This is a genomic window from Rhodococcus sp. NJ-530 (assembly GCF_003860625.1).
GTDB lineage: Bacteria > Actinomycetota > Actinomycetes > Mycobacteriales > Mycobacteriaceae > Rhodococcus_F > Rhodococcus_F qingshengii.
In genome coordinates, this window is record NZ_CP034152.1 from 5802538 (window position 1) to 5917880 (window position 115343).

General features: G+C 62.0%; 111 protein-coding genes (2 of these 111 only partly in view). 46 read left to right on the top strand and 65 right to left on the bottom strand.

From position 1 onward, the window contains the following. The 12 genes from EHW12_RS27125 to EHW12_RS27180 form a co-directional block, all read right to left on the bottom strand. On the bottom strand, positions 1–557 hold the start of the coding sequence (locus EHW12_RS27125) for a DUF4185 domain-containing protein (RefSeq protein WP_116057768.1). The gene continues 643 nt to the left of window position 1, outside the view; the window shows 557 of its 1200 coding nt (coding positions 1–557); its start codon is at positions 555–557; its stop codon lies beyond the left edge, outside the window. A gap of 173 nt (positions 558–730) precedes the next feature. Then, positions 731–1516 carry a RhlG family 3-oxoacyl-ACP reductase gene (locus tag EHW12_RS27130; RefSeq protein ID WP_007730838.1) on the bottom strand — a complete coding sequence of 262 codons (786 nt, stop codon included), beginning with the start codon at positions 1514–1516 and terminating at the stop codon, positions 731–733. Beyond that, complete coding sequence (locus EHW12_RS27135; RefSeq protein ID WP_003943187.1) at positions 1513–2712, bottom strand: acetyl-CoA C-acyltransferase; 1200 nt, start codon at positions 2710–2712, stop codon at positions 1513–1515. The genes EHW12_RS27130 and EHW12_RS27135 overlap by 4 nt, the downstream gene beginning before the upstream one ends. A 79-nt stretch (positions 2713–2791) precedes the next feature. Continuing rightward, entirely contained in the window at positions 2792–3775 is a 984-nt protein-coding gene (locus tag EHW12_RS27140) for an NADPH:quinone oxidoreductase family protein (RefSeq protein WP_042446288.1), read from the bottom strand. Positions 3776–3806: 31 nt separating this feature from the next. Continuing rightward, positions 3807–4904 carry an acyl-CoA dehydrogenase family protein gene (locus tag EHW12_RS27145; protein WP_125052187.1) on the bottom strand — a complete coding sequence of 366 codons (1098 nt, stop codon included), beginning with the start codon at positions 4902–4904 and terminating at the stop codon, positions 3807–3809. Further along, on the bottom strand, positions 4901–6094 hold the full coding sequence (locus EHW12_RS27150; RefSeq protein ID WP_030536036.1) for an acyl-CoA dehydrogenase family protein: 1194 nt from the start codon (positions 6092–6094) through the stop codon (positions 4901–4903). Before EHW12_RS27150 ends, EHW12_RS27145 begins: the two co-directional genes overlap by 4 nt. 34 nt (positions 6095–6128) lie before the next feature. Then, entirely contained in the window at positions 6129–6887 is a 759-nt protein-coding gene (gene fabG, locus EHW12_RS27155; RefSeq protein WP_042446291.1) for a 3-oxoacyl-ACP reductase FabG, read from the bottom strand. A gap of 45 nt (positions 6888–6932) precedes the next feature. Next, positions 6933–7967 (bottom strand): phosphotransferase family protein, encoded by a 1035-nt coding sequence (locus EHW12_RS27160; RefSeq protein WP_039973187.1) that lies wholly within the window; start codon positions 7965–7967, stop codon positions 6933–6935. Then, positions 7960–8742 (bottom strand): SDR family oxidoreductase, encoded by a 783-nt coding sequence (locus EHW12_RS27165; protein ID WP_007730827.1) that lies wholly within the window; start codon positions 8740–8742, stop codon positions 7960–7962. Before EHW12_RS27165 ends, EHW12_RS27160 begins: the two co-directional genes overlap by 8 nt. Before the next feature lies 1 nt (position 8743). Continuing rightward, complete coding sequence (locus EHW12_RS27170; RefSeq protein WP_019745701.1) at positions 8744–9964, bottom strand: acyl-CoA dehydrogenase family protein; 1221 nt, start codon at positions 9962–9964, stop codon at positions 8744–8746. Beyond that, a complete protein-coding gene (locus EHW12_RS27175; protein WP_042446294.1) occupies positions 9951–10754 on the bottom strand; it encodes an enoyl-CoA hydratase-related protein in 804 nt (267 codons plus the stop codon). The genes EHW12_RS27170 and EHW12_RS27175 overlap by 14 nt, the downstream gene beginning before the upstream one ends. Then, positions 10751–11572 carry an SDR family oxidoreductase gene (locus tag EHW12_RS27180; RefSeq protein WP_003942864.1) on the bottom strand — a complete coding sequence of 274 codons (822 nt, stop codon included), beginning with the start codon at positions 11570–11572 and terminating at the stop codon, positions 10751–10753. Before EHW12_RS27180 ends, EHW12_RS27175 begins: the two co-directional genes overlap by 4 nt. Positions 11573–11729: 157 nt before the next feature. Here EHW12_RS27180 and EHW12_RS27185 point away from each other — a divergent pair, with 157 nt between their 5' ends. Then, positions 11730–12206, top strand: coding sequence for a MaoC family dehydratase (locus EHW12_RS27185; RefSeq protein WP_003942878.1), 477 nt, complete (start codon positions 11730–11732; stop codon positions 12204–12206). 73 nt (positions 12207–12279) lie between these two features. Here the strand turns inward: EHW12_RS27185 and EHW12_RS27190 are convergent, their stop codons facing one another. After that, a complete protein-coding gene (locus EHW12_RS27190) occupies positions 12280–12960 on the bottom strand; it encodes a TetR/AcrR family transcriptional regulator (protein ID WP_007730821.1) in 681 nt (226 codons plus the stop codon). 137 nt (positions 12961–13097) lie between these two features. On the opposite strand from EHW12_RS27190, the gene EHW12_RS27195 reads away from it, so the two are divergent. Then, on the top strand, positions 13098–14600 hold the full coding sequence (locus tag EHW12_RS27195) for an AMP-binding protein (protein ID WP_007730820.1): 1503 nt from the start codon (positions 13098–13100) through the stop codon (positions 14598–14600). A 74-nt stretch (positions 14601–14674) separates the two neighbouring features. On the opposite strand, the gene EHW12_RS27200 is transcribed toward EHW12_RS27195, so the two are convergent. The 6 genes from EHW12_RS27200 to EHW12_RS27225 form a co-directional block, all read right to left on the bottom strand. After that, a complete protein-coding gene (locus EHW12_RS27200) occupies positions 14675–14962 on the bottom strand; it encodes a putative quinol monooxygenase (RefSeq protein WP_007730819.1) in 288 nt (95 codons plus the stop codon). Positions 14963–15017: 55 nt separating this feature from the next. Next, entirely contained in the window at positions 15018–15650 is a 633-nt protein-coding gene (locus EHW12_RS27205; RefSeq protein ID WP_007730818.1) for an HAD family phosphatase, read from the bottom strand. Positions 15651–15688: 38 nt separating this feature from the next. Next, positions 15689–16363, bottom strand: coding sequence for a TetR/AcrR family transcriptional regulator (locus tag EHW12_RS27210; protein WP_125052189.1), 675 nt, complete (start codon positions 16361–16363; stop codon positions 15689–15691). 68 nt (positions 16364–16431) lie between these two features. Continuing rightward, complete coding sequence (locus EHW12_RS27215; RefSeq protein WP_042446310.1) at positions 16432–17823, bottom strand: MFS transporter; 1392 nt, start codon at positions 17821–17823, stop codon at positions 16432–16434. Positions 17824–18073: 250 nt separating this feature from the next. Beyond that, positions 18074–19729: an AMP-binding protein gene (locus EHW12_RS27220; RefSeq protein ID WP_125052191.1), complete on the bottom strand. Its 1656-nt coding sequence runs from the start codon at positions 19727–19729 to the stop codon at positions 18074–18076. 3 nt (positions 19730–19732) lie between these two features. Beyond that, entirely contained in the window at positions 19733–20704 is a 972-nt protein-coding gene (locus EHW12_RS27225; protein ID WP_003943005.1) for a phosphotriesterase, read from the bottom strand. A gap of 157 nt (positions 20705–20861) precedes the next feature. Between EHW12_RS27225 and EHW12_RS27230 the strand changes: the two genes are divergently transcribed. The 3 genes from EHW12_RS27230 to EHW12_RS27240 all read left to right on the top strand — a co-directional run bounded on the left by EHW12_RS27230 (position 20862) and on the right by EHW12_RS27240 (position 23051). Continuing rightward, positions 20862–21422, top strand: coding sequence for a QsdR family transcriptional regulator (locus tag EHW12_RS27230; protein WP_003943195.1), 561 nt, complete (start codon positions 20862–20864; stop codon positions 21420–21422). 102 nt (positions 21423–21524) lie between these two features. Next, complete coding sequence (locus EHW12_RS27235; RefSeq protein ID WP_003943086.1) at positions 21525–22229, top strand: FadR/GntR family transcriptional regulator; 705 nt, start codon at positions 21525–21527, stop codon at positions 22227–22229. A 15-nt stretch (positions 22230–22244) separates the two neighbouring features. Continuing rightward, positions 22245–23051, top strand: coding sequence for an ATP-binding cassette domain-containing protein (locus tag EHW12_RS27240; protein ID WP_125052193.1), 807 nt, complete (start codon positions 22245–22247; stop codon positions 23049–23051). Positions 23052–23063: 12 nt separating this feature from the next. Here the strand turns inward: EHW12_RS27240 and soxR are convergent, their stop codons facing one another. Next, positions 23064–23504 carry a redox-sensitive transcriptional activator SoxR gene (gene soxR / locus EHW12_RS27245; RefSeq protein WP_003943238.1) on the bottom strand — a complete coding sequence of 147 codons (441 nt, stop codon included), beginning with the start codon at positions 23502–23504 and terminating at the stop codon, positions 23064–23066. 63 nt (positions 23505–23567) lie between these two features. Between soxR and EHW12_RS27250 the strand changes: the two genes are divergently transcribed. Both EHW12_RS27250 and EHW12_RS27255 read left to right on the top strand, forming a co-directional pair. After that, positions 23568–24998 (top strand): MFS transporter, encoded by a 1431-nt coding sequence (locus EHW12_RS27250; protein ID WP_116057761.1) that lies wholly within the window; start codon positions 23568–23570, stop codon positions 24996–24998. Positions 24999–25030: 32 nt separating this feature from the next. Next, a complete protein-coding gene (locus EHW12_RS27255) occupies positions 25031–25243 on the top strand; it encodes a DNA-binding protein (RefSeq protein WP_125052195.1) in 213 nt (70 codons plus the stop codon). A 9-nt stretch (positions 25244–25252) separates the two neighbouring features. Here EHW12_RS27255 and EHW12_RS27260 read toward each other — a convergent pair whose 3' ends face one another. The 3 genes from EHW12_RS27260 to EHW12_RS27270 form a co-directional block, all read right to left on the bottom strand. Then, the gene (locus EHW12_RS27260; RefSeq protein WP_042446343.1) at positions 25253–26347 is read right to left on the bottom strand and encodes a GGDEF domain-containing protein; all 1095 of its coding nucleotides are present in this window, start codon (positions 26345–26347) and stop codon (positions 25253–25255) included. Between the two features lie 147 nt (positions 26348–26494). Continuing rightward, positions 26495–27634 (bottom strand): serine hydrolase domain-containing protein, encoded by a 1140-nt coding sequence (locus tag EHW12_RS27265; RefSeq protein WP_064687848.1) that lies wholly within the window; start codon positions 27632–27634, stop codon positions 26495–26497. A 104-nt stretch (positions 27635–27738) separates the two neighbouring features. Continuing rightward, positions 27739–28629, bottom strand: coding sequence for an oxygenase MpaB family protein (locus tag EHW12_RS27270; RefSeq protein ID WP_223304557.1), 891 nt, complete (start codon positions 28627–28629; stop codon positions 27739–27741). Between the two features lie 44 nt (positions 28630–28673). Between EHW12_RS27270 and EHW12_RS27275 the strand changes: the two genes are divergently transcribed. Next, positions 28674–29345, top strand: a complete 672-nt coding sequence (locus EHW12_RS27275; protein ID WP_080712722.1) for a TetR family transcriptional regulator — start codon at positions 28674–28676, stop codon at positions 29343–29345. A gap of 10 nt (positions 29346–29355) precedes the next feature. Here EHW12_RS27275 and EHW12_RS27280 read toward each other — a convergent pair whose 3' ends face one another. Continuing rightward, on the bottom strand, positions 29356–30048 hold the full coding sequence (locus EHW12_RS27280) for a GntR family transcriptional regulator (protein WP_125052198.1): 693 nt from the start codon (positions 30046–30048) through the stop codon (positions 29356–29358). Positions 30049–30057: 9 nt separating this feature from the next. Continuing rightward, positions 30058–31200 carry an acyl-CoA dehydrogenase family protein gene (locus tag EHW12_RS27285; RefSeq protein ID WP_007730792.1) on the bottom strand — a complete coding sequence of 381 codons (1143 nt, stop codon included), beginning with the start codon at positions 31198–31200 and terminating at the stop codon, positions 30058–30060. Positions 31201–31327: 127 nt separating this feature from the next. Between EHW12_RS27285 and EHW12_RS27290 the strand changes: the two genes are divergently transcribed. After that, positions 31328–32854 (top strand): aldehyde dehydrogenase family protein, encoded by a 1527-nt coding sequence (locus EHW12_RS27290; protein ID WP_164490601.1) that lies wholly within the window; start codon positions 31328–31330, stop codon positions 32852–32854. Positions 32855–32866: 12 nt separating this feature from the next. Here EHW12_RS27290 and sfnG read toward each other — a convergent pair whose 3' ends face one another. Then, a complete protein-coding gene (gene sfnG / locus EHW12_RS27295) occupies positions 32867–33991 on the bottom strand; it encodes a dimethylsulfone monooxygenase SfnG (protein ID WP_007730790.1) in 1125 nt (374 codons plus the stop codon). 98 nt (positions 33992–34089) lie between these two features. On the opposite strand from sfnG, the gene EHW12_RS27300 reads away from it, so the two are divergent. Continuing rightward, on the top strand, positions 34090–35310 hold the full coding sequence (locus EHW12_RS27300) for an SfnB family sulfur acquisition oxidoreductase (protein ID WP_125052200.1): 1221 nt from the start codon (positions 34090–34092) through the stop codon (positions 35308–35310). 6 nt (positions 35311–35316) lie between these two features. On the opposite strand, the gene EHW12_RS27305 is transcribed toward EHW12_RS27300, so the two are convergent. Next, complete coding sequence (locus tag EHW12_RS27305; protein WP_125052202.1) at positions 35317–35979, bottom strand: TetR/AcrR family transcriptional regulator; 663 nt, start codon at positions 35977–35979, stop codon at positions 35317–35319. A gap of 119 nt (positions 35980–36098) precedes the next feature. On the opposite strand from EHW12_RS27305, the gene EHW12_RS35480 reads away from it, so the two are divergent. The 4 genes from EHW12_RS35480 to EHW12_RS27315 are packed head-to-tail and all read left to right on the top strand — an operon-like array spanning position 36099 to position 38493. After that, positions 36099–36608, top strand: a complete 510-nt coding sequence (locus tag EHW12_RS35480; RefSeq protein WP_241199054.1) for an MFS transporter — start codon at positions 36099–36101, stop codon at positions 36606–36608. Then, complete coding sequence (locus EHW12_RS35485; RefSeq protein WP_241199055.1) at positions 36602–37297, top strand: MFS transporter; 696 nt, start codon at positions 36602–36604, stop codon at positions 37295–37297. The genes EHW12_RS35480 and EHW12_RS35485 overlap by 7 nt, the downstream gene beginning before the upstream one ends. Next, positions 37279–37491, top strand: coding sequence for a hypothetical protein (locus EHW12_RS35490; protein WP_241199056.1), 213 nt, complete (start codon positions 37279–37281; stop codon positions 37489–37491). Before EHW12_RS35485 ends, EHW12_RS35490 begins: the two co-directional genes overlap by 19 nt. A gap of 6 nt (positions 37492–37497) precedes the next feature. Further along, positions 37498–38493 (top strand): ABC transporter substrate-binding protein, encoded by a 996-nt coding sequence (locus EHW12_RS27315; RefSeq protein WP_125052204.1) that lies wholly within the window; start codon positions 37498–37500, stop codon positions 38491–38493. On the opposite strand, the gene EHW12_RS27320 is transcribed toward EHW12_RS27315, so the two are convergent. Beyond that, positions 38480–39307 carry an AraC family transcriptional regulator gene (locus tag EHW12_RS27320; RefSeq protein WP_030536057.1) on the bottom strand — a complete coding sequence of 276 codons (828 nt, stop codon included), beginning with the start codon at positions 39305–39307 and terminating at the stop codon, positions 38480–38482. The genes EHW12_RS27315 and EHW12_RS27320 overlap by 14 nt on opposite strands. A 140-nt stretch (positions 39308–39447) precedes the next feature. Between EHW12_RS27320 and EHW12_RS27325 the strand changes: the two genes are divergently transcribed. Beyond that, positions 39448–40116: a DsbA family protein gene (locus tag EHW12_RS27325; RefSeq protein WP_054826049.1), complete on the top strand. Its 669-nt coding sequence runs from the start codon at positions 39448–39450 to the stop codon at positions 40114–40116. 146 nt (positions 40117–40262) lie between these two features. Then, positions 40263–40694: a MarR family transcriptional regulator gene (locus EHW12_RS27330; RefSeq protein ID WP_003942924.1), complete on the top strand. Its 432-nt coding sequence runs from the start codon at positions 40263–40265 to the stop codon at positions 40692–40694. Between the two features lie 54 nt (positions 40695–40748). Here the strand turns inward: EHW12_RS27330 and EHW12_RS27335 are convergent, their stop codons facing one another. Next, the gene (locus EHW12_RS27335) at positions 40749–41441 is read right to left on the bottom strand and encodes an alpha/beta hydrolase (protein ID WP_007730784.1); all 693 of its coding nucleotides are present in this window, start codon (positions 41439–41441) and stop codon (positions 40749–40751) included. 190 nt (positions 41442–41631) lie between these two features. Further along, a complete protein-coding gene (locus EHW12_RS35495) occupies positions 41632–41799 on the bottom strand; it encodes a hypothetical protein (protein ID WP_230359946.1) in 168 nt (55 codons plus the stop codon). Between EHW12_RS35495 and EHW12_RS27340 the strand changes: the two genes are divergently transcribed. Continuing rightward, positions 41722–42525 carry an AraC family transcriptional regulator gene (locus tag EHW12_RS27340; RefSeq protein WP_228402304.1) on the top strand — a complete coding sequence of 268 codons (804 nt, stop codon included), beginning with the start codon at positions 41722–41724 and terminating at the stop codon, positions 42523–42525. The genes EHW12_RS35495 and EHW12_RS27340 overlap by 78 nt on opposite strands. Before the next feature lie 2 nt (positions 42526–42527). On the opposite strand, the gene EHW12_RS27345 is transcribed toward EHW12_RS27340, so the two are convergent. From EHW12_RS27345 to EHW12_RS27355, 3 genes are read right to left on the bottom strand one after another with little or no spacing between them, the layout of a single operon-like run. Next, positions 42528–43256 carry a YdcF family protein gene (locus tag EHW12_RS27345; RefSeq protein WP_030536059.1) on the bottom strand — a complete coding sequence of 243 codons (729 nt, stop codon included), beginning with the start codon at positions 43254–43256 and terminating at the stop codon, positions 42528–42530. A gap of 55 nt (positions 43257–43311) precedes the next feature. Continuing rightward, a complete protein-coding gene (locus EHW12_RS27350; RefSeq protein WP_007730781.1) occupies positions 43312–43839 on the bottom strand; it encodes a hypothetical protein in 528 nt (175 codons plus the stop codon). A gap of 60 nt (positions 43840–43899) precedes the next feature. Continuing rightward, complete coding sequence (locus EHW12_RS27355; protein ID WP_116058266.1) at positions 43900–45183, bottom strand: PucR family transcriptional regulator; 1284 nt, start codon at positions 45181–45183, stop codon at positions 43900–43902. Between the two features lie 136 nt (positions 45184–45319). Here EHW12_RS27355 and EHW12_RS27360 point away from each other — a divergent pair, with 136 nt between their 5' ends. Then, a complete protein-coding gene (locus EHW12_RS27360) occupies positions 45320–46195 on the top strand; it encodes an SGNH/GDSL hydrolase family protein (protein ID WP_042446375.1) in 876 nt (291 codons plus the stop codon). A 52-nt stretch (positions 46196–46247) separates the two neighbouring features. Then, positions 46248–47624 carry an MFS transporter gene (locus tag EHW12_RS27365; protein WP_003942962.1) on the top strand — a complete coding sequence of 459 codons (1377 nt, stop codon included), beginning with the start codon at positions 46248–46250 and terminating at the stop codon, positions 47622–47624. 52 nt (positions 47625–47676) lie between these two features. On the opposite strand, the gene EHW12_RS27370 is transcribed toward EHW12_RS27365, so the two are convergent. Both EHW12_RS27370 and EHW12_RS27375 read right to left on the bottom strand, forming a co-directional pair. Continuing rightward, positions 47677–48933: a hypothetical protein gene (locus EHW12_RS27370; protein ID WP_052959792.1), complete on the bottom strand. Its 1257-nt coding sequence runs from the start codon at positions 48931–48933 to the stop codon at positions 47677–47679. Beyond that, the gene (locus EHW12_RS27375; protein WP_116057753.1) at positions 48930–50258 is read right to left on the bottom strand and encodes a lipase family protein; all 1329 of its coding nucleotides are present in this window, start codon (positions 50256–50258) and stop codon (positions 48930–48932) included. Before EHW12_RS27375 ends, EHW12_RS27370 begins: the two co-directional genes overlap by 4 nt. Positions 50259–50414: 156 nt before the next feature. Between EHW12_RS27375 and EHW12_RS27380 the strand changes: the two genes are divergently transcribed. Genes EHW12_RS27380 through EHW12_RS27390 form a run of 3 tightly spaced genes read left to right on the top strand, consistent with a single transcriptional unit; the run spans position 50415 to position 53863 of the window. Beyond that, positions 50415–51164, top strand: coding sequence for a succinate dehydrogenase cytochrome b subunit (locus EHW12_RS27380; RefSeq protein WP_054826051.1), 750 nt, complete (start codon positions 50415–50417; stop codon positions 51162–51164). Next, the gene (locus EHW12_RS27385; RefSeq protein ID WP_125052206.1) at positions 51165–53117 is read left to right on the top strand and encodes a fumarate reductase/succinate dehydrogenase flavoprotein subunit; all 1953 of its coding nucleotides are present in this window, start codon (positions 51165–51167) and stop codon (positions 53115–53117) included. Further along, the gene (locus EHW12_RS27390) at positions 53114–53863 is read left to right on the top strand and encodes a succinate dehydrogenase/fumarate reductase iron-sulfur subunit (RefSeq protein WP_042921559.1); all 750 of its coding nucleotides are present in this window, start codon (positions 53114–53116) and stop codon (positions 53861–53863) included. Before EHW12_RS27385 ends, EHW12_RS27390 begins: the two co-directional genes overlap by 4 nt. A gap of 3 nt (positions 53864–53866) precedes the next feature. On the opposite strand, the gene EHW12_RS27395 is transcribed toward EHW12_RS27390, so the two are convergent. Then, positions 53867–55348, bottom strand: coding sequence for an anion permease (locus EHW12_RS27395; protein ID WP_042446385.1), 1482 nt, complete (start codon positions 55346–55348; stop codon positions 53867–53869). A 427-nt stretch (positions 55349–55775) separates the two neighbouring features. On the opposite strand from EHW12_RS27395, the gene lepB reads away from it, so the two are divergent. From lepB to EHW12_RS27445, 10 genes are all read left to right on the top strand, one after another. Continuing rightward, entirely contained in the window at positions 55776–56519 is a 744-nt protein-coding gene (lepB, locus tag EHW12_RS27400; protein WP_042446389.1) for a signal peptidase I, read from the top strand. A gap of 106 nt (positions 56520–56625) precedes the next feature. Continuing rightward, positions 56626–56979 carry a glyoxalase superfamily protein gene (locus tag EHW12_RS27405; protein WP_058226881.1) on the top strand — a complete coding sequence of 118 codons (354 nt, stop codon included), beginning with the start codon at positions 56626–56628 and terminating at the stop codon, positions 56977–56979. A gap of 55 nt (positions 56980–57034) precedes the next feature. Beyond that, the gene (locus EHW12_RS27410; RefSeq protein WP_042921555.1) at positions 57035–58084 is read left to right on the top strand and encodes a saccharopine dehydrogenase; all 1050 of its coding nucleotides are present in this window, start codon (positions 57035–57037) and stop codon (positions 58082–58084) included. After that, entirely contained in the window at positions 58081–58665 is a 585-nt protein-coding gene (locus EHW12_RS27415; protein ID WP_042446396.1) for a TetR/AcrR family transcriptional regulator, read from the top strand. Before EHW12_RS27410 ends, EHW12_RS27415 begins: the two co-directional genes overlap by 4 nt. A 21-nt stretch (positions 58666–58686) precedes the next feature. Further along, entirely contained in the window at positions 58687–59313 is a 627-nt protein-coding gene (locus EHW12_RS27420; protein ID WP_030536068.1) for an SMI1/KNR4 family protein, read from the top strand. Then, positions 59310–60410, top strand: coding sequence for a galactose-1-phosphate uridylyltransferase (galT, locus tag EHW12_RS27425; RefSeq protein ID WP_125052208.1), 1101 nt, complete (start codon positions 59310–59312; stop codon positions 60408–60410). Before EHW12_RS27420 ends, galT begins: the two co-directional genes overlap by 4 nt. Further along, positions 60410–61540 (top strand): galactokinase, encoded by a 1131-nt coding sequence (galK, locus tag EHW12_RS27430; protein ID WP_125052210.1) that lies wholly within the window; start codon positions 60410–60412, stop codon positions 61538–61540. Before galT ends, galK begins: the two co-directional genes overlap by 1 nt. A gap of 119 nt (positions 61541–61659) precedes the next feature. After that, positions 61660–62109: an Rrf2 family transcriptional regulator gene (locus tag EHW12_RS27435; RefSeq protein ID WP_003943059.1), complete on the top strand. Its 450-nt coding sequence runs from the start codon at positions 61660–61662 to the stop codon at positions 62107–62109. Positions 62110–62140: 31 nt separating this feature from the next. After that, positions 62141–63334 carry a globin domain-containing protein gene (locus EHW12_RS27440; protein WP_064075004.1) on the top strand — a complete coding sequence of 398 codons (1194 nt, stop codon included), beginning with the start codon at positions 62141–62143 and terminating at the stop codon, positions 63332–63334. Positions 63335–63426: 92 nt separating this feature from the next. Next, on the top strand, positions 63427–64050 hold the full coding sequence (locus EHW12_RS27445) for a LysE family translocator (RefSeq protein WP_042446415.1): 624 nt from the start codon (positions 63427–63429) through the stop codon (positions 64048–64050). A gap of 2 nt (positions 64051–64052) precedes the next feature. On the opposite strand, the gene paaK is transcribed toward EHW12_RS27445, so the two are convergent. The 9 genes from paaK to EHW12_RS27490 form a co-directional block, all read right to left on the bottom strand. Further along, positions 64053–65354, bottom strand: coding sequence for a phenylacetate--CoA ligase PaaK (gene paaK / locus EHW12_RS27450; protein WP_007730627.1), 1302 nt, complete (start codon positions 65352–65354; stop codon positions 64053–64055). Between the two features lie 41 nt (positions 65355–65395). After that, complete coding sequence (gene paaE / locus EHW12_RS27455; protein ID WP_064687859.1) at positions 65396–66475, bottom strand: 1,2-phenylacetyl-CoA epoxidase subunit PaaE; 1080 nt, start codon at positions 66473–66475, stop codon at positions 65396–65398. Positions 66476–66479: 4 nt separating this feature from the next. Further along, complete coding sequence (gene paaD, locus EHW12_RS27460; protein ID WP_047269445.1) at positions 66480–66938, bottom strand: 1,2-phenylacetyl-CoA epoxidase subunit PaaD; 459 nt, start codon at positions 66936–66938, stop codon at positions 66480–66482. 65 nt (positions 66939–67003) lie between these two features. Continuing rightward, positions 67004–67921 (bottom strand): 1,2-phenylacetyl-CoA epoxidase subunit PaaC, encoded by a 918-nt coding sequence (gene paaC, locus EHW12_RS27465; RefSeq protein WP_064687860.1) that lies wholly within the window; start codon positions 67919–67921, stop codon positions 67004–67006. A gap of 28 nt (positions 67922–67949) precedes the next feature. Then, positions 67950–68267, bottom strand: a complete 318-nt coding sequence (gene paaB / locus EHW12_RS27470; protein ID WP_020909477.1) for a 1,2-phenylacetyl-CoA epoxidase subunit PaaB — start codon at positions 68265–68267, stop codon at positions 67950–67952. Then, positions 68264–69232, bottom strand: a complete 969-nt coding sequence (paaA, locus tag EHW12_RS27475; RefSeq protein ID WP_007730621.1) for a 1,2-phenylacetyl-CoA epoxidase subunit PaaA — start codon at positions 69230–69232, stop codon at positions 68264–68266. The genes paaB and paaA overlap by 4 nt, the downstream gene beginning before the upstream one ends. Positions 69233–69324: 92 nt before the next feature. Continuing rightward, positions 69325–70110, bottom strand: a complete 786-nt coding sequence (locus EHW12_RS27480) for an enoyl-CoA hydratase-related protein (RefSeq protein ID WP_029256503.1) — start codon at positions 70108–70110, stop codon at positions 69325–69327. 27 nt (positions 70111–70137) lie between these two features. Beyond that, complete coding sequence (locus EHW12_RS27485) at positions 70138–70995, bottom strand: 3-hydroxyacyl-CoA dehydrogenase family protein (protein ID WP_007730617.1); 858 nt, start codon at positions 70993–70995, stop codon at positions 70138–70140. Beyond that, on the bottom strand, positions 70992–71720 hold the full coding sequence (locus tag EHW12_RS27490; RefSeq protein ID WP_125052212.1) for an enoyl-CoA hydratase/isomerase family protein: 729 nt from the start codon (positions 71718–71720) through the stop codon (positions 70992–70994). The genes EHW12_RS27485 and EHW12_RS27490 overlap by 4 nt, the downstream gene beginning before the upstream one ends. Before the next feature lie 107 nt (positions 71721–71827). Between EHW12_RS27490 and EHW12_RS27495 the strand changes: the two genes are divergently transcribed. The 4 genes from EHW12_RS27495 to paaI all read left to right on the top strand — a co-directional run bounded on the left by EHW12_RS27495 (position 71828) and on the right by paaI (position 75323). Further along, on the top strand, positions 71828–72439 hold the full coding sequence (locus EHW12_RS27495) for a TetR/AcrR family transcriptional regulator (protein WP_007730612.1): 612 nt from the start codon (positions 71828–71830) through the stop codon (positions 72437–72439). Between the two features lie 88 nt (positions 72440–72527). Beyond that, entirely contained in the window at positions 72528–74570 is a 2043-nt protein-coding gene (paaZ, locus tag EHW12_RS27500) for a phenylacetic acid degradation bifunctional protein PaaZ (protein ID WP_125052214.1), read from the top strand. A gap of 6 nt (positions 74571–74576) precedes the next feature. Then, positions 74577–74888, top strand: coding sequence for an EthD family reductase (locus EHW12_RS27505; protein ID WP_007730606.1), 312 nt, complete (start codon positions 74577–74579; stop codon positions 74886–74888). A 66-nt stretch (positions 74889–74954) separates the two neighbouring features. After that, the gene (paaI, locus tag EHW12_RS27510; protein WP_047269444.1) at positions 74955–75323 is read left to right on the top strand and encodes a hydroxyphenylacetyl-CoA thioesterase PaaI; all 369 of its coding nucleotides are present in this window, start codon (positions 74955–74957) and stop codon (positions 75321–75323) included. 18 nt (positions 75324–75341) lie between these two features. Here paaI and EHW12_RS27515 read toward each other — a convergent pair whose 3' ends face one another. Both EHW12_RS27515 and EHW12_RS27520 read right to left on the bottom strand, forming a co-directional pair. Continuing rightward, complete coding sequence (locus EHW12_RS27515; RefSeq protein ID WP_228232282.1) at positions 75342–77117, bottom strand: CocE/NonD family hydrolase; 1776 nt, start codon at positions 77115–77117, stop codon at positions 75342–75344. A gap of 96 nt (positions 77118–77213) precedes the next feature. Then, positions 77214–77660, bottom strand: a complete 447-nt coding sequence (locus tag EHW12_RS27520) for a cupredoxin domain-containing protein (RefSeq protein WP_042446430.1) — start codon at positions 77658–77660, stop codon at positions 77214–77216. 272 nt (positions 77661–77932) lie between these two features. Between EHW12_RS27520 and EHW12_RS27525 the strand changes: the two genes are divergently transcribed. After that, the gene (locus EHW12_RS27525) at positions 77933–78295 is read left to right on the top strand and encodes a hypothetical protein (protein WP_042446474.1); all 363 of its coding nucleotides are present in this window, start codon (positions 77933–77935) and stop codon (positions 78293–78295) included. 7 nt (positions 78296–78302) lie between these two features. After that, entirely contained in the window at positions 78303–79442 is a 1140-nt protein-coding gene (locus tag EHW12_RS27530; RefSeq protein ID WP_042921530.1) for a cation:proton antiporter, read from the top strand. Here EHW12_RS27530 and EHW12_RS27535 read toward each other — a convergent pair. Then, positions 79426–80187, bottom strand: coding sequence for a DUF2127 domain-containing protein (locus EHW12_RS27535; RefSeq protein ID WP_003943067.1), 762 nt, complete (start codon positions 80185–80187; stop codon positions 79426–79428). The two genes, EHW12_RS27530 and EHW12_RS27535, sit on opposite strands and share 17 nt — an antisense overlap. 75 nt (positions 80188–80262) lie before the next feature. Here EHW12_RS27535 and EHW12_RS27540 point away from each other — a divergent pair, with 75 nt between their 5' ends. The 3 genes from EHW12_RS27540 to EHW12_RS27550 all read left to right on the top strand — a co-directional run bounded on the left by EHW12_RS27540 (position 80263) and on the right by EHW12_RS27550 (position 83994). After that, complete coding sequence (locus EHW12_RS27540) at positions 80263–81069, top strand: alpha/beta hydrolase (RefSeq protein ID WP_064113657.1); 807 nt, start codon at positions 80263–80265, stop codon at positions 81067–81069. Positions 81070–81187: 118 nt separating this feature from the next. Continuing rightward, the gene (gabT, locus tag EHW12_RS27545; protein WP_030536079.1) at positions 81188–82561 is read left to right on the top strand and encodes a 4-aminobutyrate--2-oxoglutarate transaminase; all 1374 of its coding nucleotides are present in this window, start codon (positions 81188–81190) and stop codon (positions 82559–82561) included. Next, entirely contained in the window at positions 82558–83994 is a 1437-nt protein-coding gene (locus tag EHW12_RS27550; protein WP_125052216.1) for an aldehyde dehydrogenase family protein, read from the top strand. Before gabT ends, EHW12_RS27550 begins: the two co-directional genes overlap by 4 nt. Here the strand turns inward: EHW12_RS27550 and EHW12_RS27555 are convergent. Beyond that, a complete protein-coding gene (locus EHW12_RS27555) occupies positions 83970–85508 on the bottom strand; it encodes a PucR family transcriptional regulator (RefSeq protein ID WP_125052218.1) in 1539 nt (512 codons plus the stop codon). The two genes, EHW12_RS27550 and EHW12_RS27555, sit on opposite strands and share 25 nt — an antisense overlap. A 157-nt stretch (positions 85509–85665) precedes the next feature. Here EHW12_RS27555 and EHW12_RS27560 point away from each other — a divergent pair, with 157 nt between their 5' ends. Further along, positions 85666–87105 carry an amino acid permease gene (locus EHW12_RS27560; RefSeq protein ID WP_030536080.1) on the top strand — a complete coding sequence of 480 codons (1440 nt, stop codon included), beginning with the start codon at positions 85666–85668 and terminating at the stop codon, positions 87103–87105. Positions 87106–87226: 121 nt separating this feature from the next. Further along, the gene (locus EHW12_RS27565; protein ID WP_241199058.1) at positions 87227–88351 is read left to right on the top strand and encodes a GGDEF domain-containing protein; all 1125 of its coding nucleotides are present in this window, start codon (positions 87227–87229) and stop codon (positions 88349–88351) included. A gap of 1 nt (position 88352) precedes the next feature. On the opposite strand, the gene EHW12_RS27570 is transcribed toward EHW12_RS27565, so the two are convergent. The 7 genes from EHW12_RS27570 to EHW12_RS27605 form a co-directional block, all read right to left on the bottom strand. Further along, positions 88353–90680 carry an EAL domain-containing protein gene (locus tag EHW12_RS27570; RefSeq protein ID WP_125052222.1) on the bottom strand — a complete coding sequence of 776 codons (2328 nt, stop codon included), beginning with the start codon at positions 90678–90680 and terminating at the stop codon, positions 88353–88355. A 237-nt stretch (positions 90681–90917) separates the two neighbouring features. Next, entirely contained in the window at positions 90918–92540 is a 1623-nt protein-coding gene (locus EHW12_RS27575; RefSeq protein WP_007730570.1) for an MFS transporter, read from the bottom strand. 42 nt (positions 92541–92582) lie between these two features. Next, positions 92583–93746 (bottom strand): VWA domain-containing protein, encoded by a 1164-nt coding sequence (locus tag EHW12_RS27580; protein WP_047269390.1) that lies wholly within the window; start codon positions 93744–93746, stop codon positions 92583–92585. Beyond that, positions 93743–95929, bottom strand: a complete 2187-nt coding sequence (locus tag EHW12_RS27585) for a DUF5682 family protein (protein ID WP_241199059.1) — start codon at positions 95927–95929, stop codon at positions 93743–93745. Before EHW12_RS27585 ends, EHW12_RS27580 begins: the two co-directional genes overlap by 4 nt. Next, positions 95926–97059 (bottom strand): AAA family ATPase, encoded by a 1134-nt coding sequence (locus EHW12_RS27595; RefSeq protein WP_007730564.1) that lies wholly within the window; start codon positions 97057–97059, stop codon positions 95926–95928. Before EHW12_RS27595 ends, EHW12_RS27585 begins: the two co-directional genes overlap by 4 nt. Next, positions 97056–98540, bottom strand: coding sequence for a DUF5691 domain-containing protein (locus tag EHW12_RS27600; RefSeq protein ID WP_039973159.1), 1485 nt, complete (start codon positions 98538–98540; stop codon positions 97056–97058). Before EHW12_RS27600 ends, EHW12_RS27595 begins: the two co-directional genes overlap by 4 nt. Further along, on the bottom strand, positions 98537–99844 hold the full coding sequence (locus EHW12_RS27605) for an SWIM zinc finger family protein (protein WP_039973158.1): 1308 nt from the start codon (positions 99842–99844) through the stop codon (positions 98537–98539). The genes EHW12_RS27600 and EHW12_RS27605 overlap by 4 nt, the downstream gene beginning before the upstream one ends. Before the next feature lie 116 nt (positions 99845–99960). Between EHW12_RS27605 and EHW12_RS27610 the strand changes: the two genes are divergently transcribed. Beyond that, a complete protein-coding gene (locus EHW12_RS27610) occupies positions 99961–101262 on the top strand; it encodes an HNH endonuclease signature motif containing protein (RefSeq protein ID WP_125052226.1) in 1302 nt (433 codons plus the stop codon). A 97-nt stretch (positions 101263–101359) separates the two neighbouring features. On the opposite strand, the gene EHW12_RS27615 is transcribed toward EHW12_RS27610, so the two are convergent. The 5 genes from EHW12_RS27615 to EHW12_RS27635 form a co-directional block, all read right to left on the bottom strand. Next, positions 101360–102649 (bottom strand): helix-turn-helix domain-containing protein, encoded by a 1290-nt coding sequence (locus EHW12_RS27615; RefSeq protein WP_007730558.1) that lies wholly within the window; start codon positions 102647–102649, stop codon positions 101360–101362. 35 nt (positions 102650–102684) lie between these two features. Next, positions 102685–104118 (bottom strand): NAD(P)/FAD-dependent oxidoreductase, encoded by a 1434-nt coding sequence (locus EHW12_RS27620; RefSeq protein WP_064443602.1) that lies wholly within the window; start codon positions 104116–104118, stop codon positions 102685–102687. Then, positions 104115–105962: a DUF3556 domain-containing protein gene (locus EHW12_RS27625; protein ID WP_042451545.1), complete on the bottom strand. Its 1848-nt coding sequence runs from the start codon at positions 105960–105962 to the stop codon at positions 104115–104117. The genes EHW12_RS27620 and EHW12_RS27625 overlap by 4 nt, the downstream gene beginning before the upstream one ends. A gap of 85 nt (positions 105963–106047) precedes the next feature. Next, positions 106048–107520, bottom strand: coding sequence for an AMP-binding protein (locus EHW12_RS27630; RefSeq protein WP_125052228.1), 1473 nt, complete (start codon positions 107518–107520; stop codon positions 106048–106050). 148 nt (positions 107521–107668) lie between these two features. Further along, positions 107669–108562, bottom strand: coding sequence for a LysR family transcriptional regulator ArgP (locus EHW12_RS27635; protein WP_007730552.1), 894 nt, complete (start codon positions 108560–108562; stop codon positions 107669–107671). 75 nt (positions 108563–108637) lie between these two features. On the opposite strand from EHW12_RS27635, the gene EHW12_RS27640 reads away from it, so the two are divergent. Together EHW12_RS27640 and EHW12_RS27645 are read left to right on the top strand one after the other, a co-directional pair. Continuing rightward, positions 108638–109258 (top strand): LysE/ArgO family amino acid transporter, encoded by a 621-nt coding sequence (locus EHW12_RS27640; protein WP_003943198.1) that lies wholly within the window; start codon positions 108638–108640, stop codon positions 109256–109258. A gap of 114 nt (positions 109259–109372) precedes the next feature. Then, positions 109373–110695, top strand: a complete 1323-nt coding sequence (locus EHW12_RS27645) for a ClC family H(+)/Cl(-) exchange transporter (RefSeq protein ID WP_007730549.1) — start codon at positions 109373–109375, stop codon at positions 110693–110695. Positions 110696–110738: 43 nt separating this feature from the next. Here EHW12_RS27645 and EHW12_RS27650 read toward each other — a convergent pair whose 3' ends face one another. From EHW12_RS27650 to EHW12_RS27665, 4 genes are all read right to left on the bottom strand, one after another. Beyond that, positions 110739–111608: a TIGR03619 family F420-dependent LLM class oxidoreductase gene (locus EHW12_RS27650; RefSeq protein ID WP_007730547.1), complete on the bottom strand. Its 870-nt coding sequence runs from the start codon at positions 111606–111608 to the stop codon at positions 110739–110741. 322 nt (positions 111609–111930) lie between these two features. Further along, positions 111931–113121 carry a 4-hydroxybenzoate 3-monooxygenase gene (locus EHW12_RS27655; RefSeq protein WP_007730544.1) on the bottom strand — a complete coding sequence of 397 codons (1191 nt, stop codon included), beginning with the start codon at positions 113119–113121 and terminating at the stop codon, positions 111931–111933. Positions 113122–113219: 98 nt separating this feature from the next. After that, on the bottom strand, positions 113220–113972 hold the full coding sequence (locus EHW12_RS27660) for an IclR family transcriptional regulator (RefSeq protein WP_003943227.1): 753 nt from the start codon (positions 113970–113972) through the stop codon (positions 113220–113222). A gap of 49 nt (positions 113973–114021) precedes the next feature. Next, positions 114022–115343: the 3' portion of an NAD(P)/FAD-dependent oxidoreductase gene (locus EHW12_RS27665; protein ID WP_003942969.1), read on the bottom strand. 46 nt of this gene lie beyond the right edge of the window; the window shows 1322 of its 1368 coding nt (coding positions 47–1368); the start codon falls outside the window, past its right edge; its stop codon occupies positions 114022–114024.

Here is a 115343-nt window from a genome sequence, read left to right on the forward strand (position 1 = left end):
TGCACACCGTTCACTGCGATGCCGCTCGTGGGGATGCTGGAGGCCTCGACGCCCGGAATCTTCAGACCGGAGATGATCTCACGCGCCTGACCGGTACCGTCCTTCGGCGCGCTGTCGATGCGCATCCCGTCGGCGAGTACCCGATCCGAGCTGCGGAAGAGCACATTACTTCGCCACTCGCCCACCAAACCGTCGCAGGTGGGGTTACGACTTAGCCCGGTGGTATCGCCGAAAGCCGTCAGAATCTGCCCCGCACCGTTGTCCCACATGATGCCGAGGTCGGTACCCAGGACATTGAAGCGATCAACTGTCTTGTTGGGACTGTATGTGCCGGTGACTTTTTCGATCGCGGTAGTACGACCGGACAGACCTGGCAACCCTCCGGTGTTGCCGTTGAGCCACGGCGCCGCATTGGCCGGACCACCGCTACTACCGACGCCACTGACTCCGACGCAGCCCGGCGCAGCCATCGCCGGCGAAGCCACCGCCGTGACGGCAGCAGCTGCCAGAGCAGCAACTACCCCGAACACCCCCAACGATCTCCCCGCGCGAAACATGACTCCCCCATGGCCGGGATTGTTGGTGTTGTCGTCGTCGTTCCCCCCGAACCTCGGACAATCTAGCAACTGCAGTCACAGATAACCCAATCAGACAAAGACGCGAAAAGGCCTGAAAGTCATAGTAGTTCAGACTTTCAGGCCTTTTGGGACAGAGGAGATCGGTCAGTAGGTCAGCGCGCTCCGCTCGCACCGCCGTCGAGTGGAATCACCGCGCCGGTCAGATAAGCCCCGGCACGTGAAGCCAGGAAGATGGCAAGACCTGCGGCATCCTGGGGAGTTCCGACCCGGCCCAACGGGACCGAGTCCGCCACAGCCTTTGCACTCTGTTCGTCCTCGAGGAGGAATGCCATCATCTTCGACGGGAACGGGCCCGGCGCAATGGCATTGACCGTGATCTGTTCCCCCGCAAGCGTTGCCGCGAGCTTGCGCGTCAACATGTGCACCGCAGCCTTACTGGCTCCGTACGAGAAGTTCTCCGAACCCGACACCACGAGTCCGTCGATCGATCCGATATTGATCACGCGCGCGGGATCTTCCGCCGTGGCTGCAGACCGCAACTGCGGCAACAGCTTCTGCGTCAGGAGGAAGATTGCCTTGACATTGATGTCGAAAATCTTGTCGAAGCCTGCGGCCGGAAAATCGTCGACGGGAGCTCCCCACGTGGCACCGGCGTTGTTGACCAGTACGTCGAGCGTCGGCGAAATCTCGGCGACCTTCGCAGCGAGGCTCTCGACCCCCTCGTCCGTGGACAGATCGGCCGGATGCGAAATGCAGGTGCCGAACTCCGAAAGCTCTCGCGCGGCTTCGTCACAGGCTTCGGCTTTTCGGGCCGAAATGACGACCGTCGCTCCGCCTTCGACAAACCCGCGAGCGATCATGTATCCGATGCCGCGTGATCCACCGGTGACCACAACGGTCTTGCCACTGACGTCGAACAGTCCCTCGATCAAGCTCATGCGACCTCGAAAAGCCCGGCAGCACCCATACCGCCGCCGATGCACATGGTCACCACCACGAGCTTGGCTCCGCGCCGTTTTCCTTCAAGAAGAGCATGGCCGACCAGACGAGCCCCCGTCATTCCGTACGGATGGCCGACGGAGATACCGCCGCCGTCGACGTTGTACTTCTCGGGATCGATCCCGAGCTTGTCGCGGCAGTACAGGGCCTGAGAGGCGAAGGCCTCGTTGAGTTCCCAGAGATCGATGTCGTCGACCTTCAGGCCGTGAAGATCCAGCAGACGCGGAATCGCGAACACCGGTCCGATGCCCATCTCGTCGGGAGCGCAACCCGCGACAGCCATGCCACGGTAGATACCGAGAGGCGCCAACCCGCGGCGTTGCGCCTCGCCTGCCTCCATCAGCACCGACGCCGAAGCGCCGTCGGAGAGCTGAGACGAGTTGCCCGCAGTGATGGACGAATGAGCACTGACAGTCCCGTCGGCCAGAACCGGTCGCAGACTCGACAGCCCTTCCAACGTGGTGGAAGCGCGGTTGCCTTCGTCGCGGGTCAGCGTCACGGACTCGCTGCGGATCTCACCGGTCTCCTTGTCCTGCACCTGCTTGATCGAGGGCAGCGGGACGATCTCGAGATCGAACCGACCTGCGTCCTGGGCCGCTGCGGTCCGCTGCTGGGAGACGAGCGCGAACTCGTCCTGCTGCTCGCGGGTGACTCCGTAGCGCTCGGCGACGATCTCGGCCGTGTGCAGCATCGGCATGTAGATCGACGGCTTGTTTTCCTTCAGCCACGGATCAGCCGCGCGGAAGTTGTTCATGTGATCGTTCTGGACCAACGAGATCGATTCGACTCCGCCGCCGACCGCGATCTGCATTCCGTCGTCCACGATCTGCTTGGCTGCGGTTGCGATGGCCATGAGACCGGACGAGCACTGACGGTCGATCGTCATTCCGGACACCGAGTCCGGAAGCCCGGCCCGCAGTACCGCTTGCCGCGCGACGTTGCCGCCGGAAGAGCCCTGCTGCAGCGCGGCGCCGAGGATGACGTCCTCGACCTCGCCGCCCTCGAGGCCCGCGCGCTGAACTGCATTCGAAATGGCATGTGCAGCAAGCTCTTGAGCCTGAGTGTTGTTGAACGCGCCGCGGTACGCCTTACCGATCGGGGTACGGGCGGTGGAAACGATGACAGCTTGCCTCATCGGGGAATCCTTTCGTCGAACACGAAGTGCTGTGCGCCTTTATTAACCGCCGGGGGTTAATAAAGGCGCACAGCAAGAATCAGGGCTGGAACACGACGCGACCGACAGTGGTGCCGTCGCCGAGGCGACCGATACCGTCGGCAACGTCCGTCAACGACAACCGCTCACTGATCAGTGGTTTGACGAAGCCGGCATCGGCGAGCCTGGTGAGCTCAACGTGGCAGTCGTCGATGGCCTGCTGGTTGTAGGCCTTGTACAGCCCCCAGTGCAGTCCGATGATCGAATAGTTCTTGATGAGAGCGTGATTGAGTGCCGGCTGCGGGATCGTGCCACCGGCGAAGCCGATGATGACGATCCGTCCCTCGAAGGCGATGCACTTGGTGGACTTCGCGTATGCGTCGCCGCCGACCGGATCGAAGACCACGTCGGCGCCCTTGCCGCCGGTGAACTCCTTGACCGCTGCCACGAAGTCCTCACTGTGACGGTCTACGACGAGGTCCGCGCCGAGCTTGCGCGCGTACTCGGCCTTGTCCGGGCCGCCGACGACACCGATCACCTTGGCGCCTGCCGCCTTGCCGAGTTGCACTGCCGCACTACCGACACCACCCGCAGCAGCGTGGACCAACAACGTCTCACCCTCGAGCAGTTGGGTGCGGCGATGCAGAGCGAACCACGCTGTCTGATAGCCGATGCTCAGAGCGGATGCTTCCGCGTCGTCGAGAGCCGACGGCGCCGGGAACGTGTTGTTCTGATCCAGTACCGAGTACTCGGCAAATCCGCCGGACGGCAGACTCGGATTACCGATCACCCGGTCCCCCACTGCGAATTTGGTCACCGATTCACCGACCGAGACCACTTCACCACACAGTTCGACACCGGGTGTGAAGGGCAGCGGCGGCTTGATCTGGTACTCACCGCGGCACATGAGGACGTCGGGGAAGTTGGCCGGAGCCGCCAGCACCTTGACCAACATCTCCGTCGCATTCGGGGTGGGATCCGCGGTCTCCTCCAGCGCGAGCACATCGCGGGGTTGACCGAGTTCGTTGACGCGCCAAGCCTTCACAGCAATTCTCCAGACAGATAGTGGGTGAGTTTCAGGACGAGATCGGGAGGTCGACCAACTCGGCGAGGCGTGCCCGATGCTGATACGCGGTTCCCAGCGACAGCTGATCGCTCTTCGCCCGTTTGAGGTACAGGTGCGCCGGATACTCCCACGTCATTCCGATACCACCATGAAGTTGGACGCACTCCTCCGCAGCATGAACCGCGACGCCGCTGCAGAATGCCTGGGCCACCGTCGCTGCGATCGCCGCATCGGCGTCGCCGCGTGCATAGGTGTCCGCCGCATAGCGTGCTGCCGCGCCCGAAGAGCTGACTTCGAGCCAGAGATCGGCGAGGCGGTGCTTGATCGCCTGGTACGAACCGATCGCCCGGCCGAACTGCTTGCGCTCCTTCACATACGCGAGAGTCGTTTCGAGGCACCACTGAGCTACAGCGAACTGTTCGGACGCCAGAAGTGCGCTTCCGCAGAGCAACGCTTCCTCAACCGCTTGCGCCGCATTGCCGCTGTCGACACGGACCGACGACGAACCCGAGAACTCGACGTCCGCCAATCGGCGCGTCATGTCCAGGGACAGAACCGGCGTGACGGTAGCGTCGGCGATCCGAACGGTGTGCAGCTCCAGACCGCTCTCACCGGCAACCGGAACAACAAGAACATTGGACTCGGCGACGCCGGCAACCGTCGTGACGCTGCCGACGAGTCCACTCGCCGTTGCCTTGACAGTGGGTGTGAAAGTTCCTGGTGCAGTGGACATCGGGACGATCAGAGCAGCCGTCGAATCCCCCGCCGCCAATTGACCGAGCACCTCGGTCTCGCCGGCCTTCAGCAACGCCGTGGTCGCCAGCACAGCGCTGGTGAAGAACGGAACGGGAGCGACCGCACGTCCGATCTCCTCCATCACGACCGCCGCCTCACGCGTCGACGCACCTGCCCCGCCCAGTTCTTCGGGTACCAGCAGTCCCGCCAAACCGAGTTCCGACGCCAGCGACTTCCACAGCCCGGTGAAGTCGGCGGACACGTCGTCGTACGCCGTGACCACGGTGTCGGCACCGGCACGCTCGCTCAGCAGTCGTCTGACGCTGGCTCGCAGATCTTGTTCGGTCTCGGAGTACAACAGATCGGCGCTCATCGGGGTAAGTCCTTCCAGGCGATGTCCTTGTCGACGCGATGCTCGGGCGGCAACCCGAGTACACGTTCTGCGATGACGTTGCGCAGGATCTCCGACGTTCCGCCCTCGATCGAATTGCCCTTGGCTCGCAGGTACCGGTATCCGGGTTCACGCCCGGTGAAGTCGACGGAATCCGGTCGACGCAGCGTCCAGTCGTCGTAGCGCAGACCGGCTTCGCCGTGCAGCTCGAGGTCGAAACCCGAAATCTGCTGAGCCAAACCGGCAAACGCGAGCTTCATTCCCGAGCCTTCGGGGCCGGGCTGGCCGGCGGCGAGCTGCTGGCGCAGTCGCTCACCGGTCAGACGCGCAACTTCGGATTCGGTCCAGAGCCGCATCAACTCGTCGTGCATCGCCGGATTACGCAGCTCGGGCTCGTCACGCCAGGCCTGAGCGACTTTTCCGATCATGCCGCCCTCACGCGGTGCGCCCGAACCGATGGCAACCCGCTCGTTGTTCAGGGTGGTGGTCGCAACCTTCCATCCCTGACCTTCGGCTCCGAGGCGATTGGCGTCCGGAATCCTGACGTCCGTGAGGAATACCTCGTTGAATTCGGCCTCGCCGGTGATTTGGCGCAGCGGACGGACGTCGACGCCCGGATCGGTCATGTCGCAGATGAAGTAGCTCAGACCCGCATGCTTGGAGCGCGACGGATCAGTCCTGGCCACCAGAATCGCCAGCTGCGCGTTCTGCGCACCCGACGTCCATACCTTCTGCCCGTTGACTATCCAGTCGTCGCCGTCGCGGACAGCGCGGGTGGCGACGGCCGCGAGGTCCGAACCTGCGCCCGGTTCACTGAACAGCTGGCAGTAGACCGTCTCCGCAGTCCACAACGGGCGCAGGAACTTCTGCTTCTGCTCCTCGGTACCGAAGGCGGCGATGGTCGGTGCCGCCATGCCGAGTCCGATCCCGTTCTTGCCGGTGGCCGGGCCGGGTGCGCCGGCGGCCTCCAGCTGAGCGTTCACCTGACGCTGAAAGCTCTGCGGTACACCGAGTCCCCCATGACCTTCGGGGAAATGAACCCACGCCAGTCCGGCGTCGAATCGTGCGCCGAGGAAATCCGATACCGACACGCTGTTCGGATCGTTCTCCGCGAGAAGCGTGTTCACCTTGTCGGTGAGATCACGCGATACTGCCTCTTCGTCGAAAGCCATGCCCATTCCTTCGGTTCGAGCGGTGAGCGGACGGTCAGTCCTTCGGTCCACCGGCGACGTAGACGACCTGACCGGAAACGAAGCCCGCGCCTTCGCTGACGAAGAACGACGCGGTGTGCGCGATGTCCTCGGGCTGTCCGACGCGATTGACCGGAATCTGCGAAGCGGCAGCGGTCTTGAAGTCCTCGAAGCCGACGCCCATGCGCTCGGCCGTTGCGGCGGTCATCTCGGTTTCGATGAATCCGGGGGCAATAGCGTTCGCGGTCACGCCGAACTTGCCCAGCTCGAAGGCCAATGTCTTGGTGAAGCCCTGCATTCCGGCCTTCGCAGCGGAGTAGTTGACCTGTCCACGATTACCGAGAGCCGACGTGCTCGAGAGGTTCACGATGCGGCCGAACTTCGCTTCCACCATGTACTTCTGCACCGCACGCGACATGAGGAACGCTCCGCGCAGGTGGACGTTCATCACCGAATCCCACTCGGCAACACTCATCTTGAACAGAAGGTTGTCGCGAGTGATACCGGCATTGTTGATCAGCACGGTAGGTGCACCCAGGTCTGCGGCCACACGATCCACCGCTGCGGCGACCGAAGCCTCGTCGGAGACGTCAGCGCCGACGGCCAGCGCCTGTCCGCCTGCGGCCTTGATCGCGTCGACGGTTCCGGCACACGCCGCTTCGTCGAGGTCGAGCACGGCGACGGCAAAACCGTCTTCCGACAGTCGCTTCGCTACTGCCGCACCGATTCCGCGTGCTGCACCCGTGACAATTGCGGTTCTACGTTCCTGGCTCACTGGCCCTCCATACTTTCGTGATTCGACGGACACCGGACGATCTCGTCAGATCCCGGCCTGATCTGCAATTTCCCTGGCTTTGGCGACCAAGGCGTCAATACGTTCCACGGTGGGAGTTCCGCTCTCGGCGGCATTCTGCGGTTCGTCGCGGGCGCGACGCATCACGCCCTCGGCGATCACGGCAATCTTCCACAGTCCCAATGTGTGCCAGAACTTCAGCGCAGCAGGATCCCGTCCGGTGGCCTCGAGATAGATCCGGGAGATCTCCTCTCGCGAGGGGAATCCCGGGAGTGCCGAGGCCGGGAAATCGCCGCCGGTATTCTCACCAGCCGCCGGCCAGTACGCCAACAAGCTTCCGACGTCCGCCAACGGATCACCGAGTGTGCACAGTTCCCAGTCGAGGGCCGCGACAACTTCGCCGTTGCTCGCCGAGGTGATCACATTGCGTAGGTGAAAGTCGCCGTGCACCAACGTGGTTTCAGTGTGATCCGGCTGGGCTGCAATCAGGCGTCGGGTGAGATCGTCGAGATCAGGGCATTCCCGCGTCTTCGACTGTTCCCATTGACCTCCCCAACGCTTCAACTGCCGTGCAGCGTAGGGCTTGTGGCTTGCCAGGTCGTCGAGACCGGCCTGCTCGAGGTCGACGGCGTGTATCTTCGCCAGCGTCTGAGCGAGCGAGATTCCGATTGCCCGGCGACGATCTTCCGACAACGCCTCCGCAAGAGGCATTCGGTCCACCACTTCGCCGTCCACGAATTCCATGAGGAGCAGCGGAACTTCGGTGACGGCAGGATCCTCGGTCAACCCGAATACTCGCGGCGAAGGTACGTCGGTGGATTCGAGAGCGCTCAGGATTCGAGCCTCACGCGCCACGTCGTGAGCCGAGGCCAGCAGATGCCCCAGCGGTGGGCGTCGTAGCACCCAGCGATTGCCGTCCTGATCGCGAACCAGGTACGTGAGATTCGACTGCCCCAAGCCGATTCGATCGAAGGACAACGGCCCGGAAAAGTCGATCCCCAGGCCTGCGATCCACCCGGTGACCGCTTCGGTATCGAGTCCCACTACTCCGACGCTAGCCACCGACGGACGCTCCCTGCCGGAACGGGAGTGCGTCACCCAACAACTGGCCACCGTCGATGGTCATGATCTCGCCGGTGATCCACTGGGCTGCATCCGAAACCAGGAAGGCAATGGCAGCGGCCACGTCCTCGGGTTCACCGATGCGTCCGAGAGCAGTCGACGCGGACACCGCTTCTTCGTGTTCTTTCCACAGAGCTTCGGCGAGTTTGGTTCTCACCACTCCCGGCGCAACGGCGTTGACACGAATCTTCGGTGACAACTCGAGCGCCAACTGCTTGGTGATGTGGATCAGAGCAGCCTTCGACGCGTTGTACGTACCGATTCCCGCCTCGAACGCCATGCCGCCGATCGAAGCGGTGTTGACCACGGAACCACCGTGCTCGCCCATCCAGGCCCGCGCTGCGAGTCCGGTCCACAGGACTGGAGCCCACACGTTGACGTCGAAAGTCTTGGCGAAGCGCGAGTGATCCTGGTTGATGATCGGCCCGAACGACGGGTTGGTGCCCGCGTTGTTCACCAAGATGTCGAGACTGCCGAAACGCTCGATCGTCTGCTCGACGCACTTGCGTGCAGCATCCTCGTCCGTCGCGTGAGCGCCGACGCCGATCGCGTTGCCGTTCACCTGCGCGGCAGCCGCATCTGCGGATTCCTGTGAGCGCGAAGTCAGTACGACGTTTCCGCCCGCCGCCGCAATCGCCTGCGCGGTCGCGAGGCCGATGCCCCGCGATGCGCCTGTGACGATTGCCGTCTTACCGGTGAGATCCAGTCCTGCCATGTCAGTTCGCCTTGACTTCGCGGTACTTGCGCAGTTCCTGCTTGGCGATGGCGCGCTTGTGCACCTCGTCCGGGCCGTCGGCCAGGCGAAGGGTGCGCATGTGGGCGTAAGCCATCGCGAGCGGGAAGTCGTCGGTGACGCCGCCACCGCCGTGAACCTGGATGGCGCGGTCGATGATCTTGAGCGCGATGTTCGGTGCCGCAACCTTGATGGCTGCGATCTCGGTGCGCGCTTCCTTGTTGCCCACCGTGTCCATCATGTGTGCCGCCTTGAGCGTGAGGAGTCGAACCATCTCGATGTCGATACGAGCCTCGGCGATCCAGTCCTGGATATTCGCGTTGTCACTGACGGGCTTTCCGAAGGTGATGCGGGTGGATGCGCGCTTGCACATCAGTTCCAGTGCGCGCTCGGCCATTCCGATTGCACGCATGCAGTGGTGGATGCGGCCGGGGCCGAGGCGGGCCTGGCTGATCGCGAATCCTTCACCCTCACCGGCGAGAATGTCCTTGGCCGGGACGCGCACGTCCTCGAAAGTGATCTCGCCGTGTCCTTCGCGGTCCTGGTAGCCGAAAACCGGCAGGTTGCGCAGGATCGTGACGCCGGGAGCATCGATCGGCACGACCATCATCGACTGCTGACGGTGGGTGGCGGCATTGAAGTCGGTCTTACCCATGACGATCAGAACCTTGCAGTTCTGGTGCAAGGCGTTGGAAGCGAACCACTTACGGCCGTTCAGCACGTACTCGTCGCCGTCACGGTCCATACGGAGCTGGATGTTGGTGGCGTCGGAGCTGGCAACCTCGGGCTCGGTCATCGCGAAAGCGGAACGAATTTCGCCTTCGAGAAGCGGCTTGAGGTACTTCTCCTTGTGCTCGTCGGTGCCGAAGAGCGTGAGCACCTCCATGTTTCCCGTGTCCGGAGCGGCGCAGTTGGTGGCCTCGGAGGCCAGGTGGCTGCGGCCCATGATCTCCGCGAGCGGTGCGTATTCCAGGTTGGTCAGGCCGGGGCCCCATTCGGGATGGGGATGGAAGAGGTTCCACAGCCCGCGGGCCTTGGCTTCCTTCTTCAAGTCGTCGATGATCGGCGGCTGAAAGTGCGGGTTACCGGACTCACGCATCTGCTCTTCGTAGACCGCTTCGGCCGGGTAAACGTGCTTGTCCATGAAATCGAGCAGTTCGGCCTGGTACTTCTTGGTGCGATCCGAGAACTCAAACACTGACATGTGAACTCCTGACAGAGAGGGAAGGAAAATTGGGGGCTCGATGTTCGAGATGGCTGTTGACACCCTCGACGACATCCGGGCCGTGAAATGCGTTCAGCATCAGCGATTCCGCACGCCTGGCGGAATCGGTGAAGGTCGAGTGCGCGTCGGCACTCATCTGAGATTTGATGACGAAGAGGGACGTCGGCGAGCAGTTCGCCGCGATGTCCTCGGCGTAAGCAATCGCCGCATCCAGAACGTCACCGCCGGTGACCAGGTGGTCGATCAGACCGATGCGGTACGCCTCGTCGGCGTCCACCATCCGGCTGGAAAGCAGAAGATCGACTGCTCGACTGTGCCCGACCAAGCGGGGCAACATCCAGGAGATGCCGTACTCCGCAATCAGGCCTCGACGCGCGAACGCGGTAGTGAATCGTGTTGCGCTCGAACCGAAACGAACGTCGCAGTACAGAGCCTCGACCATTCCGAGCCCGGCAGCGACGCCGTTGACGGCGGCGATCAGCGGCTTGCGGATGGTGGTCGGGAAATGACGGTCTCGCGGCCGGACAAGATCACTTTCGGAGACTTCGCCGACGTTCTTCAAATTGCCGAGGTCAGCACCCGAGCAGAATCCTCGGCCGGAGCCGGTGACAACAATTGCTCGGACACTGGGATCTTCGTCTGCCACGGCCAGAAAGTCGTAGTACTGATCTTCGAGCTCGTTGGTCCACGCGTTGAGAACGCGGGGCCGATTGAATGTCAGAACCAGCACCGCTCCTCTCTGCTCGGAGAGGACGAGTTCCTCGGTCATCGTGTTCCCGCGAGGAGCGACGCCTGGTACCGGCGCATCCCGCGCAGCCAACGGTCGTAGTCGGCGCCCTTCTGCCGGTACATGTCCAGCACGTTCTTGTGCGGAAGGATGAGAAATTCTTCGGCATCCACTGCCGCAAGAACGATTTCGGCGCATTCGGCAGGCTCGAGAACATTGCCTGCCGCAAGCACGGCTCCGGTTGCGGCCTTGCCGACCGGATCGCCGGAGTTCTCACCTTCGTAGAGGAGCTTGGTGTTGACGCCCATCGGGCACAAGCAACTGACGCGAACGCCCTGATCTCCGTAGGTGATCGAGAGCCACTCGGCAAACGCGACCGCGGCATGTTTGGTCACCGAGTACGCGGCGGACCCGACCTGACTGAGCAAGCCGGCCGCAGAGGCCGTGCTGATGAAGTAGCCCTCCCCGCGCTCCGTCCAGCCGGGGACGAGGAGCCTGGCAGCGCGAATGTGGGCGCGAACGTTGACGTCGATCGTCGTGTCCCAGACGTCTTCACTGATGTCGAGGCCCATGCCACCGGTAACGCCGGCATTGGCGAAGTAGAGGTCGACCGGGCCGAATTCCTTTTCCGCCTGCGCGATCAGGCCCGCAATGACCGTCTCGTCGGAGACGTCGCCACCAGCAGACACGGCCGCTCCGGGACGCTCCGCGTTGATCGCCTCTGCTACTGCCGAAGCTGCTGCCCCGTCCAGGTCAGCCACTACGACGCGAGCACCCTCGGCAGCCAGTCGCTCGGCCAGTGCACCGCCGATTCCCCCGCCGCCACCGGTGACAATTGCTACCTTCTGGGCAACCTTCATGAGCGATTCCTCTCGCTTGCGTCATACCTACGCGCTGACAGTGATCCACGTCTCCCCTCATGTATAGTTGAATCCGGCGTCAGTTTCAACCGTCGAATCGCGACGGTCACCCGAACGGCCCGTTCCGTCCTCCTGAACTGCGAGTAAAGGGATAACGATGACTGAAAACCAATTGCCCGTCCGCCCGTCCACCTTCGCCGAGCTCGAGAAGCTCATCGGCCAGGAACTTGGCCCGACGGAGTGGTACGACATCACCCAGGAGCGCATCAACGCGTTCGCCGAAGCCACAAACGATCATCAGTGGATTCATGTCGACCCGGAACGAGCCGCATCGAGCCCGCTCGGCAGCACGATCGCGCACGGACTCTTCAGCCTCTCACTGGGACCCCAGTTCTCCTACCAACTCATCCACTTCGACGGCTTCGCCCACAGCCTCAATTACGGCTACGACAAGGTTCGCTTCCCCGCTCCCGTTCCCGTGGGATCCCGGGTCCGCATGCGCGCAACCGTCGTGTCCGCGGAGCAGTTGCCCGGCGGAATCCAAGTGAAGATGAGCCAGGTGGTCGAGCGCGAGGGTTCCGACAAGCCCGTCGTGGTCGCCGAATCCGTCGCTCGCGTCGTCGAAAAGAGCTGAACCGAAAAGAGCTGAACCGAGACTGGGACGCCCGGCCGCTCGAACATCGATGCAGCCGGGGCGGCCCACCTCGTCAGAGACGGTCGGGGAACTTCAGAGCGTTCGCCCACAGATCGGTCACAGTGGCGACAATCTGATCGAACTCCGGTGAACGCCCGTCCACCTCACCCTCACGAAGGGTGAACAGACTGTAGGCGAGTCGACTCACCATGCCGGACAGAGCAATCGACGCCGTCATCGGATCCAGCGTCGTGTCCGCGATGCCGCGGGACTGCAGATCTGCAATCCCGCGGGCATTACGGCGTATGAACGCATTGGCACGCTCGCTGCGGAACTTCCGAAACTCCGGGTCGATGTGAGCAACCTGCTCCATGAGCCCCATCAACTTCGCATTGCGTTGATACGCGGCCAGATACGCTCGATTACTTGCCTCGAGCACGGCGTACGGATCGTCCGCGCTCGCAACGCGTCCCATGCCCGGGTGCATCATGTCGTCTCGCGCGACCTCGAGGACGGCGGCGAACACCTCTTCCTTGTTCGCGAAGTACGTGTAGAACGATCCCGTCGCGCAACCGGCTTCTTTTGCGATGTCGATCAAACGTGCATCGAGATAGCCGCTGCGCTCGAAAACCTTACGGGCAGCAGCAACCAATGCCGCACGCGTGCGTGTCCCCCGCTCGGTGGTCGGTCGATCCCGGAGCAGCGCGGGCGGAGCCACCGGTAAGGCGGCAATTCGCGATTCGTCGTCGAGCACGGTGCGCTCCTCATCCTTCCGATCAACATCATTTTCGGGACAATCCCAGCAGACTCGATGTTGACGCCGGATTCAAGTGTACGCTCTGGTGAGACCCAGGACACACAATCGGTCGATTCCTCCCGAAAGGCAGAACCATGGTTAGCGTTCTCGACCCGGTGACCCGTCACGCGGAAGCCACTCCGGAAAATATTGCAATTCGCGGCACGGATAATCATTGGACATACCGACAGCTCCACGACGCGTCTCTGGCGTTTGCCGGCCGCATTCGCGACGAAGGGTTGAGCATCGGCGACCGGGTTCTGCTCGCGGCGCCGTCGGTGCCTGAATTCATCGTGGCGTACATGGGGATTCAGGCTGCAGGTTGTGTCGTGGTGCCCATCAACACGATGTCGGCGCAACCCGAAGTCGAGTACGTACTGGACGACGCCGAGATTTCGCTGGCGATCGCCTGGCACCAGCTCGGTCCCGCAGTTCAGGATGCAGGGAGTGCGCGCGGCGTCCCGGTGTGGACGCTCACCGAAGAATCGGCGAAGGCCGACCATCCACCGGCAACGGTGGTCGACCGCGACACAGCGGACACCACGGCGATTCTCTACACCTCCGGTACCACCGGACGTCCGAAGGGCGCTCAGCTGACGGTCGGGAATCTGTTGTCTGCCGGTGAGATCGGCGCCGAGAGCAGCCGCGGAAATCCCTCGGACCGCACCGGTACCGGACTGCCGCTCTTTCACATCTTCGGCCAGGGTTCGGTCATGATGGCAACCTTCACCGGCGGCGGATCACTATCCCTGCTCGCCCGGTTCGACCCGGCCGCCATGCTCGACCTGGTGCGTCGGGACAAGCTCACCATCATGGCGGGCGTCCCCACCATGTGGAATGCCATGCTGCACGCCGCAGCCGACGTGGACAGCTCCGACTTCGAACAACTGCGGATCGCAATCTCCGGTGGCGCATCACTTCCCGGTGAAGTCGCTCGCGCCTTCGAAGCACGGTTCAACTGCACAATCCTCGAGGGCTACGGCCTGACCGAGACGAGCGCATTCGGAACTTTCAACAGCATCGACCGCGTCGCAAAGATCGGATACACCGGCCGCGCCGTACCGCGCACCGAGGTCGAGGTCCGTGATCACGACGGAAATGTCTGCCAGGCAGGCACAGTGGGCGAGGTATTCATCAAAGGACCGACGGTCATGAAGGGCTACTGGAAGCGCCCGGCCGACACGGCCGCCGTCCTGTCCGACGACGGATGGTTCCGCACCGGAGACCTCGGCGAGACCGACGCCGACGGTGACCTTCGCATCGTCGACCGCGTCAAGGACCTCATCATCCGCGGTGGATACAACGTCTATCCAGGCGAGGTCGAAGAGGTGCTCTACCAGCACCCCGACATCATCGAGGCCGCGGTGATCGGTATACCCGACGACTACTACGGCGAGGAGGTTGCGGCGGTGGTGGCCGTGCGCCCAGGCTCCGACCTCGAAGCAGATGACGTCACCTCGTGGGCTCGGGAACGTCTGTCCGCCTACAAGATTCCGCGGGTCGTCCAGTTCATCGACGCGCTCCCGAAGGGTTCGACGGGAAAGATCCTCAAGCGATCGATCGACCGCACCGAACTCCTCGCCCAGAAGCAGAACTGAAAACACAGGTGAACCCCGGCGAGATTTCGCCGGGGTTCACCTGTCCATGCGCTCAGAGTGCCCTGTCCATGCGCTCAGAGTGCGTCGAAGTACTCGATCTGCGGGGCGCCTGCGAGGAAGGGCGCCATCGCCTTTCCCGCGGCCTGGAAATGCTCGGACGATCCATGGGCCTTGATCGCAGCACTGTCTTGATACAGCTCCATGAACTTGTACGAATTCGTATCCGTCTTCGAGCGGATCAGTTGATACAGAACCGTTCCGGGCTCTTCCGTGCGCACCTTCTCGGCAAGTTCGGCGACTACGGCTTCGAACTGTTCGCCGCTTCCGTCTTTGACGGTGATATCCGCGATGACAGCAATCATTCATTCCTCCAAAAGTGTTCCAGCAGTATTCGAGTGTTACCGAGAACCTACAGTTTCACTGCATGGGCAGTAGTCCGAACGTCGATTCCAACTGACTGCGAGTGCTTTCCGCATCGGTGTGGAGAATGCCGGCGATCCCCAATCGTGCCGCGCCGTCGAGGTTCTGTTGCAGGTCGTCGATCATCACGGCGCCTTCGGGCGCAACACCCAGCCGCTCGCACGCGATGGTGTAGATCTGACGAGAGGGCTTACGAATCCCGACTTCCGAGGAGATCACCACTTCGTCGGCGAGGTCCTCGAGCACAAAACCCGCGTAGCAATCACGCCCGAAAGCATTGGACACGAGCGCAACAGGGTGACCCGCCGCTCGGACGTCCGCAATCAGTCGCACCATCTCTTCGTCTCGGACAAGCCCGGCCTGCATACGGTCGACCAATCCTTCGCTGTCCACGACGGCGCCGTGCGCTCGTAGCCGTTCCCCGAATCCTGCTTCGAAGGCCTCCTGGTCGATCTTTCCGGATTCGTGATCGGAGAGCAGTCGCTTCGAGACGTCGTCGCGGGAGAGCAGGGTCAACGGAAGTCGTGGGTCGCCCCCAAGCGAGGCTCCGAAATCTTCGAAGGCTCGCAGCACACTGGAGGTGAGAACTCCACCGAAATCGACGAGCACTGCCGTACGCGTGGGTGTCATTGCTCCATCAGACACCAAACATGAACCCGGCGTCAACATCAATTTCGGCGTAGCGAGAATTGCAAAGTGTTGATCCACAACCGGTTGACGGTATCGAGCAGACCGTCGAAGGTCACTCCGGCGGCGCCGTCCTCGCCGCCGCGGGATACGAAGTACCCGAACGCAAGTCGACTGATCATCCCGGAGAGTGCCCGAGACGTCAGTAGCGGATCCAGATTCGCGTCCGCCAGTCCGGCCTTCTGCAGCTTCTCGATACTGCGCGCGTTGCGTCGAACAAACGCGTCAGCACGCTCGAGGCGGAGAACCCGGAACTCCGGATCGATGCTTGCTACCTGCTCGAGCAGTCCCATCAGCTTCGCGTTCCGTCGGTACGCCTCGAGGTACGCGCGGTTACTCGCCGCGATGACCTCAGCAGGATCCGCGCCTTTCGGAGTGTGCGGCATACCCGGATGCATCATGTCTTCGCGTGCCAACTCCATCACTGCCGCGAAGATCTCTTCCTTGCTCGCGAAGTAGGTGTAGAAAGTACCGGCCGAGCACTGCGCCTCCACAGTGATGTCGATCAGCCGCGAGTCCAGATAGCCGGACCGTTCGAAAACGGTGCGGGCCGCATCGATCAACGCTCGACGCGTACGCAAGCCACGCTGAGTGGAGGGGAGTTCCCGTGACACTGTCGACGAAGCATCTTCGGAGCCTATGCGTGCTGCAGCCATGCTCCAGTTATACGTCAGACGCCCGCTACCGGTGACGGATAGCGGGCGTCTGCTCGAAACCGAAAGAGTTACTTGGCGTACAGGTGCGCGCCCGGAATTGCGTTCGGATCGTCCCGAACTTCCTTCGGGTTGGTCTCTTTCAGCACCCAGGCACTGAAGAAGGTCACCAGACCCATGAGGGCTACGAACACGGCAACCCATGTAGTGGTCCCGGTCTTCGCGATGAGTGCCGTCATGATGAACGGAGTACCACCGCTGACCGTGATCGCCGCCAGCTGGTACGCCAACGATGCTGCCGAGTAACGCACGTTGGGCGCGAACAGCTCACCCATGTATGCCGCGATCGGCCCGTAGGTCATCGACTGGAACACGCTGCCGACTGTCACCGCGATGAAGAACAGCGGCAGGGACTTGGTGTTGATCAACCAGAAGTACGGGAATGCCCAGACCACGATCGCCGCGGCGCCGATCAGGATCATCGGACGACGACCGATCTTGTCGGACATCTTCCCGGACCACAGCACCACGCCGACTGTCAGCAACGCGCTCAGGAGCGAGATGATGAGCAGTGAGTTCCGCTTCAACCCCAGTTCGGTTGTGCCGTAGCTGAGCACGCCGGCGATGCTGATGTAGAACAGTGCATTGGTGGCGGCCAGAAGTCCGCAACCGAGCAGAATCTTGCGCCAGTGATCCTTGAGCGCCTGCGCCAGTGGAGCCTGAACGACGACGTCCTTTTGGTTCTTCTTGGCGTCTTCCTGCAACTCGAGGAATTCCGGCGTGTCCTCGACCTTCGTCTGGATGTACAGAACCACAGGGAAGAGCAGCGCGCTGGCGAAGAACGGAACTCGCCAACCCCAGCTCAGGAATGCATCATTGGAAATGGTCGCGGTCGCGACGAGGAAGACCAGGTTGCCAAGCACTACACCGAACGAAACACCCATCTGACCGAAAGTGCCTGAGAATCCGCGCTTCTTGGGACTCGCTGATTCGGTGAGGAGAAGGACGATTCCGCCCCACTGGCCACCGCAGGCGAGACCTTGGATGAATCGCAGTGTCACGAGGAGAATCGGAGCGACTACGCCGATTGCCGAAGCACTCGGAATCGCGCCGATCAGGAACGTCGCGATAGCCATCAGCAACAGGCAGGTGACGACGGCGGGCTTACGTCCGTACTTGTCGCCGAAGTGTCCGGCGACCAAACCGCCGATGGGGCGGGCAACGAAGCCGGCCCAGAACGTACTGAACGAGAGCAGTGTGCCCATCAGTGCGGATGAATCGGGGAAGAACACATGCGGAAAGACCAGTGCCGCAGCCGTTCCGTACAAGAAGAAGTCGTACCACTCGATGGAACTGCCGAGCAGTCCCGCGCCTAGAAGTTTGCGGTGCGCCTTCTTCTTCTTCCGTTCCTGATCGGACAGGCCCCCTGCCTGCGTGCTCGAATCCACTGCCGATCTCGTCATGGGTTACTCCTCGATGGGTCGGACGCTCGTCGCGCCGGGAGTTGAGAAGCGGAACCGGGCCAGAAGTAGAAACTGACACCAACTTCAACTCTGTGGCGTTGCGATCAGTCTGCGATACAAAAAGAGTGATGTCAATCACTGAAATGCATTGCCGCATAGGGGACTAAATCCCCTACCGATGCTCGTCAGCCACCACGACGAATGGCCGGCTCACCTTGTCGGCGGCCGGCAATTCGTTTGTCAGGTAGATCTAGTTCGGTACCCGAAGTTCACGACGAAGAATCTTGCCGCTCACTGTTTTCGGCAGGTCGTTCATTACCTCGACGATGCGTGGATACTTGTATGCTGCAAGCCTTTCCTTGCAGAACTCGACCAGATCCTCGTTGGTCGCCTCGAAACCATCCTTGAAGGACACGAAGGCCTTCACGGTTTCGCCGCGATACGGATCCATGACACCGACGACAGCAGCCTCTCGTACGGCAGGGTGTTCGTAGAGAACATCTTCCACTTCGCGTGGCCACACTTTGAAGCCCGAGGCATTTATCTGATCCTTCATCCGGTCGACGATGTAAAACCAACCGTCGCCGTCCATGAATCCGATGTCGCCGGTGTGAAAACGCCCGTCCGGCATGGCATGTGCGGTCTCGTCCGGCTTGTTCCAGTATCCGAGTGCAACCTGGGGACCGGAGACCACGATCTCGCCGTACTCTCCGACCTGTACCGGCTTGTCGTTCTCGTCCACCACCTCGGCGTACGTATTCGATACCGGTACGCCGACAGCAACGGCCCCCGACGCCGGATCTACCGGCGCTTCACGCGAATTCGGCACCACGATTGCCGGGCTGTTCGTCTCGGTCAGCCCGTAGCCGTTGTGAATGTAGTGACCGAACTTCGCCCGGAACGCTTCCAACGCCGCGTGCGGGATCGGCGCGCCACCTGAATACACCGACTCGAGAGAGCTCAAAGATTCCTTCGAGACTGCGGCGCTGTCCGTCCACGCGATGAATACCGTGATCGCTCCGATGATCGCGGTAGCCCGATGCTCCGAAATCGACTCCGCTGCAACGATGGGATGGAATCGGCAAGTCAGAATCGTGGGCGCGCCGGCCAGGAGTGGAGCCGCGACGTGCCCGATCAACCCGGTGATATGGAACAGTGGCGCCACCGCGAACATCGCGCCGCCGGGGCGCAACCCCAGCCAGTCCCGATAGATCTGCGCTGCGAACACGACATTTGAGTGCGTGTTCATCGACCCCTTCGGCGGGCCGGTCGTCCCCGACGTATAAGGAAGGTAGGCAAGGTCTTCCGGAGACAGATCGACCTTCTCGGGCTTCTGCCCTCGATGAGCCTCGATCAGTTCCAGTAGATCCGGAAATCCATCATGACGAATCCTGGACGCCGAACCGAAGATCCGTTCATCGTCGCGCGACTGAAAATCCCGTTCCGACGTAGTGATGACCCGTCGCACTTCGGTGCCCTCGGACGCAGTCGCCACGGTCTCGGCCGAGGACTCGAGACAGATGACTGCTACCGCTCCGCTGTCGGCCAGTACGGTGGACAGCTCACGGTCGCGGTACATTGGATTGACCGGAACGACGACGGCACCGAGCTTCCAGACCGCGACTGTCGCGATCACGAACTGCGGAACATTCTGCAGGACAAAGGAAACTCTGTCGCCGAACCCGATTCCGTCCACGGCGAGGGCTACCGCAAGCGCGTCCGACATCTCGTCGAGTTCGGCAAAGCTGACGGTCCTGTCGAAGTACCTGATGATCGGGGCGGTGCGATCGCGCTCCAGCGAAGCACGGAACATCGCGAGGGCGTTGGCATGCTCGATGTCCACGTTCGGCGGAGTGTCGGCGTCGTAATTGGCGAGCCAGGGCTTGCTCTCGTACACGTTGGTCATATCTCAGCTCTCGAAGTACCGACGTGGGTTGTCCACCAGCATCGCCTTGACCTGGTCTTCGGTGACACCACGTTCGAGCAGCGCCGGAATGACATCATCACTGATATGGGTGTAGTTCCAGTTCGGAAGTGCCACTTCTCTTGCCGCGCTGGGGAAGTAGTCGATGAAACACGACGCGTCATGTGCCAGAACCATCTTCTCCGCGTAACCGCGACGGGCCATCTCCACCACGGTGTTGACACGATCCTCGAACGACAGGAACGGTTCGAGACCAAAACGGTCCATCCCCAGTAGCGAACCGGCATCGGCCAGCGCACACAGGTAATCGAGATCGGTGGTGTCGCCGGAGTGACCGATGACCACCTTGGTCAGATCCGCACCCTCTTCGGCCAGAACCTTCTGCGCGACCAGCCCGGATTCAGTGTGCGGGTTGGTGTGCACGGTGATCGGCACTCCCGTTTCCACCTGCGACTGTCCGACCGCGCGCATGACCCGCTCGACGCCGGGGGTAAGGCCCGGCTCCTCGATGGCGCACTTCAGGAAGGAGGCTCGGACACCGGTTCCGGCGATTCCTTCCCTGATGTCCTTGACGAACAGTTCGACCATCGGCTCGGGGCCGTCGAACAGCAATCCCGGTCCGGTGTAATGGAATTGGAAGGGAATGTCGTTGTAGGTGTAGATGCCGGTAGCAACGATGATGTTGAGATCGACCTGCTCGTTGATCCGGACGATTCGCGGAATGTACCGGCCGAGGCCGATCACTGTGGGATCGACGATCGTGCTGATTCCGCGGGACTTCACCTCGGTCAGCTTTGCTACTGCGTCCGCTACCCGCACTTCCTCGTCCCAGGGTTCGGGGTAGTCGGGGTAGTTCTGGCGCAACTCCTCACCCAGAACGAAGACATGCTCGTGCATCAACACCTTTCCCAGATCAGCTGTATCCACCGGCCCACGAACGGTTTGTACTGAACTCATCGATCGAACCCCTGACTGTGATCGCCATCACTAACATGAGACAATGAGCTAGTGTGTCTCACGTGGCCAGGTTCGTCAATAGGCTCGATCCCCCGAGGCTCACCATTTTTCAACGGCCGAAATTGTGCAGTACCGGACAACCGGAGAGAATGTCCCGATGCCTACCGACCTCGAACGCCGACGCGCGATCGACACCGCCGCGAGCATGTACCTCGCGGAGGAACCACTCGACATGTCACTGCTCGCCGAACGTCTCGGCGTAGGCCGCGCGACGCTGTACCGCTGGGTCGGCAACCGCGACGAACTGCTCGGAACAGTGCTGGCCGAGGCCACCGAACGGACATACCGAAAGGCGATGTCACAGGCGTCGGGGCAAGGTCCGGAGTACATTCTCGACGTCTTCGGCCGCGTTATGCGATCGGTGGAATCGTCGACAGAACTGCGCGCGCTGACCAAACGCGAACCGATGGTGTTCATCAAACTCGCGATGATGCCCGGCTCCATCGAATCGATCTCCGCCTCCATTACCGCCGAAATCCTGCAATCCCAGGTCGACGCCGGCCAGCTGACGATCACGCTCTCGCCGCAAGTGCTGGGCGAAGCCCTCGTTCGCATCTGCGACGTACACCTCTACGCCCCCCTGCTCGGCCGAGAAAAGGCCGAGATCGAGACAGCCCTCGACCTGATCGCACTGCTCCTCGGCGTCACCCGCAACTGACACGCTTCGACCGCGTGAACACTACGGCGACACACCGGCCACCCGAGTCCTCAGACGTCTGATGAGTTGTTACTCTTTCGGTACCCACCCGAGAGGCAAGCCGTGTCCGACGACCACACAGGATTCACACTTCGCAGTGGTCCGCTGGTACCGCAACTCGAACAGTTGCTGCGCGGGCGAATCATGCATGGAACGTGGGCGCCGTCCGAGCGCATACCGAGCGAGGCGGCCCTCGCCGTCGAACTCGGCGTCGGGCGTTCCTCGATTCGCGAGGCAATCCGCCTCCTCGCTCGCGACGGACTACTCGAAGTCCGACACGGCGTCGGAACCTTCGTGGCTGCCGCGTCCGAACTCGAGCACGTCGACGAATTCACCAAACTTCTTCGACGCTCGAGGATCCTCGAGGTCTTCGAAGTCCGTCGCGCACTCGAGATCGAGGCCGCCAGACTGGCCGCGGAGCGGGTACAACCCGAGGACCTCGACGGCCTGCGGCGTCGACTGACCATGCGACACAGTCATTTCGAGGGTGATGTCGAGAAGTTCGTCGACGTCGACCTCGACTTCCACACCGAAGTCGTTCGACTGTCAGGAAACGCAGTTCTGCTCTCGCTTTTCACGTCGGTGCGTCCACTCCTTCGTGAATCCCTCGTCGAGATGATGGCCCACGAGGCCGGCGTCCCCGACACCTCACATGCCCATGATCAGTTGGTCGAGGCCCTTCAAGACGCCGACCCAGAAGCCGCGGTAGCGGCAACTCGAGCAAACATCGACACCGTCCTACGACGACTGCGTGTGCTCGACGCCTAAGAGAGGTTAGTTCTCGTGCAACACCCCACCGGCACAGTTCTGTCGACCGAACACGTGGATCTCGTCCGCGACGGCCGATACTTGTTGAAAGACATCAACATTTCGATCGAACCCGGACAACACTGGGTCCTCCTCGGCGCGAACGGCGCGGGCAAGAGCACGCTTCTGAGCCTGCTCGGAGCAACCGCCCACCCGACTCGCGGTTCCGTTTACGTCCTCGGCCACAAGTTGGGCCGCGTCGACATGAGGGAACTGCGGATGGACATCGGGCACGTGAACCCTCGTCACACGATCGGAATTCCGATCACCGTCCGCAACGTCGTGATCACCGGCCTCACCAACACCACCGAGGTGATGCCGCGCTGGTCACCGACGCCGGAGCAAGAGGCTCACGCCGACGCACTGATCGATCTACTCGGAATGAGTCTGCGTTCAGACGCGCTGTGGCCCAACTTGTCCCAAGGCGAACGGGGACGAGCCCTGATCGCCCGCGCACTCATGGTCGAACCGCGCCTGCTTCTGCTCGACGAACCGGCGACCGGGCTCGATCTTGCTGCACGCGAACAACTCTTGACGGCACTGGACGACCTCCGCAATCAGAACCCGTCACTTGCCAGCATCCTCGTGACGCACCACATCGAGGAGATCCCCAGCACCACCACACATGCTCTTCTGATCAAGGACGGCGTCGTGACCGCCAGCGGCCTCGCCGAGGATGTGATCACCACCCAGAACATCAGCGAGTGCTTCTCGCATCCCATCGAGATCGAGCGTCGTGGTGGTCGGTGGAATGCTCAGTCGCGGCCACGCGAAAGAGTGTGACCGACAGTAGTTTCAGAGACGTCTGGCGCCGGGTCCCTCCCGGCCCAGTTCGTCTCCAGGGTTGAGCAGGTTGCATGTTTTCAGTGACAGACACCCGCAGCCGATACAGCCCGTCAGTTCGTCCTGCATCCGGTTGATGGCCTGCTTGCGATCCTCGAGGCGCTGATTCCACTCCGTGGAAATCTTGCGCCAGTCCTTCTTCGTCGGAGTTCGCCCCTGCGGCAACGATCCGAATACTTCGGCAACTTCGGCCAGGGGTATCCCGAATCTGACTGCCAACTGGATCAGCGACACCCGCCGGATCGAATGCCGCGGGAACTTCCTCATATTTCCTGCCGTCCGCTCCGCAGGAACCAGACCGAGTGTTTCGTAGTAGCGCACAGCCGACACGGCGACGCCAGTGCGCTCCGATACCTCGCCGATCGAGAGAAGTTCGTCACTCTTACGGATCATTCTGCCTCCCAATGGCTGCGCGACATTGACCTGAAGCGCACTTGAGATTCTACCTTCGACAACATGCACTCCCCCACCGATGCTCCCACCGGAACCTGGCGGCAGCTCCTGAGCGGTCGATACCTCGGCACCGCTACCGTCCTCGCAGGCGGCGTTGCGCTGTACGCGACCAACGTCTACCTGACGACCAGCCTGCTTCCGACTGCCATCGACGACATCGGCGGTCAGCAGTACTACGCCTGGACCGCGACGGTCTTCCTCATTGCTTCCGTCATCTCTTCGATGTTGGTCACCAACGTCCTCGCCGCCAGGGGACCGCGCGGGGCCTACCTGATCGGCCTCGCGATCTTCGCGCTCGGCACCGTTGTCTGTGCGGTCAGCCCGACGATGGAATTGCTGTTGGTCGGCCGCACGATCCAGGGTTCGGGCGGTGGCCTGCTGGCCGGTCTCGGTTACGCCGTCATCAATGCCGCGCTCCCCAGACATCTGTGGACTCGCGGGGCCGCGCTGGTTTCGGCGATGTGGGGAGTCGGCACCTTCGCCGGCCCTGCAATCGGCGGTGTCTTTGCTCAGTTCGGAGCCTGGCGATGGGCTTTCGGCGTCCTGGTCATCGCGACGATCGCAGTCGCCGCTCTCGTCCCCAGCGCGCTACCGGCACATGAACCGGGCAGCACCACCAGTAGCCCGGTGCCGGTCCTCTCGCTGGCATTGCTGACTGCGGCAGCTTTGCTGGTCAGCGTTGCCGGAATTCTGTCCAACCTCGCCGTGACCGCCGCAATGGTTCTCGCCGCTGTGCTGCTACTGATCGCTTTTGTCGCCGCTGACCGTCGCTCGCGCCACGGCGTACTACCGCCGTCGACGTTCAACTCGTCATCTCTCAAATGGGTGTACCTGACCATCGTCGTCCTCGCCGTCGCGTCGACCGTCGAGACGTTCATTCCACTCTTCGGGCAACGACTTGCCGGCCTGGCGCCTCTCGCGGCCGGATTCCTCGGGGCCGCACTCGCTCTCGGCTGGACTCTCGGCGAAATCCCGAGCGCCTCGGCCACGACCCCTCGTATCGTGCGACGAATCGTTGTCAGCGGTCCGATCCTCGTCGCGATCGGGTTGGGCATCATGGCAGCATTTCTCACCGAACACGCCGGCGCCGGTGCGATGGTCGCGTGGGTGATCGGACTGCTGTTCGCCGGCGTCGGAATCGGCATCGCCTGGCCTCATCTTGCAGTCGGGGCGATGACCTCGGTCACCGATCCCGGAGAAGGTGCGCGTGCCTCGGCTGCCATCAACACCGTTCAGCTGATCGCCAATGCCTTCGGTGCAGCCCTGGCCGGAGTGCTGGTCAACATCGGCGAACCGTCGACGCTTCGTTCTGCGCAATTGCTTCTCTTCACCTTCGCCGCTGTCTCGATCATCGGCATTGCCGTGGCAGCTCGCGCACTTCCGCGAACGCCCGACAAAATCGGCAGCCCCGAAATCGTTCACGACGCTCGCTAAACTGTGAGAAACCCACACGGAGGAGTTGGCCAGTGACAGAACCGGATCCGGGCACAGTGGAAACCGACTTCCCGAAGACGGGAGCTCCCGCACAGCGCGCGCTGATCGCAGCGGGTTACACCCATCTCGCGCAGCTGACGTCCGTGTCCGAGAAGGAAGTCGGCGCTTTGCACGGGATGGGACCGAAGGCCTTGAGGATTCTGCGCGAAGCACTCGCCGAACGTGGTCTGAGCTTCGCCGACTGAGCTCTCACATCAGACCAGGCTCGCCCGCACCTGGTTGCCACCTTCGCGCTTCGCTTCGTACATCACCGAGTCCGCGACGCGGAAGAGTTCGGCAAAAGCAGCGTCGACTGACTCACCCGGATTCCGGGGCGCGGTGCGGACCGCCATTCCGATGCTCGCGCTCGTCGGAGGGTCATCGTTCGCTCCGTCCATCGCGGAGCGGATCTGTCCTTCCAGCCTGGAGATCACGCTGACCGGTACCCGTTCGACCACGACGAACTCGTCACCGCCCATACGAGCAGTCAAGGCGGACTGGGTTGTCCACAAACGGATGCGCAGTGCAGTTCGCATGATCGTGCTGTCTCCTACGTCATGGCCGTGAACGTCGTTGATCGTCTTGAAGCGATCGAGGTCGATCACCACTACGAGCAGTGCATCCGCTTCGGTGACCGGAGCGCCCATCAAGTCGTTCACCCGACGCGCCAATCCGCGACGGTTGAGCAGTCCGGTCAACGGGTCGATGTCGGAGGTAGTGGCATCCGAACCCAGGACCGCCAGAACAATCTGTGACACAACAGGAATCACGATGATCGTAGCCAGCACAACCGAGATCTTCGCCAGTCCCAAGCCGACGTCCGCTGCTGGCCCGAACAACAAAGTCCACCCCGAAAGCACCGTGACGGTCGAGGCGAAGACCAAGTGACCGACTTGGAGTTTCGGATTGTGGAAGAACGCGATGTAGCCGCCGATCGACGCGAAAACGACGCACGCGATGAGTCGTCCCAGCGGTTCCGAGTCGGTTGCGGCCGCCGCCGCAATCGCGACGTCGGAACCCACGACAAAGGTGTACGACCACAGCGGCGTAGGCGGAAACAGCCACCAGATCAGGGCCGCGCCGAGGCACAGCGCGATGACCGCCAGATTGACCGCTCGCCAGAACGTACCTTGCGGACCGACGTCACTGAATCGCGCCGACAGCAACACCAGCCCCATCCAGAATGCTGTTCCGCCGACCAGCGCCCGGCAGGAAGTCAAGAACCCGCGGTCCTGGAGGTACCTGCTGAAACTGTGGAACTGGTCCGGCAACTGCCACCAGCGCATGACAACGTCGACCAAACCGTTCATCGCCGATCAGCCGATGCAGCTCCGCAACTTTTGGGCGTACTTCGACGAAACGGACTCGCTGATTTCCCCCCGGAGCACACTGGCATATCCGGCAGCATAGTCAGCGGCGACAGACAAAAACCGTTCTGCCGGATTTGAATCGGTCGATCAACTCAAAGCGTCGTAGGCCGCCGATACGTACTGCGCCGATCTCTCGGAACCGAGCAGACCCGGCCCCATCTTGTTCATCACGTACGAGAACGTCATGCGCTTCTCGGTGTCGATGATGATCTGCGAGCCACCCCAACCTCCCCAGAAGCAGATTCGCCCCTCCGGAATGAACGGGACGGACTCGGGCGTCGGCAATCCGAATCCGACACCGAAGCGGACCGGCACGCCGAGGACGAGGTCGACCCCGTACGACTGCTCCTCGAAGATCTTGTCGATCGTTTCCTCCGACAGCAAGCGAACGTCACCGACCTTGCCACCGCACGCGATCACCGATTGGATCCTTGCGAGTGCCCTCGCATTCGAATGACCGTTGGCCGCACCGATCTCGGCGGCGCGCCACCCGTCGGTCCACGAACCTGTAGCGTCAGCCGGCGGCGCGGTGAATGTCTTCACCATGATGTTGTCCATCCCGAGTGCCGCGATGTCGATCGGCAAAGGCGGTGGCGCAATCACATTCGAGACTCGCCCGTATTCCGACTTCGGCAAGCCCAGGCGGAAATCAGCATCGAGCGGGCCAGCGATTTCCTCGTCGATGAAGCTACCGAGGGTTCGTCCGTCGATGCGCCTGACGACCTCGCCGATCAGGTGGCCATAGTTGAGGGCGTGGTATCCGGATGCCGTACCCGGTTCCCACCACGGAGCCTGCGTCGCCAACCGGGCGGTGGCATATTCGTCGTCGCAAATGTTCTCGAGGGTGAACGGTTGATCCCACCCCGACACACCCGAGGTGTGCGACAACAGTTGCCGGACCCGAATTCGGTCCTTGCCCGCTGCTGCGAATTCCGGCCAGTACTGCGCGACCGGGGCGTCGAGATCAAGCAACCCGCGGTCGACGAGCATGAGCGCGGCCAGTGCGGTCACGGTCTTGCTGCAGGACCAGACATTGGTAACGGTGTCGCGAGACCAAGGAGCAGTGTGCTCGACGTCGACCCAACCGCCCCACATGTCGACGACGGATTCGCCGTCGATCGTCAGTGCGATCGCTGCCCCGACGTCCTCGCCGGAATCGAGATTGCGTGCCAGCGCCTCCTTCAAGCCAGAGAATCGCTGGTCACATACGCCTTCGATGTTCGCCACTGACAGCCTCCACAGGAATGATGAAACTTGACGTCAACTTCAACTATGTCGAGTATGTGTCCGATTCACCTGTGGTGTCAATCACTTCAAGTGCCAGAGTCGGCTCAGACCAACGGGATTCCCTTGGCGATGCGCCGACGCAGATCCCAGAGATAGAAGTTGTAGGGAAACATCCGCAGAATCTTCGGACTGAACCGATTGACCAGCGCGGCGACGCGCATGGATCGGTCGAAGTTACGCTGCTGACGCACTGACCACGGGAGCCGCATTTCGTCACGAAAGGCTTGGGGCAGGAACCCTGTGGTGACAAATCGGTTGAGCGGACCGACCACGGGATGCAACAACTTCGGCGTGAAGGTCGCCGACGCGATCCCGTAGAGATGCTCACGAATCGTCTCGTCGATCGCCACCTTGTCGAGGTTCTCGTTCCAGTAGACCTCGAACGCGTCCCGGTCCGCCGGCCACATGTCGCGTCGCATCTGAAGGGTTGTACCGAACGTGGCGCTGCGCTGATAGAACGCATCCCGGGTTACCGGATCGAGATCCCCGTACAAGATTTTGTAGACGTCCTCGAAGCCTCGGTACAGGCAGGCGGCTACCCACAACTGCAGTTCGGGATCGAACGCGTTGTATTCGACCGCGCTGTTCTCATCGGAGCGAACGTGCTTGTGAGAGCCGTTGACTGCGCGTCGGTACAGCTTCTTTTCTTCGTCCGTCGCCAGGCTTGCGACGGCGAGATACGTCAGCGTCGTCCGGGTTCGCTTCACCGGATGCCGATCCAACCGACCCGTCTCGACCTTGCTCTCATACACGCCGTACCCCACCGCCGGGCGCGCCAACTGCATGATGACGTTGGCGCCTGCGGCCAACAGTCCGAGCCCGGACATCGCCTTTTCAACCTCGGCGTCGATGTCGACCGCCTGGACGCCGACCGCTCCGATGCCGCCTGCCACCGCTTCCTCGCGCCCGCCCGTCGAATCCCTACTCACCGTCATGGCAGAACCCCTTCGAAGTCATATCTGCGAACGCATGTTCTCAGATGAGTGAAACGCTGAAATGCCGAGATGTCAAGCAATCTCGGGATGCAAAGATGGTCTTCATGAATGACCAACCGCGTTCGTACGGTGGCGTCGACGGCGCGCTCCGCGTAGCCCAACGACGGGGTGCGCTGATCGAGGCCGGTCTGGAACTCATGGGCTCCGCCGAGCCCGAACTGACGGTCCGCGGAGTGTGCAAGAAGGCCGGTGTCGCGGCGCGGTACTTCTACGAGAGCTTCACCGATCGTGATGCTCTGATGTCGGCCGTCTACGACACCGTCATCACGGACATCGCCGTTTCAACCCAGGCTGCAGTGGACGCCGCCGAGACCGAACGCGGCAAGGCGCTCGCTGGAATCGCGAATATCGTCCGCACTATCGCGAACGATCCCCGTCGCGGACGTCTACTGTTCTCCAGCGCCCTGACGAGCCCTGTCCTGGCCGAGAAACGCCAAGCGTCGACGACGATATTCATCGGTCTCCTGGCCGCCAACGCGAAGACCTTCTACCGATTGAACGACAGCGGTCATCTGACCCTGACGGCCACGTTCCTGGTCGGCGGCCTGGCGCAGACCCTCAGTGCATGGCTCGACGGGTACATCGACGTGACGGAAGAAGAACTGGTCGCCGAATGTGCGGCGATCCTGCTCGCACCCGCCCTGCCGCCGTCTTGAGCTCCTGCATTCAGTCCCAGATCCCGATGTTGTCGAGGTGAGCGAGAAGTCGAGCAGCGCCGTCGGAGAACTGCAGACTCATCTGCGCGTCCACCTGTTCTCGATCGTGCTTCTCGAACGCCGCGATCAAAGCATCGTGGCTCGATACCGCAAGCTCACCCCAGCCTGGATCCGTCGCGTAGAGACGAGCAGGGGTGTACCGAATCGCGCCGAACAGGAACCATGCCAACTTCGCACCACCCGCAGCGCGATTGATCAGGCGATGGAACTCGAATTCGCACTGCTCGATCGCAGCTGCATCCGAAGCGTCGACCGCCGCTCGCAAATCGGCATTGAGTTCCGCGAGTTCCGCGAGTTGATCAGCGGTGATGCTGTCCATCGCCCGCAACGCCAGCTTGACCGCGATCTGCCCCTGCAACCAGAAGATGTCTTCGATGTCCTGGCGACTGAGGGGCGAGACGAGATAGCCGCGATGCGGAACCAACTCGACCATCCCCTCGCCGCGTAATGCGACGAGGGCTTCTCGCACCGGCGTGACGCTGACCCCGAGGTCGGCCGCGGTTTCGTCCAGCCTGACGAACTGGCCCGGACGGACCGAGCCGGACATGATCAGGTTGCGAACGTGGTTGGCCACGTCCTCCGACAACTGTGGCCGTCTCCTCAGCTCAGATGTCGCTCTCCGAGTGCGTGCAGACGTTGCCACAACCGATCCTCACAGTCCGTACGTTTTGCCGATGATGTCTCGCTGAATCTCGTTGGTACCACCATAAATGGAGGACACAAGAGTCTTTCGCACATGGTGCTCCATGTCGAACTCAGTCGCGTAACCGTACCCACCCATCATCTGCATCCCCTCGAGCGCGACCTTCTTGGCGGTCTCGGTCAGCTTGAGCTTGGCCATCGACGCTTCCCGCGGGAACATCTTGGTCGGGTTGGCGTCGACCATCCTGGCCACGCTGTAGACCAGCAGACGGCCGCATTCGATCTCCGTGGCGAGATCCGCGATCCGATGGCGAAGCGCCTGAAACGATCCGACCGGACGGCCGAACTGCTTACGCGTGGTTACGAATTCGAGGGTGTCGTCGAAAGCGCGCTGCGCGGTCCCGAGCATCATCGCCGCGAGGATGAGGCGTTCTATGTTGAGTCCGGCCATGAGTTGACGCCAGCCGTTGCCTACTTCCCCAACCACCGCGTCCTCGGGCAGGAATGTGTCGGTGAAGTAGAGATCGTTGACCTCCTTGCCGCCCATGGTGTCGATTCCACTGATCTTCAATCCGGAGATGTCGGCCGGGACATGGAACATCGTCAGGCCCTCATGCTTGCCTTCACCTCGGGATGTGCGAGCCACCAGAAGGATGTTCTCGGCGAAGTGCGCGTTGGAACACCACGTCTTCTGGCCGTTGATCAGCCACCCACCGTCGACCTTCTCGGCGCGGCAACTCAGATTTCCCACGTCGGAGCCCGCTTCGGGTTCGGACATCGAGATCGACTGAGACGCGCCACGGACGATCCCGCCGAGCACTGCCTCCTTCTGGGCCGGACTGCCGAACTTCTCGTATGCAGCCCCGGTGATGACGGTCGGGCCGAGTCCACCGATCGGCGCCATGCCCTTGGCGGCTTCCTCCAGAAAGATGCACAGGTCGACCGTGCTTCCGGCGGATCCGCCGTATTCCTCCGGGACAGTCAGCCCGAGCCATCCCAATTCCGCCATCTTCTCGTAGAACGCCTGGTTGTGGTTATGGGCGCCATGATCGGTCAGCAGGTCTCGCTGCTCACGGGTACCACTTTCCTTCTTGCAGAACGACGCTACCGACTTGGCGAAATCAGACTGCTCCTGCGTGAAATCCATGTACATCGAAAACTCCCGAGTGAGATGAGGCTGGAGGCTTGTCGGAGCTCGGTCCGACGCATACTGTGACTACCAGCACAGTAAATCACATCACATATATGTGATGCACCGACATGTGGAGGATCTGAAGAACATGACAGAACAGCTCGGCCGCCAGAGCACGTCCACGTCGACAGATCCGAGATCGGACGATCACACTTTCGCGAGCCTCGACCCTCGCAATGATTCCGTGGTCGCGCAGCACCCCATTGCAGACCAGCAGGAGATCGAGAAAGCGGTCGCCGCAGCACGCACGGCGTCGAAGTGGTGGGATCAACTCGGATTCCAAGGCCGCCGGAAGGTGCTCGGCAATTTCCGCGCCGCGATCGCCACTCACGCCGAATCGATGGCGGCGATCATTTCCGCCGAGACCGGAAAACCCAGCGACGACGCACTACTCGAAGTCATGCTGGCCGTCGAACATCTCGACTGGGCGGCACGCAACGCACAGAAAGTGTTGCGCCGCAGACGCGTCGGTGCAGGACTGATCAGCGCCAACCAGTCTGCATCCGTCGGCTACCGGCCGATGGGCGTCGTCGGCGTGATCGGCCCCTGGAACTATCCGCTGTACACACCGATGGGGTCGATCGGCTACGCACTGGCCGCCGGCAACGCCGTAGTCTTCAAACCGAGCGAACTCTCACCAGGCGTCGGCGTCGAATTGGCCCGGCTGTGGAACATCGCCGCACCCGGACACCCTGTCCTGCAGACCATTACCGGTGACGGAAAAACCGGTGCACTTCTGTGTTCGTCCGGTGTCGACAAGATCGCATTCACCGGTTCGACCGCTACCGCAAAGCGCGTAATGGCCGCCTGCGCGGACACCCTCACCCCCCTGGTCGCCGAATGCGGCGGCAAGGACGCCATGCTGGTGGACTCCGACGCCAACCTCGATGCGGCCGTGAGCTTCGCGGCATTCGGGGCAGTGGGCAACGGCGGACAAACCTGTGCCGGCGTCGAACGAATCTACGTCGCAGCGCCCGTGTACGACGCCTTCCTGTCCAAGCTCACCGCCGCGCTACGAGACGCCCACGCCGGCGCCACCGACAGCTCGACCTACGGGCCGATGACGCTGGGAAAGCAGACTGCGATAGTCCGGGGCCAGATCGAAGACGCTCTCAGTCGCGGCGCGAAAGCTGTACTCGGCGGACTTGATTCGTTCAACGGTCCGTTCATCGATCCGATCATCCTGACGGATGTTCCGGAGGATTCCACGGCGATCACCGAGGAGACGTTCGGCCCGAGCGTCGTGGTGAACAAGGTCGCCGACATGAACGAGGGGATCGAGCGCGCCAATGCATCGAAGTACGGCTTGGGCGCCTCGGTGTTCACCAAGAGTTCGTCGAAGGGCCGAGCGATTGCCGAAAAGCTCGAATGCGGTGTCGTCACGGTCAATTCGGTTCTCGGATTCGCCGGAATCGCCGCCCTGCCGTTCGGCGGGGTCGGCGATTCCGGATTCGGCCGTATCCACGGAGCCGATGGGCTGCGTGAGTTCAGCAGTGTGAAATCACTGGCCGTTCAGAAGTTCAACGCTCCGCTGGACCTGCTGACCATCGAGCGAAAAGCCAGGGACATGAAGATCTCACGTTGGATGCTGGCGAAACGCCACGCGAAGTCCTGAGAGATCAGGCGATCAGCCGGCGGTGACGAGCACCTGCTCGTCGCTGTCGGCTGCTTCGAGTTCACGAACCAGCGGAAGCACCTTGGCCCCGAAGTATTCGATCTCCTCCTGGAAATGCAGGAATCCGCCGAGAATCAGATCGACACCGCGACGGCGATATTCGACGATCCGATGCGCGATTTGTTCCGGCGTGCCGATCAGTTGTGAGCGGAAACCGTCGTTGTACTGAACCAAGTCCTCGAACGTCGAATCCGCCCACATCCCGTCCTTGGACGCGGTCGATGCGCCGGCCTGTTGGACTGCATTCTTGAATCCCTCGACCGCAGGGCGGTTGGCCTTGGCGATGATCTCGCGCAGTGTGTCCTTTGCTTCCGCCTCGGTGTCGCGGGCGATGATGAATCCGTTGAGCCCGAACTTGACCTCCCGATCGTTCTCACGAGCAACACGGCGAACGTCGACCAACTGTTCGGTGACGCCGTCGTAGTCCTTGCCGTTACTGAAGTACCAATCCGAATACCGGCCCGCGTTCTCACGGGCTGCCGCCGAGTTACCACCTTGGAACAGTTCGGGATTGGGGCGCTCCGGAGTGTTGAGAGGCTTCGGCTTCAACGTGAAGTCGTGGATGCGGTAGAAGTCGCCGCGGAAATCGACGTCGTCCTCCGTCCAGATCTTCCGAAGAACCTGCAGGAACTCGGCGCTACGCCGATAACGCTCGTCGTGCTCGAGCCACGGCTCGCCTAGATGTGTGAACTCGTCCTTGAACCAACCACTGACGACGTTGACGGCAAAACGACCGTTCGACAAGTGATCGGCGGTAGCGCCCAGTTTCGCCAACACGGCCGGCTGCCAGAGTCCCGGATGCACCGCGGCGATCACCTTGAGCTTCTCGGTGGCCAGGAGAAGCGCAAGGCTGAAGCTCGTGGATTCGTGCTGGAATTCGGCCCCGTAGCTCGCCTCGTAACGTACCTGGCTCAGGGCGTACTCGAAGCCGTTGTTCTCGGCGGTCTGCGCCAGCTTCTTGTTGTACTCGTAGTCCCAGCTGGTCCGCTGCTCGATGTCGGAGGTGACCAGACCACCACTGACATTGGGCACCCAGTAGGCGAACTTGATCTCGTCGGCGATGCGTTCAGTAGACATGAAACCCAGCAAACATGCAGTTCCCAGTGGTTTCCAGGGTAGCGATCACACAGGTTGTAAGTGTTGGGTGGGTGCTGCGACTGTGAAACGGTGGCAGCATGACTGCTGTGGACATTCAGGAGATCGCGCACCGCATCACCAGCGAGGACGAGGCGCTCTCGGTGGCGTCACAGCTGTCCGACGAGTTCGCGGCAGGTGCCGGAGTCCGCGATGCGCAGCGCCTCCTTCCCCACGACGAGGTTCGCACCCTGGCGCGGTCCGGCTTGCTCGGACTCTCGGTGCCGAAGGAGTTCGGTGGCATCGACGCAAGCACCGAGACGTTGGCCGAGGTCTTCCGCCTACTCGCCGAGGGCGATCCCAGCATCGCGCAGATTCCGCACAGCCACTTCACTTTCCTGGAAGCGCTCCGGTACCAGGGGTCTAACGAGCAGAAGCAGTTCTTCTACGCCGAAGCATTGTCGGGCAAGCAGTTCGCCAACGCCCAGAGCGAGCGCGGCAACAAGACCATCGACATCGACGGCACCACTCTCACCTCCGACGGGGAAGACTTTGTGCTCGAAGGTCGAAAATTCTATTGCACAGGAGCACTTTTCGCAGATTGGATCGTGGTGCGTGCCGCCAATGCGGATCAATTCACCGAGACCGGCGCACAGGTGAAATCCGCGGTCTACCTACCCCGGAATACTCCCGGACTGTCGATCGTCGACGACTGGGACGGCATGGGACAGAAGACAACTGCAAGCGGAACCGTGACCCTGGAATCCGTTTCGGTGCCGCGGTTCAATGTCGTGCCCTTCACGTCGCTCTTCACTCACCCGACCACCTACGGAGCACAGGCCCAGATCCTGCACGCCGCGATCGACACCGGCATCGCGTCGGCTGCACTGCGTGAATCCGTGAAACTCGCGGCAAAGGCGCGTCCCTTCTTCGAAGCGAAAGTCGATACAGCGGTGGAGGATCCACTGCTCGTTCAACTCGCCGGCGAAGCGGCAATCGAGGTTCGCGCTGCCAGATCCCTCTTGGCGGAAGCAGCGCGATCGATCGACGTGGCGCGTCGTGATCCCACCGAGGACTCCACGGCCCGAGCATCCATCGACGCTGCAACTGCCAAAGTGGTCGGCGCCAGGGCGTCATTGGCGGCCACGAGCACTTTGTTCGAGATCGGTGGCACCAGAAGCGCGGGCGAATCGGCGAACCTCTCCCGATTCTGGCGTGACGCGCGCACGCACACCCTGCACGATCCGACGAGGTGGAAGGTCCAGCACATCGGCCGGTGGACACTGTCCGGGACAATCCCACCGCGGCACGGACTGCTGTGAACACACTCAGTCGGAGTTCATATATCCGCTGATCAAGACTTCCAGTCCTTCCAAGTAGCTCTCAGTCGTCGTCCCTCCAGGCCAGTCCTCGAGCACCTCACTGAGCACCGGCAGTTTCTCGGGCCCGATTTCTCGGATCTTGACCGCGAGAGGTGACACGCTGCCTTCCGGTCGCGTAGTGGTGTCGTAGATGTTGAGCAATGCGCCGAGTGTGTAGTTCCACAGCGCTCGATAGACCAACAGTGCGCGACGAGGTGACATACCGAGTTCGACACACGCAGCCATCGCCCGATCGACCAAGACCACAGCGCCGCTCCCACCACGGCCACCGCGCTGAAGCAACTCGATGATCCAGCGCTCCGACGCCAGCTTTTCGAAGATCGCGGTGAAGATCGTGCGAAGCCGTTCGACCTGATCCTGCGGCAGGACCAGCGCGCCGAGATCTTGTGAGTACACATCGAGCACCGCGCTGATCAGCTGTTCCTTGTCGCCCACGTGCCGGTACAGCGCCATCGGCGTGGTGCCGAGCGACTTCGCCAACGCTCGCATGCTCAACGCGTCGGCGCCGCCGGTCTGTAGCTGCCGTTTCGCCTCGTCGACTATCTGCTCCGACGTGATCATCGGAGGACGTCCGAGCCGCGGTGATCTCGGTTCCATCTGTTCGGCCATCCGTCGATTGTGCGCGCCCCTGCTACGACGCTCTCGCCCGGGGAACCCCTTGCATCTCAGTCGCCAGCAAGGTAAACCTAACTACTTATGAGAACGCGTATACAAATTAGGTACCTGCAATGACAACAACAACTCGAGCGGTAGCCGCACCGGCTCTGGTCCTCACAGCCGCCGCGGCAGCGCAGTTCCTGGTGGCCTTCGACATGTCGGTCATCAACGTCGCACTGCCCGACATCCAGGAATCGCTGAACTTTTCCGACGCCGGGTTGTCCTGGGTCGTCAACGCGTACGCCCTCGCCTTCGGCGGACTGCTGCTTCTCGGCGGTCGTCTGTGCGACGTGATGGGCACTCGTCGAGTTCTGGTTTCCGGGCTTCTGCTGTTCGCCCTCGTCAGCATCGTCGGCACCTTCTCCGTGTCCGCCGAAATGCTTGTCGGAGCTCGGGCACTTCAAGGCGTCGGCGCTGCACTGATCGCGCCGGCCGGGCTCGCCGCACTCAGTCAGGCCTTTCCCACCGGACGCGCCAGGGCCAAGGCATTCGGCATCGGCGCAATGTCGTCAGCACTGGGCGGCGCACTCGGTGTCGTCCTGAGCGGCATTTTGACCGAAGGGCTCAGTTGGCGATGGTGATGTTCGCCGGCGCACCAGTGGCCCTGATCGCCGCAGTTGCCGGTGCCCGTGGCCTGCCGGCCGGCCAAGCCGCCAGAGGCGGCTCCCTCGATCTCCCCGGAGCCATCTTGGCGACGGCCGGAATCACCGCCCTTGTCGGCACAGTGATCGCCACGGAATCACATTCCTGGACTTCGGGTTACGTGCTGGGTGGATTCGCGCTCACGATCGCGCTGCTCACTGCTTTCGTTGTGGTCGAAAGCCGCTGCGCCACACCACTGGTACGACTGTCCACCCTGCTTCGACCCCGAATCGGACTGGCCAACGCCATCATGTGCCTGGTGTGCGCGGCACAGTTCAGCGCGTTCTTCTTCGTCTCACTCTTCCTGCAACGCGGGCTGGGCTATTCACCGACCACCACCGGTCTGGCTTTCCTACCCTTCTGCTTCGGCCTGGTGATCGGCATCCTCGCGTCCACCAAACTCCTTCCGCGCTACGGAGTTCGACCGCCGCTCGTAGTCGGGACAGCAGTCGCCGCAATCGGAACTTTCATGTTTTCGACCATGAACCTCGACAGTCCCTTCTGGGCCGTCATCCTGGTGCCTTCGCTTCTGGCGAGCATCGGCATCGGTCTGTCGTTCATGCCGCTCAGTAACGTCGCCACCGCCGACGCTCCCCCGAAGAAGTCGGCATGGCATCCGGGCTACTGAGTACATCGCGTCAGATCGGCGGTTCACTCGGACTAGCCGTTCTCGTGAGCGTCGCCGCTTCCTCGACGGCACGTTCGGACAGCGCGCCGACCGAAGCACTGGTTTCCGGATACTCCCAGGCCCTCTTCGTCTGCTCCGGCCTACTGCTGGCCGGTACCCTCCTGTCCTTCTTCTTCCCACGAATGGATCGTTGACCTCAGATGTTCACCACCCGAACCGCATTCGGCATCGTCTCGGCGCTTCTCCTGACCGTCGCCGGCGCAAGCGCGTGCAGCAGCTCCGCCGAGTCCGACACCGCCTCTGCAACTCGCTCCGTCACCCACGAACTCGGCACCGTCGAAGTTCCGGCCTCACCGCAGCGCATTCTCGCGCTCGACGAGTACGCGGGGTTGAGTGCACTCGCACTCGGCGTGAAGCCCACCGTCGTCTACAGCACCCTGCGATCGGACGTCGCCAAGTCGATCCTGCGCGAGCAGGGCGTCGAAGTTCTCGACAAGCCAACCTTCTTCGCCAACCCCGCCGTCGAGGAGATCGCGTCCGTCGAACCCGATGAAATCTTGATGAGCAATGCCGGTCCATTACCGAGCCTGTTCGCTCAGATCAACGCCGTGGCGCCAACCTTGGTCCTCCCGTACTCGGCGCCGTGGCGTGACGTGCTCGAACAAGCTGGGGCACAGCTCGATCGAGGCAGTGAAGCAACCGCCATGATCGGAAAGCTGGAATCCGTTCTCGAAGACGTCAAGTCCGCGGCTGCCGGCCAGAGCCTTGCGATCCTTCTCGGCTACAGCGGAAACCTGTTCACCGTGCCACCGACCACTCCCATCTCCACACTGGTCACCGAGGCCGGATTCACCAGGCCGGCATCGGAAATCAACGCGACCAACAATCAAGACACCGGCACGATTTCGCCCGTCTCGCCTGAACTCCTACCCGAGCATGCGGCGCAGACCGTCGCCGTACTTTCCGGGCAGCAGTACGACGCATCCATCGTGCGAAACACTCCACTGTTCGACAACCTGACACCCGATCCGGCGCACGCTCTGGACGTCAGCGGTGATCTCTGGTTCGGCAGCCATCCTTTTGCCATCTACTGGATCATCCAGGATCTGGACGGCATCGCACATGGCAAGGGGCAGAACAGTATCGGAACCCTCGACAGCGCCGACGCGCGATGGACGGCATTCAGCGCGCTCTGACGTCCTGACGGAAGGTCAGCGGAGAAACACCCACCCGGGTGGCGAAGAACTTCGTGAAGTTCGCAGAATCGTCGAACCCCAACTTCGACGCCACCTGGGTGACCGTGTCCGTGCCGAAAGACAGCAGACGTTTCGCTTCGAGAACCACACGCTGATCGATGTACTGCTTTGCCGTCATCCCGGCAGCGGCTCGGGTGGCCCGCAGCACAGTCTTCTCGGAGTACCCGATCTTGTTGGCGTACTCCGAAACCGAACGGACCGTGGCGAAGTCACGTTCGACAACGGCATGAAACCTTTCGAACACGTCATTGTGCGCCAGCACGGAACTCTGTTCCTGTCCACCGAGATGGGTCAGTTTCAACAGAATTGCTGTCAGCGTGTGCCGCAGAATGGCCGCGCGAACGACCGGCGCGGAAGTATCCGGGCAGCCGTAGTTCAGGTTCAGGTGTTTCATACCCGTGCTGATGGTCTCGAGGTTCTCACCGGACAACTGCCACGCTGCCTGCCGACTGCGAGCGTTCCCGTCCAACAACTGCTGACTGACGGCATCGAGCGACGAGGGCGTGAACAGAACAACCGTCGCCTCGAAATCCTGGATTCGCCCCCACTGTTGCACCTGCCCCGGTCTGACCCAGAACACGGTCCCCGGGCTCACCGCGTAGTTCACGAAGTCGATGGTGTGTAGCGCCGAGCCCTCGGTCACCAGAGCGAGCAAGTGAAATTGCGGACGTTGGGGGCCGACGAACTCTGCGCTTCCCCCGTTGATGCGAATGGTGTCCAGGCTGAGTACTTCGATCTCGGTCGCATCTGCCACCGACGATGCGTACCCGACGTCCCGGACGGGTACTTGTCTGTTTTTCACTAGTTCGGGACTCATCTTCACCGTGACCGAATACCCGAATGCGACATACCGTCAGGGTATCAATCAGTTCACGCTCGGATAGGAATCTTCCAGTGCAGACATCACGCTCGGAAACAGCAGGCAAGACGCAACTCACCTACGTCTTCGACGCCTATTGCGGGTGGTGTTTCGGCTTCGGCCCTGCGTTGACGGAGTTCGTCCGTCAAAATGCCGATTCCATCGACTTGTCCGTGGTCAGCGGCGGACTGTTCACCGGTGAGCGCGTCGCGCCCATGTCTTCGGCTCCGTACCTGAAATCAGCCAACGCCACCATCGCCGCCCAGACCGGCGCTGTCTTCGGTGACGGATATTCACAACTGGTGACTGATGGGCGGTTCGTCATGGATTCGACGGATGCAGCGATCGGACTCGCCGCACTGCGCGCGCAAGATCCGACACGCGCCCTCGACATCGCGGAGGCCATGCAGATCGCGTTCTACCGAGACGGGCGCAGCCTTTCCGATCCCGAGACATACCGATCCATCGCGGAATCCCTCGAACTCGACCCATCTGCCGCGGTGTCTTCCCTGTTCACCGCCGCCTCGAAGGATGCCGCCCGCGCTGATTTCGTCCGAGCACGCAGGCTCGGCGCCACTTCGTTTCCGACGCTGTTGTTCCACGGGAGCGACGGGTCCGTCGTGAAATTCGGTTCTCCGACCAGTACCGCGGCCGATCTCACCCGCGACCTGAACACGTGTGTGCGGGCGTATGCGGTGGCTTGACCCACCCACCTTGCGAGCGAAAGGTACGCCCGGCGCCTTCAGTACGCCGAACGTACCTTTCGCTCAGCGTGACTTCACCCAAATCACTTCGGCCCCCCTTCTGGTTTGATGAACACCGAACGAATCGCACCAAAGGGGAAACGACAGTGGTTTCAGATCCGATCACGGGCCTGGAGATGGAACTTGCCGACATGTGGCAACGAGGACGCGCCCAGGCGCGCACCTATGCGCGCGCAATTCATCCCAAACTCGATCCGGCGCTCTACCCGGTTCTGGTCATCCTGAACCGTTCGGATGCGGTGCGGATGTCCGACCTGATCTGCACCCTCGATATCGAGAAGTCCACCTTGACCAGGCAAATCGACGCCGCAGCTCGACTCGGCCTGGTGGAACGAATCCCCGATCCCGACGACGCTCGCGCCAAGTTGGTAGCTCTGACCCCTGAGGCGCGAACGAAGCTCACGACCATCCGCAATCACCAGATAGATCGCTGGCGCGCCCGACTCGCGAAATGGGATACGGACGACATCACCACGCTGACAGCGCTGCTTCACCGACTGGGCAGTTCCGAGGACTGACGACAAATTAGTCGTGATGGGCAGCCCACTCGAACAGCCGGACGATTTACGCCGTCACGACAATTCTGCAGCAGCACGCAGGATCAACTGGGTGACCTCGTGCGGGTGGGACGCCAAGGATGCATGGCCTGCGTCGAGTTCCTCGATCTCGCGGGCACCGATACGCTCTGCCATCCATCGCTCGGTTTCCGGCGGAATCATTCGGTCCTGCCCTGAAACCTGATACCAACTGGGCTTCCCACGCCATGCCGGCGGCCCTGACGGGTCCGAGAAGCACTGACCCGCAATGGGTTTCTGCGTCAGCGCCATGACCAATGCTTCCGTGTCGTCGAGATCCTGACTGAAACTCTCCTGAAACTTGTCCGGGGCGATCCACAAGAAGCCCTCGGCGTCCGGCGCGATGTTCGCCGCGCCCGCCGGCTGATCCGTGCGGGCGAAGATACTTCCCAGGCTGTCACCCTCGTCCGGCGCGAAGGCAGCGATATATACCAGTCCCACAACGTTTTCCGCATGACCCGCGCCTGTGATCACCGCGCCGCCGTACGAGTGTCCGACCAGCAGGGTCGGGCCGTCCATCGATTCGGCCAACTTCCTGGTCCGGTCCACGTCGTCGGCGAGCGAAGTAAGCGGATTCTGGACCGCAACCACTCGATGCCCGGCGTTGTGCAGGGTGGGTATGACGTGACGCCAATGAGAACCGTCTCCCCAGGCTCCATGCACCAGAACGATGTTTACCTTCTCTGTCATGACCAACTCCTCCAGATACGCAGTGCGACGAATACTCCGACGATCGGCAAGCCTTCGAAACCCAGGCCTTGCCTGTTACCCACGTTAAGGGGATCCTGGATCAATAACCATGACCAGATTGCCAAGTTTTTGTGCAGAAACGCCGAATGCTCGAGACCATCGGAGTGATCGATCCATGAGGACAACATCATCACAGCGGTACGTACCCACCACGGACGAGAGTCGAACCCGGGACACCCTCTCGCACGTTCTCGAAGTCGTCCACCTTCGCGGTGATCAGATTCATCGCTGCGTCCACGGCGAGAACTTCACCGTGGAGGTACCCACTGGGGTGCGAGCACTTCACATTGCCGAGCACGGTGACATCGTGATCAGAACGCAGGGCAAAGCCCCGATCGAACTCGGCCCCGGGGAACTCGTACTGTTACCCCATGGGCATGCTCATACGATCGAGAATGCGATGCCGATGCACCCGAAAAACGAAACATGTTGGCTTTTCGGTACTTTCACACTCGACGACGTCGCAGCGCAGCGACTGCTGTCCGTTCTGCCGGACTTCGTCGAACTGCGCGCGACACAAGGGACCCCGGTCGAGTGGCTCGATGTGAGCAGCCGACTGTTGGGCGCCGAGGTGGACGATCCGAAACCTGGTTCCTCCGTGATGGTTTCCCGGATTCTCGACCTTCTCTTCGTCCAGATCCTCAGAGCGTGGGCTCGAGCGGACGGATCGAACGGCGGATGGTTGACCGCAGCAATGGATCCACGAATCGGGCAGGCCCTCGAGGCCGTCCACAACGACCCGTCACGCAACTGGACCATCGACGAACTGGCGACGCTGTCCACCCTGTCGAGATCGTCTTTTGCGGAGCGCTTCTCGCGACTGGTCGGCCAGACGCCCGGCGCTTACATCACCGAGCGCCGACTCGACCGTGCCGCCGAACTACTCGTGCAAACCACCGAGCCGGTCGGAACCATTGCGATAACTGTCGGCTACGAATCCGATGCCGCGTTCAGCCGCGCCTTCCGTCGACGATTCGACGCCTCGCCGTTGAACTGGCGAAAGTCCAACTCCCACAATCACTGACGTCAGGTCGCAGCGATTACGCCTGCGACCGGGATCCGGCCGAGAACTGCAACGCGGAAGTCCACCATCGCGCGCTCCACGTGATTGGCGCTCGAGACCACAACCACGCCGGTCGCGCCTCGATCGGCGAGAATCCGCGCAGAGTTGATCGCATTCTCGACTGTCGACCACGAAGTTCCCTCTTCGGTGATCCGGCCCGGGTTGACGCCGTTGGCAACGAGCCATTCGCGCATCGCCCTGGCTTCCGTTACTCCGGCCTTCGGAGCCCCACCGCTTGTGATGATCGGAGACTGCGGGTACTGACGGGCCAGCTGGAGCGCCGCCTGAAGCCGGTCGACCAACATCGGACGCATCGTGCCGTCGTCGAAGAGGCCGGCACCCAAGACGACGATGTTCGTGCCCACGGGGTTGAGGTCGAGCAGCACGGGCGACTGGCGTGTCAGCGTCTCAGCACTCGTGCACGCAAGAATGAGAGACCGCACCGGTGTTTGGCAGCCGCCCACCGTCGACAGGATGCCGTTGACGACCGTCGTCGGAGTGATGTCGGCACTCGCTGTCGCCGGCGACAATCCCACTCCGGCTGCGGCGATTACCGAAGCAGCAATCAATCCCTTCGTCAGAGACCTACGAACATTTGCCATGTAGCCGAACCCCCAGATTGTCGATTGTCCAGCCCACGGTAACGAACATTTCGTCGCGATTGCATCATTTGACTCAAATTTACTGTTCACTGACCGTCACACAGATTAAACATAAATATTGGGCAACAATTCGGGTTCGAAACCGTCATCTACCAGCATCTCGAATCGACGCGCCTGCCGCGTTACCGATCTGAGCTGCAGCATCCCCGAGCAGGCCGGCGACACTGAACGGCAACAATTCGTTGTTGCAGATCACGATGTTGCATCCGGGTGTTCCTGCTCGCCCCGTCCCGACCATCGTGTCGAAGATCAATTCGGGGTTCGCGAAGCCGACGAGCTGTGACGGATCGTCGATGAGCGGACCACCCGACCCATGCACGGGAGGCCCGACGTACGGCGGCGGTGGAACGTCCACGATCGAAGCGACGACAAGCCGCAAGAACTCCTGGAGATAGAGATCCCGAGGCGCGTTCTGCCACACCGGATGCGAAACATACTTGCTCACCGGCGCATTCACGGAGTAGAAGTCCTCGCCCGCGTTCACCCAGGTCAAGAAGCCGTACCCCCCATTGGACGGAGAGGGCGCGGACAACTCGTCGAGGTAGGCGGAGTCGATCAACGTCTGATCACGCCACGCGCCTCGTTGCACCATCAGCTGACCCAGTCTGGCCATGTCTCCCGGCCGCATTGCCAATCCGAGAATCAGACACGTTCACAGAGAACCACAGACACATCACGTTTGGGAAGAGTCCGCCTCCATGCCGATTGCGCGACGCGCTCCCAGCGCCATGGTGACCTGTACAAGGTCTTTCGGTGACGACAGGTCAAGTCCCGTCAGGGAACTCGCTTTACGCAGGCGGTACACGACCGTGTTCGGGTGTACGTGCAACTGCCGAGCGGTGGTAGCTCGATCGAATCCGGAGTCGATGAAAGATTCGAGCGTCTCGAGCACGGCAGGGTCGGACTCCAACGGCGACAACACATCTGCGAGGATCGGCAGCGCAGCGCTCGGGCGGGTCAGTTGATACTCCACTGCAAGATCCTCGAGACGCACGACCCCACTGGTGCGTCCGTACTTTCGGGCAACGTTCAACACCTCGCGCGCCTGCGTGACCGCCGCTGGAATTGCCGTGGGCGCCGCGACGTGTACAGCGGCAACCGTCGATGCACCGATGACCTTCTCGAGATCACCCAATCGTCGACACAATGAAAGATATTGCGGACTCGACGCCCAGTTCCCCTCAGCGGGTTCCGATTCCACAATAGGAATCAGTACGGCTCCGCCACTGCTCCCGAGCACCCCGAGCGCTTTGTCACGCCCCACCTGATCGAGCTCTCGTTGCAGGTGGCGCACCTTTCTCCGCTCGGCGACGGCAGTGTCCACCTCGGTCGAGGACTCGTCGTCATTCCGTTCGACGTGCAGCGCCACCACCCAGTACAGGCGCGCCAACCTGATGCCCACATCGTCGGAGACCCGATCAACATCGACACCCGTCGAAAGTGCTACGAACAATGACCTTCGCGCAGAATCCTCGTCCGTCTGGGTGGCGTGGTCGGAACCGTAGCCGGCAAGAACCGCCGACGCGGAGGCCGCGGTGTATGCATTCAAGAGTCGTCCGGTGCGGGCAAGTGCGACACCGTCTTCCGGGACCGCCCATTCGCTGATGGTCTCCCACCACAGCCCGGCAGCCAGGTGATATGCCCGCAGCACCTCACCGAGCGGAACCAATTCCTGAGCCCGTTGGCGAGCCGATTCGCTGATGTCGGCGAGCAACTCGGGCGCCAGATCGGCGCCGGTCCGCAGCATCGAAATGAACAGTTCCAGATTGCGCCTCACGATGGTGGTGACGTCGTTACGTAATGCCTCGTCAGGGAGCAACCGGTAGAAGGTGACGTCGCGGTGGACCAGATCGACTGTCTCAATGACCAGTGGATGGGTGCGTTGCGCCAGTCGGTCGGCCAGAGATCTGCCACCAACCAGAATCGGCTCGAACGGCAGATCTTTGTTTCCTGACACAAAACCCTCCACAGAATTGAATTGTCACCACAAGGCCGACCTGCCTTTTTCCTATCACTATGTAACCCACACCACTCACGAATTCACAATCAGCGGCGTAACTGGAAGTCCCACCTTCGACCAAGAGGAGCCTCGAGTGACGTGGAAAACGCGCAGCGCAGCCATTCTGGCAGGCGTCGTGGCTGCCGGTTCGATCGCGGCTCTCGGGACCGGTGTGTCGAGTGCCGAGACACCGGTCAGCACTATCCAGTACGTCGCACTCGGCGATTCCGCGGCGGCCGGCCCACTGGTCACCGCGCAGGACTCGTCGTCACCGGGTTGTCTACGATCACTCGACAACTACCCGTCCGTGGTGGCGCGAGAACTCGGCGCTCAACTCACGGATATGACCTGCTCGTCGGCGCGATCCGCCAACGTCACGGACACCGCACAATCGACGTTCTCCGGTCAAGTATCACCGCAGGCAACAGCATTGGGGCCTGATACCGACCTCGTCACCATCACCATCGGTGCCAACGACATCTCGTTGTTCCCGACAGTTCTGAGTTGCGTCAATCCACTCCCCGAACCCGCCGGAACGTCCTGCCGTGACAAGTTCACCTCCGGTGGCGTCGATCAACAGCGACAAATGATCGAAAATGCGTCCACAGGTTGGAGTTCCATGATCGAAGTCGCGCAGGATCGAGCACCTTCGGCGCGCATCGTCGTGGTCGGATACGGAACATACATCCGTGGTGGCGGCTGCCCCGGCACTCAGCCGTTCTGGCCGCGCGACGCCGACTATCTCCAGAGTGTGATCGACTACGGCAACACGGTCATGGCAGCAACTGCGGCCCGTCACGGCGTCGAGTACATCGACATCACCGAAACCACTGCCGGGCATGACATCTGCACGGACCCTGCCACTGCTTACTACACGGGAATCGTCCCTACCCAGCCGGCGGTTCCACTGCATCCCACTGCGGCCGGGATGCAGGCGATCGGGAAAACGGTCGCCGACGCTCTGTCCTGAGCTTCTCCCCCAGCACAATTCATTCAGCACTCGCGAAAAGGGTGGAACAATCATGTCAATTCAACGAGACGCTCCGCCGCTGCCGTCCGTCGACGGCGCCCCTGTCGGAACACGTGACAAACTTCTCGGCGGCACACTCGTCGCCCTGTTTCTCGCGAACATGCTCAACTTCTTCGACCGGGCGATCCCCTCGGTCGTTGCCGAGCCGATCAAGAACGAGTTTTCGCTCAGTGACTTGCAATTGGGATTGATCACCTCTGCATTCACCCTCGTCTACGCAGTCGCAGGACTGCCTCTGGGCCGGTTGGCCGACACGAAGAACCGTCCCAAGATCATCGGGATCGGACTCCTGGTGTGGAGCGGACTGACGGCAGCAACCGGTGCCGCCGGCAGCTACGTGCTGTTCATCCTCGCGCGTCTCGGCGTCGGTGTGGGCGAAGCGACCTTCACACCCGCAGCAAACTCGATGATCGGCGATATCTACCCGGCGGAACGACGCTCACGCGCACTTGGTGTCTTCATGCTCGGTTTGCCAATTGGCCTCATGCTCGCCTACTTCACCGTCGGCAAGATCGCCGAGGCATTCGACAGCTGGCGTGCACCGTTCTTCCTCGCGGCGATTCCCGGTGTCCTGCTGGCAGTCGTGCTCTACCGCATGGCAGATCCGGTTCGTGGTGGTTCCGAAAGTCCGGAGGCCCGCGCAGCCGCTGTTTCACAGGCACCGATCACCCGCCCGATCCGTCGTCTGCTCGCAATTCCCACGCTTCGTTGGCTCATCCTTGCCGGGCTGACGTTCAACTTCGCCGCCTACGCAGTGAATTCGTTTGTCGTCCCACTGCTCATGCGCCAGTACCATCTGAAGCTGACTGCGGCGGCATCGGTCACGGGCATCATCGTCGGAATCACGGGCCTGATCGGATTGCTTCTCGGCGCTCGCTACGCGGACAAGGCCAGCGCACGCTCACCGCGCGCACGGTTGATGATCGGTGTCGGAACCTCGGCATTGGCGGCACCTTTGACGGCGCTGGCACTGTTGCAACACGGCGGAAACGTCGTGATGTTCACGCTCTTGTTCTCGGCCGGGTGGCTTCTGGCCTACGGCTTCTACATCAGCGTCTACCCTGCCATTCACGACGTCGTGGTTCCCAGGCTCCGCGGCACTGCGACGGCGCTGTTCTTCGCTGCCATGTACCTTCTCGGCGGATTCTCCGGACCGGTTGCCGTTGGAGCGATCTCGGACTGGTTCGCCAAGCGTGCGCTTGCAGATGCCGGTACCGGGAAGTTGGCTCAGTACGCCGGCGACGGGTTGAACTCGGCCATGTATCTCGTGCCGATCATGTTGGCACTCACCGCGGTATTCATCTACCTGGCTACCCGCACTGTAGGCAAGGACTCCGCGCGCATGCAAGCGGAGCTGAGCCAGGCCTGACCGACAAGTTCACGGGCGGTGGCGGGACCCTGAGGCCCCGCCACCGCCGAGTTCAGTTGACCGTAATCGCCAGAGTCGACAACATGGACCGCAACATGTCCGGCAAGCGAGCGATCATTCGCTGCTCGGTTATCCGAACGGAGACGGGCGCGGCCAGCGTCGCTCGCCACAGTTCCGGTTGATTCTTCATCAGGTTGTTGTAGACCGGGAGCAACTGATCGTTGATGTAGGTCCAACGACCATCCCGGTCCGCCCAGTTGAAGTCCGGAAGCGGCGTTTGCACAACAGCATTGCCCACCGCGAACGAGAGCGGGTTCGACTCGCGTGGCGGCACGACGCCAGGCATCGACGGTGATGCGGCGAAGGTGGTCAGGTAAGTCAACGAGCGACCAACGCTGCCGCGGTAGGCCTTCGCCTCGTCCCACTGATCACCCACCGACTGGTACTGCTCCCTTCGCAGCAGACGCACATTGCCGTCGAAGACCGATTCCGGTGTCCCCGAAGCAATGTTGTTCCACGCGATACGGGCGTTCTCGTCGAGCAGCCCTGCGCGATCGAGTTCGGCGATGCCGTCGACACCGTCGTGAACCCACGCCATGTGCATGGGAATCAGGTCCGAGAAGATGTGTTTGCTCATCGCAATCACTTTCCCCTGGAACCACATCACGTCCTCGGGGCGAATCTCGTGGCCGACCTCGAGAAGTGCCGCAATGTCCTCGGGTGCTCCCATCGACGATGCAACCGGCGACCCGATGCGGTCGATCTCTCGCCAGACCAGTGCCATCGCCTCGCTGATCGCTTGGACTTCCAGCACAACCCGCCCGTAGTCCAAGTCGAGGAGTCCACCGGCGAAAGCGGGCCCGACCATTCCTCCCATACCTGCCCACTGCAGCTCTCGATGCTCGAGCTGGAGTCGCTCGTAGAACTGGAAAGTGTTGGTGAGGTTTCCGAGATTCGCGTGCACACCGTCGAACGGAGTCCACGAAGCGAGATCGATACCTGCCGACTCCGTCCCGACCGCGAGCCAGTACTGCTTGAGCAGTGTCTGATAGCGATGCGGATCCACTCCCGAGGCTCGGGCGGTATCCACCAAAGACCGCAGCGTCGCGGAATCCGATGGCAGAGAAGGATGCAGGCCGCCCGTGGCTTCGGCGTTTGCGTTCACTGCTTCCAGGTCGAGGTACCTGTCGAGCTCACCAGTACCCGCGGACGCCCTGCCTCCCAGTACGACGGCACCGCCGATACCTGCCGAAGCAACGAGAACCGTGCGCGCAAAATCCCTGCGCGTCAGAGACTTCCGCAAGCTCATCGTCCCTCGGCTTCGTCGAACGTCTTTGCCAGCCAGGCGATGTCCTGCATACCCAGCTGATCGGTCACCGTCTTGTACAGGTTGGTCACGTAATCGAGCGGCCCGCACTGCGACGGGAGCAGGTCCACGTTGCCGCCGTCTGCTCGATATGTCTGCGCCAAGTGCTCTGCCTCACTGAAGGGAACGAGAAAGTCGTCCTCACAGGAAGAAATCAGAAGCTTGGAAGCCGGCGCCTGCTTTCCCAACGTGTTGTCCGCGTACGCCGCGGCCAGCGCAGGGATCGTTCGGGGCGAAGGGTTGGTAAGTAGGACGTCGAACGGAACGAATGGGAGTCCGAGGTAGAGCGCCTGGCAGGACGCGCGGAAGGCTGCGGCGACGTTGTGACCGATCGGAGTCAGATGGTCGTCGAGCCGAACGTCGGGGTAGCCCGCGTCGAATCCGAGAATGCTCGAGAAGACGAATCCGGAACCGATCCCACCGGCCGCTGTTTCCTCGAACGTTGCCGGGTCGATCATCATCGCCTGAATGGCACTGGCCTGGACGTTCAGTTCCGGCGCATATTCATGGGCCTGTTCCGCGGCAAAGCCCGCTGCGACACCGCCTCCGGCGACACCGTAGATGCCGACAGGGGTGTCTGATTCGAGGCCGCCTTCCGGAAGCGCGAGTGCTGCCCGAACGCCGTCGAGCGTTGCCTTCCCTGAGAACTGTCCGATCGAGAACGGATGGGGAGCAGTGTCGCCGTCGTTGCCGACGTCGCTCATCATCACTGCCCAGCCGTGGCCGAACATCTGAGCCACCGGGCCGAGCGCCGAGAACATCGCCGGGTCGCTCTGATTGCCGCCGGTCCACTGGTGACTTGGTGCGCAGTTCGCGCCGAGGCTGTCGTTCGCCTCGGCGTATCCGATGATCTTGCGATCACCTGGCGCAGTTCCGTCCTCGGGAATCATCAGAATTCCGGTGCTGATCACCTGCCGACCGAAGTGATCAGTGGTGGTGTACATGAGTTGGTGAGCCGAGACCACGTCGGGACGGACCTGGTAGACCTGCACGCTGACCGGACGCGCTTTGAGAAGTGTGCCGGGGGCGGTACCCGGCTCGATTTCAGGTTCGTCGAACCACGGATCATCGGACGAGAGCCCGAGTGGAGTCAATTCGGTGGAAATGTCAGCGCCTTGGAGTGCCTTCACGACCAACGGGTTGAACACGTCGGCCAGGTCGACGGTCTCCTGCGCACCAGCCGGCGACCCCACCGCAAACAAGGCCACTGCCAGGGCCGATGCCGTTCCGGCGCGCCATGACCACCGTCGCCACGTCGAGTCAAACATCGTTCACGAGTTCCTTACTTTCGGGTAATGAGCACCCCTACACTCCCATTCACCTGCATTAACAGACAAGTCGGGCACCCATCCGTTGGCCGAAAACCCCGATCGGGCTTAGGCTGACGGCACCTGTCCGGCAAGTCTGGCGTGGGAGGTTTGTCTGTGAGTGCTCCGACCCGTGTATCGCGAGCTACCGGCGATTCACTCCAAGCTCGACCGCGGCCGTCCAACATCACGTGCAAGATTCTGATGGCCGTGACAGGACTGATCTTCGCCGCTTTCGTTCTCGTCCACATGATCGGAAACCTGAAGGTCTACACCGGTGCCGATCACTTCGACGACTACGCACACTGGCTACGAACGGTGTTCGAACCCTTCCTGCCCTACGAGGGACTTCTGTGGATTCTTCGCATCGTCTTGCTCGCGTCATTGGTCGCACACGTCTGGTGTGCCTGGCTGCTCACCGCCCGCGGACGCCGAGCTCGAGGAAAATTTCGACGTAAAGGTCTGGGAATCAAGTCCTTTACAGCGCGCACGATGCCCGTCACCGGAGCTGTGCTGCTGCTATTCGTCATTTTCCACATACTCGACCTCACGACCGGAACCCGACCCATCGGCAGCAGCGAGTACGAAGCGGCCACGCGCACACAGAGTTACGCATACGACAATCTGATTGCCAGCTTCGAGCGTCCGCTGGTGGCAGCGTTCTACATCGTCGCGATGGCTCTGCTGGCAATGCACCTCGCGCACGGACTCTGGAGCGCGGTCAACGATCTCGGCGTGACCGGCCAACGACTGCGCCAGATTGGCGTTGCACTCTCCGGAATCTTTGCGCTCGTCGTGATGGTCGGAAACATGTCGATCCCCATCGCGGTCATGACCGGCGCCATCTCGAAGACAGGAGCGTCATAAGTGAACAGCTTCGAACTCGACGATCTGCGCAGCATCGGGACACCGGTGGACGGTAAGGTCCCGGCCGGCGATCCGGCGACGGCCTGGCCCACTCGCAAACTCGACTACAAGCTCGTCAGCCCACTCAACCGGCGCAAGTTCACGGTCATCGTCGTCGGTACCGGCCTCGCCGGCGCGGCCTGCGCCGCCTCCCTCGGTGAACTGGGCTACCACGTCGAGTCCTTCACCTTCCACGATGCACCCCGCCGTGCACACAGTGTCGCCGCGCAAGGAGGCATCAACGCTGCTCGCGCTCGAAAAGTGGACAACGACAGTCTCGCCCGCTTCGTGAAGGACACCGTCAAGGGCGGTGATTTCCGGGGCCGTGAGGCCGACTGTTTCCGTCTCGCCGAAGAATCCGTACGCGTCATCGATCACATGAATGCCATCGGGGCACCGTTTGCTCGCGAGTACGGCGGCACTCTGGCCACCCGATCCTTCGGCGGCGTTCAGGTGTCGCGCACGTACTACACGCGCGGGCAGACAGGCCAGCAGTTGCAGATAGCGTCGTCGCAGGCACTGCAACGTCAGATCGCAGCCGGAACGGTCAACCTACACACCCGAACCGAGATGCTCGATCTCATCGTTTCGGACGGGCGAGCACAAGGGATAGTCACACGCGATCTCGTGACCGGTGAGATCGGCGCCACCACAGGCCATGCCGTCGTACTGGCATCCGGCGGCTACGGAACCGTATTCCACAAGTCCACACTTGCGAAGAATTCCAACGCCACGGCCGCGTGGCGAGCGCACCGACGCGGTGCGTTGATGGCTTCACCCTCGTTCATCCAATTCCATCCGACGGCGCTTCCCGTCAACTCCGAGTGGCAGTCGAAAACCATTCTGATGAGCGAATCCCTGCGCAACGACGGCCGGATCTGGGTACCGGCCAAGCCCGAAGACGATCGTGAGCCCGGCGACATTCCCGAAAACGAACGCGACTACTACCTCGAGCGCAAATATCCTGCGTTCGGGAACCTCTCTCCCCGCGACGTCTCTTCACGGGCCGCCCGCGAGCAAATCGACTCCGGTCACGGCGTCGGCCCTCTGAAAAACAGTGTGTACCTGGATTTCCGCGATGCGTTGGCACGGCTCGGCCGCAAGACCATCGAGGAGCGATACGGAAATCTGTTCTCGATGTATCGCGACGCCACCAGCGAAGACCCCTATACGGTGCCGATGCGCATCGCCCCCGGAGCCCACTTCACCATGGGAGGACTGTGGAACGACTACGACCAGATGACCTCCATCCCCGGCTTGTTCGTCGGTGGTGAGGCAGGCTGGGGATACCACGGGGCCAACCGCCTCGGCGCCAATTCGTTGCTCTCGGCATGCGTCGACGGCTGGTTCACCCTCCCGTACGCGATTCCGAATTATCTTGCACCGCTACTCGGATCCACTCCACTCGAACTGTCCGATCCCGCTGTGACGTCGACGCTCACTGACGTGAGGGGTCGGGTGGACCTGCTGCTCTCGGTCGGCGGAACACACGGCCCCGACAGGTTCCATCGACAACTGGGCGAGATCCTCTATGCGGGTTGCGGTGTCACCCGAACGGCCGAGGGCTTGACCAAGGCGATCGCCGAAATCCGCGCACTGCGAACCGATTTCTGGTCGAACCTGCGAGTTGCCGGCAGCGGAAACCAGTTCAACCAGGAGTTGGAAAGGGCCGGCAGGGTAGCCGATTTCCTCGAGCTCGCCGAACTGATGTGCGTCGATGCTCTCGATCGTGACGAGTCCTGTGGAGCGCACTTTCGTGCCGAACATCAGACTCCCGACGGCGAAGCGCAGCGAAACGATCAGGACTGGTGCTTCGTCTCCGCGTGGGAAACCGCCCAGGACGGCAGACACGTTCGACACGACGAGCCGTTGTCCTTCACCGCTGTTCCACTGCAGACGAGGAACTACGTATGAAAATCACCGTGGACGTGTGGCGCCAATCCGGACCTGAGTCGTCCGGCGCATTCGACACCTACCAAATAGACGACGCGACGGTGGAGATGTCGCTGCTGGAGCTCCTCGACCGACTCAACGACCAACTCGTGGAGAGCGGCAACGAACCCATCGCCTTCGATTCCGACTGCCGAGAAGGGATCTGCGGGTCCTGTGGCATCACCGTCGACGACGTTCCCCATGGGCCGGTTGCGAACACTCCCACGTGCCGTCAGCACCTGCGCAGCTTCTCCGACGGTGACCGAATCAAACTGGAGCCGTTCCGCTCCGCGGCCTTTCCCGTGGTCCGAGACCTCGTCGTCGATCGCTCTGCGCTCGACCGGGTGCTCGAAGCCGGTGGATACGTTTCGGTCAATGCAGGAACCGCGCCGGACGCAGACAGTCAGCCGCTCTCGCATCAAAGTGCCGAAGCTGCACTGGACTTCGCCGCGTGCATCGGCTGTGGCGCTTGCGTGGCAGCCTGCCCGAACGGTGCCGCGCACCTCTTCACCGGGTCCAAACTGACCCACCTGTCTCTCGTCACGCAGGGCCGCAACGAACGTGGCAAGCGGGCCCGAGCGATGTCGCACCAGATGGAGGCCGATTTCGGGCCGTGCTCGACCTACGGTGAATGTGCGCAGGTGTGTCCCGCGGAGATACCGCTGACCGCGATTGCCGCTGTCAACAAGGAATCGATGCGATTCGGATTGCGGCGCAAGGACAACTGATCGTCACCAGGCGCCGATCAGCTTCATCCACGCGCCGCCGATGATCGTCCAGATCAGGATGATCACGACGCTCATCACGAAACCGATTCGGAACCACTCCGAGGTCTTGATGTATCCGGAACCGTAGATCACTCCGGCCGGACCGGACGCGTAGTGCGAGATACCGCCGAACAGGCTGCCGATGAAGCCGAATACCAGGGCCGAGAACAGCGGCGGCGCACCGGTTGCCACCGCCGCGCCGAGAAACACCGCGTACATGGCGACGATCTGCGCGGTGTTCGACGCAAACAGATAGTGCGCGTAGAAGTACACCAAGGTCAGGATCGCAAAAGCCCAGATCCACGGCAAACCGTCGACGCTCGAGGAGACCTGGGTTCCGATCCACGAGATCACGCCGAGTTCTTCGAGATGGCTTGCCATACCGACCAGAACGGCAAAGAACACGAGCGTCTGCCACGCCCCGGTGTCGTGGACCAGGTTGTTCCACGTCAGCACCTTGGTCACCAACAGGATGCCGATTCCGACGAATGCTGTTGTAGTGGCATTGACGTTGAGCTGCGAGCCCAGGCACCAGAGCACCAGCAGCAGAACGAAGGTGGCGGCCATGATCTTCTCGTTGCGGCTGATCGGACCTGCCTTGCGCAGTTCCTCCCTGGCTTGCTCGGGTGCTTTCGGAGTCTTCAACATCGTGGGCGGGAAGATCTTCGACATCACCCACGGGATCGCGATCAGACTCGCAATTCCCGGAACCGATGCTGCCAGCGCCCATTTGCCCCACGAGATGTCGATGCCGATCTTGGCAGCCGCATCGACGGCCACAGGGTTACCCGCCATGGCGGTGATGAACATCGCGGAGGTCACGACGTTGACTTGCAGCGACGTGAGCAGCAGATATGCTCCGAGCTTCTTGCGAGAGTCCTCGGGCTCGGGATTGGAGTCCTCCAACTTGCTCAGCGAGACGATGATCGGATAGACGACGCCACCCGCACGGGCGGTGTTCGACGGCGTCGCCGGAGCAAGTATCAAGTCCGTCAACGCCATTCCGTAGGACAATCCGAGACTCGACTTGCCGAGTTTGGTCACGAACATGAGCGCAACCCGTTTGCCGAGTCCAGTGACCAGAAAGCCCTCGGCAATGAAGAACGATGCGACAATCAGCCAGATCGTGGTGTTACTGAAGCCGGACAACGCTTCCGTCGGCGTCTCGGTCTGGGTGATCATGGCGATCGACAGGCCTACCAGCGCCACAGAACCCGTCGGCAGCGGCTGCAAGATCAACGCCACGATGGTGCCGACGAAGATTCCGAGCATGTGCATGCCCTTGGGATCCACACCGTCCGGAACAGGCATGAAATAGATGATCAAGCCGAGGACGACGGGCACCGCAGCCGGGTAGTACCGCCTGAGCACTGATTGTTTCGACGGCTCCGCCGGCGGTGTCGTCTCAGAAAAAGACTCAGTGCTTTCGGATTTGGCCTCGGACATTTGCATCTCCTCGACTTGTCGCCCCAGGTGATCGCCCCAGATGATTGTCCCCCAAACATCAGGTTTTCGTGCGGTCAATCCAAGTTCGAGAGAAATTGCCCGGAAGTACAGTCGTCCTTACGAGGCGCTGTCTCGCACCGACGCTTCAGTGGGAGAATGCCCATCTCTCGCAAAAGATTGTGCCAATCGATCAACAGAGGCGCCGGCGTGCTGCACGCTTGAATCTCGGAGAGTTGTTCAACCTGCTTCTGCGAAAGGTATTCGTCGGCACGATGTTTGGGTCAGGACTGCGCGGATTGCCGATCTCGACCGGATCTTCGCGCGTGATGTGATCCAATTCCGAAGCATGTCAGCCGACAGACAGACCCACGAACCGAGAAGATTCGTATCGGGCCGACGACTGGTTGCGCCATCTATTGTCGGGAGTGTGACGGAATCCGACGCCCACGAGGACTCGACCGACTCCACTGAATCGGCAGTGGCCGATCACCCGAGGAAACGTCCACTGTGGCGTGAGATTCTGATCCTCGTTGTCGTCGCACTTGTCCTGAGTGTTGTCATTCAGAACTTCGTCGGACGCATCTTTCTGATCCCGTCGGAGTCCATGGAACCGACACTTCACGGATGCACCGGCTGCACGGGAGACAAGATCCTCGTCGACAGAATCAGCTATCGATTCGGGGATCCGCAACCTGGGGATGTGGTCGTGTTCAAGGGACCCGAGTCCTGGAACGACGAGTACAAATCCATTCGATCCGACAATTCGATTGTTCGCGCGTTTCAGGGACTCGGGTCCATCGTCGGCTTGGTCCCGCCGGACGAAAACGACCTCGTGAAGCGGGTAGTCGCGGTCGGTGGCCAAACCGTACAGTGTCTGTCCGAGGAAGAGGGGCTTCGGGTGAACGGCAAGCCGCTGACCGAGCCGTACATCGACAAGCGCATTCCGGGCAACGATACCTCTTGTCAAGGAAGGTATTTCGGGCCGGTCACGGTTCCCGACGGGAACCTGTGGGTGATGGGCGACAACCGCGCCCATTCGAAGGATTCACGTTTCCATCTCGATGACGAACACAGTGGAACGGTGCCGATCGACAATGTCATCGGCAAGGTTCAATTGATCGTCCTTCCCTTCTCACGGTGGGGAACTGTGAGCTCGTTCGATCCGCAGTGACAGATCGAATCAACCAGGCGGCCCGCATCTTCGGACGGCACAGTCGACATGGCTCCGCTTTCGGACGATCATCGAGCGCATCTGTTACCGAGGGTAGGAGAACCACATGCGCGCTCGACGCATCACCGCCAATCTCAAAGTCGCCGATGTCGGAACCGCCAAGAGCTTCTACTCCGACTTTCTCGGCCTGAGCACCGAAGAGTTCAACATGGGGTGGGTCGCTCGCTACACCTCTCCCGACACCGGCGCGAACGTACAGCTCGTCACGCACGACGCCACTGCGACCGAGGACTCGGTCATCTCAGTCCACACGGACGACGTCGACGGCGCCTACGAAGAGGCCCGCAGGCTCGGCTACGAAATCGTGCACCCCATAACGACCGAAGAGTGGGGTGTTCGCCGATTCCTCGTCCGGGCACCCGATGGCAACGTCGTCAACATCGTGCGACACCGGGACTGAGCAGCGGAAAGAACCCCATTCGACGTTTTAGGTCATTTGACCTAGAGTTAGGTGCATGACCGATTCATTGCAGTATTCAGCCGACGGCCCGATCCTCGTGGCCGGCGGATACGGAACCGTGGGCAGCGCCCTGACAGCGTTGCTCGCCCCCGACTTCCCACTACTCCTCACCGGACGCACCCCCGAGCGAGGCGACGAACTGGCCGGCCGTCACGGCGCTTCCGTCCGCCGCTGGGACCTCCTCGACCCGACACCCTTCGACGCGTCCGTACGCGCGGTCGTGTCGACGGTCAACGATCCCCACGATCGTGTCCTGTCCGCCGCCGTCGAGGCCGGCATTCCGTACGTGGACATCACCCGCTGGACAACCCGCGTCGCTCGCGCCGCCACTCTGGCGGGTCAGAAGTCGCCGAGCGCACCGGTGTACCTGTCGTCCGGATGGATGGGCGGAGTCACCAATATCGTCGCCGCAGCGCTGGCCGAGGAACTGGGTGGCGCGAGCACGATCGACGTCTCGATTCGCTACGACGTCAACGACATTGCCGGGCTGGACTCCGTCGACTTCATCGATCGGCTCGGGCAGGATTTCGAGGTGATGCAGCAAGGAAACCCGATCACCGTCAGCCCGTTGACGGATACACGCTGGGTCGACTTCCCCGGATCGCGCACCAAGGTCGGAAGAATCGACACTCCGGAACAATTCACGTTCCCCATGACCTTGGGCGCCGAAACTGCCAGCACTCGAATAGGTTTCAGTTCGAATGCATCCACAACTGCGCTGCTCGCCGCCAAGAAGGTGGGTCTGTTCCGTTGGGGTCGCGGCGACCGCTTCACACCGCTACGACGCGGACTCCTGTACTCGCCGGGCAAGGGCGGGAGCGCGCAAGTACGCATCGATGTCACCGGCCCGAGCGGCACGACAAGCGCGACAATCGTCGACCGGCAGGGCCAGGCTCACCTCACCGCGGTGGGCGGCGCGCTGGCCGTCAGACGAGCCTTGGCCGACGATGCCCGGCCTGGAGTCACTTTCCCCGAATCGCTTCCGAACCCTCGCCGCACCGTCTCCGAGTTGGAGAGCTTCGGGGTGGCAGTATTGCGACCATGACCCTCTCCAAGGGCGCCGCCCGTGCGGCAGCACTTCTCGACGCAGCAGAACAGGTCCTCACTACTCAGGGCAATGCCAACTCGGCAATGCGCGATTTCGCAGCCGCGGCCGGAGTGCGGGTAGGACATCTGCAGCACTACTACCCCACCCGTGCAGATCTGATACGCGCAGTGATGTCACGTGCATTGGCCCGCTCACTGGATCGCCTTGCCGTCGTCCCCGATACGGATCAGAGCCTTTCCCGCGAGGAATCCGAACACTTCATCGGAGTCCTGCTCGGAGAACAGGACGACCAGGCCACGGTGCGTCTGTACGTCGAAGTATGGGCCATTGCAGCGGCGGACCAAGAAGTCGCGGTCGTGCTTCGAGACTTCTACGCCCAGTACATCGCACACGTAGAGCGCGCAGTCGCGTGTGCACAACCGGAGCTGGATGCGGCGGAACTTGGCGCGACAGCGCAGACCATCGTGAGCCTGCTCGAGGGTTCCGCAATTCTCCGATCGGGAATCACCGGCCGAAAGTCCGAGGCTTCGGACCGAAAGCTCGTGGACACACTGCAGTACCTGATTCACGGGTCCTGACTCGGACGTATCGTAAAGCCCATGAGCGTTGCAAACGAATGGAGCCGAATCGAAGCGTGGTGCCGTACACACGCACCGGTGACGGCTGCAGCGTTTCAACCAGGACTTGGTGACGCCGTTATCGAGGAATTCGAAGCCTCGACCGGCGTCACGTGGCCCCAGGAACTTCGCGACCTGTATCGGGTCCACAACGGCAGCCTGACCCACGACGACCGGACCGGCCTCTTTCTCGGCAGCGTGCTCCCGGACAAATTCTTCTACCCCATCGACGTCGCAACAGAAGTTCGTCTCACTCTGCTCGAAACGTGGGATGAGACGATCTACGAGAATCCAGACCTCTACGCCGATGACGAGATGGATCGACACGATCAACGCGACGCAGGCACTGCCGCAACCATGTTCATCCCCTCGTTCGTTCCCTTTGCCGGACTGGACGAGTACCACTACTTCGTGGACACCCGCAGCGGCGCACTCCACCATTGTGTGACCGAGTATGCGTCGGACGCCACTGACAACGGCGGTCCGATCTGGGCGTCCATCTCGGTAATGCTGGCCGCCCATGCCGTAGCGCTGGAAACAGGATCAACGATCGGAGTGTGGAAACCCGTTGTCAGCAAGGGTGTTCTGGAATGGGAAGTCGACGCATGACACCCAAGCAGGAACCGACCCGTCGCACCCTCGCCGACGGGCGTCAGATCTTCTACTTCGACGATGCCGGCAGTGCCCGCGCCCACTCTGCGCGAGATTCCCGCGAATTGCCGGCTCTCGACCACTCGTCTCGGATGAGATTCGACGTTCTCACCGGGGAGTGGATCACCATGGCTTCGCATCGCATGACACGGACACATCTCCCCTCCGCCGCCGAATGTCCATTGTGCCCGACCGACGAAACACGCACGCCCACAGAGATACCCGACGGAGACTACGACGTCGCGGTGTTCGAGAATCGGTTTCCGAGCTTTGCCGCGGCGCCTGAGGAAGCCATTGACAGTCCCGGAGACGGTGCGGGCGATCGCCCAGCGGCCGGTCACTGCGAAGTGATGTGCTTCTCGAGCGATCACACGGCGTCCGTCGCCGAGCTTCCACTCGAACGCATGCGCACGATTGTGGGCGCCTGGATTTCTCGGACCGAAGAGTTGTCGGCGGATCCGCTTGTGGAACAAGTGTTCTGCTTCGAGAACCGCGGCGAAGAAATCGGGGTGACACTCACCCATCCACACGGACAGATCTACGCATACCCGTATGTCACGCCACGCACCCGATCGATGCTGACGCAGGCGCACAAACACTTCGAGCGCACCGGTCGCTCACTACTCGCCGATGTTCTGGCGTTCGAGCGCGAGGACAAGGCCCGGTTGATCTACGACGGCGATCACTGGAGCGCCTACGTCCCGACCGCCGCACGATGGCCCATCGAGATTCACCTGGCACCGCACCGAGACGTCCCGGACCTTCCCTCGCTGAACGACCAAGAGCGCGAAGAGCTTGCGGTCGTCTACCAAGATCTCCTACGCCGTATCGATCGCTTCTATCCGGGCGTCGACCGGGTACCGTACATCGCGGCTTGGCACCAAGCTCCCGTCCGCATCAACCGACCTCTGGGCCGACTGCATCTTCAGCTGTTCTCGATCTTGCGCGCACCGGGCAAACTCAAATACCTCGCCGGGTCCGAGTCCGCCATGGGCGCCTGGGTGAACGACACCGTTCCCGAGGCAGTCGCGGCCCGTCTACGGGAGTTGAAATAGTGGATACGGTCTCGAACAATTCTGTGCTCCAACAGTTTCACGCCACCTACGGCTATCCGGCAACCGGAGTGTGGGCGGCACCCGGTCGAGTCAACCTGATCGGTGAACACACGGACTACAACGGTGGATTGTGCCTACCGGTCGCTCTCGAGCAGCGAACACTGGTTGCCGTCGCACTGCGCAGCGACGGGGTCGTCCGCGTGCACAGTCGGCAATCCGCCGAGACGTACACCGGGCCCGTCGGCGACATCGCCACAGGGTGGGCCGCCTACCCCACAGCCGTTCTGTGGTCTCTTGCGCGCAGAGGCCTCCCGATCGGAGGAATCGATCTTGCCGTCGACTCGTCGGTACCGGTCGGGGCCGGGCTGTCGAGCTCCGCTGCCCTCACCTGTTCGGTTGCGTTGGCCGTCAACGAACTTCATGATTCACCTTTCGCCCGCGATGAGCTGGTACAGGTGTGCATCCAGGCCGAGAACGACGGCGTCGGCGCACCGACCGGAGGGATGGATCAAACCATTGCCCTCTTTGCTCAACCCTCGACTGCGCTCCTGCTGGACTGCCAGGACGGATCCACCGAACCCATACCTTTCGAACTCCACGGTGCAGGTTACGAACTGATCGTCATCGACACCCGGGTCAAACACTCACTCGCAGACGGACAGTACGGAATGCGACGCTCTCAATGCGTCGCTGCAGCAGCAACTCTCGGCGTCGGCAGCTTGCGAGAGGCTACAGCAGGCCAGGCCGAGACAGTGCGAGACCCGATTCTCCGGGCGCGGGCACGGCACGTCGTGACCGAGATCGAGAGGACGCGGAAGACCGCAGAACTTCTGCGCAACAGCAGATTCAGTGACGTCGGCGAGCTGTTCGACAACTCGCACGCCTCGTTGCGCGACGACTTCGAGGTCTCGTGTGAAGAACTCGACGTCGCCGTTGCCGCAGCACGACGCGGCGGCGCGATCGGTGCGCGGATGACCGGCGGCGGATTCGGAGGCTCGGCCATCGCGCTGGTTCCGGAAGGAAGCGGAGCGGAGGTCATCGCATCGGTGAGCCGCGACTTTGCGGCGCGAGGTTGGCGAGCACCACACTTTCTCGGCGTCGTTGCCGGGGGTTCGGCCGCCCGTCTCTGAGCGAACGGCACGTTCAGCGCACTGGAGGCGCCGAACGTACCGTTCGCCCTGGTTGGGACACCTCGAGATCCCCCTCACATAAATAGTCATCTCAGATGCGAATTATGTAGGTTCAGATCATGCAACTGACGCAGTTCACCGATCTGGGATTGCGCGTCGTCATGCGGTTGGCCGTACTCGACGCGGATGCCTCCCCCAGTACCCGGGATGTTGCGCAGCAGCTCAACGTGTCGTACTCCCATGCCACCAAGGTGGTTACACGGCTCGGTGAGCTCGGCATCGTGACAACCAGGCGCGGCCGCGGCGGTGGGCTTTCCATCACCGAACTCGGCCGCACCGCCACCATCGGCTGGCTGGCCAGACGCCTCGAAGGCCCGGGTGAAGTCGTCGACTGCGAAGGCGACAAACCGTGCCCATTGCGCGGAGGTTGCCTCCTTCGAAGTGCGTTGCGCGAAGCACAGGAAGCGTTTTTCGTTTCACTCGACGCGGTCACGATCGAAGACGTCATCCGGCAGCCGTCCAAAACTGTCCTGCTACGCCTCACCACCCGGAGCGACGAAGCAGGCTGATCAATCGAATTTCGACCGAACGGAGCAGCTCATGCTTTCCCCACAGTCAACCGAGGTCATTCGCGCCACCCTTCCCGTGGTCGGCGCTGCCATCGGCGATATCACAACCCTGTTCTACCGCAAGATGTTCGACGCACATCCTGAACTCGAACGTGATTTGTTCAATCGCGGCAATCAGAAACAGGGCGAACAGCAGAAGGCTCTCGCCGGTGCCATCGCGGCATTCGCGACGCTTCAGCTCGAGCCGGACAGCGCCAAGGTCGATCTCATACTCTCACGCATCGCGCACAAGCATGCGTCGCTGGGAATCACGCCCGACCAGTACGCAATCGTGCACGAACACCTCTTTGCCGCGATCGTCGAAATACTCGGCGATGCAGTCACTCCCGACGTCGCGGCAGCCTGGGACGAGGTCTACTGGCTGATGGCGGAAACCCTCATCACGATGGAGCGTGGCCTCTACCAACTCGCCGGCGTCGACGCCGGTGACGTCTGGCGCACGGTAAGGATCAGCGAACGAGTTCTTCAGTCCGCCGACACCGTCTCACTGACGCTCACCTCGCTCGACGGTAGCGCACTCCCCACCTTCGCTCCCGGACAGTACCTTTCGGTCGGGGTTACGCTGCCCGACGGCGCCCGCCAGATCCGCCAATACAGCCTGTGTTCGATACCGAGCAGCGCAGACTGGCGGATCAGCGTCAAGCGAATCTCCGGAACTCCCGATGGCGAAGTGTCGAACTTCCTCTACAACAACGTATTCGAAGGTCAAGAACTCTCCGTCACCACACCTTTCGGCGATCTCACCATGCCGGACGACAACTCACCGCTCCTGCTCGCGTCGGCCGGAATCGGTTGCACACCGATGATCGGGATGCTCAATCATCTCGTGGACACCGGTGCTGACCGTTCGGTATCTGTCATCCATGCGGATCGATCCATTGCGGATCACGCGCACCGCGCAGAACTCAGCACACTCGTCGACCAGATTCCCGCCGCAACCCTGCACCGTTGGTACGAGGATCTCGGCACGCACGTTGCGTTCGGATCGGTTCACGAAGGACGGGCGGATTTGCAAGGTATTGCAGTGGAGCCCGATACCCAAGCCTTCCTTTGCGGGCCGATGCCGTTCATGTTGGCGATGCGCGCATCGTTGCTCGAAAGGGACGTCCCGGCACAGAATATCCACTACGAGGTCTTCGGGCCCGACAGCTGGGCCAACACCTGAGCGGACCACTGCCTGCGAACTGGACCTTGGCGCGCGACTGCAAACCCTTGTGTACTCGACGAAACATACGCATCGAGTAGTGGGAGACCGACATGATCACGTCAGCGTCGATGACGGGAGTCGCGCTGATCGCCCTGGCGATGGTTCTGACACCGGGCCCCAACATGATCTATCTGGTGTCCCGCAGCATCAGCCAGGGCCGCCGGGCGGGTTTGATCTCGCTCGGCGGAGTCGCAACCGGTTTCCTGGTCTACCTCGCCGCCACGTGTGCAGGGCTGACGGCGGTTCTCTTCGCCGTACCAACGGTGTTCACCGCGGTGAAAATCGGTGGTGCCCTGTACCTGGCCTATCTCGCCTGGTCGACACTCCGACCAGGTGGGAAGTCCGCTTTCGAGGTGGGCGAGGTCGACCGCCACGGTAGCGGCCGTCTGTTCGGGATGGGGTTGACCACCAATCTGCTCAATCCCAAGATTGCGCTGATGTACGCGGCCCTGATCCCCCAGTTCGTCGATCCCACTGCGGGTCCGGTCTGGCAACAGGCACTCGTACTCGGCGGCGTGCAGATCCTGGTCGCAGTCACCGTCAACGCGTTGATCGTGTGCTGTGCGGCAGCCGTGTCGACCTTCCTCATGGCGCGTCCGGTGTGGATGCGGGCTCAGAAATGGCTAGCTGGTGGCATTCTCGGAATCTTCGCCACCCGCATGGCCCTGGAGTAGTTTCAGTCCTTCGGACGTTGGTCGATCAGACGACGCGCTTTGCCGATCGAGCGTTCGAGTCCGCCGGGTTCGAGAACGCTCACCTCGACCGTGACACCGATCTTGTTCTTCACCAGCTTCTGCAACGCCGAAGACGCTGCCGCATGATCGGAAATTGCCGCGTCAGGGCGAGCCTCGACGCGCACTGTCAGAGTATCCATCCGGCCCGGACGCTCCAGCACACACTGGAATTGGGGTGCCAGGGCGGGGACGGTCAGGATCAGCTCTTCGATCTGTGTGGGGAACAGATTGACCCCACGCAGGATGATCATGTCGTCGGTCCGGCCGGTGACCTTCTGCATCCGACGCATCGAGCGCGCCGTACCGGGCAACAGACGGGTCAGGTCCCTGGTTCGGTAGCGAATGATGGGCAGCGCTTCCTTGGTGAGAGAGGTGAAAACCAGCTCACCTTCTTCACCGTCCGGCAGCACTTCGCCCGTGACCGGATCGATGATCTCCGGGTAGAAGTGGTCTTCCCAGATATGGAGCCCGTCTTTGGTTTCCACACATTCCATTGCCACACCCGGGCCCATGATCTCGGAGAGTCCGTAGATGTCGACCGCATGCATGTCGAGTTGCTGTTCCAGCTCGGTACGCATCTGTTCGGTCCACGGCTCCGCTCCGAAAACTCCCACCCTCAGTGAGGTCTTCGAGGGATCGATGCCTTTCTTGATCATCGCATCCACGATGGTCAACATGTACGACGGAGTCACCATGATGGCGTCGGGCTCGAAGTCCTCGATCAGTTGAATCTGCCGCTCGGTCATGCCACCGGACATGGGAATGACCGTGCAGCCCAAGCGCTCCGCACCGTAGTGTGCTCCCAATCCACCGGTGAACAGACCGTACCCGTAAGCCACGTGAACCTTGTCCGAAGACCGCACGCCGCCGGCCGAGAGACTGCGCGCGATGAGATCGGCCCAGTTGTTCAGGTCGTTGCTCGTGTACCCCACCACCGTCGGGCGACCGGTGGTCCCCGAAGACGCGTGAATTCGCGAGACCCGGTCCTGGGGCACCGCAAACATCTTGAACGGATAGTTCTCACGTAGATCCGCTTTGGTGGTGAAGGGAAACTTCGCGAGATCGCTCAGATCCTTCAAGTCGCTCGGGTGGACGCCGGCGTCGTCGAAAGCTTTGCGGTAGTGCGGAACATTGGTGTACGCGTGCATCAGGGACCATTGCATCCGCTCGAGTTGGAGCGTCGAAATGCGGTCCCGACTGGCAAATTCGATTTCTTGCGAAGTAGCAGTGACGAGTTCGGTCATGATTGTCTCCGGTGGGCTCAGTGAGGGCGCTGTGCGGGCGGTCAGGCGTCGAAATCGACTGTTATCTGTTCACCGACAGGGAAGGTCTGGCAGGTCAGTACGAAACCCGCGTCGACTTCGTAGTCTTCGAGTGCGTAGTTCCTGCGCATCTCGACGTCACCGCAGGTGACCTTGGCGCGACACGTTCCACAGACCCCGCCCTTGCACGCGAAGGGCAGATCCGATCGGTACTGTTCCGCTGCATCGAGAATCGACTGGTCTCGCGGAAGTGTCGCGGTGGTCGATCGACCGTCGAGAGTAATAGTCACCTCGCTGCTCGGTCCGACAATTCCGCGCTCACGATGCACTGCAACCGGCGGAGCGACGTCGTCGACGTAGAACAGCTCGTGATGGATGCGATCCTTGGCAATTCCCAAGCCGGCCAGTACTTCCTGGGCGTCGTTGACCATCCCGAACGGACCACACAACCAGAAGCCGTCGACCTGGTCGCACGGAACGAGAGAGGTGAAGATCTCACGCAACCGGTCGGCGTCGAGACGGCCCGAGAACAACTCGACCTCGCGCGGCTCGCGAGAGAGAACATGAATAACGTCCAGGCGTGCACCGTACCGGTCCTTCAGGTCGGCGATTTCTTCGGCAAACATGACCGAACGGGTGCGCCTGTTCCCGTACAGCAGGGTGACATCGGCCTCGGGGTTCACCAGCAGTGTTGCAGCGATGGACAACATGGGCGTGATTCCGGAGCCCGCCGCGATCAGAACGTGCCGTCCACCCAATGCCGGATCGGCGACAAAATTGCCAGATGGGCCCTGGACGTCGATTCGATCCCCGGCCTTGACGTCTCGCACCAACCAGGAGGAGAAGAGTCCGTCTGCCACTTCGCGAACCCCCACCCGTGGAGACGCCCCTACCGGTGCACAGATCGAGTAGGAGCGACGGTGTTCGACGCCGTCGATCATCCGCCGCAGTGTCAGTGACTGCCCGGCGCCGAAGTCGAATTGATCGGCGATATCGGCAGGCACGTCGAAGGTGACGGCAACTGCGTCGTCGCACAGTGATTCGACACCGGCGACCGTCAACGGGTGAAATGGTTTGTTCCGGTTCGTCGTTGCGGTACTCATCTGTTCAGATCTCCTTCACGTGATCGAACGGCTCGAGGCAGTCGAGGCAGCGATAGAGCGCTTTGCACAGGGTCGCACCGAATTCCGAACTCAGTCTGGTGTTTGCCGAACCGCACTGGGGGCACAGGATGTCGCGCGGCTTGGCCGTCAAGGTCAAGGCGATCGGGCCGGAGGTGCGACGCGGCGCGGCCCCCGGCACCGAGTACCCGGCCGTCCGAAGTTTCGCGAGCCCCTCTTCGCTGATCCAATCCGAACTCCAAGGCGGCGACAGTTGAGTCTTGATCTGGACGCTGCCGTACCCCGCGTCGGTCAGCTTGTGCTCGATGTCGTCTCGCATCGTCGCCATCGCCGGACACCCGGAATAGGTGGGAGTGATTGTCACACAGACCAAGTTCGCTTCGACGTCGACCGATCGGATGACGCCGAGATCGGCCAAGGTCAACAGTGGCATCTCCGGATCCATCACCGAGGCGACGATCTCCTGCGCCGAAGAGACAGTAGCGGAAGAGACGGTAGCGGCAGTCACGGTCACCACACCCCTTCCGGATGCTCTCGTGCAACGCTCTGCATTTCGGCGAGAAGTAGCCCCAGTGCCCCGGTGTGCAGTCCGGCACGCCCGCCGCGGCCGCCGACGAAACCGGAGAAACGCGAAGGGGGCTCTTCCATTTCGGCTGCATGGAGTACCTGGGCAAGAACAGCGTCGAACTCCGGCAGAACAGTACGCGGATCCACTCCGACGCCAACTTCTGCCAAAACGAGTTCGTCCTGAGTGGGAACAAAGAGTTCGTCCACGAACGGGAAGATCTCGAGCAAGGCGTCGGCCGTCCGACGCTTGGATTCTGCCGTGCCGGCGCCCAAGGTGACGACCCATCTTGCCGCGTAGTCGCGGTGATAGGTCAGTTCCTTGACACCTTTGTTCGCCACAGCTGCGAGAACCGGATCGCGCGACATGCGCAGCCGATCGAACAGCGCCAGCCGCCAGGTCGAGAACACGAGTAGCCGAACGACCGTGTGCGCGAAGTCGCCGTTGGCGAGTTCCACCAGTCTCACGTTGCGGAAACCGAACTGATCACGAAAGAAGGCAAGCGCATCTTCGGCCGGCACCGGTGACGTATCGGAGATGAACGGAACCACAGTGGAATCGGCTGCTGCCGCGCGAGCCAGCAGCAGCCTGGCCTGCCCGATCAAGTCCAGGCCGACGTTGGCGAGAGCTACCTCTTCTTCGAGTTCCGGTGCCCGCGTCGACCATTCGGCGAGGCGCTGCGAACTGACGAGCGCGTCGTCGCCGAGCATGAGGCAGTAGCGCGCCAGCGCACCGAGATCGACGTCATCCGGCACCGTGGTGTCGACTCCGGCGAGGGGGTCGTCGAAGCTGGTTCCGAACGCCCACTGACCGTGGCCGTCGCCGTCGACCAGGCCGTCGTAGGCACTGTCGTGATCGTTCATCTGTTGGTCCTCGAAGTCGAAGTGATTCTCACATGTGCGGAACGGAGTCCGGGATGTCGTAGAAAGTCGGGTGCCGGTAGACCTTGTCGCCGCTCGGCGCGAAGAACGGATCCTTTTCTGCCGGACTCGAAGCCACGATTTTCGCGGATGGCACGACCCAGATACTCACGCCTTCGTTACGTCTGGTGTAGACGTCGCGCGCGTGGCGTAACGCCATCTGGTCGTCTGCCGCGCGCAGGGATCCGACGTGCACGTGGTTCAGTCCGCGCTTTCCCCTCAGAAATACCTCGTACAAAGGCCATTCGCCCCGCACCTGATCGCCCTGTACCTGATCGTTCTCGCTCATGATGTTTCCCCAGTCGTGCGATCGTGCGCGAGTCTCTCGCGCTGTGCAAAGGCGTACGCGGCGTCGCGAACCCAGGCCCCGTTGTCGTGTGCGGCTTTCCGATTGGTGATCCGCTCGACGCTCGCCGCTCCGTTGCCGCGGACCACGTCCATGAATTCGCTCCAGTCCGGCTCGCCGAAATCGTGTGCGCCACGCTCGGGGTTCCAGCGCAGGTCGGGATCAGGGAAGGTCACACCGAGTATCTCGGCCTGCGGTATCGACATGTCCACGAATCGTTGCCGCAGTTCGTCGTTCGTGTGCCGCTTGATGCGCCACTTCATCGACTGCTCGGTGTTCGGCGATTCGTCGTCCGGCGGTCCGAACATCATCAGAGCGGGCCACCACCATCGGTCGACGGCTTCCTGCACCATTGCCCGTTGAGCTTCCGTGCCGCGCATCATCGTCGCCAACAGCTCGAAGCCTTGGCGCTGATGGAACGATTCCTCCTTGCACACACGGATCATCGCGCGCGCATACGGCCCGAAGGAGCTGCGGCACAGCGGAACCTGATTGCAGATGGCAGCTCCGTCGACCAGCCAGCCGATCACACCCACGTCGGCGTATGTCAGCGTCGGATAGTTGAAGATCGAGGAGTACTTCTGCTTTCCCTCGATCAGCTTGGTGGTCAGATCGCCACGATCGGCACCGAGCGTCTCGGCCGCGGAGTAGAGATACAGACCGTGCCCGGCTTCGTCCTGGACCTTCGCCATCAGGATCGCCTTGCGTCGCAACGAAGGCGCACGGGTGAGCCAGTTTCCCTCGGGCTGCATTCCGATGATCTCGGAATGCGCATGCTGGGCGACCTGGCGGATCAGAGTCTTGCGGTAGCCGTCCGGCATCCAGTCGCGAGGCTCGATGCGCTGGTCTGCCGCGATCGTCTCGTCGAACAGGTTCTGCAGGTCTTGTGGAGCTTCCACGTTGGTCATCGTACCTACCTTTTATTACCGAATGATCGGTTGGTAACTAGTATGCACCGAGGTGTCCCAGCACACAAGAGAATCTTTCGCCGCACCAGAAATCAGCGGCCCTCGAAAACCGGCTTCTGCTTCGACAGGAAAGCCGTGACTGCGCCTCGATGATCTGCCGTGGAACCCAGCTCCACCTGTGCGTTCGCCTCGGCCGCCAGCGTCTGGGAAAGCCCAGGAGCAACGGCACGGATCAGCGATTTCACGTGGGCGAAGGCCGCGGTGGGTCCGTCGGCAAGCCGACGCGCGAGTACCCGAGCCTCAGCTGCGACGTCCTCGTCGGCCACCACGCGATGAACCAAGCCCCACTCCAGCGCGCTCTGCGCGTCGAACTTGTCGCCGAGCAACATCAGGCCACTGGCGCGGCTAGGTCCGAGCGCGTGCACGAGCGCATGACTGAGCCCGGAGTCACTGGCCAGACCGATGCCGGTGAATGCCGTCGCAAAGCTCGCGCGAGCCCCCACGACACGGATGTCTCCGGCCAACGCGATTCCCAACCCGGCCCCGACGCAGGCTCCGCCGATACCCACCACCACCGGGACAGAGAGCGTCGACAGCGCCGTGACGATGGGGTTGTAGTGCGCCTCGACGGTATCCATCGCGTGCGCAGGATCAGCATCCAACGCTGCGGCGTGCTCGCCCAGATCCTGACCGACGCAGAAGTTCTTGCCTTCGGCGAGAATCAACACCGCTCGAACCTCTGCGTCCGCGTGGACCTGCAGCAACGCTTCGAGCAGCTGAGACTTCATTTCGCCGTTGACGGCATTGGCGGCCTTGGGTCGGTCGAGAGTGATTGTCGCCAAACCTCGCTCGATCTCCAAGCGAATCACGTCAGTCATCGATGTTCCTTTCGCAGGCAGTTCGGTTCAGCTCCATGTGTGAAAACCCTGTCCCGTCTTGCGCCCCAACTCGCCGCGAGCCACCTTCTCTCGCAGCAGTGCTGGAGGTGCAAATCGATCACCGAGCGTGCTCGCGAGGTGTTCGGCGATCGCCAGGCGCACATCCAACCCGACCAGATCTGTCGAACGCAGCGGGCCCATCGGATGCCGATACCCCAATTCCATTGCTCGGTCGATCGATTCCGCGTCCGCCACACCCTCTTCGAGCATGCGGATGGCTTCGAGCCCGAGACCGACACCAAGCCGGCTGGTTGCAAAACCAGGTGAGTCGTTGACGAGCACCTCGGCTTTGCCGAGCATCGACACCCATGCGCGTACCGAGTCGACAACCTCGGGGCGGGTCTGAGGCGCCCGGACGATCTCGACCAACAGCGACGCCGGGACTGGATTGAAGAAGTGCATACCGATGAACCGGCCCGGATCCGTCAGCGCTGCGCCGAGCTCGGCGATCGACATGGAACTGGTGTTGCTGGCGATCACGGTGCTTTCTCCGGCAACGGTTTCCGCAGCGGCGAGCACCTCGACCTTGAGGGCCGCAATTTCCGGGACCGCCTCGACGATCAGGTCGAGCGACGGTGGCAACGAGGTCACTGCGTCCACGGTGCTCACGCGCGCCAGCACCGTCGCGGGGTCCTGGTCGTCGAGTTTCCCTCGCTCGTGGGCTCTGTCGAGGCCGGCGGAAACACGCTGCAACGCGGCCGCGGTGTCGCCACTCTCCGCGATGGTGACCGCCCCGCCGAGACTGGCGAACACCTGGGCGATACCCGCACCCATGCGTCCACCGCCGATGACTCCGACGGTCTTCGGTGCAACTGCTTCAGTCATGATTTCTTCTCCAGGAAGGCCGTCATGCGATCGCGCTTGTCCGAACTCTCGAACAGGACGGCTTGGGCGATGTCGTCGGCAAACGGATGCGATCCCGGCGCATCGACGATGATCTTGGTCAATCGCAGTGCCAGCGGGGACAGTCGGGAAATGCGGTCGAGCAGCCGATGCGCTGCGTCGACGTGGCAGTTCGGTTCGGTTACCTCGACAGCCAGGCCCGCTCGTAGCGCCTGCTCGGCGTCGAGGTTTCTGGCACCGAGGAGCACCTGCTTCGCGATCGAGACGCCGACGAGCTTCGGCAATCGATAGCTGGCGCCGGCGGCTGCCATTATGCCGAGATTGGGCTCCGGATTCCCGAAGACCGCCGTCGTTGTCGCGATGCGAATGTCGCAGGCGTAGGTCAACTCTGCCCCACCGCCGAGCGCGTAGCCGCTCACGGCGGCCACGGTGGGAAGCGGGAGCTTTCCGATTCGGTCGAACAGCGTGCGGTTGATACCCGCGAACGCTTCCTCTCGTCCGCGCTCTCGGAGCTCCGCGATGTCAGCGCCGCCTGCGAAGTGGTCGCCGCGCCCCGCAAGCAGGAGCAGCTTCGGATCCCGTTCGAGGCGTCCACAAACCTGATGCAGTTCGTCGATCATTTCCGCGTTGATCGCATTGCGTTGCGCGGGCCTGTCGAGGGTGACCACGACGCGATCCTCGCGCTCGTCCACGTGCAGGGTGTTCACATTCGCTCCTTCTCGCTCTTCTCCATTAGTAACCGAACATTCGGTCGTTTGGCAAGGGTGAGAACGAGGATGGTGCACAGCTTTGCCCGAACTGAGAAGATGGGGACATGACTACGGCACGCCCCACTCGACGCACCGGCCTCCCCGGACGTCCCGGCTACGACCTCGATTCGCTCCTGGCCGTGGCCGTGAAGGTGTTCAACGACAAGGGCTACGACGGCGCCAGCATGGAGGTGCTCGCCAAGAAACTCGGCATCACGAAGTCCTCGATCTACCACCATGTGTCCGGAAAGTCAGAACTTCTCGAACTCGCCCTTTCGCGTGCACTCAACGCCCTGTTTGCGGTCACGACCGAAGAGGGCGCCACCACCGGTCCGTACATCGACCGGCTCGAATACCTGGTCCGGCGCAGCGTAGAGGTGCTGGTCGCAGAGCTTCCATACGTCACCCTGCTCCTGCGCGTCCGCGGCAACACGACGGTCGAGCGCGCCGCGCTAGCTCGTCGACGCGAATTCGACAACTTCGTCGGAGGTCTCGTCGCGTCCGCCGCAGCGGAGGGAGACTTGCGCCCGGACATCGAACCAGCCCTCGCCAGCAAGCTGATGTTCGGCACCGTCAACTCACTGATCGAGTGGTACAAACCCCGAGCGGGTGAGTCCGTCTCCGACATCGCCGACGCGGTCGTCGCCGTCACTTTCGACGGACTTCGCAAGGCCTGACTCCAGGCAGTTCTGCCGAATCCTTGACAACGCGGCGTTACCGGGCGATCGTAATTACCGACCGAACGTACGGTGAGATGGAGTTGTCGTGAGCAGACTGTTGGAAAGCTATGTGGCCGGTCAGTGGTACGCCGCACCGGACGCAGGTACCCCGTTGCCGAGCGCAGTGGACGGATCGGAGGTGGCCCGGATCTCCGCAACCGGCATCGACCTCGCCGAGATGGTTACGTACGCCCGCGAGGTCGGCGGGCCTGCACTGTCCGCGATGACCTTCCACGAACGTGCCGGCGCGCTCAAGGCTCTCGCCCTCACATTGATGGCAGGAAAAGCCGAGTTCTACACACTCTCCACTGCCACCGGTGCGACGACGCGAGATTCCGGGGTGGACATCGACGGCGGATTCGGGACCCTGCTGAGCTACGCGAGCAAGGCTCGGCGCGAATTGCCCGACAGCACAGTCTTTCTGGACGGAAACGTCGAGCCTCTCGGCAAGGGCGGAACCTTCCTCGGGCAACACATCTATACATCACGTCGCGGCGTCGCCGTGCAGATCAACGCCTTCAATTTCCCGGTGTGGGGGTTCCTGGAGAAGCTGGCACCGGCATTCATCGCGGGGGTGCCGTCCATCGTCAAACCTGCCAGTTCCACGGCATATCTCACCGAACTCGTCTTCCGGCGCATCATCGAGTCAGGCTTGCTCCCAGAGGGTTCCGTCCAACTGCTCTCCGGTAGTGCACGCGGCCTCCTCGATCACCTCGGCGGGCAGGACTCAGTGGCATTCACCGGATCCGCCGACACCGCGGCAACGCTGCGTGCTCACCCGAACGTCGTCGGCAAGGGCGTCCATTTCAATGCCGAAGCCGATTCACTCAACGCGTCGATCCTCGGCGAGGACGCCGTACCAGGAACGCCCGAATTCGATTTGTACGTCAAACAACTCGTCACCGAGATGACGGTCAAGGCGGGCCAGAAGTGCACGGCGATCCGGCGCGCCCTGGTCCCGCTCTCGCTGGTCGACGCCGTTGTCGATGCCGCATCCGAGCGACTGAACAAAGTGGTCGTGGGACACCCCGATGCTGATGGCGTCACTATGGGAGCTCTCGCCAGCATCGAACAGCGTGACGAGGTCTTGAAATCCATTCGCGGTCTGACGAAGTCGGCAACTATCGTATTCGGAGACCCGGACAACGTCGACGTGGTCGGTGCCGACGGCCAGTCAGGAGCCTTCCTTTCCCCAGTCCTTCTCCGGGCGGAAGAGAATGCGCACGAGGTACACGAACTGGAGGCCTTCGGACCCGTCAGCACCGTCATCGGATACGACGGCATCGATCATGCGATCGAACTCGCGGCCCGTGGCGAGGGAAGCCTCGTCGCCTCGGTGGTCACTGCCGACACCGACATCGCACGTCGACTGGTGCTGGGTCTCGCAGCTTTTCACGGCAGAGTGCTCGTGCTGAACCGCGACGACGCCAAGGAATCCACCGGCCACGGCTCTCCCCTTCCAGTCCTCGTACACGGCGGTCCCGGCCGTGCCGGCGGCGGTGAGGAGCTGGGTGGCATCCGCGGAGTTCTGCACCACATGCAGCGGACCGCCGTACAGGGCACACCCGACGTCCTCACCGCAGTCGGCGAGCGCTGGTTCACCGGATCGCAGCGCACGACCGGATCCGAACATCCATTCCGAAAGAGTCTCGCCGAGTTGAAGATCGGTGACACTGTTGTCGGCGGTCCGCGCCAGGTCACACTCGCAGACATCGATCATTTTGCAGAGTTCACCGGTGACACCTTCTACGCTCACACCGATCCGGTGGCCGCTGCGGCGAATCCACTCTTCGGCGGCATCGTCGCGCACGGCTATCTTGTTGTCTCACTCGCTGCGGGCCTGTTCGTCGACCCGGCTCCCGGCCCGGTTCTCGCGAACTTCGGCGTGGACAGCCTCAGGTTCCTGACTCCGGTCAAAGCCGAAGACAGCCTGACGGTCACCCTCACAGCCAAGACCATCACACCTCGCAGCAGCGCAGACTACGGTGAGGTTCGTTGGGACGCCGTGGTGACGAACCAGGACAACGATTCGGTCGCGACATACGACGTCCTGACTCTGGTAGCCAAGACTCGCCCCGAAGGGAATTGAAAGCACATGACCTATCGAGTAGCAGTGTGTTACGGACGCCCCACCGATCCGGAGGCTTTCGACAAGTACTACAACGAGATCCACGTCCCGCTCGCCAGCGCAGTGCCAGGGCTCTCGGACTTCACGTTCAGCAAGTGCTCGACGCTGGACGGCTCCGATCCAGTCTTCTATGCCGTCGCCAACCTCGAGTTTCCCGATCTCGAGACTATGCAGAGCGGCCTGAAGTCCCCGGAGATGGGCGCCGCTGGAAAAGATGTCGCAAACTTTGCCACCGGCACGGTCGACATGTATGTCCAGGAAGTTGTCTCGGTCCTCTAGACCCCTGCAATTTCCCGATCACACAGGAGTTGTCTCGTGAGTACAGGAAGCATCACCGCCAGAGAGATGTTCGACGCGGACCAGGCATCGCAGGCACTCGGTATCGAGATTTCCGAGCTGGCGCCCGGTAGCGCAACCGTGACCGTCACCGTGGGCGAAACCATGGTGAACGGTCACGGAATCACACACGGCGGTTATGTTTTCCTGCTCGCGGACACCGCGTTTGCGCTCGCCTGCAACGGCTACGAGGATTCAGCCGTTGCAGCGCGCGCGGACATCAGATTTCTGCGTCCGACCCGTCTGGGCGACACCTTGACCGCGGTCGCCACCGAGAAGGCTCGAGGCGGCCGAAGTGGGATCTACGACGTGACCGTTCGCAATGGCGACGCCGTCGTGGCCGAGTTCCGCGGCGACAGTCGAACCATCACCCGCTGAAATTCAGCCCACGGTGTATCAGCCCACGACGGGAAGTTCGAGGGGGCCGGAACCGTCGGCAAAGATCGTCACCGGCATACCTTGCAGTCCCCCACGGAAACTGATGTCGCCACCGGTGATCGCGAGACGCACGGAATGCCCTGGCTCGAATCGATGCACTATCGCCGGCATCGTCACCGGCACCGGCTGCGACGGATCACTGATGCGTATGGGTGCGATGAGTCCGTTGATCAGCGAGGAAGTTCCGTCCGGAGCCACGTCGTAGAGTTTCGCGAACACCACCGGCTGTCCGGGCGCCGCAACACGCAGCGTCACAGTGGGGGCTCCCACCACGTCCATCGCCTCGGTCATCGGCGCAGTGGTCCAGAGCGCCTCGGTTCCCGGAATCTGTGCATTCGGAATGTTTCCGGCCGGATTGATATTGAGTGGCTCTACGCCCGTCGGCAGCCCAGCCGGTGCGGTGACGATCGTCTTCGAACCCGGTATCACCGGCGTGCCGTCCGGTAGCAGTCCCCCGTCAGCGGACAGATGGAAGGCGCGAGCGGTCCCGACATCGACGGTGTCGGACGTCGCGTAGGCCGGTGCCGCGTTTCCCTCGTAGTCGATCCAGTTGCGGAAATACGCGAATTCCGGGCCGGTCTCCGTGTTCTCGTCCTTGAGGTAGTGATCGAACCAGTCCATGAAGCGACCGGTCTCGTACTGGGTATCCTCGTCGGGTGCGGAGAAGCTGAACTCGCCCGGCGCAGCGGCCAAGTGGCTGTGCCCCCACGAATGCCAGATCATCTTGGCATCGACGCCACGATCCTTCAGCGCGTCGTAAGTCGCGGTTGCCTCGTTCAGATCGAACAGGGTGTCCTGTTGCCCCTGAGCAAGCAGTACCGGAATGTTGATCCGGTCGACGAACGACGAGACCGACGACGCTCGGAGCTCACTCACTACTTGCGGTCCGATATCGCCGGTCACCACTGCCTCGGCGATCGCGTTGCACATGTAAGGGACGTAGTTCGGGCAGCCGGGTAGCCGTGCGGGATCTGCGATGTAACCGTCCACACCGGGATTCGCGATGCCCGCGCCGAAGAGCAGCGATGCAAAGAGCACCTTCGCTGCTCCCGGCTCCGCAGTCGACACTCCGGAGATGGTCCCGGTGCTGTTGGGCGCCAGAGAATACGAGAGATCGTTCCAGGTGATCATGGGGATGATGGTGTCGATGCGGGGATCGACACTCGCGGCGGCGAATTGAATGCCGCCGCCGTAAGAGCCACCCGTCATTCCGACCCGCGGGTCGTTCGTCGACGGTGCACCGGTGTGATCGACGGAGTCCTGAACGACCGTGGTGAGCGCCGGATAGGGCTGCGTCAGAGCCTGATCCGTGAAGGCAATCCCTTCTTGGCCGCCGAGGAAGCTGACCAACTGGGAAGCGGCGATACCGTCGTATGCGGGAGAGTCGAGTGTGATCTTGCAACTCGTGCCGCCGAAACCCAATCCCGAATACGTCAGTCCGACGTACCCGTTCTCGGCGAAGTTCTGCAGGGCAGGAATCTGGTCCTTGTACGAACCGCCGAACCCGTTGGTGGTCAGGATCGCGGGAGCTGGGTTGTCAGCGTCGACGCCATCGGGAACAAAGAGTTCACCGACGACGGTGCACGGCGTCGAGAGTTCAGGCCCGACATCGACCGAGAAGTACAGCAGCTGTGACGAATACGAGCCGTTCGGTGAATCCGCGAGCGCCGGCGGCGAAAAGCCGAGGGCGCAAACCACGAGCGTGACGACACTGATCGCTGTTCTCCGGCGCACCTGAAAACCGTACACCCGGATCTGTTCTCCACCAGCTCAATCCGGCGCGTGCCGCCAACGTTTTCTCGCGAAAGTCACGCCAGACCGAGCCGACCTCTACTTGACCGTCAAGGTGCCGTGCATGCTCGGGTGGTAGGTGCAGTGGAACGTGTACGTTCCAGGCTCGTTCGGCACCGTGATGGTTTCCGTCTCACCCGCTTCGATGTCCTCGTTGAACAACCCCGCGGTATCGGACGTGACCGAGTGCTCGACGGTGTCGTTGTTCTGAATGGTCAGTACCTGTCCGGGCATCACCGACTCCGGCGTCGAATATTCGAAACCGCTGATCACGATTCCCATCGACGACGCTCCCGGCGTCGACATACCCAGAGGCATGCTCGGCATCGACATACTGGTCGGCATGCTGGTCATCGGCATACTGGTCATCCCCATGCCGTCGTGATCGGCCGAATCGTTGTCCGACGAATCGTTGTTGTCACTGCACGCGGTCAGTGCGAACACCGCCAGGATCAGCGCTGCGAGCACTGCGAGAATCCGCTTCATTGCTTCGCCTCCTGCTCGTTCCCCCGCAGTCTGCTGATTACCCGCCGCCTAGGGGGCCAAACAGCTCCGATGTGGTGCCTGCGGCGCTGATGGTGCACGATTTCTGCACCAGCTCCACTCGCGGACCGACACTGAAGGAAACAGCACAGATGGCCAAGAGCAAAACGTCGAAGGCAGCCCAGCCGAAGGCGTCGAAGGCAGCGCAGCCCAAGGGTCCCAAGACAGCAGAGCCGAAGGTAGCCGAGAAGGCTCCCGCCGTTCTCTGGAAGGACCTGCCGGACGAGCACGACTACCCGGCAGCCCGCGATTACCTCCAGTTGGGCGCGACGCCGGTTCAGGTCCAAGCTCTCGTGTACGCCCTCAAGACGGCGACGCTGGTCTCGAAGAAGGCCAAAGACATCCTGCGGGCTGCTGGGCTCCCTCTGCTTCCGGTCGACAACCCACACGTTGCTGCCGACCTGTTGAAGATCCGCAAGGGGATCGCGCTGTCGCCGATCCTGCTGGTGCAGGGAGACTTCCGCGCCGGAGTACCGGCGCAGATCGCCGACGGCTACCACCGTGTCTGTGCGAGCTACCACGTGGACGAGAACACCGCCATCCCCGCGAAGATCGCACCCTCGACAGTTAACTCGTAGGTCGTCGATGACCTTCGGCATCCTTGCCCTCGTCGCGCTGGCCGGCATTCTCGGCCCGCTGCTCGGCGCTCGCGTCAGCTGGCATGTCCCCGTGGTGGTCGGCGAACTTGCCGCGGGCGTCGTCTTCGGTGTCACCGGTTTCGGGCTGCTCGACTCTTCGGACCAGACTTTCACGTTCCTGGCCGATATCGGATTCGCGCTCACGATGATGGTGGCCGGCTCACACGTCCCGGTTCGCGATCCGGCAGTCCGTGCGGCAATCGGCAAGGGTGCCGTTCGCTCGGTTGTCGTCGGACTTCTGTCGGTTGTTGCCGGCTACGGTGCGGCGACGGCATTCGGCACCGGTCACGCCGCGCTGTACGCGGTCCTGATCGCGTCGTCGTCCGCGGCGTTGATTCTCCCCATCGTCGATTCGCTGGGGCTCGGTGGAACCTCGGTTCTGCAGATGACTGCCCAGGTCGCGATCGCGGACACCGTCTGCATTGTTGCGCTGCCTTTGGTGATCGATCCGGACAATGCCCCTCGTGCCGGTGTCGGCGCACTGGCTGTGGCGGCGTGTGCGGTTGCCTTGTTCTTCGTACTGCGAGCCTTCCACCGGTCCGGCCATTGGCGAAGGCTCCACAAATTCTCGGAGAAACGAAAGTTTGCACTCGAACTCCGGATCAATCTGGTGATCCTCTTTTCTCTGGCAGCGCTGGCGTCGAGCACTCACGTGTCGATCATGCTCGCGGGCTTCGCCTTCGGGCTCGTTCTTGCCGCGATCGGTGAACCCCGCCGCCTCGCCAAACAGCTCTTCGCCATCACCGACGGCTTCTTCGCTCCCCTCTTCTTCGTCTGGTTGGGAGCGGCGATCAATCTGCGCGACCTCTTCACCCATCCGTCCGCCATCTGGCTCGGATTGGTCTTGGGCGGAGCAACTCTCGTGGTTCACGCCGCGATACGCGCCCTCGGTCTCCCGCTCCCTCTCGGCGTGCTGTCCGCCGCACAACTGGGAGTACCGGTTGCCGCAGTTACGGTGGGCACTCAATTGGGGGTGATGGGCGACGGTGAACCCGCAGCCATCCTCCTCGCCGCCATGATCACGATCGGTGCAGCAACGCTGGCGGGTGCTGCCGCGTCGAAAGCTGGTCTCACGAAGCCTGCTTGACCGCGGCCCTCTCCACCGTCAGCAAGCTCTCCTCCGAATGTTCGGCGTGATACGCCGCGCCGCCGCCGCGGACACCGAAGAGTCGCTTGCTCCAGATCAGCCATACGACGGCAGCGATGTTCACCAGCAGCAACCCGGCCCTCAACCACGTGATCTTCTCGGTCAATTCGTAGATTTCGAGGGGCAGGAACAAGCTGGTCGCCACCACCGCGAAGTACTCGCCCCAGCGTTCGACCATCCACAGGCCGACTGCCTCGATCACTTGAAGGCCGGCGTAGACCAACAGCCCGACTGCGATCCAGGTGAGCGTCGTAGCGGACAACGAAAACGCCTGCTCGATGTGATGGACCAGTTTGGAATCGTCGATGTTCCAGCCCAATTGACGGGCAAGTGGCCTGATCAACGGCAATTCGTTCTCGAAGGCGTCCTCGGCGCGACCCTTCGACGATCTCAGTTCGAACACACCGATCGCCAGAAGAACCAAACCCAGAGCGCGGAACATTCTCTCGGTGGCGAGAAGTCGCATGATCAACCGGTCGCGAAGCAGCCTCCCCCGCGGAACCTCGGGGGCGGCGTCCGCCGGTCCCGATGCTCGGGGCGCTCCCGGGACGAAGTTGCCGCAACGTAGGCACCGCCACGCCTGACCCACCGCAGTATCCACATGTAGTCGATCCCGCAGCTCAGGTTCGTCCGGAGCGTAGGTCTCGTGACCGTGCCAACTGCACGAGCGCAATGCGAAGTCCACGGGTGAACTCTATGCCGCATATGCCCGGTAGCGTGGATACCCGCTGACCGTGCACTTCGAACGATGAGGATTCCGATGACAACCACCAAGATCGAAACCCGGCATGGCGTCATGGCAGTCGACGACAGTGCCACCGACGGTTTTCCGGTTGTCTTCATCCACGGGAACTCGGCCAGCCGCTCCATCTTCCGTCATCAGGTCGACGCCGACTGGGCCGGCGACTACCGCATGATCACTCTGGACCTACTCGGCCACGGCGACTCCGAGGACGCGAGCGATCCCGAAGCCGCATACACGCAGAACGGTTACGCCGACGCCATCGTCGATGTTCTGACCGAACTCGGCGTCGAAAGAGCCGTTGTCGTCGGCTGGTCGCTCGGCGGACACATCGCTCTCGAGTTGATCGCGAAATTCCCCGGGCTCACCGGAATCGTCATCACCGGTACGCCGCCGACAAATCCCGAGACGCTCGGCGACGCCTTCAATGCCGGCGACGGATTGTCCATCGGCGGCACCGAGGTCATCACCGCGCAAGAAGCCGAACTCTACGCACGAATGACCGCCGTTCCCTTCGAGCAGGCTGCCCTCGACGCCGCGATACGCACGGACGGACGCGCTCGCAAGATCATGTTCGACGCATTCGGCGCCGGCCGCGAATCGGATCAGAAGGCTCTGGTTGCAACGGCGTCTGTGCCTCTCGCGGTGATCGACGGCGCCGAGGACCCGTTCGTGAACACGTCGTATGTCGCGTCGTTGACCTTCGCGAATCTCTGGGAGGGCACGTATCACGTGATTCCCGGTGTGGGGCATGCAGCGTTCTGGGAAGCCCCTGAGGTGTACAACCCACTGTTGCAACGATTCCTCGGCAGTTTCGCACAGTAACCTGCTGGACAACCTGCTGGACGCGGCGTCCTATGAGATAGAAGCCACTCGACAATCCGGCCATGTCCGGATCATTCATCGCCGTCCTACAGTTCGGAAAACGACTGGAGGCACTGCGATGACCATTCTCGAGCACGGCACGGAAACGTGCATCGGTGGACCGACCCTTCCCCAGATACGACGCCTCGTCACCGAAGTGCCCGGCCCCAACTCGCGCGCTTTGGCAAAGCGCCGGAGCGCCGCACTGCCGGCCGGGCTGACCAGCGGATCCAGCATTTACGTTGCCGCAGCGGGCGGAGGAGTTGTCGTCGACGTCGACGACAACTCGTTCATCGACTTCGGCAGCGGCATCGCCGTGACCACCGTCGGAAACAGTGCGCCGCGCGTGGTCGAACGCACCACGCGCCAGCTCGGTCAGTTCACCCATACGTGTTTCCTCGCAAACCCCTACGAGGGGTACCTCGAGGTCTGCGAAGCGCTCAACCGCCTGACCCCGGGAGATCACGAGAAGCGAACAGCGCTGTTCAACACCGGCAGCGAAGCGCTCGAGAACGCCGTGAAATACGCACGTGCCGCCACCGGTCGCCCGGCAGTTGTCGTCTTCGACCACGCATTCCACGGTCGCACGTTGATGACCATGACGATGACAGCCAAGAACCAGCCGTACAAGGCCACATTCGGCCCGTTCGCACCAGAGGTCTACCGGGTTCCGATGGCATACCCCTACCGTTGGCCGAGCGGCCCCGAAAACGCGGCCGACGAAGCATTCGCCCAGTTCCGTCTTGCGATCGACACTCAGATCGGCGCCGAATCGGTAGCCGCTGTGGTCGTGGAACCGATTCAGGGTGAGGGCGGTTTCATCGTTCCCGCTCCGGGATTCCTGAAGCGAATCTCGGAATTCTGCCGTGAGCGCGGCATTCTCGTCGTCGCGGACGAGGTCCAGACCGGTATCGCACGAACCGGATCCTGGTTCGCCAGCGAGAGTGAGGACTTCGTCCCCGACATCATCACAACCGCAAAAGGTCTCGCCGGCGGAATGCCACTCGCCGCCGTGACCGGCCGTGCCGACGTCATGGACGCCGCGCATCCCGGTGGTATCGGCGGTACGTACAGCGGCAATCCCGTTGCCTGCGAGGCCGCCCTGGCAGTTTTCGAGACGATCGAGATGGAAGGGCTCCTCGACCGCGCCAAGGACATCGGCGACATTCTGACCACAGGTTTGTCCGAAATCGCTTCGGACACAGACATAATCGGCGACATTCGTGGACGCGGCGCCATGATTGCAATCGAACTCGTCCACGACGAGGACAAGGCTCCGAATCGCGAGGCCGTCGCCCAGATCGTCAGCTACGCCCACACGCACGGTCTCCTTCTGCTCACCGCCGGCACCTATGGAAACGTCGTCCGTTTCCTCCCGCCGCTGAGCATCTCCGACGAGTTGCTGACCGAAGGACTCGGTATTCTTCGCGACGCTGTGGCCGCAGTCCGATGAGCGTCGCAGTGCGCAGCTTGATCGGCGGAGCTTGGGTCACGGGCAGCGACGGCACACTGACGGACACCAACCCGGCCCGTCCCGACGAGGTTGTCGCCACCGGAGGCCGCGCCGGTGCCTCCGAAATGGCGACCGGTGTTCGCGTCGCCCGCATCGCCGCGAACGACTGGGCCCGCCTGCCGATGTCCGCACGCGGCGCATACCTCACTCGCGCAGCGGAAATCATCGAATCCAACGCTGAGGCCTGGGGCGAAGAACTCACCCGCGAAGAAGGGAAAACGCTGGCCGAGGGTATCGGAGAGGTGCGCCGCGCAGCGCAGATTCTGCGTTACCACGGCAACGCCGCCGACCGCGAGACCGGAACGGTGTATTCCTCCCCACGTAGCAGCGAGCAGATTCTCGTCACTCGCAAACCTCTCGGCGTGGTAGGCGTCGTCACGCCGTTCAACTTCCCGATCGCGATCCCGGCATGGAAGATTGCGCCTGCCTTGGTGTACGGAAACACCGTCGTCTGGAAACCGGCTGCCGCGGTGCCCCTTCTGGCCTTCCGTCTCGCGCAGGCACTGACCGAAGCGGGCCTACCCGACGGAGTCCTGAACATGATCCTCGCCGACAGCGCGGCCGGTGAAGCGCTGGTCGATCACCCGGACCTCGACGCCGTCACCTTCACCGGTTCCACCGGAGTCGGCCGAAAGATCGCGGGATCTGCTGCGGCGCGCGGAGTTCCGGTACAGGCGGAAATGGGTGGAAAGAACGCAGCCGTCGTACTTGCCGACGCAGATCTCGAGCTTGCGGTCGAGCAGGTGATGCTGGGCGCATTTCGGTCAACCGGCCAGAAATGCACGGCCACTTCACGTCTGGTGCTCCATGAATCCATCGCCGAGGAATTCCTGGCCAGGCTGACCGTTGAAGTCAAGCAACTGAGAGTCGGAGATCCACTCGATCCCGACGTCACGACAGGTCCCGTGGTCAGCGCATACGCGCAGCAGTCGATCATCGACGGGATCAATCGAGCCGTCGACGGCGGCGCCAGGGTTGTGGCCACCGCCGAAGCGCCACAGTCGGGCTACTACGTCCAACCGACAGTGCTGGAACTACCGTCGAGCACCGAACTGTGGTTCGAGGAACTCTTCGGCCCGGTACTGGCGGTGCAGCGGGCAGCAACAACCGCAGACGCATTCCGCTTGGCAAACGAGGGCGAATTCGGTTTGTCCGCAGCACTGTTCACGCAAGACCTGACCAGTGCACTTGCCGGTATCGACGATCTGGACGTGGGGATCCTGCACGTCAATTCGGAATCGGCGGGCGCTGATCCCCACGTACCTTTCGGCGGCGCGAAGAGGAGTGGATACGGGCCCAAGGAACAAGGCGACGCGGCGCGAGAGTTCTTCACTCACACCACCACCGTCTATCTCAGGGGCGGCCGAGCATGATCTGAATTCGATTCCGCCTGCAGCAGTTCACGAGCTTTGAGTGCGATCCACAACTCGGACCGGGTGTGGGCGGAATCGAGATCTCGGCCGATCAACTCGGCAGCCTTGTCCATGCGATTACGCAGCGTGTGCCGGTGAACACCCAATTGCGCTGCAGCGGATTCCCATTGACCATTGTGGTGCAGGAACGCTTCGATCGAGTCCACCAGACGGGAACCGTTCTCGGCGTCGTAGCCTTCCAGCACACCGAGACCGCCGGCCGCGATCGACTGCAGAACATCGCTCGACTGCACACTCAACAAGAGACTGAAAGTCCCGAGTTCCGAGAACGGAACGAGCGTGTGCCCTTCGACCTGCCCCACTTTGGCAGCAGAGACGGCCTCGCGCAGACTGGCTGCTACACCGCTCATCGGCCGGACGCCACCGATTCCACCGTTGATACTCCGGCGTGAATTCTCCCGCACTCTCGCATACACACTGCGCGTGACCTTCTCCGCAACTTCACTTTTCACGACGAACCACACACCGGTTCCGTCATTCAGCGGGGCCAACAGGTACGGCACCGACTCTTCTTCCAGGGCCGCTGAAGTGATGTCGGTGGCCGCAAGCAAAGGTCCGACATCGGTCAAGGCAGTTGCCACCACCGTGGTTTCGGATTCGAATCCGAAGTACCGCAACAGACTTTCGTCGACGTCACCGCCGGCCTGGCGCACCATCGTCGTAACGGCCAACCTCAGCCGCTGTTCGGCATCGACAACCCGCAACGGCTTGGCAAGCTCGATGGTCAACAGCGACACCGTGTGGCCCACCAACAATCGCTCGGACTGATCCAAGGCGGCCTCGGACGCCACGGCCAGCGTGCCGCTCACAGCAAGGCGGTGAATGGCCAGGTGACCGTCGTCGTCCACCACGATCCGGCTGCGCTCCTTACCTGATCGCTCCCTGATACGTTCGGGCAGAGACGAACTCGCACCTTCCGTCAGAGCCAGCACCGCGCCGTCCCGATCGAGAACACAGACTGCTGCGTGAACGGCTCGACCCAGGGCAGTGATCAGAGCCGGCACCCCGTCGAGCAGAGCACGCGCCAACTTCTCCTGCGCGTCGACCACCGCCTGCACCGTTCGTATCTGGTCGGCGGTCAGTTCGTCGATCACGGCCCGCGAAATGGCGATGAACGGCGTCTCCTTGGCGACGGAAAGCACGGCAAAACCCAGTTCGTCGCCGGCCCTGATGATCGCGTCCGGCACCCTCTCGTGGACGGTGCCGGTGTCGAACGCCAGTGCCACCGCACCAGTCTGCGCGATGCGCTCGACGTACTCGTATTGCTTTGTCGCCGAACGCGGTAGATGCAGCCCCGTCGTCATGACAAGCTCTCCACCGGCGAGCCAACGGGTCGGATCCTGCAATTCGATTGCGTGCGCCCAGCTGATCGACAGATCCACGTCGTCGTGACCGGCAACGATCGTGAGGCCGAGCGAGGTGGTGGCCGCCAGGCGCCGGACAGTCATCGGCATTACCGGAACCTCCGAGGGCAGTGAATAGAAAGGCAGTGGACAGAACTGACAGTTTCCAGTTCAGATTTGTACATCAAGTCCATGTTCTGGATCACACGATGAGCTTAGCGTCTCTCCGAAAGAACTGATCGCGTCATGCAATAGGAGCTGAGCCCAGATGCCCGACAGCAGCACCGAAACAGCCGAAGCCGCCAGCGTTCATTCGACACTCAAAACAGGCTTGAAGAAGCGCCACCTGACCATGCTTTCCATGGGCGGCGTCATCGGCGCCGGTTTCTTCGTCGGTCTGAGCGGAATCATCAACCAGGCCGGCCCCGGCGCAGTCATCACGTGCGCGATCTGCGGGATCATCGTGTTCCTGGTGATGCGCATGCTCGGCGAAATGGCCGTGGCCAAGCCGTGTACGGGATCGTTCACCGAATACGCCCGCATGGCGTTGGGCGACTGGGCGGGTTTCACCACTGGCTGGCTCTACTGGTATTTCTGGGTGATCGTCGTCGGCATCGAATCCGTCGTCGGAGCAACCTTGCTCTCCCGGTGGATCCATGGTGTCCCGCTCTGGCTCATGTCAGCGGTACTCCTGTTGGTGATGACCGGGGTCAATCTTCTCTCCGTCAGCAACTTCGGCGAGGCCGAGTACTGGTTTGCGGGTATCAAGGTCGCCGTCATCATCGGCTTCATCGTGCTCGGCAGTCTGTTCGTCTTCGGCATCTGGCCCGGCAGTGAAGTCGATTTCAGCAATCTGACCGGCCACGGAGGATTTCTGCCGAACGGCTTCACCCCCGTACTGGTGGGCGTTGTCGCCGTGATCTTCTCCATGACCGGAGCCGAGCTTGTCACGATCGCCGCAGCGGAATCCGCCGAACCCGCCGGAGCGATCAGGCGGGCCACGAACACGGTCGTCTTCCGCATTCTCGCCTTCTTCGTTGTCGCCACCTTCCTCCTCGTGACGATGCTGCCGTGGGATTCGTTCGTCGTCGGCGATTCTCCGTTCATCTCCGCACTCGACCTGCTCGGAATTCCCGGCGCCGCCGACATTCTCAATCTCGTGGTTCTGGTCGCGGTGCTGTCCTGCCTCAATTCCGGCCTGTACACGGCGTCACGGATGCTCTTCGCACTCTCCGTCTACAACGACGCGCCGGCCTGGATGACACGGACCAACAGCCGCGGCGTGCCGGTGAAGGGCGTACTCGCCTGCACCGTGGCCGGGTACTTCTGTATCGCGGCCGGCTACATCTGGCCGGATACGATTTTCTTGTTCCTCGTGAATTCGTCGGGCGCAATCTGCTTGTTCGTTTACATCCTGATCTGTGTATCCGAACTACGCCTCCGACGCCGATGGGAACGCGAAAGCCCCGAGATTCTGAAATTCCGTGTCTGGTTGTATCCCGGCCTGCCGATAGTGGTCACTGGTCTGATTCTCGTGATCCTGGTGGGAATGGGTCTCAACGAACCCACGCGCGCGGAATTCGTCCAAAGCCTGGTCGCGCTGGGGGTCATCCTCGCCGCTTACGGCGTGAGAAAGTCTCGTACGCGAAAAGTCGGATCGTTCGCGACCGCCTCGAACAACGCACACAGCAGTTCGAAGAAGGCTTGAAACAAGCATCGAGTAAGCGCTCGACTCGATAATTGAACCTCTTCCCCGAAAAGAGCCGATCCGATGGAAGCGGTCGAACATAGATTTTCTCTTTACCTAAATTCAAGGCAAAATGGACAGCATGCCGAGCCCTGTCATCGCCTCCGAGGGGCACAGTTCTTGGCGAACACTTCACGAATGGTTCAACGAACCACACGACTACGACTGGATAAAGCACCAGAGATCCGGCCGGGCAATCATTCCGATCTTCCGAACCTTGCTCGGAATGATGACGATCATCTTCGGACTGTCCGCTTTCTACAAATTGATCGGTCCGGATACGCCGCCGACCACCCCCGGCAAAGCTCTTTCGATTTTCATGATCTGTACGTGTGTGGGAATCGCCGCATGCTGGTTCACACAACCGTTTCCCGGACGCCGGGGGTTGCTTGCATTCGGAATATTCGCAGATCTCGGGATCGCGGCTGCCGTCCTCCTGGTGCCGGATCGCTCGTCCGGGACGTTCGGTTGCATCGTCTTCGCGGTCACCGGAACCTTTGCGACGCTTTTTGTCAGCGCAAAGTGGCTTGTCGCTCATGTCGTTTGGTCGACGACCGTCACGACTACCGTTTTCGTTCTTGCATATCTGGAAGGCGACGTCGATATCACGACGCTTCTGGCCCGCGGCACCGTTCTTTTCGGAGCTGTCACACTCGTTCCCATTTTTGCGCACCTGACTTGGCGCACTCTCTACCGCGATGCCCAGTATTCGGACCGGGATCCCCTCACTGGACTGTTCAACCGTCGGGGACTGGAAGGGGCAGTCGGCGATCTCTTCGAGAGCGCCCGAGACGATTCTTCATCTCTCGCCTTCATCGTCGTCGATATCGACAAATTCAAAACGGTGAATGATCTTCACGGTCATGCCGAAGGCGATCATGTCATCAGGAGAACCGCGAACCGATTGAGCACGCATCTCGGCGAACGCGGAGTCATCGCTCGAACCGGCGGGGAAGAATACCTGGCCGTCATCGCCGGCGATCCCGAATCGACAACCCTGTTGATCGAAGGGATAAACGCGGCGCTGTCGGATTGTTCCGACGCGATCCCCACAACGGTGAGCGTCGGATCTGTGATGATGACCGCCGAATCGAAGGCGTGGAGCGGCGGTGCTTCCGCAATCCTGGCGGCGACAAATGTCGCGGATTCGATGATGTATCAAGCGAAAGCGGCAGGCGGTAATACGATCCGCTCGGCTCAGATCTGATTCACAGCCACGTAAGTGGGTGGACGCTGCGCCCGGTTTCAGTGTCCGTCGCGGCGAGATACACATCGACGCGCTCAGCGGTCAGAGCCTTGCTGATGTGGTAACCCTGGACCAGGTCACACCCGACCCACTGGACGCGGCGGAACTGCTCGATGGTCTCCACGCCCTCGGCCAACGATTTCATACCGAGGGCCGCGGCCAATTCGACAATGGACTTCAAAACGGACATCTTCGGATCGTCCGAGTCGGTGACCAGCATGCGATCGATCTTGAGAACGTCGATTGGAAGTCTCTGGAGCGTGGCGAAGGACGAATAGCCGGTGCCGAAATCGTCGAGTGCGACGGTAACCCCGAGCTCACGCAGCTTGTAGAGATCCCGGATCGCGCGATCGTCCACAACTCCTGTCTCGGTGATTTCGAGCTGCAGCAGTTGCGGAGGCAAGCCCGAATCCGTCAGGGCTTTCTTCACCATCGCACCGAACTCTCGCGACACCAACTGCACTGGTGAAACATTGACCGAGACGCCGATTCCGGTCGGCCACCCCGCAGCAGCGGCGGTCGCCATCGCCATTGCCTGCGCGCCGAGGGGAATGATCATTCCGGTTTCCTCCGCCACCGAGATGAACTGGCTGGGCCCGATGAGGCCGCGGCTGGGATGGTTCCACCGAAGAAGAGCCTCGAAGGCCACCACTTCACCGGTCTGAGTGTCGACTTGAGGCTGATAGTGGAGATCGAACTGCCCTTCCTCGATCCCTCTGTCCAGCTCGTGCAACGCAGTCGCCCGCGCCGATGCCCTCGCCCGCAGCAGCGGCGAGAACTTGCCCACTCGATTGCGCCCCGTCGACTTCGCTTCGTACAGAGCCAGATCCGCCAGCATCACCAATCCGTCGGCGTCCGTCGAATCCTCGGGCGCGCTCGAGTAACCGATCGTGGCCCGCACTTCGATCCGATTGCCTTCGACGAAGAATGGTTCGTGCAGCACTTCCAGGTACCGATCGAAGATCACACCGGGATCGTCGCGCGAAGAGGTGCAGACGATCAGCCCGAATTCGTCACCGCCCATCCGCGAGCACATGTCCGAACCGATCACGTCGCGAAGGCGTTTCGTGACTTCGAGAAGTAATTGGTCCCCGATCGGATGGCCAAGGGTGTCGTTCACCGATTTGAAGTTGTCGAGGTCGAGAATCCCGACGAGAACCTGCTTCTCCGGCACGCGGGAATCGATCGCTTCCTCGAGCGCCACTCCGAACGCACGACGGTTCGGTAACCCGGTCAACGAGTCGGTGGCCGCAAGGCGAAGGATCTCCTGCTCGTGGACATACCTCTCCGTGATGTCGGAACCGACACCGCGCCAACCCAGAATCACGCCGGATTCGAGGACCCGTGGATTGCCGGAAAGAGACCACCAGCGTCGCCTACCGTCGACATGCACCGGCACGACAGTGTCCCGGAAGGGAGCACTCGATTCGAGTTTGTCGATCATCTGGGCCGCGGCCGCACGCCCCTCCGGACTCGATGCGATCTGGAGTCTGGTGAGGAGTTGTCCGAAGGTGAGTTGCTGCAACTCGTCCACCGTCATACCTGCGACCTCGGCGAGACGTGCCGAGGTGTGGGAGAACCGGCCGTTGGTGTCGCACTCCCACAGCCAGTCGCGGGAACCGCCCTCGAAACCGTCGAGCAACAACGCCACAGTCTGACGCTCGGATTCCGCCTGAAACTCTGCGAGACAACGTCTCTGGAAAGAGGCCGACAGATAGACCGCCCCTACGGTGAGCGCAAACATGTAGATGCACAACTGAATCGCAAGTATGCGAAAGTGTGGTTCGGCGTGGACGACGAGAACAGTGAAGACGCCGAGGCCGTGAATGTAGATCCAGGTCAGGCTCACCGATCTCAGACTCGAGAACGTCACGGTCCCGGCGCCCATGATCCCGGCCATCGTCGCGATCAGAACCAAGTCGCGGAAGACGTCCATGTCGTGAAAGAGCAGAGCGAAAAGTGTGACGTCGAGGGTCGCGACCACGATCACTTCGACGAGCAGACCCACGTAGTCGTAGCGCGGGGTGTGCTTCGACGGCCGCCAGCGAAGGGGAATCCATACTCGGATCGAATTCGCGAGGACGAGAAAGATGAGGGCGCCACCCAACCACCTGAGCGTCTGACGTCCGGGCGGGACGGTGTAGGTCAGAATCACGACCAAACTCGCCATGTACGCAAGATTGGCGAACGGCGCGACGGCTGCAGCTTCGTCTATCTGACGGCGAAACAGGCTGTTGCAGTCGGCCTCCGAAGCAGGATCTTGCCTGCCCAATCGACTCGGACGGCTCATCAGCGAGGCATCCCGACATCTGCGCAGGCGCCATCAGCGGGCGTCGAATCCGCTCGCCTGGCCATCCGAACCTCCCCTGGCTCCCCACCGAACCCTTATCCGGTGAAACGTCAGTGTTTCAGACTCGCTGCTTGTTTCCTTCACAACGGTAGCCATCTGACGAATCGATTGTGCGCAGATCACTATATCCAGAGGTCGCTCCGTCGATCGTCCAGGTCGATCCGCGATTGCTGATTCTTAGCTCGAACCACGTTTGTCGCCGACCGCGACGCGGGGGATTCGAGCGGTCGGGAACAACGCGGCGATTGCGAGCAGCGCTGCCACGGCAAAAGCGACACGCAACGCGTCCAGCCTGGCTTCTTCGTTCACGTCCACGATCGCATCCGCCGTGGACTCGGCGACGCCGGCGTCATCGAGAGCGGATCGGAGTTGCGTCGTCGACAGGAACGGCACGCCCGAGGCCATGTCGGTGCTCGCTTGCTGCTGCACCGATGTCGGAACCGCCGGATTGTCTTCGATTCCGGCGATCGCCGACGTCGTGAGAGTGGCAATGAGAACCGATCCGATCAGGGCAGTTCCCAAGGAAGCGCCGAGGTTGGTGGCGGTGTTCTGCAACCCGCCGACCTCGGTGCTGCGCTCGTCCGGGACCGAGGACACCGTGACGGCTCCGAGCTGCGAAGACAGGCACCCCAAGCCGAAACCCATGAACAGCATGGGAATCATCACGATCGCCGCATTGGCGCCGGGGTCCATGCCTGCAACGAGCATCAGAATGCCGACGACCATGACCAACAATCCGACTCGGACCACGCGTCGCGGGTTCGCGGTAGGCCGCAGCTTCGGAATACCGATGGCAGCCAACACGAGCGCCGCCGACAACGGCAGGATGCGAACTCCCGTCTCCAGGGCACTGAGCTCCAGAACTACGGACAAGAACAACGGGACCGCGAAGAACACGCCCGCCTGGACCAGAAACTGCGCGAAGAACATCGACAGCCCGCCACTGAGCTCGCGGTTTCGCAGCATCGCCGGATCAAGCAACGGCTCCTTCCCCGCAGCGGCCAGGCGTCCCTCCCAGCGCAGGAATCCGTACACGACCAGGAGCCCGGCGATCAGCAGCCACACCACCGGGGAAAGCCCGACCAGCTGTGGTCCGTCGGGTTTGGCCTGCACCCAACCCCACTCGCTCGAGCGCAGTACGCCGAAGACGATCATGCCCAGCCCGACCACAGACAAGATCGATCCGACGTAGTCGAGGCGCGACTTCGACGGTGGGACGTCGACCACCTTGCTCAGCACCAGCAAGATCAGGACAACGATCACGACTTCGCCGACGAACACGTAACGCCATGACGCAAATGTCGTCGCGGCGCCGCCGATCAGCGGCCCGACCGCCACGGCCATCGCGCCGGCGGCAGCGACCAGACCGTAGGCAGCCGGGCGCTTCTGCGCCGGAAAGTTGGTGGCGACGAGCGCGACGATCGCGGGCATGATGAGTGCCGCACCGACGCCTTCGAGGAACGACCATCCGATCAGCAGGACCGCAAGATTGGGAGCGAGCGCCGTTGTCAGAGAACCTGCGCCGTAGATGATCAAGCCGAGCGCGAAGGCCCGGCGACGACCCATCATCGACCCCAGCTTGCTGCCCGTGATCATCAGCGTCGCCATGACCAGGGTGTACAGCGTGATCGCGGTTTGAATGCCGGTGATGCTCGTGCCGACGTCCTCGGCGACGGTTGCCATCGAAACATTCATGACCGAACTGTCCAAGGTCATCAGGAATTGGCTCGATGCCAACACCGTGAGAACCAGTCCTGAACCCGCCTGCGTCGTCGAACCAGCAACCTGTCCGTCACCCATCGTGCGGGTGTACCCGGTGTTCAGGTTCTCGAAGCAGACCGGTCAGTGCTGTTCGAGGCTGAGCTGATCCGCCCAAGCCGACACGTCCCCGCGTTCCAGAGCCACCGCCAGCAGTTCCGGAAACTTGTCCGGCGTGCACGCAAACGCGGGAATCCCGAGGGCACTCAGCGACGCTGCATTGTCGTGATCGAACGACGGTGCCCCGTCGTCCGAGAGTGCCAGTAGAACCACGACTTGAACGCCGGAGTTCTTCATGGCGGCCATCCGGCGCAACATCTCGTTGCGAATACCGCCCTCGTAGAGGTCCGAGATCAGAACGAACATCGACTCGGCAGGACGCGAGATCAGTGACTGGCTGTACGCGATTGCGCGGTTGATGTCCGTGCCCCCACCAAGTTGGGTCCCGAAAAGGACGTCGACTGGATCGGACAGTTTGTCCGTCAGGTCGACGACGGCAGTGTCGAAAACCACGAGCGAAGTCTTCAGCGCCTGCATCGACGCCAACACCGCGCCGAACACGGACGCGTAGACGACGCTGGACGCCATCGAACCCGATTGGTCGATCGCCAGGACTACGTCGCGCTGCACGGATTTCGACTTGCGGCCGTATCCGACGAGCCGCTCGGGGACGACGGTTCGATACTCCGGAAGGTAGTGCGACAGATTTGCTCGGATGGTTCGGTCCCAGTCGATGTCACGCAACTTCGGATTCGACGTTCTGGCCGAACGATTGAGTGCCCCGGTCACTGCGGCCTTCGTTTTCTGCGCGATTCGCTCTTCGACTTCCCGAACCACCTTGCCGACGACCATTCGAGCAGTGGCCTTGCTGGCCTCCGGCATGACCTGGTTGAGGCTCAGCAGCGTCCCGACCAGATGCACATCGGGCTCGACGGCATCGAGCAGTTCCGGTTCGAGCAGCAACTGCGCCAAACCCAGTCGGTCGATCGCGTCCTTCTGCATCACCTGCACCACCGTGCTGGGAAAGTACGTCCGGATATCGCCGAGCCATCTGGCGACGGACGGAGCCGACGCCCCCAATCCGGCTGAGCGGCGTCGCCCCTTGGTCGGGCCGGACGAATCGTAGAGTGCGGCAAGAGCTGCATCCATTCGACGCTCGCCCGGTTGGCCCAGCCCACCCGTCGATTCTTCGGCGGATTCCCCGAGCATCAGTCTCCAGCGTCGAAGGCGCTGATCGTCGTCGCTCATGCGCCCACCCCCAAGATGTCCGCAACGACCGCCATTGCCGCTCTGCCGCGTCGAGCATCGGTCTCCACTGTCGTTTCGACGCGTCGTCCACCTCTGACCGCCTGACCGATCGCTCGACGCTCCCCCGCCTCGAACGCTCCGAACGTACGTCGAAGCAGTGGAAGCGTGTCGATGAAGTCCTGCTCACGAAGTTGGCGAACCCACGTGTCGATCAGCGTGAGCAACGCTTGATCGTGAACGAGCACAAGCCCTCCTCCACCGAGAAACCCGTCGACCCACCCGGCTTTGGCTGTCGGCGTGCTTCCCACGGACAGGGCCCGAGACAAGCGCTGGGCTGCAGCGGTTTCCGTGATCGAACCGCTGTCGCGCAGTAGCCGCACCATCCGGCCGACGAGTAATCCGTTGACGTCGTCACGGTCGATCACGCCGGCCATGGCCTGCAGCCACCGTGCGCTCGCATCGCGATCGTCACGAACCATGACTGCCGAGTGAACCTTGTCGAGGTGTTCGCGAAACTCCTCGGCACTGGGATCGTCCAGGCCCGTGACGGCGACTGCGAGGCCGGTGCAAATGCGGATCAACAGGCTGTCGGCGACGTCGACCAATGCCGACACGTCGGTTCCGCGCACATCGCCGTACCGCAGCGTTCGCGTCAGCGTGGGCAGCGCCGCCATCAGGTGCGACACGTCATGATCTAGTGCCGCAACCGTTTTCACACTTTCCAGCACAGCGGACAACGCTGCCGGCAGGTTTGCCAGGAGCGAGTTCTCCAGTAGTCCGATCAGTGACGCGAGAGAGATGTCCGGCTCGTTGATCTTCGAGACGACACGTGATGTTGCCGCTGCAGCCACCGTCGTGCCCCACAGCGACGCCTCGATCACCGAGACCGAGAATTCGGGCTTCCATTGCAGCGCCCAAGTCTCCCGGAACGTTCCGGTGGAACGGACCTCACTGTCGGCCGGGGTCCCCCAATCGATCTCGAGGATCCCCAGTCGGTGCAGGAACTGGGAACGCTCGACGTCGATATCGCGTCGCAGGTCCAGATCGAGAGTCTTTGCTCCCGCTTGTTGTTTGAGCCGCAAGGTCTTCGAGCGTGCGCGCAGGTCTGCTTCGAGTGGGACTGTCGGAGTTTCCTCGGGCACCGCGCCCAGCGCTTCGCCCACAACCAATCTTCGCGTGATCAGATCCAGAAGAACGTCGTTCCCGTCGCACATCACCGACCTCGTTGCCTCGGTGACCTCCGACAATCCCGCCAAGGGTCGAGAACGCAGTGCCGCCAACGTATCTGCCAAACGGACAGCTTCGATGACGTGAGCACTCGAGATCGGAAGGTCCTCGTCCCTGAGCACCCGCGCAACTTTGGTGAGCCACCGCGTGATCGTCTTGTCGTTCGCGGTGAACAGGTGGTGGTACCAACCCGGCGAGGTGATTCCGGCGCCGTAACCCGATGCCGACGCCAGGCGTGAGTGAGTCCAGGGAACCCATGTCAGCGAGGTCTTGACCTTGGACATTCCTTTGAGGATGCGAGCATCGGGTGCCGCCGGCCCCAAGGCTCCGCCCAACGCCGGCGCGTGCCAGGCTCCGCAGACGACCGCTACCCGCTCAGCGCCATCTTTCAACGTCTTTCGCAGCACCTGACGCATATACGCTTCGCGATGCGCTGCCTCCTCGTCGATCGGCACTGTCTCACGCAGCGCCTCCATCGCCTCGGTGATCGCATCGAAAGAATCTGCGCCCGAGCTAGATTCGATCACCGAATCCCACCAGCGTTCGGTGTCGTCGAAACCCGCGGCCGCGGCCAGTTCCGACAGAGGATCGCCCTCGCGGACAGTACGAATCCCCTGATCCGCCAACACGTTGAAGGCGGGCAGATCGCAGAACCGTGCCTGCACACCGTTCTTCGCAGCCCACTGCAGCGCTTGCCATTCGGGTGAGAACACCGCAAACGGCCAGAATGCCGCCTTCGACGGTTCGCCAGTGGCGTACGCGAGCAACGCAATCGGTGGTTTCATCGATTCCGACGCCGCCAGCATCACCAACGGGTCTGCGTCCGAAGGCCCTTCGATCAGGACGACGTCAGGCGAGAACTCTTCCAGGCCCTGCCGAACCGAACGAGCAGATCCCGGGCCGTGGTGACGGATACCGAAGACCCGGACACGCAGGTCCGGAATCACGATGGTCACCCGGTGACCTCGCGGCACGCCCGGTAGAAGTCGGACCACTCGCCGCGTTCACGCACTACTGCCTCGAGGTACTCGTTCCACACCACCTTGTCTGCGACCGGATCCTTGATCACCGAGCCCAGGATTCCGGCAGCGACGTCGGATGCCCGCAGTACGCCGTCCCCGAAATGCGCAGACAACGCCAAACCGTTGGTGACCACCGAGATCGCCTCCGCCGTCGACAGAGTTCCGGACGGGGACTTCAACTTGGTGCGGCCGTCGGTGGTCGTGCCTGATCGCAGTTCCCGGAACACGGTGACGACCCGGCGAATTTCCTCGGCTGCTGCGGGGGTTGTCGGCAATTCCAGTGCTGCGCCCAGCTGTTCGACTCGACGTGCCACGATGGCCACCTCGTCTTCCTCGCTGGCCGGCAACGGGAGGACTACGGTATTGAACCGTCGACGCAGTGCGGACGACAGGTCGTTGACACCGCGATCGCGATCGTTGGCGGTAGCGATCAGGTTGAAGCCCTTGGCTGCCTGCACCTCGATGCCCAGCTCCGGCACCGGCAACGTCTTCTCGGAGAGAATGGTGATGAGGGCGTCCTGCACGTCGGCCGGAATACGCGTCAACTCTTCGACGCGGGCGATCTTCCCGGTTTCCATCGCCGTCATCACGGGAGAAGGCACCAGTGCACCGGCGGTCGGCCCCTCGGAGAGAAGACGTGCGTAGTTCCAGCCGTAGCGGATAGCTTCCTCGGGCGTACCCGACGTGCCTTGAACCAGGAGCGTCGACGCACCCGAGATTGCGGCCGAAAGGTGTTCGGAGACCCAGGTCTTGGCCGTACCGGGAACCCCCAACAGCAGTAGCGCCCGGTCGGTGACAAGAGTTGCGACGGCCACTTCCATCAACCGCCGTGGACCGACGTACTTCGGCGAAATGACGGTTCCGTCGTCGAGAGTGCCACCCAACAGATACGTCACGACGGCCCAGGGCGACAAGTTCCACGACGGTGGACGCGGACGAGCATCCTGCGCGGCCAGTGCTTCGAGTTCGAGCGCGTACTCCTGCTCTGCGTGGGGCCGCATCAGCTTTGCCGGTTGCGCGAGCTTTTCCGGTTCCGTGGTGGGCACGGTTACGCTGTCAGTCATGTGAGCTCCTCGAGCAGGGTCTTGCGGTGGGTGATGGCGCTGGCAGTTCTGGCGAAGGTCTGCCGCCAGTCGGGGTCACGAGCACGCTCCGCCGCACGCTCCAGCAAAGTTACTGCGCTGTAAGGAAATCGAGTCTCGGCCAGGCGCAGCGATGCGACGTACTTGTAGCGTGAGAATTCGCCGGCCTTGGCGCCTCCGTCGGCACGTCTAGCCGCAACTCGTTCCCACTGGGCCACCACTGCCCGGGTGATGTCCTCGGGCCATGGACCTCGCAGAGCGTCGTAGATCGCTGCCCGGCCCGGGTGCAGAACATTGGCGTCGCCGTTTCCGGACCTCAACAGATCAGCCAGCGCCTTGGCCGGCACCAACGGGAGCACGCGTCGATCGGTGGCCGTGCCGCGCATACGAACGAGTTCCAGCGCCCATTCCGTATTGTTCTGCGCGACTGCGGCGGTGGACCACGCGTCGTGAAGGATCGGCTCCCAGCCTTCGTCAACGCTCATCCCCAAGACCTTGCCTGGTCCACCGATCATGTTGTTCCACAGAGACAACGGCGCAGAACTGATCGCCTGACGCACATACTCCGCACGATAGTCGGTGTGTGGATTCGGCCGGTCTTCGATGCCGTCTCGCCTCGCCGCTGAATCGACTTCCTCAGGCGGGACGATGACGAGCGTGGACCGAACGAGTTTCCGTTCCACCCGCACCCATTTCCGAACCCGAGCAGCCATTCTCTCCCCGAACTCCGATTCGGGGAGTTGTCCGAGTACTTCCACTGCCGCGCGTCGCACGTCCTTGCGACGGTCGTCGAGGGCTTCCTCCAACAATGGTTGATCATCCGCACTCAGTCCGTTTGCCAGCGCCGCGACGAAGGCAGCCTTCTGTTCGCCCCGCTCGGTGCCCCAGGACTTTCGGAGTTCGGCCAGCGCCAGCGCGGGATCTGTTCGACGAGTGTCTATCAGCCACTGTGTGCGCTGCGACGAACTTCCGTGACGCCACACGTCCGGGTTGGCATCCCTGGTTCGGACGAGTTTGCTCCACTCGGGGTTTTGCGCGGCAAGCCATCGACCACGCTCGCCGACAATCTGCAGGATGCTCTCCCGGTGAGCTTCACTTGCACGTGCGAAAGAAAGCAACTCGGCGACCAGATGATCAGGCGCACGGTAATTGTGCTCCAACGCGACTGCGAACCATTCGTCGAGCAAGGTCGCCTTGGCCGCGAGCATCGACAGCAGATGCGCCGATGAGGATTCCGGCAGCGTGAATCGAACATCGTCTGGCGCAGGTGTCGGCACCGCCGCCGTGGTGGAGCCCGCACCACCACGGCGGTACGCCCTCTCCAACGCTGCTCCTGCGAGAAGCATCTCGGCAGGATCGCCGTCGAGTTCGCGAGCGTAGCCACGCACTTCAGTCGGCAGCTCCTCGAATGTTGTTGCTGTTCTGGCTGTCCCAAGGAGCGCCGCTGAGATCAATGTACTCACAGCACGATCACCTGCCCTCCCGTGAAAACCGAGATCGGAGTAAGAGCCAGCGCGTTCCACGTTCCGCAGACTGTGACCGGGTAACCGCCGGAAATGCCGAGCAACTTCCACAGAAGATCCGAATCACCCTCTGCCCGAAGCGCTGTGCCCGATTCGTCGACGACAAACCATGATCCGTCGACGAACGACGGGACCACCGAACTGATCACTGCCGGCCACGAGCGCAACCATGGATCCGCGGCGAGGGCATCGGTAAACTGCTGCAACGCAGTGTCGATGCTTCCGAACGGCATGGTTGTGAAGGGCTCCGGTTCTCCGTGCGTGACCCCTATCCGCGCCCGCAATGCCGCGGCACCAGGATAGAAATGAACATCGGCGTTGAGCAGAAACCCGACTGGCGGCGTTTCGGTGGCAAAATTGGCCGACCCGTGGGAGAAGTCGAGCAGCATGGCCCACCGCTTCGAATTCCTGCCGAGCATCCACACCGTTCGGGTGAACAGTCGCTTCTCCTCGGTGATCCCGGAACCGAGAATCATCCAGTTCTCTTTCACCGGAATCGATTCCATCACACTCTCGGTTGAGACCGGATAGCCGACGTGTGCTTTCACCGAATAGGCAAGATCTTCCGGCAACTCGGACAGCTTCTGATGCGCAGCAACCAGCAGGTGCAACCGAGCCAACTCGTCGAGGACTGTCTCGGGCCAGTTCTCGGTAGACGCAACGGTGCCCGCCAAGGCTCGAAGTGTGCCTGCGACACCAGGCGCCTGAGCATCCACCATTCGAGCAGCTACTGCGTCGAAGCCCGCCCAGGATGTGTCCATCGCTGCCAGACCACTGCGAATCTGATCGGTGATCCACAGGTCCAATTCGACGAGACCGCTCGCAACGCGGTCGGCGCGCTTCTGCGCTGTCGCCGGGTCGGGAGCCCTCTTGGGAGCCTCGTCGCCGGTCTCAGCCCTTTCGCCGCGGGTCTCGGCCTTCTCCTCGCGGCGCAACAACCACTCTGCCGCGAAGTCGGCGGGCTCGTCCGCCGACGGCACACGCCCTTCCGACCATTCCACCAGCAGCCCCAGAGCATGTTTGCACGGAAACTTTCGACTGGGGCACGAGCACTTGTATGCAGGGCCCCTCAGGTCGACCACTGCTTGATACGGCTTCGAGCCGCTGCCCTGACACAGCCCCCAGAGCGCGAGACCCCTGTTGCCGGCATGGCTCCACGAACCAGCCAACTTGCGCGCAGCGGCCAGCGATGCGGCGTCGGGAGCTACCGACGCCACCTGCCCAGCTGTCCACGGCGAAGTCACTCGACCACAGTATGACAACCCGCTGACATCACAGAGTCAGGCCGATTCGTTGGTGAATGACCCCTTGACTCGAACACATATTCGAATATGATTTGGGGAGGGGATCGGGGGATTCAATGAGTGTCTTGTTGTCGGATGTGGTGTCTGGTTCTGCGGTGGGGTTGCGCGGACGGTTGTGGCGGTTGACTGCTTCGGAGTTACGCGCTGCTGTTGTCGAAGCGAGTGCCGAGATTCTGCGCCTGGAAGCCGTTCGAGTGGCGGTGGTGGACGAGTTGTCGACGCGCCCGGATGATCAGGTGATTGCCAGCCGCGGGGTGGGTGCGTGGTTGGCGGCGAATACGATGCTGCAGGTTCGGGACGGGAAGAAGATCGCCGCCCTGGGTGCAGCTTTGCGACCGTTTCCTGCGGTGGCTGCTCGGTTCGATGGCGGGGATTGCTCGTTCGATCATGCCGTGTTGATCGTGGCGTTCTGTGAGTCACCACCGAAAGGCATGCCGGACGAAGCGCTCCCTCGTTGTATCGACCTACTGTTGGCTGCTGCGTCGGGTGTTGAGGCGACGACGACGAAGGTGCGGAACGTGATCGCGACCTTGGAGCGAATCTTCGAATCCGATGAAATTCCACCCGCCGAAGACGTCGACCGGAACGAGCTCCGGATCGCCTCGACATTGAACGGTCGAGTGGTGGTGCGCGGCGATTTCGACGCCCTCACCGGAGAAATGTTGTTGTCGGCGTTGTCGAATCTGACGATGCCCACCCCAGCACCCGATGGAACCCCGGATTCTCGGTCGGCGGCGAAACGGACCGCGGACGGGTTCACCGAACTGATCCGGCGTTACCTGGACTGCGCCAAAACCGGCACCGACGGTGGTCAGCGTCCGCACGTGAACGTGCACATCAACGCTCGGGATCTGGCCGAGCATCGGGACTGCGCCGCCACACCAACTGATGGTGGTGGAGTGGCTGTGTCGGATCTTGATGTCGGGCACATGCCCTGGCTCGGACCGCTGTCCGTGTCACAGACCAGGCTCCTCGGGTGTGACTGCTTCCTGTCCACCGTGCTGCTCGACGATCATGGGGCACCGCTCGATGCGCAACCAGGAAAACGGTTGGTCACCGCCGAACAGCGAGTGGCGTTGATTGCCCGAGACAGAGGCTGCGCGTTCCCGGGCTGCACATGTGTACCGGCGTGGACGGATGCGCACCATATCCGGCACTGGGCGAACGGCGGGCCGACGGTGATGAACAACCTGGTCCTGCTGTGCCGTTCACATCATCGGCTGATGCACCGCAAATCCGGGTTCGTCGGTAAATGGGAAATCCGGATCGGTGTCGACAACAAGCCCTGGTTCATCCCACCACCCTCGATCGACCCCGGCCAGCACCCACGGCCCGCGAACACCACCTTCAAAACCTGAGGGGTCAAACCTCTTTGGCGACAACAGAACACGGCCAGGCTCCGCATCGGACATCAAACCCCGATACGGAGCCCACAGGCCGTGTCGCATCCACGACTCACGACGATTTGGCCGGGCGCAAGACCGATCTACCCAACAACTCACAAACCTGCAGGGCCAGAGCAAGATCCAACTTGTCTCGGCCGGCAGCAACTGGATCGCCGAGCGCCTTGTTGATGCGATACTTCACCGTATTCCGGTGCAGATTCATGTGATTGGCAGTGTGCAGATGACTTTCACCATGTGCAAAGTACACACTCAACGTCGTCCGCAAGGATGCAGCAGAGGGCGTATCTTCCGCCAACGGGCCAAGCACCTCCCAGACCCACGACTTCGTCGAATCGATGTTCTCGGACAGAAGTGAAACCACAGCGACGCCGCGGTCTCCGAAGCTCACCACAGGTCGCTGCGGTGTATCCGGGACGGCAGCAACCGAATAGGCGGCGGTTGCCTGTTCGTGGGACCGTTTGAAACCGTCGACCCCTGACCCCGGCAGTCCGATTGCCACCCGCGCCCCGCCGTCCAACGGCACTGCCGCCGCGAGAACCTCCGGATCCGGCGCAGGCACCCGGCGACCGAACGGCAGCCACGCCCACACCGTGCGTCGATCGATGGCGGTGATGATCGGCGGCTTGTCCGCTCCCGCCGCTGCGCCGAGATCACGTACGAGTCGGTCCAGCGTATTGATGCCCATGACGTCGGCATCCCACGTCGACCAGACCACCAGGGCGACGTGGTTCTGACCGAGGCGGTACCCTGTCTCCGCTTCGAAAGCAGCGGTATCTGCGTTGGTGCCGGACAGGAGGGCGTGGATTGCGGCCGAATGGAGGTTTCCCTGCGCTGCCATCCATCGACTGCGTTCCCGCTCGTACGCGTCGAAGACGTAGAGCGTGATCCAGTCGATGTAGCTGTAGACCACGTCCGAAGTGTGTTTCAGGACAGCCAAAGTGAGTCGCGCCGGAATATCCAGTGTGCTGATCTCGTCGTGGCAGATCCGCATCAGATCGCCTTGGCCCATGTGATAGGCCCGGACAAGGGAGTTGGACGGGACATCCCGCTGCGCCAGACGCAGAGCGTATTCCACTGCAGCAGTGGTGGGTTGGAGATGATCGATCGGAATGTCGTTGGCCAATACGTGGATGATCGTCGTGATGTTTCCCTGCACGCTGGCCTCGAGCATTTCGAGCAATTTGGCGTCTGCATCCAATTGGTCGATTTCGTGAGCCATCATGAAGGCCATCTCACGCGCGATGTCGGCGCTGCGCTCGTCGAGTCGTAGTGCCAACTCGGCAACCACCGCAAGCACTTCCGGCTCCGCGGCTGCAGGCACTCGGGCGAGGCGCCGCATCGCACCGGCGCCTCGCTCCTTGTGCGATGGACTACTCACAGAACTTCCGCACCCTTTCGTCGCAGGTACTTCAGAGCCGATTCGGCTGCGTTGTACCCGCACATTCCATGTGCTCCGGCACCCGGCGGGGTCGAGGCCGAGCACAGGTAAGTGCCCGCGATCCCCGTGCTGTACGGATCGACTGCGACGCGCGGACGCAAGACAACCTGCAGTTCGGTGTTGGCACCTCCGATGATGTCGCCGCCTACCTGATTCGGATTGTCCTCTGCCAGGTCAGCTGTACCACTGCTCGACGTCGCGACGATCTGCTCCCGGAATCCTGGCGCAAACCTCTCGATCTGACGGATGATCGCCTCCGTAGCGTCGCCGGCGTAACCGTGAGGCACGTGCGCATAGGCATACAGCGGATGAACGTTCCCGGCAGATCGGGTGGGATCAGCCAGGTATTGCTGACCTAGGAGCACGAACGGCCGGTCCGGCATACGGCCTGAATTCGTCTCACGCTCAGCGGCCACGATTTCGTCGAAACCACCTGCCAGATGTACAGTTCCGGCCCGACCACAGTCCGGATTGGTCCACGGCACATGACCTTCGATCGCAAAATCGACCTTGAATGCTCCGGGAGCCTGCTTGAACTTTCGATAGGCCCTCGCCACTCGACCAGGGAGTCGATCGCCCAGAATTTCGAGCGCACCCCCCGGATTGACATCCAGCAGAACAACATCGGCGTCCGGAATCTCGGAGACCGTACGAACCCGAACGCTGGTGTCGATCTTGCCGCCGTGATCGAGGAGCATCGCAGCCATCGCGTCGGTGATCGACCGCGAACCTCCCTCGGCAACCGGCCAACCGTAGCGGTGACCAGCAGCAGTGATCATCAATCCCACCGCCGAGGTGGCCGGACGGTTGAGTGGATAGAAGGCGTGTGCGGCAACCCCGCCGAACAGCGCCTTCCCCTTGTCCGTCTTCCACAACTTCGCGGTCACCGTTGCCGGAAGCAGCGCTCGCGGACCGAAAGCTGCGAGCCGCAGCGGATGGTGCGGAACATTGACGATCGGGCGCATCAGATCGGACGCCAGCGCATCGAACCCAGTCGACAAGTCACCGAACATGCGTTGCCATCGAGGCCCGTCAGCGCCGAGTCCCGCAGCCGTCTGCTCCAGCGAGCGGTACAGAACCCCGGCGTCCCCGTTGTCGAGCGGATGCGCGCAGTCCACCTCTGCCCATCTCCAGATCAGCCCGTATCGCTCGAGGTCCAGCTTGGACAGGTACGGCGAGCCGATACCCATCGGGTGAAACGCCGAGCAGTGATCATGGATCAACCCCGGCACGTCGATCGGACCGGAGCGGGTGCCTCCGCCGATCTGGTCGGCAGCCTCGAGCACCTGCACGTCCACACCGCTACGTGCGAGGTGTACCGCGGCAGCGAGCCCATTGGGCCCGCTGCCGACGACTACGGCCTTTGTCACTTACTCACCTCTTGCTCGCTACCGCTGACCCTCGTACGCATCTTCGGTTCGGAGACAACCTGCGGATCCGTTGCCGCGCGGTCGGCCCGTACGTCCAGTGTCCACTGAACGTCGAACGGAATGGGCCCGTTCGGCAACCACGGCTGTTCGGCGACTGCGTCGGCGACCTTGAAAGTACCTCGTTCGATGACACCGAGAGCGGCATCGATCACCTGGTACTCCTGCGTTCCCTTGTGGATGGGCTGCGATTCGATCCAGGTCACCAGGAACTCACCGGGTGCGAAATTGCAGCGACGCTGAATGGCTGCGATCAACTTCGCGTCGTGCAGGTGCCCGTCACCGAAGTTGAAGGCGACGATGGAGTTGCACATGAACTCTGCTTCCCGCAGTGAGTACGTGTTGATGTCGTCGCCGAGGTGCCTGATCATCAGAGAGAACAGCGCACGCCCCTGGCTGTGCATGGAACGCCAGCCCAACAGCTGATGCAGAACGACATCGGACACATCTTCGGGGTACATCGTCATCAACTGATTGCGCGTATCCGGCGACGGACGCTTGATGAACTGGTCGATCTTGGCTTCAGCGCCCGGCGCGAATGCCCACGTCGCGGATGCCCAGTTGCCGGCGTACTGGCGCATCGACGGCAGGAAGGACACCAGATCGGGTCGAAGGTTTCCGAGAATGGGGAAGAAGGCAAGGGCTGCAACAATTCCCGCGGTAATCCACGGTGAGGACATGGCGCCGAGTCCGTAGCCGTCCCATGCCGGGAATCCCAGGAACAGAAAGACCGAGGCGTAGGCGAACAGAAGATTCCATTCGAGTGGGACGGCAAGCGGGAAGGTCGACGCGATGAACAGATGGAATCCGACCATGAGGATCACGGCGAGGATCGTGAGGGTTTTGTTCGTCGAGAACAGCAGTATCAACGGGGTGACGATTTCGACCATCGTTCCGGCCACGTGTGCGACGCCGCCGCCCAGGTGTGAAGGCCGCAGATCCTCCGGGAAATTCCGGTAGTGGGCGCGCTTGATCTTCTTCGACGGGATCCACGGGGTATTGCTGAGCATCGGAGGAACCACCAGCGAGAAATGGCGACCGAACTTCGAGACACCGGCACCGATCCACACCATGACGATCAGCAGTTTGAGCGCCAGGATCATGTCGACGAACGGCAGGAATGTGAAGAAGAAGATCGCCGGCAGGTACTGCTCACTACGGGCAGCGATGAAGGGCACCTTGTCCCGCAACCCGAGAATCACCATGAGTACCAGGAAGGAGTACAAGACCGTCGGGCGCACCAGTCCGGCATTGTCAGCGATTGCCGAGTCGATTCCTGTGGTGTGAACACCGGGGAGAACAGCGGCAACAAGGAGATTGGCGACTGCGGCGACATAGATGAAGACGTCGAACACCGTGCGGGTGTCACCCGAGGTGAGCGGCACTTTGCCCGGCCACGGTGGCAGACGAATGGTGCCGGGGCGGAGCCAGTAGAGAACTCCACCGGTCATCGGCTTGAAGTGGCCGGCGAGCGGCCCCCAGGATCCTGCCAAGCCCAGCATCTCGAGCATCATCGTCCAGATGATGAGTTTCTGGTAGACGATCGGCTGGTTCCACCACGATCCGATGTCGAACCACGAGAGGCCGGAAGTCAAAGTGGCAACGGCTGTTCCAGCTGCCAGGTAGAGGAACAACAGTTTCATGATGTAGACGGTGTGGACCATCTTCGGCGTACCGAAGCCGTAATCCACCCAGTGCGTGGACATGTCACGCAGACGCTCGAGAAACGGCTTGTCCATGAACGTTGCCGGATCGACGGGAGGGAAGTTTCCTTCTTTGAATCCCATGATGTGCTCCTGAAATACGGAATGTGGGCATGACGGATCGACTCGACGGACGTCGTCGAGCTGTGCTGGTATTACGGGGAAGTGACTAGTGAGCGGGAGTTGCGCTCAAAGCTCGTCTCATTCCAGGTTTGTCGATCTTGCCCACCGGGTTTCGGGGAAGCGCATCGACGACGTAGATCGCCACTGGCACCTTTACTCGGGTGAGCAAGGCCGTGACATGTTCGAGCAGTTCGTCTTCGGTGACGGGTGCATCGGGGTAGGCGACAACATAGGCAACTGGCACCTCTCCGTAGACCTGGTGCGGAGCGCCGATGACGGCTGCCTCGAGCACGGAAGGATGTGTAGCGAGCGAGTTTTCGATCTCCTTGGGGTAGATGTTCTCTCCCCCACGGATGATCATGTCCTTGATGCGATCGACCAGGGTCAGGTAGCCGTCCTCGTCGAGGACTCCGACGTCACCGGTATGCAACCAACCATCCTTGACGGTCTTCGCAGTCTCCTCCGGCTTACCCAGATAGCCAAGCATCACGTTGCCACCCTTGATGACCACCTCTCCGGCAGTCCCGGCGGGCGCAAAGGTTCCGTCCTCGGCAAGAATGGAAATCTGCTGGCCGGGCAACGCCGGGCCGACCGTACCGAGTTTGCGCACGCCGTCCACAGGATTGCAGGCCGACGCACAGGTCCCCTCGGTGAGTCCGTAACCTTCCACGATCACGAAACCGAAACGCTGCTCAGCGCGTTCGAGGAGTTCCTTGCTGATCGGCGCCGCACCGCACACGGCAAACCTCAAGGACGACGTGTCGATCGAAGGGTCTTCCGGCTGTGAGGTCAGCATCGCGTAGATTGCCGGCACCGCCGAGAAATACGTGGGGCGAAGCCGCGCGACGTCGTCGAAGAATCTCGAAACCGAGAACTTCCCGGTGACACTCACCTGTCCGCCGACAAGTAAGGGCGTCAAGACGCTGACGCAGATCGCGTTGACATGGAACAGCGGCAGAATCAGCAGGCAGTGATCCGCGCCGGTAACACCGATGTTCTTGCCCATCGACGAAGCCATGAACTGCAGGTTGGCATGAGTCAGCATCACTCCCTTGGGCCGTCCGGTGGAGCCGCTGGTGTAGATGAGCAACGCCAGATCGTCTGCTGCAACATCGATTCCGGGTCGGGGATCGGTCGGCGGCACTGTCGCCAGATCCTCGACGGCCAACACTGCGCGGCCGCCCGAGGGTGCGTCGGCAGTGGCGGTGATGACCAACTCGGCCCCGGAGTCCGCGATCTGGTAGTCCGCTTCGTTCGCGGTGAACATCGGATTGATGGGTGTAGCGGCAGCACCGATGCGCCAGGCAGCCATGATCGCGATCAGCAACTCGACGCGATTGGGCAGCATGATCGCCACCACGTCACCGAGGCCGATTCCGAGTCCAGCCAATTGCGCGGCAACAGCTTCCGTGCGATCTGCGAACTCTTCATACGTGAGTTCGACGTGGTCGTCCCGCAAGCACGGCTTCTGCCCGTACTTCTCTGCAAGATCCCAAGCCAGATATCCGATGTTCGCCACGAGAGTCAGCACCTTTCATTCGTGTGTGACTCAAAACACTATCGGCGTCCTGCGGCCGAAGAAACGGTCCCAGGGGATCAACTTGTCCAGGTTCTTTGTTCCCTGAGCACAACACCGCCCGAGCACAACACCGCACGTGCGGTGCACATCAGCTAGACGGCTGATGCAACACCTCGTGGGCGCGTCTGGTCACCACCTCGGAGATCCGGCGCAAGACAGGTGACGACAGTTTCCACTGCTGCCAGTACAGCGGAACGTCGTCCACGAAGTCCGGATCGAATCCGATCAGCACGCCGGAACGATCGTCGTCGCCGCGCTGCAGGTCCGGTATCAATCCCCAGCCGTATCCCCGCCTGACGGCGTCCGCGAAGTCTGCCGATGAAGGAACAAGATGACGGGGCGGATCGGCGGGGTGGCCGACCTTTTGATCGAGGTACCGATCCTGCAGCAGATCCTTGCGATTGAACACCACCAGCGGCGCCTCCGAAAGGGATTCGGCCGTGACACCGTCTGCGAACCAACGACGGCAGAACTCTGCACTCGCCATCGGCCGATACCGCATGATGCCCAACCGACTGGAGGTACACCCTTGAATCGGTGACGCAACAGACGTGACGGCAGCCATGACCGAACCGTCGCGCAGCAGTTCGGTGGTGTGGTCTTGATCGTCGAGATGAAAATCGAAACTGACTTCTTGCGTGAACTCCGCGAGGGCCCCGAGAACCCAGGTGGACAGCGAATCGGCATTGACCGCGATCGAGACACGCGCAAACATCCCTGAACCATTTTCAAGGCCGAGCTCTCGCACGGTGTCACGCGACAAAGCGTCTATCTGACGTGCAAGACGCAGGACTTCTCTCCCGGAATCGGTGACCTGGACGGGTTTGGTGCGCTGCACCAGGATCCGGCCAACCGAGGTCTCGAGACCTTTGATTCGTTGGCTGACCGCCGAAGGCGTGATGTGTAGTTTCCGCGCCGCCGCCTCGAAGGTTCCCTCGTCGACCGCGGCGTGCAATGCCCTCAGTTGCTCGAAATCCAACATAATCTGAAGCTACTCTGATGTGTCCTTAGAATCATTAGCTGGACTGAATGATATCTGCGCGGCAGGCTCGACAACATGCTCAGCACCAACGACCCTGCGTCGGCCCTCGTCGGTTTCGGGGTCGGACTGTCTTTGATCGTCGCAATCGGCGCCCAGAATGCGTTTGTTCTTCGTCAAGGCCTGACGCGATCGCACGTACTCCCGATCGTCGCAGTGTGCGCGTTGTCAGACGCAATTCTGATCCTCGCGGGCGTCAGCGGAATCGGGACCCTCCTCGAACACGCACCGTCGATGATCACGTTCGTTCGTATCGCCGGCGCCGTTTTCCTCCTCAGCTATTCGCTCTTCGCCGCCAAGCGGGCACTTCACCCCCAGACGTTGGCACCGGATCGACATGGCAACGGGTCGAGGCTTGCCGCCGTCACGATGGCATTGGCTCTCACCTGGCTCAATCCACACGTGTACCTCGACACCGTCGTGCTCATGGGTTCCATCGCCAACGGTCGCGGCGAGATCGGACGTTGGTGGTTTGCCGCCGGTGCCATCACGGCAAGTGTGGTCTGGTTCGGCGCCCTCGGTTACGGCGCACGTCTGCTGACGCCGCTTTTTGCGAAACCCAACGCCTGGCGGGTTCTCGATGCTCTGATCGCCGTGATGATGGCGGTTCTCGGAATCAGCCTGCTTGTCGAATTGTGACCAGGCTGCACAACCTCGATCCGACCCTGCGGGTAGCGCGATGGGTTACCGTCCAAGGTGAGGAAGCTCAATTCACCTGTCGCGAGTTGTGACCATCAGGTAGGGCTGATCACGATGACCGAGGACGATGGCGGCACCGAACCGCGTGACTCCAACCGCGGACTGGGTTTGCTGTGTCTACTCGCTGCGGTCGCCGGCGTCGGGGTCGGATTTGTCGGCGGCGCGTTCCGTTGGTGTCTGATCAGGGCCGACGAACTTCGTCAGGCGATCGTGAACTGGGCGCATCATGTTCCGTACGTCGGGTGGCTCGTGCCGGTCCTCCTGGTGGCCCTGTGCACCGTACTTGCCGTACTGATCGTCAGACGAGTGCCCCTCGCAAAGGGAAGCGGCATCCAGCACGTCGAGGCGGTGTCCCGCGGTGAAGCGAAACCGCCGGGAATCAGTCTCGTGCCCGCCAGATTCATCGGCGGCCTCTTGGCGATCGGCTCCGGTCTGGTTCTCGGCCGTGAAGGCCCCACCGTACACATGGGTGCGGCGATCGGAGCAGAAGCGGGACGGCGAGCCCGCCTCACCGAACCCGACGTCGCCATGCTGCAAACATCCACGGCCGGAGCAGGACTCGCTGTCGCATTCAACGCGCCGATCGCGGGAGCACTGTTCGTCTGCGAGGAGGTGACGCACTCGTTCCGGCTGCGCACCGTGCTGCCAACGCTTTTCGGTGTTTCAGTGGCGGTGGGCTGTGCACGGATCGTCATCGGTGATCAACCCGATTTCGAGGTCGGCACCGTGCCGACACCTCAACTTGCACTCTTGCCACTGTTCGTCGTCTTCGGAATCCTCACGGGGCTACTGGGTATTGCGTACAACCGCCTGATTCTGGGACTACTCGACATCGTGGCACGACTCGACAAGATCCCACCGACTGTCATCGGCGCAACGATCGGCGCCGTCATCGGCCTGACGCTGTTCCTCGACCCGTTGGCCAGTGGGGGCGGCGACGTTCTTGCACAGATGATCGTCGGCGGAAGGATCTTCGTACTGCCGATCCTGCTGCTGTACTTGGTGGTTCGGTTCTTCACCGGCCCGCTCTCGTATGCCGCTGGAACTCCCGGCGGACTGTTCGCTCCCTTACTCGCTCTCGGCGCGCTCTGGGGGTCGATCTTCACCGGACTGTCGAGCTTCGTGCCCGGAGTGGACGCCGGGCTCACGGTCACCATGGCCACCGTCGGTATGGCTGCCTTCTTCGGCGCCGTAGTACGCGCACCGTTCACCGGCATCGTGATCGTGGTCGAAATGACCGCGGTGACGTCGACGCTGGTCCCGATGCTCGCTGCCACTGCGGCAGCGGTATTCGTCACCACGTCGGCAGGGTCGGCACCTATCTACGACAGTCTGCGCGAACGGATGTTGGAGCCGCAACGCCCGCATACGGATTGATCCCCGCACACGGGTCATTGCAGCACGGGCGCGCTATGTGAATTCAGAATTTGCAGATGACTTCCTCGGAGAACCTGCGTACCGCATCTTTCTTCGCTTCCAGGTCGCAGTCGAACCCGAGGCCGTACATGGCCCAAGGAATGACGATCGATTCCGTCACTCCGCTATCGGCCAGTTCCAAGGAGCCGTCGAGACCGAAGCGATCGGCGCAGACGGCCTGAATTTCGAACGGGGACTCGGCGCGCCCGTACTCGACCCGCAGGACGCCGATCCTCGCGATGAGAGCTTGCAGATCAGCGAAAGAGACTGTAGCCGAGGTCCAACCGTCACCCACTCGCGCTGCACGGCGCAATGCGGCCGCGGAATGTCCTCCGATGTAGATGGGGACGGGATCGATCGGCGCCGGGCTCATCTGCAGCCTGTCGAAGTCGAAGAACTTGCCGTGATGTTCGACCATACCGCCGCCTAGAACCAGTCGCAGTACCTCGAGCATCTCGTCGACTCGCGGGCCTCGATCCTTGGGGGAAGCGCCGCACCACTCGAATTCCTCTGGCGCCCAGCCCACACCGACCCCGAGACCGAAGCGGCCTCCTGTCAGATTCGCGACCGACCCCACCTGGCTTGCCAGCAGCAGAGGATTGCGTGAGCTGAGCTCGAGCACCTGCGGATAAAAGCGAATCTTCGACGTTCCAGGTCCCATGAAGGCCGCGGCAATCATGGGGTCTACAAATGGTGTCTTCGCGTCCCACATCCGCACACCGTCAGCGGTATACGGATACCCGGTAGCGCCCCGCTCGGGAAAGAACAGTGAGTCGGGCATCGTGATCGAAGAAAAGCCGCATTCTTCGGCCACTTTCGCAAGTGCAACGAGTTGAGAGAGGGGAATCATAGCCACGGCGAGGCTGAACTTCATCGGAAGATCCCTCTGTTCAGTTGACCGGAGCGACTGAAGTGCCTCGATGAGCTCGACGTCGGTTCGCACCGATCGGCTTGGGAGACAGTGGATCCTGAACAGTCACTTCTTGCAACGCTCAGTCATACGACAACTCCCCCGCAGTGCGGTCGAAGCATCAGCCACCCTCGGTTGGACAAGGACGTGTTCGAGGTTACAAAGCTCCCGCTACTTCGGCTCGGCGGCTTCCCGCCAGGCGGACACATACCAAGAACTTCGGGGTCCTGGTGACACCTGGCACCCCACTCCCCCTGATTTCGCACCGTGCAACCTGCGAATCGGCCTACTGATGCAAGGGAGTTCCGACGTAGTTCTCGGCGATCAGCGTTCGTCCCGCCACGGAACGCGTGACCATGTCCAACTCGGCCAACTGTCGGCGATGCCCGAAACCGCTGTCGTCTGGCAAGCGATGGAGCATCGACGACATCCACCACGAGAAGTGCTGCGTCCGCCACACACGCGGCAACACCGTTTCGGTGTACCCGTCCAGCATCTTTCGGTCGGACGAGGTGAAGAAACCGTCCATTGCCTTCGCCAGTGCGTAGACGTCGGCGATCGCGAGATTCATTCCCTTCGCGCCGGTCGGCGGCACGGTGTGCGCCGCATCCCCTGCAAGAAACAGGTTGCCGTGCTGCATCGGCTCACACACGAAGCTGCGGAACTGGAGGATCGACTTCTGAAAGATCCTGCCGTCCTTGATCTCCGCCCCCTCACCGTCGACGCGCATGTGCAGCTCGTCCCAGATTCGATCGTCGGACCAGTTGTCCACGGAGTCGTCCGGATCGACCTGAAGGTAATGACGCTGTACCTCGGGCGTCCGTGTGCTGATCAGTGCAAACCCGCGCTCATGGTTGGCATAAATCAGTTCTTCGGACGACGGCGGCGCCTCGGCCAGGATGCCGAACCACGCGAAGGGATACTGGCGGAAATGATCCGTTCGGATCGACGGTTCGGGAATCAGCTTTCGCGTTCCGGTGCGTGAACCGTCGCAACCGGCCACCAGGGCGCACTCGAGCTTCTGATCATTTCCGTCCGAGTCGACAAAAGTGATACTCGGGCGATCCGATTCGTGATCGTGTACTTGCGCGTCGGACACTCCGAATCGAATGTCCCCGCCGTCAGCGAGACGCCGCGCGATCAGATCCTTGAGCACCTCGTGTTGCGGATACACCGTGACTGCTCGCCCGTCGGTCAGTTCGTCGAACGCGATTCGGTGCCCTCGTCCACCGAATCGCAACTCGATTCCGTGATGTTCGAGGCCCTCCCGCTTCAGTCGATCACCGAGTCCGGTCTCGACCATGAGATCAACCGTGTTCTGTTCGAGCACGCCGGCACGAATGGTGCCTTCTACCTCTTCGCGGGTGCGGCATTCCAGGACAACCGAATCGATTCCCTTCAGGTGCAACAGATGCGAGAGCATCAACCCGGCGGGACCACCACCGACGATTCCGACCTGGGTGCGTGAAGAAGACATACAGAGAGCTCCTGAGGTGAGTGACGATTGAGACCACCCTCGACCACGATCACTCCTCTGAACAGCTGCAATTTCACTCAGTGAAAGACCGAAACGAGCTATCGAAACCCACCGCTACCAAGCCCGCGTGATATTCCACGGGCGGCCGCGACCAACGCGGGCAGTAAAGGAGCTGGATCCTGCTCCACCGGAACAACTGTCGAGACCGCTGCCACGACACTGCCCCCGGCTTCGCGGACAGGAGCGGCGACGGCAAGGGTTCCGACGTTCAGATACTCACGACAGACCACGAATCCGGCGCGCCTGATCTCGTCGAGAGTTGCTCGCAAAATCCGCTCGGAAGTAATGGTTTTGGGAGTGAACGACTCGAGGCCGGCGCGAAGGACGTCGTCGAGAAGCTCGGTTCCGCCGTGCGCGAGGAGAATCAATCCACCGCTGGACGCGTGCAACGGCAATCTTCCGCCGGCACGGCCGACCACGGTGACGGCGCTACGCGAGGACAAGCGCTCGAGGTACAGAGCCTCGGTGCCCTCACGAACGACCAACTGCACGTTCTCTCGGGTGACCTCGTACAGGTCCTCGAGGAACGGCAACGCCACCTGCCGTAGGCCGTGAGCGCCGGGAGCAAGAGCGCCGATCTCCCACAACCGGACTCCGACCTGGTACTTGCCGTCACTCCGACGCTCGAGTGCGCCCTCAGCCACCAACTGCCCACACAGTCGGTGGACGGTGGGCAGAGGCAAACCGCTGCGACGACTGATCTCCGACTGCGTCAACCGCGGCGATTTCGCGTCGAAGGCACCGAGCACGATAAATGCCCGGCCGATCAACGAACGCTCGCCTGATGCCATTCACACAGTGTGACTGACATCAGGCGAAACGTGTTCAGGCGGTGCGAAGCTACGCGGAGTGCGCCAATTCCGGTTCGCGTTCGGTCACCGGCGGCGTGGCCTCGATCTTCATCGGCTCCTGCGCGTAGTGGAAGTGCGGACGACGGTGACCGATGAACGAACCGAACCACGACATCACAGCGACATACCGGTTGCGGAAGCCCACCAGATACATCACGTGCACGGCCAGCCACATGAACCAGGCGATCGTGCCCTTGAACTCGACCTTGCGGACGCGACACACAGCGCTGAATCGGCTGATGATCGACATGCTGCCCTTGTCGAAGTATTTGAAAGGCGTTCCGGCCTTGACCTTTCCGTTCACAGTCTTCGCTGCATGACGGCCACCCTGCATTGCAACGGGCGACTGACCCGGCAGACCGTTCAGCGAAGTCATGTCGCCGATGGCAAAGACATTGGCGAACCCGCCGACGGTCAAGTCCGGATTGATGAGCAGACGACCTGCACGGTCACTCTCACAACCGGTCGCCTCGCCGAGCACTGCTGCGAAGTCGTTGGCGCGAACACCGGCCGACCAGATGACGGTCTCGGCGTCGATGCGCTTCTCTTCCTTGGTCTTTGCCGAAGAGACGGTGACACCGTGCTCGTCGATGGCGGTGACCATGGTGTTGAGAACAACCTCGACACCCGACTTCTCGAGCGAGGCCTGTGTGTACTCACTGAGCTTGCCGCCGAAGGCCGGAAGCGCAACGCCCGCGCCCTCGACCATGGTGACCGTGACCTCGTCGGCGCTGATGTTGTTGATGGACTTGGCGAAGTAGCGACGCGCCAGTTCCTTGATCTGTCCGGCGAGCTCGACGCCGGTCGCGCCTGCACCGACGACAACGAAGCTGAGCAGGTTGCGGCGAACCAGCGCGTCGTTGGTGGTGTGAGCCTCTTCGAAGCAACGCAGGATCTGCTTACGCAGGACCTCGGCATCCTCGACGGTCTTGAGCTTGTAGGTGACCTTTTCGAACTCGTCATGACCGAAGTACGCCTGGGTGGCACCGGTGGCTGCGATGAGCGAGCGGTATCCGAGAGTGTGGCGGGTGCCTGAAGCCTCGTAGACGACGGTGTTCTCTTCGGCGTTGACCTCGACGACGCGACCGAGACGCACGTCGGCGTTGGGGTACTTCTGCAGGATCGTGCGGATGGGCGGAGCAACTTCGCCTGCCGACAGAACACCAGTCGCCACCTGGTAGAGCAGCGGCTGGAAGAGGTGCTCGGTGGTGGCGGAGATGAGGACGAACGGCGTCTTGGACTTCGCGAGGGTCTTGGCCGCGGCGAGGGCTCCGAATCCCGAACCGACGATGACTACCTGAGTCTGCTCGT

Bases quoted from the DNA above. Each gene is read 5' to 3' on its own strand.
- EHW12_RS27130 (WP_007730838.1), bottom strand. From the start codon at position 1,516: ATGAGCTTGATCGAGGGACTGTTCGACGTCAGTGGCAAGACCGTTGTG.
- EHW12_RS27135 (WP_003943187.1), bottom strand. From the start codon at position 2,712: ATGAGGCAAGCTGTCATCGTTTCCACCGCCCGTACCCCGATCGGTAAG.
- EHW12_RS27145 (WP_125052187.1), bottom strand. From the start codon at position 4,904: ATGAGCGCCGATCTGTTGTACTCCGAGACCGAACAAGATCTGCGAGCC.
- EHW12_RS27150 (WP_030536036.1), bottom strand. From the start codon at position 6,094: ATGGCTTTCGACGAAGAGGCAGTATCGCGTGATCTCACCGACAAGGTG.
- EHW12_RS27165 (WP_007730827.1), bottom strand. From the start codon at position 8,742: ATGGCAGGACTGGATCTCACCGGTAAGACGGCAATCGTCACAGGCGCA.
- EHW12_RS27170 (WP_019745701.1), bottom strand. From the start codon at position 9,964: ATGTCAGTGTTTGAGTTCTCGGATCGCACCAAGAAGTACCAGGCCGAA.
- EHW12_RS27175 (WP_042446294.1), bottom strand. From the start codon at position 10,754: ATGACCGAGGAACTCGTCCTCTCCGAGCAGAGAGGAGCGGTGCTGGTT.
- EHW12_RS27180 (WP_003942864.1), bottom strand. From the start codon at position 11,572: ATGAAGGTTGCCCAGAAGGTAGCAATTGTCACCGGTGGCGGCGGGGGA.
- EHW12_RS27185 (WP_003942878.1), top strand. From the start codon at position 11,730: ATGACTGAAAACCAATTGCCCGTCCGCCCGTCCACCTTCGCCGAGCTC.
- EHW12_RS27195 (WP_007730820.1), top strand. From the start codon at position 13,098: ATGGTTAGCGTTCTCGACCCGGTGACCCGTCACGCGGAAGCCACTCCG.
- EHW12_RS27200 (WP_007730819.1), bottom strand. From the start codon at position 14,962: ATGATTGCTGTCATCGCGGATATCACCGTCAAAGACGGAAGCGGCGAA.
- EHW12_RS27205 (WP_007730818.1), bottom strand. From the start codon at position 15,650: ATGACACCCACGCGTACGGCAGTGCTCGTCGATTTCGGTGGAGTTCTC.
- EHW12_RS27210 (WP_125052189.1), bottom strand. From the start codon at position 16,363: ATGGCTGCAGCACGCATAGGCTCCGAAGATGCTTCGTCGACAGTGTCA.
- EHW12_RS27215 (WP_042446310.1), bottom strand. From the start codon at position 17,823: ATGACGAGATCGGCAGTGGATTCGAGCACGCAGGCAGGGGGCCTGTCC.
- EHW12_RS27220 (WP_125052191.1), bottom strand. From the start codon at position 19,729: ATGACCAACGTGTACGAGAGCAAGCCCTGGCTCGCCAATTACGACGCC.
- EHW12_RS27225 (WP_003943005.1), bottom strand. From the start codon at position 20,704: ATGAGTTCAGTACAAACCGTTCGTGGGCCGGTGGATACAGCTGATCTG.
- EHW12_RS27230 (WP_003943195.1), top strand. From the start codon at position 20,862: ATGCCTACCGACCTCGAACGCCGACGCGCGATCGACACCGCCGCGAGC.
- soxR (WP_003943238.1), bottom strand. From the start codon at position 23,504: ATGATCCGTAAGAGTGACGAACTTCTCTCGATCGGCGAGGTATCGGAG.
- EHW12_RS27250 (WP_116057761.1), top strand. From the start codon at position 23,568: ATGCACTCCCCCACCGATGCTCCCACCGGAACCTGGCGGCAGCTCCTG.
- EHW12_RS27260 (WP_042446343.1), bottom strand. From the start codon at position 26,347: ATGAACGGTTTGGTCGACGTTGTCATGCGCTGGTGGCAGTTGCCGGAC.
- EHW12_RS27270 (WP_223304557.1), bottom strand. From the start codon at position 28,629: ATGACGGTGAGTAGGGATTCGACGGGCGGGCGCGAGGAAGCGGTGGCA.
- EHW12_RS27275 (WP_080712722.1), top strand. From the start codon at position 28,674: ATGAGTGAAACGCTGAAATGCCGAGATGTCAAGCAATCTCGGGATGCA.
- EHW12_RS27285 (WP_007730792.1), bottom strand. From the start codon at position 31,200: ATGTACATGGATTTCACGCAGGAGCAGTCTGATTTCGCCAAGTCGGTA.
- EHW12_RS27290 (WP_164490601.1), top strand. From the start codon at position 31,328: ATGACAGAACAGCTCGGCCGCCAGAGCACGTCCACGTCGACAGATCCG.
- sfnG (WP_007730790.1), bottom strand. From the start codon at position 33,991: ATGTCTACTGAACGCATCGCCGACGAGATCAAGTTCGCCTACTGGGTG.
- EHW12_RS27300 (WP_125052200.1), top strand. From the start codon at position 34,090: ATGACTGCTGTGGACATTCAGGAGATCGCGCACCGCATCACCAGCGAG.
- EHW12_RS27305 (WP_125052202.1), bottom strand. From the start codon at position 35,979: ATGGCCGAACAGATGGAACCGAGATCACCGCGGCTCGGACGTCCTCCG.
- EHW12_RS35480 (WP_241199054.1), top strand. From the start codon at position 36,099: ATGACAACAACAACTCGAGCGGTAGCCGCACCGGCTCTGGTCCTCACA.
- EHW12_RS35485 (WP_241199055.1), top strand. From the start codon at position 36,602: ATGGTGATGTTCGCCGGCGCACCAGTGGCCCTGATCGCCGCAGTTGCC.
- EHW12_RS35490 (WP_241199056.1), top strand. From the start codon at position 37,279: ATGGCATCCGGGCTACTGAGTACATCGCGTCAGATCGGCGGTTCACTC.
- EHW12_RS27315 (WP_125052204.1), top strand. From the start codon at position 37,498: ATGTTCACCACCCGAACCGCATTCGGCATCGTCTCGGCGCTTCTCCTG.
- EHW12_RS27335 (WP_007730784.1), bottom strand. From the start codon at position 41,441: ATGACAGAGAAGGTAAACATCGTTCTGGTGCATGGAGCCTGGGGAGAC.
- EHW12_RS27350 (WP_007730781.1), bottom strand. From the start codon at position 43,839: ATGGCCAGACTGGGTCAGCTGATGGTGCAACGAGGCGCGTGGCGTGAT.
- EHW12_RS27365 (WP_003942962.1), top strand. From the start codon at position 46,248: ATGTCAATTCAACGAGACGCTCCGCCGCTGCCGTCCGTCGACGGCGCC.
- EHW12_RS27370 (WP_052959792.1), bottom strand. From the start codon at position 48,933: ATGAGCTTGCGGAAGTCTCTGACGCGCAGGGATTTTGCGCGCACGGTT.
- EHW12_RS27375 (WP_116057753.1), bottom strand. From the start codon at position 50,258: ATGTTTGACTCGACGTGGCGACGGTGGTCATGGCGCGCCGGAACGGCA.
- EHW12_RS27390 (WP_042921559.1), top strand. From the start codon at position 53,114: ATGAAAATCACCGTGGACGTGTGGCGCCAATCCGGACCTGAGTCGTCC.
- EHW12_RS27395 (WP_042446385.1), bottom strand. From the start codon at position 55,348: ATGTCCGAGGCCAAATCCGAAAGCACTGAGTCTTTTTCTGAGACGACA.
- EHW12_RS27405 (WP_058226881.1), top strand. From the start codon at position 56,626: ATGCGCGCTCGACGCATCACCGCCAATCTCAAAGTCGCCGATGTCGGA.
- EHW12_RS27410 (WP_042921555.1), top strand. From the start codon at position 57,035: ATGACCGATTCATTGCAGTATTCAGCCGACGGCCCGATCCTCGTGGCC.
- EHW12_RS27415 (WP_042446396.1), top strand. From the start codon at position 58,081: ATGACCCTCTCCAAGGGCGCCGCCCGTGCGGCAGCACTTCTCGACGCA.
- EHW12_RS27420 (WP_030536068.1), top strand. From the start codon at position 58,687: ATGAGCGTTGCAAACGAATGGAGCCGAATCGAAGCGTGGTGCCGTACA.
- galT (WP_125052208.1), top strand. From the start codon at position 59,310: ATGACACCCAAGCAGGAACCGACCCGTCGCACCCTCGCCGACGGGCGT.
- EHW12_RS27435 (WP_003943059.1), top strand. From the start codon at position 61,660: ATGCAACTGACGCAGTTCACCGATCTGGGATTGCGCGTCGTCATGCGG.
- EHW12_RS27440 (WP_064075004.1), top strand. From the start codon at position 62,141: ATGCTTTCCCCACAGTCAACCGAGGTCATTCGCGCCACCCTTCCCGTG.
- EHW12_RS27445 (WP_042446415.1), top strand. From the start codon at position 63,427: ATGATCACGTCAGCGTCGATGACGGGAGTCGCGCTGATCGCCCTGGCG.
- paaK (WP_007730627.1), bottom strand. From the start codon at position 65,354: ATGACCGAACTCGTCACTGCTACTTCGCAAGAAATCGAATTTGCCAGT.
- paaE (WP_064687859.1), bottom strand. From the start codon at position 66,475: ATGAGTACCGCAACGACGAACCGGAACAAACCATTTCACCCGTTGACG.
- paaD (WP_047269445.1), bottom strand. From the start codon at position 66,938: ATGGATCCGGAGATGCCACTGTTGACCTTGGCCGATCTCGGCGTCATC.
- paaC (WP_064687860.1), bottom strand. From the start codon at position 67,921: ATGAACGATCACGACAGTGCCTACGACGGCCTGGTCGACGGCGACGGC.
- paaB (WP_020909477.1), bottom strand. From the start codon at position 68,267: ATGAGCGAGAACGATCAGGTACAGGGCGATCAGGTGCGGGGCGAATGG.
- paaA (WP_007730621.1), bottom strand. From the start codon at position 69,232: ATGACCAACGTGGAAGCTCCACAAGACCTGCAGAACCTGTTCGACGAG.
- EHW12_RS27480 (WP_029256503.1), bottom strand. From the start codon at position 70,110: ATGACTGACGTGATTCGCTTGGAGATCGAGCGAGGTTTGGCGACAATC.
- EHW12_RS27485 (WP_007730617.1), bottom strand. From the start codon at position 70,995: ATGACTGAAGCAGTTGCACCGAAGACCGTCGGAGTCATCGGCGGTGGA.
- EHW12_RS27495 (WP_007730612.1), top strand. From the start codon at position 71,828: ATGACTACGGCACGCCCCACTCGACGCACCGGCCTCCCCGGACGTCCC.
- EHW12_RS27505 (WP_007730606.1), top strand. From the start codon at position 74,577: ATGACCTATCGAGTAGCAGTGTGTTACGGACGCCCCACCGATCCGGAG.
- paaI (WP_047269444.1), top strand. From the start codon at position 74,955: ATGTTCGACGCGGACCAGGCATCGCAGGCACTCGGTATCGAGATTTCC.
- EHW12_RS27520 (WP_042446430.1), bottom strand. From the start codon at position 77,660: ATGAAGCGGATTCTCGCAGTGCTCGCAGCGCTGATCCTGGCGGTGTTC.
- EHW12_RS27530 (WP_042921530.1), top strand. From the start codon at position 78,303: ATGACCTTCGGCATCCTTGCCCTCGTCGCGCTGGCCGGCATTCTCGGC.
- EHW12_RS27540 (WP_064113657.1), top strand. From the start codon at position 80,263: ATGACAACCACCAAGATCGAAACCCGGCATGGCGTCATGGCAGTCGAC.
- gabT (WP_030536079.1), top strand. From the start codon at position 81,188: ATGACCATTCTCGAGCACGGCACGGAAACGTGCATCGGTGGACCGACC.
- EHW12_RS27550 (WP_125052216.1), top strand. From the start codon at position 82,558: ATGAGCGTCGCAGTGCGCAGCTTGATCGGCGGAGCTTGGGTCACGGGC.
- EHW12_RS27555 (WP_125052218.1), bottom strand. From the start codon at position 85,508: ATGCCGATGACTGTCCGGCGCCTGGCGGCCACCACCTCGCTCGGCCTC.
- EHW12_RS27560 (WP_030536080.1), top strand. From the start codon at position 85,666: ATGCCCGACAGCAGCACCGAAACAGCCGAAGCCGCCAGCGTTCATTCG.
- EHW12_RS27565 (WP_241199058.1), top strand. From the start codon at position 87,227: ATGCCGAGCCCTGTCATCGCCTCCGAGGGGCACAGTTCTTGGCGAACA.
- EHW12_RS27570 (WP_125052222.1), bottom strand. From the start codon at position 90,680: ATGAGCCGTCCGAGTCGATTGGGCAGGCAAGATCCTGCTTCGGAGGCC.
- EHW12_RS27575 (WP_007730570.1), bottom strand. From the start codon at position 92,540: ATGGGTGACGGACAGGTTGCTGGTTCGACGACGCAGGCGGGTTCAGGA.
- EHW12_RS27580 (WP_047269390.1), bottom strand. From the start codon at position 93,746: ATGAGCGACGACGATCAGCGCCTTCGACGCTGGAGACTGATGCTCGGG.
- EHW12_RS27595 (WP_007730564.1), bottom strand. From the start codon at position 97,059: ATGACTGACAGCGTAACCGTGCCCACCACGGAACCGGAAAAGCTCGCG.
- EHW12_RS27610 (WP_125052226.1), top strand. From the start codon at position 99,961: ATGAGTGTCTTGTTGTCGGATGTGGTGTCTGGTTCTGCGGTGGGGTTG.
- EHW12_RS27615 (WP_007730558.1), bottom strand. From the start codon at position 102,649: ATGCGGCGCCTCGCCCGAGTGCCTGCAGCCGCGGAGCCGGAAGTGCTT.
- EHW12_RS27625 (WP_042451545.1), bottom strand. From the start codon at position 105,962: ATGGGATTCAAAGAAGGAAACTTCCCTCCCGTCGATCCGGCAACGTTC.
- EHW12_RS27635 (WP_007730552.1), bottom strand. From the start codon at position 108,562: ATGTTGGATTTCGAGCAACTGAGGGCATTGCACGCCGCGGTCGACGAG.
- EHW12_RS27640 (WP_003943198.1), top strand. From the start codon at position 108,638: ATGCTCAGCACCAACGACCCTGCGTCGGCCCTCGTCGGTTTCGGGGTC.
- EHW12_RS27645 (WP_007730549.1), top strand. From the start codon at position 109,373: ATGACCGAGGACGATGGCGGCACCGAACCGCGTGACTCCAACCGCGGA.
- EHW12_RS27650 (WP_007730547.1), bottom strand. From the start codon at position 111,608: ATGAAGTTCAGCCTCGCCGTGGCTATGATTCCCCTCTCTCAACTCGTT.
- EHW12_RS27655 (WP_007730544.1), bottom strand. From the start codon at position 113,121: ATGTCTTCTTCACGCACCCAGGTCGGAATCGTCGGTGGTGGTCCCGCC.
- EHW12_RS27660 (WP_003943227.1), bottom strand. From the start codon at position 113,972: ATGGCATCAGGCGAGCGTTCGTTGATCGGCCGGGCATTTATCGTGCTC.